The 115,343-nt window shown below is 67.8% G+C and carries 105 protein-coding genes and 5 pseudogenes (2 of these 110 cut by a window edge); 69 read left to right on the plus strand and 41 right to left on the minus strand.

Going from position 1 to position 115,343, the window contains the following annotated elements; all coding sequences use genetic code 11:
- From GAA2_RS03385 to GAA2_RS03415, 7 genes are all read left to right on the plus strand, one after another.
- A protein-coding gene (locus tag GAA2_RS03385) for an acyl-CoA dehydrogenase (protein WP_096273091.1) crosses the window boundary here: on the plus strand, positions 1-1,441 show its 3' portion. Its footprint begins 746 nt before the window's first position; only the last 1,441 of its 2,187 coding nucleotides appear in the window; its start codon lies beyond the left edge, outside the window; it ends in the stop codon at positions 1,439-1,441.
- 119 nt (positions 1,442-1,560) lie between these two features.
- On the plus strand, positions 1,561-2,700 hold the full coding sequence (locus GAA2_RS03390; protein WP_096273093.1) for an acyl-CoA dehydrogenase family protein: 1,140 nt from the start codon (positions 1,561-1,563) through the stop codon (positions 2,698-2,700).
- Positions 2,701-2,702: 2 nt separating this feature from the next.
- Positions 2,703-3,866 (plus strand): acyl-CoA dehydrogenase family protein, encoded by a 1,164-nt coding sequence (locus tag GAA2_RS03395; RefSeq protein ID WP_096273095.1) that lies wholly within the window; start codon positions 2,703-2,705, stop codon positions 3,864-3,866.
- Complete coding sequence (locus tag GAA2_RS03400) at positions 3,863-4,900, plus strand: bifunctional MaoC family dehydratase N-terminal/OB-fold nucleic acid binding domain-containing protein (protein WP_096273097.1); 1,038 nt, start codon at positions 3,863-3,865, stop codon at positions 4,898-4,900. Before GAA2_RS03395 ends, GAA2_RS03400 begins: the two co-directional genes overlap by 4 nt.
- Complete coding sequence (locus GAA2_RS03405; protein WP_096273099.1) at positions 4,897-5,355, plus strand: MaoC family dehydratase; 459 nt, start codon at positions 4,897-4,899, stop codon at positions 5,353-5,355. Before GAA2_RS03400 ends, GAA2_RS03405 begins: the two co-directional genes overlap by 4 nt.
- Positions 5,355-6,527, plus strand: a complete 1,173-nt coding sequence (locus GAA2_RS03410) for a lipid-transfer protein (RefSeq protein ID WP_006435764.1) — start codon at positions 5,355-5,357, stop codon at positions 6,525-6,527. Before GAA2_RS03405 ends, GAA2_RS03410 begins: the two co-directional genes overlap by 1 nt.
- Positions 6,528-6,580: 53 nt before the next feature.
- Positions 6,581-8,212, plus strand: coding sequence for an acyl-CoA synthetase (locus tag GAA2_RS03415; RefSeq protein WP_024500142.1), 1,632 nt, complete (start codon positions 6,581-6,583; stop codon positions 8,210-8,212).
- Between the two features lie 36 nt (positions 8,213-8,248).
- Here GAA2_RS03415 and GAA2_RS03420 read toward each other — a convergent pair whose 3' ends face one another.
- Both GAA2_RS03420 and GAA2_RS03425 read right to left on the minus strand, forming a co-directional pair.
- A complete protein-coding gene (locus tag GAA2_RS03420) occupies positions 8,249-9,514 on the minus strand; it encodes an SLC13 family permease (RefSeq protein WP_024500141.1) in 1,266 nt (421 codons plus the stop codon).
- 18 nt (positions 9,515-9,532) lie between these two features.
- Positions 9,533-11,197: an MFS transporter gene (locus GAA2_RS03425; RefSeq protein ID WP_024500140.1), complete on the minus strand. Its 1,665-nt coding sequence runs from the start codon at positions 11,195-11,197 to the stop codon at positions 9,533-9,535.
- A gap of 192 nt (positions 11,198-11,389) precedes the next feature.
- Between GAA2_RS03425 and GAA2_RS03430 the strand changes: the two genes are divergently transcribed.
- The gene (locus GAA2_RS03430; protein ID WP_006435759.1) at positions 11,390-11,587 is read left to right on the plus strand and encodes a hypothetical protein; all 198 of its coding nucleotides are present in this window, start codon (positions 11,390-11,392) and stop codon (positions 11,585-11,587) included.
- Between the two features lie 25 nt (positions 11,588-11,612).
- On the opposite strand, the gene GAA2_RS03435 is transcribed toward GAA2_RS03430, so the two are convergent.
- From GAA2_RS03435 to GAA2_RS03460, 6 genes are all read right to left on the minus strand, one after another.
- Positions 11,613-12,044, minus strand: a complete 432-nt coding sequence (locus tag GAA2_RS03435) for a DUF6918 family protein (protein ID WP_024500139.1) — start codon at positions 12,042-12,044, stop codon at positions 11,613-11,615.
- A gap of 92 nt (positions 12,045-12,136) precedes the next feature.
- On the minus strand, positions 12,137-12,997 hold the full coding sequence (locus GAA2_RS03440; protein ID WP_024500138.1) for a MaoC/PaaZ C-terminal domain-containing protein: 861 nt from the start codon (positions 12,995-12,997) through the stop codon (positions 12,137-12,139).
- Between the two features lie 3 nt (positions 12,998-13,000).
- Positions 13,001-14,731, minus strand: a complete 1,731-nt coding sequence (kstD, locus tag GAA2_RS03445; RefSeq protein WP_024500137.1) for a 3-oxosteroid 1-dehydrogenase — start codon at positions 14,729-14,731, stop codon at positions 13,001-13,003.
- Between the two features lie 53 nt (positions 14,732-14,784).
- Positions 14,785-15,867, minus strand: a complete 1,083-nt coding sequence (locus GAA2_RS03450; protein WP_191834727.1) for an acyl-CoA dehydrogenase family protein — start codon at positions 15,865-15,867, stop codon at positions 14,785-14,787.
- Positions 15,864-16,991, minus strand: coding sequence for an acyl-CoA dehydrogenase family protein (locus GAA2_RS03455; protein ID WP_159404488.1), 1,128 nt, complete (start codon positions 16,989-16,991; stop codon positions 15,864-15,866). The genes GAA2_RS03450 and GAA2_RS03455 overlap by 4 nt, the downstream gene beginning before the upstream one ends.
- Positions 16,988-17,794, minus strand: coding sequence for an enoyl-CoA hydratase-related protein (locus GAA2_RS03460; protein WP_159404487.1), 807 nt, complete (start codon positions 17,792-17,794; stop codon positions 16,988-16,990). The genes GAA2_RS03455 and GAA2_RS03460 overlap by 4 nt, the downstream gene beginning before the upstream one ends.
- A 124-nt stretch (positions 17,795-17,918) precedes the next feature.
- On the opposite strand from GAA2_RS03460, the gene GAA2_RS03465 reads away from it, so the two are divergent.
- From GAA2_RS03465 to GAA2_RS03490, 6 genes and pseudogenes are all read left to right on the plus strand, one after another.
- Positions 17,919-18,707 (plus strand): 2-keto-4-pentenoate hydratase, encoded by a 789-nt coding sequence (locus GAA2_RS03465; protein ID WP_159404486.1) that lies wholly within the window; start codon positions 17,919-17,921, stop codon positions 18,705-18,707.
- Positions 18,708-18,743: 36 nt separating this feature from the next.
- On the plus strand, positions 18,744-19,649 hold the full coding sequence (locus tag GAA2_RS03470) for an acetaldehyde dehydrogenase (acetylating) (RefSeq protein WP_159404485.1): 906 nt from the start codon (positions 18,744-18,746) through the stop codon (positions 19,647-19,649).
- The gene (dmpG, locus tag GAA2_RS03475) at positions 19,646-20,740 is read left to right on the plus strand and encodes a 4-hydroxy-2-oxovalerate aldolase (RefSeq protein WP_159404484.1); all 1,095 of its coding nucleotides are present in this window, start codon (positions 19,646-19,648) and stop codon (positions 20,738-20,740) included. The genes GAA2_RS03470 and dmpG overlap by 4 nt, the downstream gene beginning before the upstream one ends.
- A complete protein-coding gene (locus GAA2_RS03480) occupies positions 20,727-21,575 on the plus strand; it encodes an SDR family NAD(P)-dependent oxidoreductase (protein ID WP_159404483.1) in 849 nt (282 codons plus the stop codon). Before dmpG ends, GAA2_RS03480 begins: the two co-directional genes overlap by 14 nt.
- A gap of 2 nt (positions 21,576-21,577) precedes the next feature.
- A pseudogene (locus GAA2_RS03485) lies at positions 21,578-22,428 on the plus strand (TIGR03619 family F420-dependent LLM class oxidoreductase).
- Entirely contained in the window at positions 22,425-22,940 is a 516-nt protein-coding gene (locus tag GAA2_RS03490; protein WP_248664691.1) for a nuclear transport factor 2 family protein, read from the plus strand. Before GAA2_RS03485 ends, GAA2_RS03490 begins: the two are co-directional and overlap by 4 nt.
- 4 nt (positions 22,941-22,944) lie before the next feature.
- On the opposite strand, the gene GAA2_RS03495 is transcribed toward GAA2_RS03490, so the two are convergent.
- The gene (locus tag GAA2_RS03495; protein ID WP_159404482.1) at positions 22,945-23,862 is read right to left on the minus strand and encodes a LysR family transcriptional regulator; all 918 of its coding nucleotides are present in this window, start codon (positions 23,860-23,862) and stop codon (positions 22,945-22,947) included.
- Between the two features lie 108 nt (positions 23,863-23,970).
- Here GAA2_RS03495 and GAA2_RS03500 point away from each other — a divergent pair, with 108 nt between their 5' ends.
- A complete protein-coding gene (locus tag GAA2_RS03500) occupies positions 23,971-25,068 on the plus strand; it encodes a TDT family transporter (RefSeq protein WP_159404481.1) in 1,098 nt (365 codons plus the stop codon).
- A gap of 188 nt (positions 25,069-25,256) precedes the next feature.
- Positions 25,257-25,478, plus strand: coding sequence for a hypothetical protein (locus GAA2_RS03505; protein ID WP_159404480.1), 222 nt, complete (start codon positions 25,257-25,259; stop codon positions 25,476-25,478).
- A 45-nt stretch (positions 25,479-25,523) separates the two neighbouring features.
- Here GAA2_RS03505 and GAA2_RS03510 read toward each other — a convergent pair whose 3' ends face one another.
- Positions 25,524-26,318: a VOC family protein gene (locus GAA2_RS03510; protein ID WP_159404479.1), complete on the minus strand. Its 795-nt coding sequence runs from the start codon at positions 26,316-26,318 to the stop codon at positions 25,524-25,526.
- Between the two features lie 391 nt (positions 26,319-26,709).
- On the opposite strand from GAA2_RS03510, the gene GAA2_RS03515 reads away from it, so the two are divergent.
- Positions 26,710-27,276, plus strand: coding sequence for a hypothetical protein (locus tag GAA2_RS03515; protein ID WP_191834728.1), 567 nt, complete (start codon positions 26,710-26,712; stop codon positions 27,274-27,276).
- On the opposite strand, the gene GAA2_RS03520 is transcribed toward GAA2_RS03515, so the two are convergent.
- From GAA2_RS03520 to GAA2_RS03530, 3 genes are all read right to left on the minus strand, one after another.
- A complete protein-coding gene (locus GAA2_RS03520) occupies positions 27,251-27,787 on the minus strand; it encodes a C40 family peptidase (RefSeq protein WP_159404477.1) in 537 nt (178 codons plus the stop codon). The genes GAA2_RS03515 and GAA2_RS03520 overlap by 26 nt on opposite strands.
- Positions 27,788-27,915: 128 nt before the next feature.
- Positions 27,916-28,311 carry a hypothetical protein gene (locus GAA2_RS03525; RefSeq protein ID WP_006435739.1) on the minus strand — a complete coding sequence of 132 codons (396 nt, stop codon included), beginning with the start codon at positions 28,309-28,311 and terminating at the stop codon, positions 27,916-27,918.
- Between the two features lie 2 nt (positions 28,312-28,313).
- Positions 28,314-29,525: a Rieske 2Fe-2S domain-containing protein gene (locus GAA2_RS03530; protein ID WP_159404476.1), complete on the minus strand. Its 1,212-nt coding sequence runs from the start codon at positions 29,523-29,525 to the stop codon at positions 28,314-28,316.
- A 225-nt stretch (positions 29,526-29,750) separates the two neighbouring features.
- On the opposite strand from GAA2_RS03530, the gene hsaA reads away from it, so the two are divergent.
- From hsaA to GAA2_RS03565, 7 genes are all read left to right on the plus strand, one after another.
- Positions 29,751-30,935, plus strand: coding sequence for a 3-hydroxy-9,10-secoandrosta-1,3,5(10)-triene-9,17-dione monooxygenase oxygenase subunit (gene hsaA, locus GAA2_RS03535; protein WP_159404475.1), 1,185 nt, complete (start codon positions 29,751-29,753; stop codon positions 30,933-30,935).
- Positions 30,936-31,022: 87 nt separating this feature from the next.
- Positions 31,023-31,934: an iron-dependent extradiol dioxygenase HsaC gene (hsaC, locus tag GAA2_RS03540; protein WP_006435736.1), complete on the plus strand. Its 912-nt coding sequence runs from the start codon at positions 31,023-31,025 to the stop codon at positions 31,932-31,934.
- A gap of 1 nt (position 31,935) precedes the next feature.
- Complete coding sequence (gene hsaB, locus GAA2_RS03545) at positions 31,936-32,508, plus strand: 3-hydroxy-9,10-secoandrosta-1,3,5(10)-triene-9,17-dione monooxygenase reductase subunit (RefSeq protein WP_159404474.1); 573 nt, start codon at positions 31,936-31,938, stop codon at positions 32,506-32,508.
- Positions 32,505-33,701 carry a hypothetical protein gene (locus GAA2_RS03550; protein WP_159404473.1) on the plus strand — a complete coding sequence of 399 codons (1,197 nt, stop codon included), beginning with the start codon at positions 32,505-32,507 and terminating at the stop codon, positions 33,699-33,701. Before hsaB ends, GAA2_RS03550 begins: the two co-directional genes overlap by 4 nt.
- Positions 33,698-34,489: an SDR family oxidoreductase gene (locus GAA2_RS03555; protein ID WP_159404472.1), complete on the plus strand. Its 792-nt coding sequence runs from the start codon at positions 33,698-33,700 to the stop codon at positions 34,487-34,489. The genes GAA2_RS03550 and GAA2_RS03555 overlap by 4 nt, the downstream gene beginning before the upstream one ends.
- On the plus strand, positions 34,482-35,624 hold the full coding sequence (locus GAA2_RS03560) for a sulfotransferase family protein (protein ID WP_159404471.1): 1,143 nt from the start codon (positions 34,482-34,484) through the stop codon (positions 35,622-35,624). Before GAA2_RS03555 ends, GAA2_RS03560 begins: the two co-directional genes overlap by 8 nt.
- 62 nt (positions 35,625-35,686) lie before the next feature.
- Positions 35,687-36,313, plus strand: coding sequence for a TMEM175 family protein (locus GAA2_RS03565; protein ID WP_159404470.1), 627 nt, complete (start codon positions 35,687-35,689; stop codon positions 36,311-36,313).
- A 6-nt stretch (positions 36,314-36,319) separates the two neighbouring features.
- Here GAA2_RS03565 and GAA2_RS03570 read toward each other — a convergent pair whose 3' ends face one another.
- The 5 genes from GAA2_RS03570 to GAA2_RS03590 form a co-directional block, all read right to left on the minus strand.
- A complete protein-coding gene (locus GAA2_RS03570; protein ID WP_159404469.1) occupies positions 36,320-37,414 on the minus strand; it encodes an acyl-CoA dehydrogenase family protein in 1,095 nt (364 codons plus the stop codon).
- The gene (locus GAA2_RS03575) at positions 37,411-38,379 is read right to left on the minus strand and encodes an acyl-CoA dehydrogenase family protein (RefSeq protein ID WP_024500118.1); all 969 of its coding nucleotides are present in this window, start codon (positions 38,377-38,379) and stop codon (positions 37,411-37,413) included. Before GAA2_RS03575 ends, GAA2_RS03570 begins: the two co-directional genes overlap by 4 nt.
- Positions 38,380-38,385: 6 nt before the next feature.
- A complete protein-coding gene (locus GAA2_RS03580) occupies positions 38,386-39,552 on the minus strand; it encodes an acyl-CoA dehydrogenase family protein (RefSeq protein ID WP_024500117.1) in 1,167 nt (388 codons plus the stop codon).
- A 1-nt stretch (position 39,553) separates the two neighbouring features.
- The gene (locus GAA2_RS03585) at positions 39,554-40,483 is read right to left on the minus strand and encodes an enoyl-CoA hydratase (protein ID WP_024500116.1); all 930 of its coding nucleotides are present in this window, start codon (positions 40,481-40,483) and stop codon (positions 39,554-39,556) included.
- 65 nt (positions 40,484-40,548) lie between these two features.
- On the minus strand, positions 40,549-41,019 hold the full coding sequence (locus GAA2_RS03590) for a hypothetical protein (RefSeq protein WP_024500115.1): 471 nt from the start codon (positions 41,017-41,019) through the stop codon (positions 40,549-40,551).
- Between the two features lie 219 nt (positions 41,020-41,238).
- Here GAA2_RS03590 and GAA2_RS03595 point away from each other — a divergent pair, with 219 nt between their 5' ends.
- Positions 41,239-42,351 carry a Gfo/Idh/MocA family protein gene (locus GAA2_RS03595; RefSeq protein WP_024500114.1) on the plus strand — a complete coding sequence of 371 codons (1,113 nt, stop codon included), beginning with the start codon at positions 41,239-41,241 and terminating at the stop codon, positions 42,349-42,351.
- Positions 42,352-42,542: 191 nt separating this feature from the next.
- Here GAA2_RS03595 and GAA2_RS03600 read toward each other — a convergent pair whose 3' ends face one another.
- Both GAA2_RS03600 and GAA2_RS03605 read right to left on the minus strand, forming a co-directional pair.
- Positions 42,543-43,058: a MarR family winged helix-turn-helix transcriptional regulator gene (locus tag GAA2_RS03600; RefSeq protein ID WP_024500113.1), complete on the minus strand. Its 516-nt coding sequence runs from the start codon at positions 43,056-43,058 to the stop codon at positions 42,543-42,545.
- A gap of 141 nt (positions 43,059-43,199) precedes the next feature.
- On the minus strand, positions 43,200-44,129 hold the full coding sequence (locus GAA2_RS03605; RefSeq protein WP_024500112.1) for an IclR family transcriptional regulator: 930 nt from the start codon (positions 44,127-44,129) through the stop codon (positions 43,200-43,202).
- Positions 44,130-44,210: 81 nt separating this feature from the next.
- On the opposite strand from GAA2_RS03605, the gene cysD reads away from it, so the two are divergent.
- From cysD to GAA2_RS03670, 13 genes are all read left to right on the plus strand, one after another.
- A complete protein-coding gene (gene cysD, locus GAA2_RS03610) occupies positions 44,211-45,125 on the plus strand; it encodes a sulfate adenylyltransferase subunit CysD (RefSeq protein ID WP_085950440.1) in 915 nt (304 codons plus the stop codon).
- Positions 45,125-47,005: an adenylyl-sulfate kinase gene (gene cysC, locus GAA2_RS03615; RefSeq protein WP_006435721.1), complete on the plus strand. Its 1,881-nt coding sequence runs from the start codon at positions 45,125-45,127 to the stop codon at positions 47,003-47,005. Before cysD ends, cysC begins: the two co-directional genes overlap by 1 nt.
- A 91-nt stretch (positions 47,006-47,096) precedes the next feature.
- Positions 47,097-47,876: a 3'(2'),5'-bisphosphate nucleotidase CysQ gene (locus GAA2_RS03620; RefSeq protein WP_006435720.1), complete on the plus strand. Its 780-nt coding sequence runs from the start codon at positions 47,097-47,099 to the stop codon at positions 47,874-47,876.
- Positions 47,877-48,260: 384 nt separating this feature from the next.
- Complete coding sequence (locus GAA2_RS03625; protein WP_191834729.1) at positions 48,261-49,886, plus strand: PEP-utilizing enzyme; 1,626 nt, start codon at positions 48,261-48,263, stop codon at positions 49,884-49,886.
- A 157-nt stretch (positions 49,887-50,043) separates the two neighbouring features.
- Complete coding sequence (locus GAA2_RS03630; RefSeq protein WP_191834730.1) at positions 50,044-51,126, plus strand: MlaD family protein; 1,083 nt, start codon at positions 50,044-50,046, stop codon at positions 51,124-51,126.
- An 8-nt stretch (positions 51,127-51,134) separates the two neighbouring features.
- Positions 51,135-52,118 carry an MlaD family protein gene (locus GAA2_RS03635; protein ID WP_248664692.1) on the plus strand — a complete coding sequence of 328 codons (984 nt, stop codon included), beginning with the start codon at positions 51,135-51,137 and terminating at the stop codon, positions 52,116-52,118.
- Positions 52,118-53,212, plus strand: a complete 1,095-nt coding sequence (locus GAA2_RS03640) for an MlaD family protein (protein ID WP_191834732.1) — start codon at positions 52,118-52,120, stop codon at positions 53,210-53,212. Before GAA2_RS03635 ends, GAA2_RS03640 begins: the two co-directional genes overlap by 1 nt.
- On the plus strand, positions 53,209-54,177 hold the full coding sequence (locus GAA2_RS03645) for an MlaD family protein (RefSeq protein ID WP_191834733.1): 969 nt from the start codon (positions 53,209-53,211) through the stop codon (positions 54,175-54,177). Before GAA2_RS03640 ends, GAA2_RS03645 begins: the two co-directional genes overlap by 4 nt.
- Before the next feature lie 79 nt (positions 54,178-54,256).
- Positions 54,257-55,246: an MlaD family protein gene (locus tag GAA2_RS03650; protein WP_191834734.1), complete on the plus strand. Its 990-nt coding sequence runs from the start codon at positions 54,257-54,259 to the stop codon at positions 55,244-55,246.
- 73 nt (positions 55,247-55,319) lie between these two features.
- The gene (locus GAA2_RS03655) at positions 55,320-56,018 is read left to right on the plus strand and encodes a hypothetical protein (RefSeq protein WP_210738011.1); all 699 of its coding nucleotides are present in this window, start codon (positions 55,320-55,322) and stop codon (positions 56,016-56,018) included.
- Positions 56,019-56,120: 102 nt separating this feature from the next.
- Entirely contained in the window at positions 56,121-56,762 is a 642-nt protein-coding gene (locus GAA2_RS03660) for a TetR/AcrR family transcriptional regulator (protein WP_191834735.1), read from the plus strand.
- Between the two features lie 86 nt (positions 56,763-56,848).
- The gene (locus tag GAA2_RS03665) at positions 56,849-57,370 is read left to right on the plus strand and encodes a hypothetical protein (protein WP_191834736.1); all 522 of its coding nucleotides are present in this window, start codon (positions 56,849-56,851) and stop codon (positions 57,368-57,370) included.
- Positions 57,349-57,762 carry a cytochrome P450 gene (locus GAA2_RS03670; RefSeq protein ID WP_006435710.1) on the plus strand — a complete coding sequence of 138 codons (414 nt, stop codon included), beginning with the start codon at positions 57,349-57,351 and terminating at the stop codon, positions 57,760-57,762. The genes GAA2_RS03665 and GAA2_RS03670 overlap by 22 nt, the downstream gene beginning before the upstream one ends.
- A gap of 45 nt (positions 57,763-57,807) precedes the next feature.
- Here the strand turns inward: GAA2_RS03670 and GAA2_RS03675 are convergent, their stop codons facing one another.
- The 3 genes from GAA2_RS03675 to eccA are packed head-to-tail and all read right to left on the minus strand — an operon-like array spanning position 57,808 to position 60,602.
- Positions 57,808-58,347, minus strand: coding sequence for a hypothetical protein (locus tag GAA2_RS03675; protein WP_191834737.1), 540 nt, complete (start codon positions 58,345-58,347; stop codon positions 57,808-57,810).
- Between the two features lie 14 nt (positions 58,348-58,361).
- A complete protein-coding gene (locus GAA2_RS03680; protein ID WP_006435708.1) occupies positions 58,362-58,769 on the minus strand; it encodes a hypothetical protein in 408 nt (135 codons plus the stop codon).
- A 51-nt stretch (positions 58,770-58,820) separates the two neighbouring features.
- A complete protein-coding gene (eccA, locus tag GAA2_RS03685) occupies positions 58,821-60,602 on the minus strand; it encodes a type VII secretion AAA-ATPase EccA (RefSeq protein ID WP_191834738.1) in 1,782 nt (593 codons plus the stop codon).
- Between the two features lie 210 nt (positions 60,603-60,812).
- Here eccA and purL point away from each other — a divergent pair, with 210 nt between their 5' ends.
- The 3 genes from purL (at position 60,813) to GAA2_RS23050 (ending at position 64,068) form a co-directional block, all read left to right on the plus strand.
- Positions 60,813-63,107, plus strand: coding sequence for a phosphoribosylformylglycinamidine synthase subunit PurL (gene purL, locus GAA2_RS03690; RefSeq protein WP_006435706.1), 2,295 nt, complete (start codon positions 60,813-60,815; stop codon positions 63,105-63,107).
- A gap of 147 nt (positions 63,108-63,254) precedes the next feature.
- Positions 63,255-63,623: a CD225/dispanin family protein gene (locus tag GAA2_RS03695; RefSeq protein ID WP_006435705.1), complete on the plus strand. Its 369-nt coding sequence runs from the start codon at positions 63,255-63,257 to the stop codon at positions 63,621-63,623.
- A gap of 28 nt (positions 63,624-63,651) precedes the next feature.
- Positions 63,652-64,068 carry a DUF2752 domain-containing protein gene (locus GAA2_RS23050; RefSeq protein WP_006435704.1) on the plus strand — a complete coding sequence of 139 codons (417 nt, stop codon included), beginning with the start codon at positions 63,652-63,654 and terminating at the stop codon, positions 64,066-64,068.
- Here the strand turns inward: GAA2_RS23050 and GAA2_RS03705 are convergent.
- On the minus strand, positions 64,057-65,001 hold the full coding sequence (locus GAA2_RS03705) for a glycerophosphodiester phosphodiesterase (protein ID WP_006435703.1): 945 nt from the start codon (positions 64,999-65,001) through the stop codon (positions 64,057-64,059). The two genes, GAA2_RS23050 and GAA2_RS03705, sit on opposite strands and share 12 nt — an antisense overlap.
- A gap of 35 nt (positions 65,002-65,036) precedes the next feature.
- On the opposite strand from GAA2_RS03705, the gene GAA2_RS03710 reads away from it, so the two are divergent.
- Together GAA2_RS03710 and GAA2_RS03715 are read left to right on the plus strand one after the other, a co-directional pair.
- Positions 65,037-65,672 (plus strand): hypothetical protein, encoded by a 636-nt coding sequence (locus GAA2_RS03710; RefSeq protein ID WP_243828679.1) that lies wholly within the window; start codon positions 65,037-65,039, stop codon positions 65,670-65,672.
- Positions 65,673-65,694: 22 nt separating this feature from the next.
- Positions 65,695-66,771 carry a diacylglycerol kinase gene (locus GAA2_RS03715; RefSeq protein WP_096273134.1) on the plus strand — a complete coding sequence of 359 codons (1,077 nt, stop codon included), beginning with the start codon at positions 65,695-65,697 and terminating at the stop codon, positions 66,769-66,771.
- Between the two features lie 9 nt (positions 66,772-66,780).
- Here the strand turns inward: GAA2_RS03715 and GAA2_RS03720 are convergent, their stop codons facing one another.
- Positions 66,781-68,289, minus strand: coding sequence for a hypothetical protein (locus GAA2_RS03720; RefSeq protein WP_006435700.1), 1,509 nt, complete (start codon positions 68,287-68,289; stop codon positions 66,781-66,783).
- A gap of 46 nt (positions 68,290-68,335) precedes the next feature.
- Between GAA2_RS03720 and GAA2_RS03725 the strand changes: the two genes are divergently transcribed.
- From GAA2_RS03725 to purM, 3 genes are all read left to right on the plus strand, one after another.
- On the plus strand, positions 68,336-68,755 hold the full coding sequence (locus GAA2_RS03725) for a sterol carrier family protein (RefSeq protein ID WP_096273136.1): 420 nt from the start codon (positions 68,336-68,338) through the stop codon (positions 68,753-68,755).
- Between the two features lie 161 nt (positions 68,756-68,916).
- Positions 68,917-70,524 (plus strand): amidophosphoribosyltransferase, encoded by a 1,608-nt coding sequence (purF, locus tag GAA2_RS03730; RefSeq protein ID WP_096273138.1) that lies wholly within the window; start codon positions 68,917-68,919, stop codon positions 70,522-70,524.
- An 83-nt stretch (positions 70,525-70,607) separates the two neighbouring features.
- On the plus strand, positions 70,608-71,720 hold the full coding sequence (purM, locus tag GAA2_RS03735; protein WP_040004635.1) for a phosphoribosylformylglycinamidine cyclo-ligase: 1,113 nt from the start codon (positions 70,608-70,610) through the stop codon (positions 71,718-71,720).
- Positions 71,721-72,060: 340 nt separating this feature from the next.
- Here the strand turns inward: purM and GAA2_RS03740 are convergent, their stop codons facing one another.
- The 3 genes from GAA2_RS03740 to GAA2_RS03750 form a co-directional block, all read right to left on the minus strand.
- Positions 72,061-72,237, minus strand: a complete 177-nt coding sequence (locus GAA2_RS03740; protein WP_006435696.1) for a DUF3073 domain-containing protein — start codon at positions 72,235-72,237, stop codon at positions 72,061-72,063.
- Between the two features lie 94 nt (positions 72,238-72,331).
- Positions 72,332-73,006, minus strand: coding sequence for an MOSC domain-containing protein (locus GAA2_RS03745; RefSeq protein WP_096273140.1), 675 nt, complete (start codon positions 73,004-73,006; stop codon positions 72,332-72,334).
- 5 nt (positions 73,007-73,011) lie between these two features.
- Positions 73,012-74,190, minus strand: a complete 1,179-nt coding sequence (locus GAA2_RS03750; protein ID WP_006435694.1) for a YgfZ/GcvT domain-containing protein — start codon at positions 74,188-74,190, stop codon at positions 73,012-73,014.
- A 74-nt stretch (positions 74,191-74,264) separates the two neighbouring features.
- Here GAA2_RS03750 and GAA2_RS03755 point away from each other — a divergent pair, with 74 nt between their 5' ends.
- The 5 genes from GAA2_RS03755 to cydC all read left to right on the plus strand — a co-directional run bounded on the left by GAA2_RS03755 (position 74,265) and on the right by cydC (position 81,449).
- Positions 74,265-75,134 (plus strand): aminodeoxychorismate lyase, encoded by an 870-nt coding sequence (locus GAA2_RS03755; RefSeq protein WP_006435693.1) that lies wholly within the window; start codon positions 74,265-74,267, stop codon positions 75,132-75,134.
- Positions 75,135-75,341: 207 nt separating this feature from the next.
- The gene (locus GAA2_RS03760; protein ID WP_006435692.1) at positions 75,342-76,922 is read left to right on the plus strand and encodes a cytochrome ubiquinol oxidase subunit I; all 1,581 of its coding nucleotides are present in this window, start codon (positions 75,342-75,344) and stop codon (positions 76,920-76,922) included.
- 26 nt (positions 76,923-76,948) lie between these two features.
- Positions 76,949-78,031 carry a cytochrome d ubiquinol oxidase subunit II gene (cydB, locus tag GAA2_RS03765; protein ID WP_006435691.1) on the plus strand — a complete coding sequence of 361 codons (1,083 nt, stop codon included), beginning with the start codon at positions 76,949-76,951 and terminating at the stop codon, positions 78,029-78,031.
- Positions 78,028-79,749: a thiol reductant ABC exporter subunit CydD gene (cydD, locus tag GAA2_RS03770; RefSeq protein WP_096273144.1), complete on the plus strand. Its 1,722-nt coding sequence runs from the start codon at positions 78,028-78,030 to the stop codon at positions 79,747-79,749. Before cydB ends, cydD begins: the two co-directional genes overlap by 4 nt.
- Positions 79,731-81,449, plus strand: a complete 1,719-nt coding sequence (cydC, locus tag GAA2_RS03775) for a thiol reductant ABC exporter subunit CydC (RefSeq protein ID WP_191834739.1) — start codon at positions 79,731-79,733, stop codon at positions 81,447-81,449. Before cydD ends, cydC begins: the two co-directional genes overlap by 19 nt.
- A 6-nt stretch (positions 81,450-81,455) precedes the next feature.
- On the opposite strand, the gene GAA2_RS03780 is transcribed toward cydC, so the two are convergent.
- The 4 genes from GAA2_RS03780 to GAA2_RS03795 form a co-directional block, all read right to left on the minus strand.
- Complete coding sequence (locus GAA2_RS03780; RefSeq protein WP_006435688.1) at positions 81,456-83,060, minus strand: HNH endonuclease signature motif containing protein; 1,605 nt, start codon at positions 83,058-83,060, stop codon at positions 81,456-81,458.
- Between the two features lie 190 nt (positions 83,061-83,250).
- Positions 83,251-84,750: an aldehyde dehydrogenase gene (locus GAA2_RS03785; RefSeq protein ID WP_006435686.1), complete on the minus strand. Its 1,500-nt coding sequence runs from the start codon at positions 84,748-84,750 to the stop codon at positions 83,251-83,253.
- Between the two features lie 131 nt (positions 84,751-84,881).
- Positions 84,882-85,517 (minus strand): LON peptidase substrate-binding domain-containing protein, encoded by a 636-nt coding sequence (locus tag GAA2_RS03790; protein WP_040004634.1) that lies wholly within the window; start codon positions 85,515-85,517, stop codon positions 84,882-84,884.
- Between the two features lie 54 nt (positions 85,518-85,571).
- Positions 85,572-85,880, minus strand: coding sequence for an antibiotic biosynthesis monooxygenase family protein (locus GAA2_RS03795; RefSeq protein ID WP_006435682.1), 309 nt, complete (start codon positions 85,878-85,880; stop codon positions 85,572-85,574).
- An 83-nt stretch (positions 85,881-85,963) separates the two neighbouring features.
- Here GAA2_RS03795 and GAA2_RS03800 point away from each other — a divergent pair, with 83 nt between their 5' ends.
- The gene (locus GAA2_RS03800; protein ID WP_006435681.1) at positions 85,964-86,791 is read left to right on the plus strand and encodes an alpha/beta fold hydrolase; all 828 of its coding nucleotides are present in this window, start codon (positions 85,964-85,966) and stop codon (positions 86,789-86,791) included.
- Positions 86,792-86,852: 61 nt separating this feature from the next.
- On the opposite strand, the gene GAA2_RS03805 is transcribed toward GAA2_RS03800, so the two are convergent.
- Both GAA2_RS03805 and GAA2_RS03810 read right to left on the minus strand, forming a co-directional pair.
- Positions 86,853-87,806, minus strand: coding sequence for a hypothetical protein (locus GAA2_RS03805; protein WP_006435680.1), 954 nt, complete (start codon positions 87,804-87,806; stop codon positions 86,853-86,855).
- Positions 87,807-87,972: 166 nt separating this feature from the next.
- Positions 87,973-88,865, minus strand: a pseudogene (locus GAA2_RS03810) (A/G-specific adenine glycosylase).
- On the opposite strand from GAA2_RS03810, the gene GAA2_RS03815 reads away from it, so the two are divergent.
- The 4 genes and pseudogenes from GAA2_RS03815 to GAA2_RS03830 all read left to right on the plus strand — a co-directional run bounded on the left by GAA2_RS03815 (position 88,864) and on the right by GAA2_RS03830 (position 93,033).
- Positions 88,864-89,514, plus strand: coding sequence for a carbonic anhydrase (locus GAA2_RS03815; RefSeq protein WP_006435678.1), 651 nt, complete (start codon positions 88,864-88,866; stop codon positions 89,512-89,514). The pseudogene GAA2_RS03810 and the gene GAA2_RS03815 overlap by 2 nt on opposite strands.
- 124 nt (positions 89,515-89,638) lie before the next feature.
- On the plus strand, positions 89,639-90,409 hold the full coding sequence (locus tag GAA2_RS03820) for a hypothetical protein (protein WP_006435677.1): 771 nt from the start codon (positions 89,639-89,641) through the stop codon (positions 90,407-90,409).
- 327 nt (positions 90,410-90,736) lie between these two features.
- On the plus strand, positions 90,737-91,975 hold the full coding sequence (locus GAA2_RS03825) for an IS256 family transposase (RefSeq protein ID WP_159405424.1): 1,239 nt from the start codon (positions 90,737-90,739) through the stop codon (positions 91,973-91,975).
- 19 nt (positions 91,976-91,994) lie between these two features.
- Positions 91,995-93,033 (plus strand): annotated as a pseudogene (locus GAA2_RS03830) (IS481 family transposase).
- On the opposite strand, the gene disA reads toward GAA2_RS03830, so the two are convergent.
- Positions 93,030-94,115: a DNA integrity scanning diadenylate cyclase DisA gene (gene disA / locus GAA2_RS03835; RefSeq protein WP_006435676.1), complete on the minus strand. Its 1,086-nt coding sequence runs from the start codon at positions 94,113-94,115 to the stop codon at positions 93,030-93,032. The pseudogene GAA2_RS03830 and the gene disA sit on opposite strands and share 4 nt — an antisense overlap.
- Before the next feature lie 105 nt (positions 94,116-94,220).
- Between disA and GAA2_RS03840 the strand changes: the two genes are divergently transcribed.
- The gene (locus GAA2_RS03840; protein WP_006435675.1) at positions 94,221-94,751 is read left to right on the plus strand and encodes a PaaI family thioesterase; all 531 of its coding nucleotides are present in this window, start codon (positions 94,221-94,223) and stop codon (positions 94,749-94,751) included.
- 7 nt (positions 94,752-94,758) lie between these two features.
- Here the strand turns inward: GAA2_RS03840 and radA are convergent, their stop codons facing one another.
- Together radA and GAA2_RS03850 are read right to left on the minus strand one after the other, a co-directional pair.
- A complete protein-coding gene (gene radA, locus GAA2_RS03845; RefSeq protein ID WP_191834740.1) occupies positions 94,759-96,138 on the minus strand; it encodes a DNA repair protein RadA in 1,380 nt (459 codons plus the stop codon).
- 83 nt (positions 96,139-96,221) lie between these two features.
- Complete coding sequence (locus GAA2_RS03850) at positions 96,222-96,932, minus strand: hypothetical protein (protein ID WP_191834741.1); 711 nt, start codon at positions 96,930-96,932, stop codon at positions 96,222-96,224.
- Between the two features lie 324 nt (positions 96,933-97,256).
- On the opposite strand from GAA2_RS03850, the gene GAA2_RS03855 reads away from it, so the two are divergent.
- The 3 genes from GAA2_RS03855 to ispF are packed head-to-tail and all read left to right on the plus strand — an operon-like array spanning position 97,257 to position 98,953.
- On the plus strand, positions 97,257-97,745 hold the full coding sequence (locus GAA2_RS03855; RefSeq protein ID WP_006435671.1) for a CarD family transcriptional regulator: 489 nt from the start codon (positions 97,257-97,259) through the stop codon (positions 97,743-97,745).
- Positions 97,746-97,775: 30 nt separating this feature from the next.
- Positions 97,776-98,492, plus strand: coding sequence for a 2-C-methyl-D-erythritol 4-phosphate cytidylyltransferase (gene ispD / locus GAA2_RS03860; RefSeq protein WP_006435670.1), 717 nt, complete (start codon positions 97,776-97,778; stop codon positions 98,490-98,492).
- Positions 98,489-98,953: a 2-C-methyl-D-erythritol 2,4-cyclodiphosphate synthase gene (gene ispF, locus GAA2_RS03865; protein WP_006435669.1), complete on the plus strand. Its 465-nt coding sequence runs from the start codon at positions 98,489-98,491 to the stop codon at positions 98,951-98,953. Before ispD ends, ispF begins: the two co-directional genes overlap by 4 nt.
- Before the next feature lie 33 nt (positions 98,954-98,986).
- Here the strand turns inward: ispF and GAA2_RS03870 are convergent, their stop codons facing one another.
- Both GAA2_RS03870 and GAA2_RS03875 read right to left on the minus strand, forming a co-directional pair.
- Positions 98,987-100,222, minus strand: coding sequence for a nucleotide disphospho-sugar-binding domain-containing protein (locus tag GAA2_RS03870; protein WP_191834742.1), 1,236 nt, complete (start codon positions 100,220-100,222; stop codon positions 98,987-98,989).
- Positions 100,219-101,571, minus strand: coding sequence for a hypothetical protein (locus tag GAA2_RS03875; protein ID WP_191834743.1), 1,353 nt, complete (start codon positions 101,569-101,571; stop codon positions 100,219-100,221). The genes GAA2_RS03870 and GAA2_RS03875 overlap by 4 nt, the downstream gene beginning before the upstream one ends.
- A gap of 377 nt (positions 101,572-101,948) precedes the next feature.
- Here GAA2_RS03875 and GAA2_RS03880 point away from each other — a divergent pair, with 377 nt between their 5' ends.
- From GAA2_RS03880 to rlmB, 6 genes are all read left to right on the plus strand, one after another.
- Complete coding sequence (locus GAA2_RS03880) at positions 101,949-102,977, plus strand: alpha/beta hydrolase (RefSeq protein ID WP_040004632.1); 1,029 nt, start codon at positions 101,949-101,951, stop codon at positions 102,975-102,977.
- A 156-nt stretch (positions 102,978-103,133) separates the two neighbouring features.
- Complete coding sequence (locus GAA2_RS03885; protein ID WP_006435665.1) at positions 103,134-104,657, plus strand: condensation domain-containing protein; 1,524 nt, start codon at positions 103,134-103,136, stop codon at positions 104,655-104,657.
- A complete protein-coding gene (locus tag GAA2_RS03890; RefSeq protein ID WP_191834744.1) occupies positions 104,657-106,129 on the plus strand; it encodes a condensation domain-containing protein in 1,473 nt (490 codons plus the stop codon). The genes GAA2_RS03885 and GAA2_RS03890 overlap by 1 nt, the downstream gene beginning before the upstream one ends.
- Positions 106,126-107,457, plus strand: a complete 1,332-nt coding sequence (locus tag GAA2_RS03895) for a condensation protein (protein ID WP_096273156.1) — start codon at positions 106,126-106,128, stop codon at positions 107,455-107,457. The genes GAA2_RS03890 and GAA2_RS03895 overlap by 4 nt, the downstream gene beginning before the upstream one ends.
- Before the next feature lie 82 nt (positions 107,458-107,539).
- On the plus strand, positions 107,540-108,931 hold the full coding sequence (cysS, locus tag GAA2_RS03900; RefSeq protein WP_006435662.1) for a cysteine--tRNA ligase: 1,392 nt from the start codon (positions 107,540-107,542) through the stop codon (positions 108,929-108,931).
- Positions 108,931-109,881 carry a 23S rRNA (guanosine(2251)-2'-O)-methyltransferase RlmB gene (gene rlmB / locus GAA2_RS03905; protein WP_096273158.1) on the plus strand — a complete coding sequence of 317 codons (951 nt, stop codon included), beginning with the start codon at positions 108,931-108,933 and terminating at the stop codon, positions 109,879-109,881. The genes cysS and rlmB overlap by 1 nt, the downstream gene beginning before the upstream one ends.
- A gap of 13 nt (positions 109,882-109,894) precedes the next feature.
- On the opposite strand, the gene GAA2_RS03910 is transcribed toward rlmB, so the two are convergent.
- On the minus strand, positions 109,895-110,689 hold the full coding sequence (locus GAA2_RS03910) for a LamB/YcsF family protein (protein WP_191834745.1): 795 nt from the start codon (positions 110,687-110,689) through the stop codon (positions 109,895-109,897).
- A 64-nt stretch (positions 110,690-110,753) separates the two neighbouring features.
- Here GAA2_RS03910 and GAA2_RS03915 point away from each other — a divergent pair, with 64 nt between their 5' ends.
- Entirely contained in the window at positions 110,754-112,307 is a 1,554-nt protein-coding gene (locus GAA2_RS03915; RefSeq protein WP_024500062.1) for a carboxylesterase/lipase family protein, read from the plus strand.
- A 16-nt stretch (positions 112,308-112,323) separates the two neighbouring features.
- Here the strand turns inward: GAA2_RS03915 and GAA2_RS03920 are convergent.
- A pseudogene (locus tag GAA2_RS03920) lies at positions 112,324-113,128 on the minus strand (alpha/beta fold hydrolase).
- Between the two features lie 211 nt (positions 113,129-113,339).
- On the opposite strand from GAA2_RS03920, the pseudogene GAA2_RS03925 reads away from it, so the two are divergent.
- Positions 113,340-115,289 (plus strand): annotated as a pseudogene (locus GAA2_RS03925) (hypothetical protein).
- Between the two features lie 6 nt (positions 115,290-115,295).
- Positions 115,296-115,343: the 5' portion of a hypothetical protein gene (locus tag GAA2_RS03930; RefSeq protein WP_096273160.1), read on the plus strand. It continues 1,503 nt past the right edge of the window; only the first 48 of its 1,551 coding nucleotides appear in the window; the start codon lies at positions 115,296-115,298; its stop codon lies beyond the right edge, outside the window.

A 115,343-nucleotide genomic window follows, 5' to 3' on the forward strand; every position in this document is an offset into this window, starting at 1 on the left:
ATCGTTCCAGGCGATCAAGCACATCTGTGCCGAGATGCTCTGCCGCAGCGAAGAGGTCACGGCCGTCGCATGGGACGTGGCCGGTGCGGTCGACGAGGTGCTCAACGCCTCCTCCGACGAACTCGCCTCTGCGCGAGAACAACTCGAGATCAGCCGGCTCGCCGCCGACGTCGTGGTGGCCCAGGCGCCGGCTGCCACGGCCAAGGACTGCATCCAGGTGCTCGGCGGGATCGGGTTCACCTTCGAACACGACGCGCATCTCTACCTGCGGTCCGCACTCGCCGCGCAGGCGGCTCTGGACCACGCGCACGATGCCGCCACCGCGCTCGCCGACCGCGGGCTCGCCGGTGCACGCCGGCGCTTCGCCCTCGACCTGTCGCAGGTCGAGGACAAGCGGAACGAGGTCCGCGAGACGGTCGCACGCATCGCGGCGGCCGACGCCGACGACCAGCGGCGCGTCCTCGCCGAGACCGGTTACCTCACCCCGCACTGGCCGGCGCCGTACGGACTCGGTGCCGATGCGGCCCTGCAGTTGCTCATCGACACCGAACTCGACGCGGCCGGCGTCGTCCGGCCCGACCTCGTCATCGGCGCCTGGGCGATTCCGACGATCCTGTCCCACGGCACCGACGCGCAGCGCGAACGCTTCGTCGCCCCGACCCTCGCCGGCGAGATCGTCTGGTGCCAGCTGTTCAGCGAACCGGAGGCCGGTTCCGACCTCGCCGCGCTGCGTACCAAGGCGGAGCGCGTCGACGGCGGCTGGAAGCTGTCCGGTCAGAAGATCTGGACCTCGCAGGCGCACAACGCGCAGTGGGCCATCTGTCTGGCGCGCACCGACGCCGAGGCCCCCAAGAACAAGGGGATCACCTACTTCCTCGTCGACATGTCCTCGCCGGGCATCGACATCCGGCCGCTCCGCGAGCTGACCGGTCGCGCCAACTTCAACGAGGTCTTCCTCGACGACGTCGTCGTGCCCGACGACTGCGTGGTCGGCGAGGTGAACAACGGCTGGCGGTTGGCCCGCACGACCCTCGCGAACGAACGCGTGGCGATGGGCGGGTCCGGGCTCGGCAAGGAGATGGAGTCGCTGCTGCGTCAGGTGCAGGGCATGACGCGCGACCTCTCCGACGCCGAACGGGTGGCACTCGGCAGCCAGTTCGCCGACGCACATGTCGGTCGGGTCCTCGACGCCCGTGCCGCCACCCAGCAGCTCGCCGGACTCGACCCGGGTGCGCTGTCCAGCGTCCGCAAATTGATCGGTGTGCAGCACCGCCAGTCGGTGCCCGATCTCGCCCTGCGGCTCCTCGGCGTGCAGGGCCTGGCGGCCACCGATGCGTCCGACGCGGTGCTGCAGAACCGCTGTCTGTCGATCGCCGGTGGAACGACCCAGATCCTCAAGACCGCGGCGGCGGAACGCATTCTCGGTTTGCCGCGCGGCTGACCGGTCCAGGCTGCGCGAAACCGCAGATAAAGCCGGATCTCTACCCCCGGATGCGCCGACTCTGATACAACTAGAACAAGTTCTAGTTCTGTAGTTCGCGCACGGTGAGGAGACGCAGGGTGGACTTTGCCCTGGACGGCACGGCGATCGCGGTTCGCGACGTCGCGGAGGACGTGTTCGCACGACGACAACCCGACTGGGAGTCGACCTTCGGCAGGCGGGATTCCGGCGAGTCGGGAGCAGGTGAGGCGGGAGCAGGTGATCAGGTCGGCGGCTTCGATGCCGAGACCTGGCAGGCGCTCGTCGACGCCGGGTTGCTCGCGTTGCCGTTACCGGCCGACCACGACGGTGACGAGGTCGACGAGGCGGGACTGCTGCCGCTGTTCCGCCGGATGGGGCGCGCCGCCGCGGTGACCCCGGCGCTCGGCACCCTGACCGCCGCGCTCGTCCTCGCCCGGGCTGCCGGCGACGGTGGGGACGTGTGGTCGCGCTGGGCCGAGTCCCTGACCGCCGGACGCTGGGCTGCCATCGCGATCGGCGAACACGGCGACCCGCTGACACCGACGCCCCAGACGAGCGTCCGGGGCGGGCGACTCAACGGCACCAAGGTCGGGGTCCTGCACGCCGAGGGTGCCTCGGTCCTCCTCGTCACGTCCGACGCCGGCGTCGTGGCCGTGCCCCCGACGGCCGACGGTGTCACTCTCACCCGTACCCCGTCATCTAGCGGGTGGGGCGAGTACACGATCAGCTTCGACGACGTCGCCGTCGACGATGCCGATGTCATCAGTCGTGAGTTGGCGGTCCTGCGCGATCGCTATCGGCTCGCGCTGTGCGCCTACGCCGACGGTCTGGTCGCTGGGGCCACCCGGCTCACCGCCGACCACGTCTCGACGCGCGAACAGTTCGGCAAGCCGATCGCGCTGTTCCAGGCCGTCGGTCAGCAGCTCGCCGACATCTACGTCGTCGGTCGGTCGATGGAGCTGTCGACCACCGCCGCTGCCTGGCGTCTCTCCGAAGGCCTGGACGCCGCAACCGATCTCGGCGTCGCCGCCTACTGGCTCGCCGAGGAGATCCCGCCGACCCTGCGGACGATGACCCATCTGCACGGCGGTATCGGCGTGGACATCACCTATCCGCTGCACCGGTACTTCTCCGTCGCCAAGGACCTCGCCCGCCTGGTGGGTGGGGCCGCGGTGCGGCTCGACGAACTCGCCGACATCACCGAGGGCGCTGCCCCGGCCGACCGAGCACAGGGGTGAGCATGTTCATCGATCTGACGCCCGAGCAGCGCGCGCTGCGCGAGGAACTCCGGGAGTATTTCGCCGACCTGGTGACCCCGGAAGAAGCGAAGGTCATGCTGACCGAGCGGCACGGACCCACATACCGCAAGGTCATCAAGCGGATGGGCGACGACGGCTGGCTCGGTGTGGGTTGGCCGAAGGAGTTCGGCGGCAAGGGCTTCGGGGAGATCGAACAGCAGATCTTCACCAACGAGGCCGTCCGCGCCGACGTCCCGCTGCCGTCGGTCACCCTGCAGACCGTCGGCCCGACCCTGCAGGTCCACGGCACCGAGGAGCAGAAGCGCAAGTTCCTGCCCGCGATCCTGGCCGGCGATGTGCACTTCGCCATCGGCTACACCGAACCCGAGGCAGGCACCGACCTGGCGTCGCTGAGCACCACCGCCGTGCTCGACGGCGACCACTATATGGTCAACGGCCAGAAGATCTTCACCACCGGTGGCCACGACGCCGACTACATCTGGCTGGCCGTGCGCACCGACAAGGACGCGCCCAAGCACAAGGGCATCTCGATCCTCATCGTGGACACCACGGATCCCGGATTCAGCTGGACGCCGATCATCACCGCCGACGGCGCCCACCACGTGAATGCCACGTACTACCAGGACGTGAAGGTCCCGGTGTCGATGCGCGTGGGTGAGGAGGGCGACGGCTGGAAGCTGATCACCACGCAGCTCAACCACGAACGCGTCATGCTCGGACCGGCCGGGCGCATCGACGGCCTGGCGGCTCGACTCCGCGCCTGGACTCAGCGTCCGGGTCCCGACGGCACCGTGATCGCGAAGCATCCCGACGTGCGGCGTGCCCTGGCCACCATCGACGCCTACGGCCGGATCAACGAACTGCTCAACTGGCAGGTCGCCTCCACCGGTGAGGCGATCTCCATGGCCGACGCCGCCGCGACGAAGGTGTTCTCCACCGAACGCATCCAGTCGGTGTGCCGGATGGCCAACGAGATCATCGGCCGCTACGGCGATTTCACCGATCCCGAGACCGCCGCCCTGGTGGACTGGCTCGACGTCCAGCAGAAGCGTCACGTCGTCATCACCTTCGGCGGCGGGGTCAACGAGGTCATGCGCGACATGATCGCCACCGCCGGTCTCGGACTCCCGAGGGCGAAGCGTTGAGCGCCCCCGAGCTGACCGGGGACGAGGCGATCCGCGCTGCGGCGCAGGGGATCATGGACGACGGTGCGAGCGCACCGGTTCGTGGGCGCGACCCGATCAATCAGCCGATGATCAACAATTGGGTCGAGGCGATGGGCGACGAGAACCCCATCTACGTCGACGACGCCGCGGCGCGTGCTGCGGGGCATCCGGGTGTGGTGGCACCGCCGGCCATGGCCCAGGTGTGGACGATGCGCGGACTACACGGGGTCCGCACCGACGACGATCCGCTGGGTCGCGCGACGCAACTCTTCGACGACGCGGGTTTCACCTCGGTCGTCGCGACCAACTGCGACACCGTCTATCACCGCTACACCCGACCGGGTGAGGAGGTGTCACTCTCGGCCGAGCTCGTCGAGGTCGTCGGTCCCAAGAACACCGCACTCGGGGAGGGCTGGTTCTTCACCACCCGCAACGTGTGGTCGGTGCCGGACGACAACGGTGCCGACGAGATCGTCGCGGAGATGCGCTTCCGCATCCTCAAGTTCCGTCCGGCCGCCAAGGCCGCTGCACCCGAGACTGATTCGTCGGCTCCCGATGACCTCGACGCGGCGAAACTCCTCAAGCCGAGCGTCTCGCGCGACACGGCCTTCTTCTGGGAAGGGGTGTCCGCACACGAACTGCGCATCCAGCGCGACGGCGACGGTGCGCTGCGCCATCCGCCGGTCCCGGCCACCTGGAAGCCGCGGGAGGCCGACGGATCGGTGCCCGAGACCGACTACGTCGTCGCGTCGGGAACCGGAACCGTGTACAGCTACGTGGTGCACCGGGCGCCGAAGGTCCCCGGCCGGCAGTTGCCGTTCGTCGTCGCCCTTGTCGAACTCGACGAGGGTGTCCGGATGCTGGGCGAACTGCGCGGCGTCGCACCGGAGGACGTCGCGATCGGAATGCCGGTGCGGGTGACCTTCCTGGACTTCCCCGCGCGAGACGAGGCGGGAACACCGGCATGGACGCTGTATGCCTGGGAACCGGCGAGCGAAGGGGGAGAAGCGTGACCAGTGTTGCCACGTCGACGGTGAGCGTCGGAACGGCCTTGCCGCCGTTGGTCATCGACGCGACCCCGACCTTCGTCGTCGCGTCTGCCATCGCCACCCGCGACTTCCAGGACGTGCACCACGACCGAGACCTGGCGCAGGCCAAGGGCTCCAAGGACATCTTCGTCAACATCCTGACCGACACCGGCCTGGTCGAACGGTTCGTCACCGACTGGGCCGGTCCCACCGCCCGAATCCGTTCGATCGCATTGAAACTGGGTGTGCCGTGGTACGCCTACGATTCGGTCACCTTCACCGGGGAGGTCACCGAGATCGCGGACGACGGCCTGCTGACGGTCGCCGTCACCGGGACCAATTCGCTCGGCAAGCACGTCATCTCGACCGTGACCCTCACCATCGGTGAAGGCTCCTCGACGACGAATCAACACGCGACGACGCAAGGGGAGGGGCACTGATGGGCGGGCTGTCCGGACAGGCGGCGATCGCCGGCATCGGGGCCACCGAGTTCTCCAAGGACTCCGGCCGGAGCGAGCTGCGGCTCGCGGCCGAGGCGGTGTCGGCGGCGATCGCCGACGCGGGTCTCACACCGGCCGACGTCGACGGTCTCGTCACGTTCACCATGGACACCAACAGCGAGATCTCGGTGGCCCGTGCCGTCGGAATCCCGGAGCTGACCTACTTCTCCCGGATCCATTACGGCGGCGGCGCCGCATGCGCGACCGTCCAGCAGGCCGCGATGGCGGTGGCGACCGGAGTCGCCGACGTCGTCGTCGCCTACCGCGCATTCAACGAACGGTCGGGACTGCGGTTCGGACAGGTGAATTCGGCGGTCGCCAACCAGGAGAACTCCTCCGGTACCGAGAACGCCTTCAGCTATCCGCACGGGTTGTCGACGCCGGCGGCATTCGTCGCGATGATCGCCCAGCGATACATGCACGACTACGGCGCCACCAGTGCGGATTTCGGCCGGATCGCCGTCGTCGACCGCAAACACGCCGCGGTCAATCCCGACGCCTTCTTCTACGAGAAGCCGATCACTCTCGAGGATCATCAGAACTCGCGGTACATCGCCGAGCCGTTGCATCTGCTCGACTGCTGTCAGGAGTCCGATGGCGGTGTCGCACTGGTGATCGTGTCGGCCGAGCGTGCCAAGGATCTGCCGAACCGGCCCGCCGTGATCTCCGCGGCGGCGGCCGGCTCCGCGGCGGACCAGTACATCATGACCAGCTACTACCGCGACGAGCTGGCGTCGTTGCCCGAGATGGGACTCGTCGGACGCCAGCTCTGGTCGCAGTCCGGCCTCGGTCCCGAAGACATGGACATGGCCGTCCTCTACGACCACTTCACGCCGTACACGCTGCTCCAGCTCGAAGAGCTGGGCTTCTGCGGACGCGGTGAGGCCAAGGACCTCGTTCGTGAGCCCGGGGCCCTGGAGGTGGGTGGCCGGCTGCCGCTCAACACCCACGGCGGCCAGCTCGGCGAGGCCTACATCCACGGCATGAACGGCATCGCCGAAGCCGTCCGTCAGCTCCGGGGCACCTCGGTCAATCAGGTCGACGGCGCCGAGAAGGTCGTCGTCACCGCTGGAACCGGCGTCCCCACAAGTGGATTGGTGCTGACCGCATGAGCGCCGATCCGAGCACCGAATCACGACTACTTCCGCAACAAGGAGCGCGCACGATGAAGTTCAACCTCGCCGATGTCTTCGAGACGGTCGCTGACTCGGTGCCCGAGCGGATCGCGCTCAGCTACCAGGGTCGCCAGATCAGCTACGCCGAACTCGACCGGCTCTCCAACCAGGTGGCACACCTGTTCGCGGGCGCCGGGATCGGCGCCTTCGACAACGTGGCCCTGTTCCTCAAGAACAGCGTCGAGCACGTCACCAGCCTGCTCGGTCTGCTGAAGGTCCGCGCCGTGCCGGTCAACATCAACTACCGGTACACCAACGCCGAACTCCAGTACATCTTCGACAACTCCGATTCGCGTGCGATCGTCGTCGAACTCCCCGAGCATCAGCGCAGCGTCGCCGCGCTGCTCACCGAGACACCCACTGTCCGAACGGTGTTTGTGATCGGTGACGTTCTCGAAGAACTGACCGCGGCCGCCGCCGACCTGCCCGACGGCCGCACGGTGGAGATCGTGTCCTTCGCCGACGCGGAGTCCAAGCCGGACAACCGGGACTTCGAACCGCGCAACGGCGAAGAGCTGTACCTGCTCTACACCGGTGGCACCACGGGCTACCCGAAGGGCGTCATGTGGCAGCACGACGACTTCTTCCGCAAGCCGCTCTCCGGTGGTAATCCCTACGGTGATCCCCGCAAGGACCTCGAGGAGATCGGCACCGCGGTCAAGGATTTCCCGTCCATCGCCTTCCTGCTGGCGGCACCGCTCATGCACGGTGCGGCGTCGTACTCGCTGTTCACGTTCTTCACCCTCGGCGGTCGCCTGGTCATCCAGCGCGACTTCGACCCGGCGGCCATCGTCACCGAGGTGGAGAAGGAGAAGGTCAACATCGTCCTCATCGTCGGCGACGCCATGGGCATGCCGCTGGTGGAGGAACTGGAGAAGCGCAAGGACGAGGTGGATCTGTCCTCGATGTTCTCCATCACCTCAGGTGGCGCCATCTGGTCGCAGCACGTGCGCGATCGCATGCTCGCCGTGAAGCCGGATCTGGTGCTGCGCGACAACTTCGGTGCGTCGGAGTCGGGCAACGACGGCGAGATCATGATGGACGACAACGGCAACCTGAAGGTGCCGCCGACCGATCGCATGATGGTCGTCGACGAGCGGCTCAACAAGATCGAGCCGGGGTCGGGCGACGTCGGCTACATCGCGCGCATCGGCAATGTGCCCCTCGGCTACTACAAGGACGAGGAGAAGACCGCGAAGACCTTCCCGACACTGCCGGATGGCACCCGGATCTCGATCCTGGGGGACATGGGAACCGTCGAGGCCGACGGCTCGATCGTCTTCCTGGGTCGCGGCTCGCAGTGCATCAACACCGGTGGCGAGAAGGTCTACGCCGAAGAGGTCGAGGCCACGCTGCACGCGCATCCGGCGATCGCCGACGCGCTCGTGGTCCCGGTTCCCGACGAGAAGTACGGCCAGCGGGTCGCCGCGGTGATCGCGCTGGCGGAGGGTGCCGACGAACCGTCGCTCGAGGCGATCCAGGATCACTGCCGCGAAACCCTCGCCCGCTACAAGGTCCCGCGCACCGTGGTCTTCGTCGACGAGGTGAAGCGCACGCCGGCGGGCAAGGCCGACTACCGCTGGGCCAAGGCGGAGGCGGCCAAGGAGAGCACCCCGGTCTGAACCCGCTTCGCTCGCACCTCAGGGAGCGGGAGGGTCTCAGGTGAGCTGCAGGCTCGCCCACAGCGCGAGCACCGCGACGCCCAGCGTCGCGGGGACGGTGATCGCGCCGAGCCGCAGGTACTCGCGTGAGGTCGGGGCGGCGACGTCACGGTGCATGATCTCTCGCCACAGCAGGTTGGCCAGTGATCCGAAGTAGGCCAGGTTCGGTCCGATGTTCACGCCGAGGAGCATCGCCAGGACCAGGCCGGGATCGTGTGCCACCAGCGGGATCAGCAGCAGCGTCGCCGGGAGGTTGTTGACCAGGTTCGCGAGGACAGCGGCGAGTACGGCGACCGCCAGGATGCCGAGCAGCGTCGCCGACGACGGGATGAGTCCGCCGATCCAGTCGCCGAGCGGGCCGTCGCGTACCGGGAGGATGACGACGCCGAGCGTGGCGACGAACCCCAGGAACGGGATGTTCACCGCGGTGATCGTGGTGCGCAGCGTGGCCACCGGGGAGCGGAACAGCGCGGGCAGCGTGAACAACACGGCGCCCACCCCGGCGACCGCGGCGAGCGGCACTCCGAACGGTTCGGCCACGACGAACGCGACGAGCAGCACGGCCAGCCCCATCAGCAGCACCGTCGGGCGCCGGGACTGCGGTGGGGGTTCGCGGCGTGCAGCTTCGGGTGTGGGACTACGCAACTCGCCGGCGAAGTACCACCGGAAGATCAGGTATTCGACGACGATCGCCGCGACCCACGGGGCCAGCATCACCCCGGTGAAACCGAGGAAGCCGAGACCGGTGGCCGAGAACGCCAGCAGGTTCGTCAGGTTGGAGACCGGTAGCAGGGTCGACGCGGTGTTGGCCAGATGAGCGCTGGAGAACGCGATCGGCGTGACCCGCGCACCGATGTGCCTGGCGGTCGCGACGGCGACCGGCGTCAGCAACACGATCGTCGTATCGAGGCTGAGGATGGCCGTGGTCACCGCCGCGGCGACGAAGACGATGCGCAGCAGACGATGTGGTGAGGATCGACTCCAACCGGCGAGCACTGTCCCGACCCAGGTGAAGACGCCTTCTCGGGCACAGACATCCGCGATCACGAGCATCGCGGCGAGGAAACCGATGGTCGGGGCCATGGTGGTGACCTCGGCGGCCGCGGCGCTGAGGTCCGTCAGGCCGAGCAGGATGAGCAGTGCCGCCACCGGTGCGGCCACCACGACCGCCGGGACACGCTGCGCGCCAAGGGTTGCGATGATCACCACCACGAGGGCCGCGATGCCGGTGAGGCAGCCGGCGATGCTGTCCACGGTGAGCACCGGAGACAGGTTACGCGATCAGTCGCGGGCGAACGTGTCGTCGAGATCGGGACCGCGGTCGCCGGTGCGGTCGATGATGACGGGGCCTTCGACGACGCGGCGTGGCGTCAGCCAGAGCAGGATCGCGGAGCTCACGAGCATGATGCCGCCGAGGATCAGCGACGCCTGCTCGAACGGTTCGTCGAAGGCGGCCTGGCTGCCGTCGGCGATCTTCTGGGCGAGTTCCGCCGACTGCGCGGAGAGCTTGTCGACGACGACCGTGGCCTCGGCGAGGGACCGCTCGATGAGCGTGCCCGCCTGCTCGGCCTGCGCGATGGTGGCCTGCCCGCCTGTGGGATCACCCGCGGCAATCTGCTGTTGTCCGGCCGCGGTGAGCTGTTCGCGGGCGAGATCGGCCGTGGGGCCGATCCTCGACTCGTATCCGGCGGCGACCATGGACCCGGCGATCGCGATGCCGATGGCCGCCCCGATCTCGCGTGCGGTGTCGTTGATCGCCGATCCGACGCCCTGATTGTCGAGCGGGGTGTTCGACATGATGGCGGTGGTGGCCGGCGCCGAGGCGAGACCGATCCCGATCGCGATCACCGCCAGGATCGCGGCCAGCGTCCAATAGTCGTCCGCGCGGATCAGACCCAGCGCCACCAGGCCGGCACCCGACAACAGCGCGCCGCCCGCGATCACGAACTTGAGCGAATCCAGACGCACCGCCAGCCAATTCGACAGCAGCGAGAACACGCCGACACCGGCGACGAACGGCATCAGTGCAACCGCGGACTGAAGCGGCGAATAGCCGAACACCAGCTGCAGCAGCTGCAGGACCAGGTAGAACATGCCGAACGAGGCCAGGAACTGCACCGCCACCGACAGCGAACCCGACCCGAATGCACGGTTGCCGAGCAGCCGGACGTCGAAGAGCGGTGAGGCTGAACGCAGTTCGACGACCACGAACAGCGCGGCGAGGAGAATGCCGCCCACCAGGCACGCCAGGACGAGCGGATCGGCCCACCCGCGGTGTGGGGCTTCCAGGAGGCCGAACACGACACCGGCGATCGCGAGGACCGAGCACAGGGTGCCGGGGATGTCGAACCGTCCGGGATCGCTGTCCTTCGACGTCCCGATCGTGAAGCACAGGAGTGCGGCGACGGCCGACGAGGCGGCGAAGGTGATGAAGATCGAATGCCAGTGGAAGAACTCGAGGAGCACTCCGGTCACGAGGAAGCCGGCGATCGCGCCGCCGCCGGCGATGGCCGACCAGATGCTGATCCCGACAGCTCGCTGGCCGTCGGGCATGCCGGACGTGATGAGGGACAACGTCGTCGGCATGATCAGCGCGGCCGCCGCCCCCGCCAGACATCGCGTCACGATCAGCTCTGTCGGCCCGTCGACCCAGATCGCGGCCAGGGATGCCAGGCCGAACAGGATGAGTCCCACGATGAGGACCTCGCGCCGTCCGAACCGGTCACCGATCGCGCCGGCCGGCAACAGCAACGCGGCGAGGGCGAGTGTGTATCCGTCGACGATCCAGGTCATCTCGGCCGAGTCGGCGCCGGTGTCGATGGCGATGTCGGGGAGGGCGGTGTTGAGAGCCGCCATCGCGGCGACCACCATGCTCACCGACAGGCAGGCGACGAGGACGAGCCAGGCGGAGCGTGCGTCCATCCGGATGAAGTTCGGCAATCTCATGTTCCGCCCCCGATTTCAGTGTCTGGCTCGTAGGATTGCACGGTTGCCGATTTCCGTGTTGCGGTTTCGTTATCGCGACACGCGTGGGGTGAACCACCGCAACGTGGGTAACTTGTGACACATTTATCACTGCAGTACCTGAGGCTGTAAAGGTCGATGTTGGCCCCGGACAATCGAAAGTGGTGACAGGTCATGGCCTCACCCCACATCGCGTCGAACTCCGTCGCGTCCGCCGCTGCAGTACCCAGTACCGGCGCGACCCCGATCGCTTCCACGAACACCACCGATGTCTCGCCTGCGCGCCTCCACGTCTGGCGTGTGCTGTCGATGCTGGCGGCGCTCATCGGCGTCATCGTGACGCTCGTCGTCATCGCGTCGTCGGCGGTGTGACCGCCGACGACGCGTGACGGGGTCACTACCCGGCGTGCTTCTCGATGGCAGCGCCTACCCGCGGCAGTGCCGCGACCACATGATTCTTGGCCTTCCCGCGCAGCGAGTTGTAGGCCTTCGCCAGTGCAGGCTTGGCCGAATCGGCCTGGCCGTCGGTGACCGCCAGCAGTGCCTCGGCGGCAGGGTCGCCGTGGGCCGAGAGATGATCGCCGAAGGCGACACCGGCCGGCTTCGTATCCCAGAATGGCGCGAGTGCCGTCAGGAAGTCCTCGGCCAGTTGATCCGTGGCGCTGCGCACCACGCCCGGCTTCACCTTCTGCACCGCCGCGTAGGCGGTCTTCACAGCGGCGCCGCTCAGTCCCGACTGGTCGGCCACCTCGGCATCGATGACACCGACCAGGTCGGTCACCAGTGCGCTGCGGTTGTCGGCAAGTAGGGGCGTCAGCGAATCGCTCATGCGGTCTCCTCGTGGATATGCGACGTGGTACACGCGGACCGACTCCCGGTCCGCGTGTAGAGCGTACTGAAGGCCGGTGACCGCCCGGTGACTCAGTTACGCGCGCACACCACATTGGCGAGGGCCTTCGCGCCCTCCCGTTCGACGACGCTTGCGGTGGCCAGGAGTCGGGCGCCGTCGTCCCAGACCTCGACCTCGAGGGTTTCGCCGGGGAAGACCACGCCGGCGAACGACGCCGAGAACTCCGCGATGGCCGCGACGTCCCCGTCGAGCAGCTCGTCGGCGATGGCCCGCGCGACCGTGCCGTAGGTGCACAGGCCGTGCAGGATCGGGCGCGGAAAACCGGCACGCGAGGCGAACTCGGGGTCGGAATGCAGCGGATTGCGGTCTCCGCACAGGCGATAGATCAGCGCCTGGTTGGGCAGCGTCGGGATGCGCAGGCGGTGGTCGGGTTCGCGGTCGGGGTACTCGACCTTCTCCGACCGGCCGCGCTCACCGCCGAAGCCGCCCTCGCCCTTGGCGAAGATCGACGACCGCGCGGTCCACAGCGTCTGGCCGGCGTCGTCGGTGGTCACGGACTCCTGGACGATGACGGCGGCCGAACCCTTGTCCTGGACCTCGGCGATCCGGGTCCGGGTGGTCGCCTTCCCGGCCGGCGGCAGCGGGCGATGTGCCGTGACCTTCTGGCTCCCGTGGACGACCTTGGCGAGGTCGATGTCGACGCCGGGGAAGGAGACCTTCGGCGGCTCGGTGGTGTGGAAGCCGGCCGCGACGGTCGCGAACGTCGGCAACACCTTGGGTGCCGAATCATGGACGTACGCCAGCGACTTGGTGTCCATCGGGTCGGTCGCGGCGCCCACCGCGAGGTGATAGAGCGCGACATCCGACGCCGACCACTCGAACGAGACCTCGGGCAGCTCCGCCCCGACGGCGACGGCGGGATCGATCGGCATGGTTCAGGCTCCTGTCTGTTGTGCGGGGGCGGCGGCCGCCTTGGCCGCGATGTCACTGGCGGCGAGGTATCCGAAGACGATCGCCGGGCCGATGGTGGCACCGGGACCGGCGTAGGTGTGGCCCATGACGGGTGCGCTCGTGTTGCCGGCGGCGTACAGGCCGTCGATGACCGAACCGTCGGCGCGGAGTGCGCGGCCCGAGGCGTCGGCGTTGATGCCGCCCTTGGTGCCGAGGTCGCCGGGGACCATCTTCACCGCGTAGAACGGGCCCTTGCTGACCTCGCCGAGGCTCGGGTTGGGTTTGTTGGTGATGTCGCCGTAGTAGTGGTCGTAACCGCTTGCGCCACGGCCGAAGTCCTCGTCCACACCGGCGCGGGCGAAACCGTTGAAGCGTTCGGTCGTCTCGACGAGGGACTCGGCGGGGACGCCGATCTTCTCCGCGAGGGACGCGATGCTGTCGGCCTTCACCACGACACCCGACTCGAACCACTTTTTCGGCAGCGGCTGGCGCGCATTGATCCCGGCGAAGAGGTAGCGGTTACGGCAACGCTGATCGAAGATCAGCCACGACGGCACGTTCTCGCCCGGACCCTCGCCGTGACCGAACTCGCCGCCGTACATCCGGTGCACCGCTTCGACATACGGCAGCGACTCGTTCATGTAGCGCTTGCCGCGCGTGTTCACGATGAAGGTGCCGGGCACCGACCGCTCCGACAACGCGAACCACGGGCCGCGGGGCAGCGGGATCGTCGGACCCCACCAGGCGTCGTCCATCAGGGAGACCGCGGCACCGATCTTGAGTCCGGCGTTGATGCCGTCGCCGGTGTTGCTCGGTGCGCCGGTGGTCCATTCGGAGCCGATCGGCTCCCGCTGGTACTTCTTGCGCATCTCCTCGTTGTGCTCGAAGCCGCCGCAGGCGAGGATCACGCCGTGACGTGCGCGGATCTCGAACCGCTTGCCCTCGGATTCGGCGATCACACCGACCACCCGGCCGTCCTCCGTGATGAGGTCCGCGAGGCCGGTGTTCAGGCGCAGCGGGACCCCGGCCTCGCGCACGCCGATGAGGAGTTCGGCGGCCAGCGCCGCACCCATCGCGATGAGCTTCTTGCCGCGGCTGCGCGCCCAGAAGAACCGGCTGCCGACCTTGGCCATGCGCAGCGGCCCACGCCAGTGACGCAGGCCGGTGTTGAGCCAGCGGTAGTCGGACTGCAGAACGACCATGTTCAGCGGCGCCTTGGTGTACTGCGGATGCAGCGTCTTCAGGTCATCGCCGAGCCGGCGCGCGTCGAACGGCCGCGGTTCGATCGACCGGCCGCCGAGACGTCCACCCGGTGCCTCGGGGTAGTAGTCCGAGTAGTTCTTCACCCACTCGAGGTCGAGGGGTGCGTGCTCGAGGAGAAAGTCGAGGGCTTCGGGTCCGCGATCGATGTAGGCGTCGATGCGGTCCGCCGGTGCGTGCTCGCCGATGATCGCGTGCACGTACTCGCGCGCCTTCTCCGGCGTATCGCTGACGCCGTCGCGCCGCAGCACCGAGTTGTTCGGGATCCACACGCCGCCGCCGGACCGCGAGGTCGAACCGCCCCAGTAGGGCGACTTCTCGATCAGGACGGTGTTCAGGCCCTTGCGGGCCGCGGTGATCGCGGCGGCCAGACCTGCACCACCTGCGCCGACGACGACCACGTCGTAGATCTCGGGTTCGGTGCTGGTCTGTTGTGGATCGGTCGAGCCGGCCATGGGGTCCCCTTCGTGCGCGCAGCTGGAACGTGTTCTACCTGAATTAGAACACGTTACAGAAATGGGGCGCCAGGGGTGGGCGGGTGCAGTGTGTGACCGGCGATCACGTCCCACGGATCCGCACCGTCGTCGAGGATCTCGCGCGCGAGGGACTCCGCCCAGTCCTGACCGGTGCCATATCGGTCCGACCAGGTCCACAGTCCGGTGGTGAACCGCCCCAGGCTGTGCTCCGAGGTGAAGCCGATCGCGCCGTGGATCTGGTGTCCGGCGGACGCCACCTCGGTGGCGTACCGCGAGGTCACGACCTTCGCCGCCGCGACGGCAGTGTGGACCCGCGCCGGGTCTCCCGACGTGGACTCCACCGCGGCTCGCGCAGCGGTCTCCATGAGTGTGGTCTGCGCGGCCATCTCGGCCAGCCGCTGCTGGATGGCCTGGAATTTCGCCAGGGGACGCCCGAACTGGGTGCGCTCGGAGGCGTATCGGACCGTGTGCTCGCGGACCGCGCGGGCGGCCGCGGCCAGGGCGACGGTGTAGGCGAGCGCACCGCGCCGGCGCAGGTCCTCGACGCCGACGGGGGAGGGCGCGGAGAACGTCGCCGCGGCATCGCGAAAGACGATGTCGCCGTACGACACTCCCTGGAGGTCGGTTCCGGGTTCGATCTCGACGCCGGCGGCGTCGCGGGCGATGACGGCGACCAGCGGGCCGTCGGGTCCGGCCGCGAGGGCCACGATCACATCGCTGCCGTCGGTAAGTGTCACTCCGGTTGCCTTGCCCGACACCAGGATTCGATCCCCGTCGGCGCGGACGTCGGCGTCGTCGATCACTGCGACCGTCGCCGTCGAGTCGCCGAGTGGATGTCCGACGCCGCCGGCCAGCCACGACGCGAGCAGCGCGTGTTCGAGATAGGGAGTCACCGCCCCGGCTTCGGTGAGGGTCTCCAGGACAGCCAGTGCATCACCGAGCTCACCACCGTGCCCGCCCGCGTCCTCCGGGACGTCGACGCCGGTGAACCCGGCCTCGACGACGGCGGCCCACACGGCCGCGTCGGGTGCGGCGACCGGTGTTTGTGTGTCGGCCGGGATGCGGAGGAGCATCGCGGCGATGGTCGCCTTGAGGTCGTCGGCGAGGTCGGTCACCGAATCCCCAATCCGCGCGCGACGATCCCGCGCAGGATCTCGTTGGTCCCGCCGCGAAGCGTGAACGCCGGTGTGTGCAGAACGGATTGGGCCAGAAGTCGTTCGAGGTGTGTGCCGCCTTCGCGGCGCGGCACGATGCCGGAGGCGTCGCGGATGGCCGTCACCAGATCGCCCTCGAACGTCGAGCCGAGATCCTTGACCATGGCGGCGAGTACATCCGGTTTCCCTCCGTCCGACAGCTCGCGCGCCACCTGCCGCGACATCTGGCGCAATGCCCACGCCTCCGCCGTCAGCCGGCCCAGCGTCACCCGCTGGTTCGGGGTGGCTCCGTGGTCTCGCAGATGATCGCTCCACGCGCGCAGCAGCGGCAGTGTGCTGAGGTAGCGCTCCGGTCCGGATCGCTCGAAGGCCAATTCGCTCATCACCTGCTGCCAGCCGCGTCCGCGACGGCCGAGCAGTGCCGACGAATCCACGACCGCATCGTGGAAGACCACTTCGTTGAAGTGTGCCTGCCCGTCGATGCTCCGGATCGGCCGGACCTCGATGTCCGGATGGGGCAGGTCGACGACGAGCTGCGACAGTCCCTGCTGCCGGTCGTCGGGCGTGCCGTCCGTGCGGGCGAGCAGAACCATCGCGTGGGCCATGTGGGCACCGGTGGTCCACACCTTGGTGCCGCTGATCGTCCACGAATCACCGTTGTCGGTGGCTCGTGTCCGGACGCCGGCGAGGTCGGAACCCGCATCGGGTTCGCTCATGCCGATCGCGAAGTAGACGGTGCCCGCCGAGATCCCCGGGATGTAGCGGCGTCGTTGCTCCTCGGTCCCGTTGGCCAGGATGCCGGGCGCCATCTGCCGGTCGGCGATCCAGTGCGCGGCGACCGGGGCGCCGTGCGCCAGCATCTCCTCGGTGACGACGAACCGCTCGACGGGAGTGCGTCCCCGGCCGCCGTACTCGGTCGGCATCGTCATACCCAACCAGCCGCGTTCGCCGAGCCGGCGGCTGAAGGCGGGGTCGAAACCCGTCATCCAGCTGTCGACGTCGGGAGTGAATGCACCCGAATCGATCTCGGCGCGCAGGAACTCGCGGACCTCGGCGCGCAATGGGGAGAGCTGAGCGTCGGTCACGACCGGCCGGGCCCCCGCGACGACCAGTTCTGGCCTTTGCGCGCCATCGACCACATCTGGGTGCCGCGTTCGATCTCGATCGCCGAATCCCAGGTCACCGCGGGCGGACCCAGCTCCAGTCGCACGCTCGACATGACCTTGCGGGTCAGTTCCGGGTCGCGGGCCGCGGGACCGATGAGGCCGTCCACGATCGCGGGGATCTCCTCGACCGGGGCCGCGGCGTAGGCGAGTCCTCGAGCGACGGCTTCGTGGCCGGTGAGCGCTTGACCGCAGGCTGCGAGCGCGATCGTGTCGGCGCGTCCCACCGCGCGGTTGAGCAAGGTCAGGTGACCGCCGCCGGGATGGATGCCGCGGGCAAGGAATCCGCTGTCCAGAACCGCGTCGGGGGTGGTGACGAGCAGGTCGACCGCCAAGGCCAGGTTGAGGCCCGCACCGACGGCACCTCCCACGACGACCCCAACGGTGGGGACCGGAAGGGAACCGACACGAACGAAGGCGGCGTACACGGCCGACAACTGCTTCACCGACTCCGGCGCCGCCGGATCGGCCGAGGCGCCCGCGAGGATTCGGGTGTCCGCGCCGCTGCAGAAATAGGAACCCGTGGCGTCGACGACCACCGCGCCGATGGTCTCGTCGTCGACCACCCGATCGCAGAACCGCTCGATCGCCGCGGCCATCTCGAGGGTGATCGCATTCTTGCGGCGCGGGTTGTCGAGCGTCAACCGGCCGATGCCGCCGTCGAACGAGGTGAGCACGGCGGCGTCGGCGGTGGGGCTCTCGGGATTCGGGGCGTCGGGACTCATGGGGAGAACGGTAGTCGTCCGCGGGGCGCTCGCGTAGGTGCCACGCGAATTGCGCACGGGACTCCTGCGCGAGTGGAACATGTTCTAAACTAGAACACGTTCACATTGGGAAGGTGAGGGCACAATGGCGGTTGACCAGCAGGTTCGCGAACAGATCGCTGCTGAGCTCTGGGAGTCGGAGGCCTCCGCGACGGCCATCGACCGTCCCACGGACTCCCATCCGGACCTCGACGTGGTCGATGCCTACGAGATCCAGCTGATCAACATCCGCAAGCGTCTCGACGCCGGCGCGAAGGTCGCCGGGCACAAGGTCGGCCTCGCATCAGAGGCGATGCAGAAGATGATGGGCGTCGACGAGCCCGATTACGGCCACCTCCTCGACGAGATGCAGTACTTCGAGGAGACTCCCATCGACGCGAAGAAGCTGTGCTTCCCGCGGGTCGAGGTGGAGGTCGGATTCATCCTGGGCGAGGACCTCCCCGGCGAGGGATGCACCAACGAGGACGTCATCGCCGCGGTCGAGTGGGTGGTGCCCTCGATCGAGCTCATCGACTCCCGGATCAAGGACTGGAAGATCACGCTGTGCGACACCATCGCCGACAACGCCTCGTCGTGCGGCTGGATTCTCGGGCAACAGCGAGTCCCGATCAGCGAGATCGACACCGGGGACATCGATGCGGTCCTGCATCGTAACGGGGAGATCGTGGCGAAGGGCAATTCATCTGCGGTGCTGGGACATCCGCTCAACGCGGTGTCGTGGCTGGCACGCAAGGTCGACAGCTTCGGTGTCCGGCTCCGCAAGGGGGACGTGATCCTGCCCGGCACGGCGACGCGGGCGATCGACATCTCCTCGGGTGATCACTTCGTGGCCGAGTTCGCCGGTCTCGGCTCGGTCACCCTCGACTTCACCTGACATACAACAGACTTCACCAACAAGAGGAGGGTCCACGTGGCGGCGAAACTGACCGCGGCGATCATCGGATCGGGCAACATCGGCACCGATCTGATGTACAAGCTGGAGCGTTCGGAGGTCATCGAACCCCGTTGGATGGTCGGCATCGACCCCGAGTCGGAGGGCATGAAACGTGCCGCCGACCACGGGCTCATCACGATGAGCGGCGGCGCGGACGAACTCCTCGGATCGCAGGACAAGCCCGACCTGATCTTCGAGGCCACGTCGGCGTACGTGCACCGTGAGTACGCACCCAAGTACGAGGCGGCCGGCATCACCGCGGTCGACCTCACCCCGGCGGCCGTCGGGCCGGCCGTGGTCCCGCCGGCAAACCTGCGCGAACACCTCGACGCCCCGAACACCAACATGATCACCTGCGGCGGGCAGGCGACGATCCCGATGGTGCACGCCGTCTCGTCGGTCGTGCCGGTGCCCTATGCGGAGATCGTGGCATCCGTGGCCTCGGTCTCGGCCGGTCCGGGCACGCGCGCCAACATCGACGAGTTCACCGCCACCACGTCGGCCGGTGTCGAGACGATCGGCGGAGCGAAGCGTGGCAAGGCGATCATCATCCTGAACCCGGCCGATCCGCCGATGATCATGCGCGACACCATCTTCTGCGCCATCCCCGAGGATGCCGACACCGATGCGATCGCGGAGTCGATCCACCGTCGGGAGAAGGAGATCCAGGCCTACGTGCCCGGCTATCGCCTGCTGCAGGACCCACAGTTCGACCCGCCGAGCGTCCTGAACGGCGGCTTCGCGCGCGTGTCGATCTTCGTGGAGGTCGAGGGGGCGGGCGACTTCCTGCCGCCCTACGCCGGAAACCTGGACATCATGACCGCCGCCGCGACCAAGGTCGGCGAAGAACTCGCAAAGAAGAAGTTGGGAGTCCCCGCATGAGCACCAACGTGGTCACCACCCCGCGCGACCCGAAGCTGATGGCCAACGCGCGCAAGTACTCCGACACCCTCGACATCCGCATCACGGACTCCTCGCTGCGCGACGGCAGTCATCACAAGCGTCACCAGTTCACCGAGGAGGAGGTGCGCGCGATCGTCGGTGCGCTCGACGAGGCCGGTGTGCCGGTCATCGAGGTGACCCACGGTGACGGACTCGGCGGCTCGTCGTTCAACTACGGGTTCTCCAAGACCCCGGAGCAACAGCTGATCAAGGCGGCCGCGGAGACCGCGAAGCGCGCCAAGATCGCCTTCCTGATGCTGCCCGGCCTGGGCACGAAGGACGACATCCGGGCCGCGCAGGACAACGGCGGCCAGATCTGCCGCATCGCCACCCACTGCACCGAGGCCGACGTCTCCATCCAGCACTTCGGTCTCGCACGCGATCTCGGACTCGAGACCGTCGGCTTCCTGATGATGAGCCACAGCCAGCCGCCGGAGGTCATCGCCAAGCAGGCTCGCATCATGGCCGACGCCGGATGCCAGTGCGTCTACGTCGTGGACTCCGCGGGTGCGCTCGTGCTCGAGGACGTCACCGTGCGGGTGGAGGCACTGGTCGCCGAACTCGGCGACGACGCCCAGGTCGGGTTCCACGGTCACGAGAACCTCGACATCGCGGTCGCCAACTCGGTCAACGCGATTCGTGCCGGCGCCCAGCAGATCGACGGGTCGATCCGACGCTTCGGAGCCGGCGCGGGCAACACGCCCACCGAGGCCTTCGTCGGGGTGTGCGACAAGCTCGGGATCACCACCGGCGTCGACTTCATGAAGATCGCCGACGCCGCGCAGGACGTGGTTCGCCCGGCGATGCCGTCGGAGTGCCTGGTGGACCGCCCGGCGATGATGATGGGATACGCCGGCTGCTACAGCTCGTTCCTCAAGCATGCCGAGGGCCATGCCGAACGCTACGGCGTCTCGGCGGCAGAGATCCTGCTCGAGGCCGGCGCGCGCAAACTCGTCGGCGGCCAGGAGGATCAGCTCATCGACATCGCGCTCGAGCTGAAGAAGAAGCAAGACGCCAATGCCGGTGTCTGAGAACGCCGAAGGTTCCGGCTTCGACCCGAAGCGGTACGGCCCGTGGGCGGTGATCGCCGGCGGATCCGAGGGCGTGGGTGCGTCGTTCGCCCACCAGCTCGCCGACGCCGGGATCAACGTCGTACTGGTCGCGCGCAAGCCCGGACCCCTGGAGGAGACGGCTGAGGAGGTCCGGGCCCGCGGTGTGCAGGCGCTGACCCTGTCGGCCGATCTCACCGATCCGTCGGTCATCGACGAGATCATCTCCGTCACCGACGATCTCGATGTAGGCCTGTTCATCTACAACGCCGGTGCCAACACATATGGCAACGACTTCGTCGAGGGCGATCTCGAGAAGTTCCAGACCGTCATCGATCTCAACATCACCGCCCAGCTGGCGCTCGTGCACCACTTCGGTGCGCGGTTGCGGGCGAGGGGGAGCGGCGGGTTGTTGCTCGTCGGTTCGATGAGCGGCTACCTCGGCGGCAAGCATCTCTCGATCTACGGTGCGGTGAAGGCCTTCGGGCGCGTGTTCGCCGAGTCGCTCTGGCTCGAGCTGCGTGACCACGGCGTCGACGTTCTCGAGCTCGTGCTCGGCGTGACGCGCACGCCGGCCATGGAGCGGGCCGGGATGAATCTCGGTGGGCCGCTGAAGGCGAGCGAGCCCGAGGACGTCGCGCGCGAAGGACTCGAACATCTCGCCGACGGCCCGGTGTGGGTGGCCGGCGGCAACGCGCGTCGAGTGGAGAAGATCAACGGTCCCGACCGGCGCAGCCTGATCCTGGCCCAGCACGAGGCGATGCTGAAACTGTTCCCGCAGAAGGCAGCCGCCTCCGCGGCGCCGACGCGGAGCTGAGAGTGCGCCTCGGCATCACCAGCCCGATCGTCACGCGTCTGCCCGGTGTCGCCGGGGAATGGGAGGCGACGGCGGGGATCGCCGAACTCGCCGAGATCGCTGCCGCCGCGGACGAACTGGGTTCGAGTACCTGAGCTGCAGCGAACACGTGGCCGTGCCCGCCGAGATCGCCGCGCAGCGTGGTGGAACCTACTGGGACCCGTTGTCCACCTTCGGGTTTCTCGCCGGCCGAACCCGGAACATTCGATTCCTCACCCAGGTGCTGGTCCTCGGCTACCATCATCCCCTGGCCATCGCCAAACGGTACGGAACCCTGGACGCCGTCAGTGGTGGCCGCGTCACTCTCGGTGTCGGAGTCGGTTCGCTGCGTGAGGAGTTCGAGCTGCTCGGCGTCGAGTTCGACGGCCGCGGAGATCGCGCCGACGACGCGTTACGCGCTCTCCGGGCGTCGCTGTCGGCATCCGAGCCGGAGTATGAGGGCACCTATTACCGGTTCGGAGGACTGATCGTCGAACCGTGTGCGGTGCAAGAGCGTCTGCCGATCTGGGTGGGCGGGCGAACGCAGCGGTCGCTCCGCCGGGCAATCGATCTGGGCGACGGTTGGGTTCCGTTCGGGCTGAGTCGATCCCGGCTCCGGGAGATGCTCGGATCGGTCGAGGTGCCGGACCGCTTCGAGATCGTTCTCGGTGCCGGGCCGCTCGATCCGGAGGACGCCGACGGCACCGCCGCCGAACTGGAGAAGACCCGCGCGGCCGGGGCGACGATCGTCGGCGTGACGATCCGGGCGTCGTCGGCCGACCACTACGTCAGCCAACTGCGATGTCTCGCTCAGCTGGCCGGACGGGAGGGATGATCACAGTGACGGCCGAACAGCGACTGATGCGGCTCGAGGACACCGTCCGGCTCCTCGCCGACGAACGGGAGATAACGCGACTCGTCACCGCCTATGGGCCACTCGTCGACAGCGGGGACGCCGACGCGGTGGCCGCACTGTGGACACCGGACGGCATCTACGACGTCGACGGCCTCTTCATGCACGGCCGCGACGACATCGTCGCGATGGTCCGTTCCGATGCCCATCAGGGACTCATCGCCCGTGGATGCACGCACCTCCAGGGCGCGGTCCACGTGAACGTCGAAGGCGACGAGGCGATCGCCGCGAGTCACTCACTCCTGGTCATCGCCGGTGACAAGGGTTTTCGCGTCGTCCGCGCGACCGCGCACCACTGGAGGTTCGTGCGCACCGGTGCGTGCTGGAAGGTCGCACGTCGAACGAGTCGTGCTCTCGACGGGACGCCGGACGCGCACCGACTTCTCAACCACGGGGTGCACGGGACCGACGTCGGGGACCGCAACGTGCCCTGAGCGCTCAGGAACGCCCGATGTGTGACAGGAAGTCGCGCGCGGCGCCGGCGGTGGGCTGTGGACCCGACAACCACACCGCGCGCAACGGACGCTCGAGGTGGAGATCGTCGACCGGGATGCGGATCAGCCGGCGGTCGAGGTCGTCGGCGACCGACAGATTGCTGAGGACCGCCGGGCCGGCACCCGCGATGACCGCCGCGCGAACAGATGCTGTCGTCGACAATTCCAGCACCGGTGCGGTGACCTCGCGCGAGGGTCCCAGCGCTCGCGTCAGCGCGCGTTCGAAGAACTCGCGTGTGCCCGAACCCTCTTCGCGCGTCACCAGCGCGGTGTGGGTGAGGTCGGCGGCCACGATGCGACGGCGGACGCGTGTCCACGGATGACCGGGCGGCACGACGACGACCAGCTCGTCACGGGCGATCGTCCGGCTTCTGAGCCCCGGTGCCACGCGGGGTCCTTCGACGAACCCGAGTTCGACCTCGCCGTCGCGCACCAGCGTGCAGACCTGGTCGGAGTTGGCTGCGGTGAACGACACCTTGGGTGCGGGGTCGTGCTGGGCCGCGAACGACACGAGCCATCGCGGAAGGAGATGCTCGGCGACGGTGAGACTCGCGGCCAGCCGCAGCTGATCGCGTCGTTCCAGGCGCAGCGCGGAGAGCCCGGCATCGAATTCGCCTGCCAGTGTGAGCAATCGGTCCGCCCACTCGGCGACGAGCCGCCCGGCCTGAGTCGGTACCGATCCGCGCGGCGTTCGAGTCAGTAGTCCGACGCCGAGCTGGGTCTCCAACGCACGGATGCGTGCCGACACCGCCTGCTGGGTGATACCGAGCTCCGACGCCGCGGCATTGAGGCTGCCGGTGCCGACGACCCTCTGCAGGGTCTCCAGCGATGCGAGGTCGGGCATCCGGGGACTGAGCACCATCGCCCGAGGGTACAACCGTTCGTGGTACCCCGGCTACAAGCCAGGTTTGTACCCTGTCAACGATTCGGGTACTACCGGCCGTCGGGCATCGCCGGGATCGTGGTGGACATGATCACGATGACCGCGTCGGCGACCGGCGCACCCGTCCGGACCACCTGGTTCCCGCCCAACTGGTTCGCGGCCGTGATGGGTACGGGGGTCATCGCGATCGCCGCGCACGGTCTCCCGTGGCAGCCGGCCGGTCTGAGTGCCGTGGCCGTCGGGTTCTGGCTGCTGGCCGGCATCGTCTTCGGAAGCGTGGTCGCGGCCACGATCGGCCACTGGAGAGCCGACCCGGACATCGCTCGCGGCCACCACGAGCACCACATCGTCGCGCATTTCTACGGAGCGGTGCCGATGGCGATCATGACCGTGGGGACCAGCACCCTCGTGGTGGGCGCCGGGATCGTCGGCCGGGACCTCGCCCTCGGCGTCGACGTCGTGTGCTGGATCGTCGGCACGGCCGGCGGCGTGGTCACCGCGCTGGTCATCCCGTATCGCCACCTGATCCTCGGTCGCGCCGGCGTCGACGACGCCTTCGGCGGCTGGTTGATGCCGGTCGTGCCGCCGATGGTGTCGGCGTCGGCCGCGGCGATCCTGTCGGGTCAGCTCGACCCCGGGTGGACGCGGGACCTGGTACTCGGCGTCGGATGCGCGATGTTCGGTCTGGCGGTGCTCGCCGCCACGCCCATCCTGGTCACGCTCCTCCGGCGGTTCCGCACCGGGGACCACGGCGCCGCACACATGGTGCCGACCTGGTGGATCGTGCTGGGCCCGCTCGGGCAGTCGGTCACGGCGGCCTGCCTGCTCGCGCACGCGGCGCAGCACGCAGTGCCCGCACCGGTCGCGGGTGCCATGCACGAGTTCGCGGTCGCTTACGGTCTGGCCGTCTGGGTGGCGGCAACGGCGTGGATCGGTGTCGCCACCCGGATCACCGTCCGCACGGCGCGCGCGGGGATGCCGTTCGCGATGACCTGGTGGTCGTTCACCTTCCCGGTGGGTACCTACGTGACCGGCTCTTCCGCGCTGCTGCTCACCCTGGGCTGGACGGTGTTCGAGATCGCGGCGATCGCCGGGTTCTCGGTGCTGGTGGCCGCCTGGTTCGTCGTCGCCGCCCGGACCGCCCGAGGCGTCGTCTCCGGCGAACTCCTCCGCCTGCCGGCATAGTCCCGCGATCCGGGCGCTGTGTTGCGAGGCGGGTTGACGTTGCGAGGCGGGTTGACGTTGCGAGGCGGGTTGACGTTGCGAGGACGGTTGACGCCTGCCGGGTACGACAGGATCATCGGAGACGCACCACCGGAAGGTCGCGCCCGGACACACCTGTGCCGAGCACCCAGCTACCGGAAGGAGTCCCCATGGCAGCCGTACAACCGTGGACCGAAGGAGAAGCGAACGACGCCGACGTCGTCGAGCAGACGATGCCGGCCGAGCCCGCCGACGAGGAGGCTCCCGCCGACTCCGAGTCCGAGTCCGAAGGGCCGGACATCGCCCTGGAAGCCAACGTCGCGGACGTCGTGGAACAAGCCACCGATGTCGGCCCCGACGACTCCGACGAATACCCGCCGGGCGATCGGTAGAGAACACACGCACAGACGCGCATCACCTCTACCGATCGCGCCGTGTCACATCCCGGCCGGCGGGTGTCCCAAGCAGATCAGCGCGCCCAGTGGGTCCTTGATGGCCGCGAGCGTCCCGTACGGAGTGTCCTCACCGGGCATCAGGATCTCACCGCCGAGGGATTCGACCTGCTTGACCGTCGCCGCCACGTCGTCGACGGTGATGTAGATCTGCCAGAACGACGGCACCTCGTCGGGAAAGAGCGTGGAGGCGTCCATGATCCCCGCGTAGGACTCCTCGCCGTAGAAGATCTGCCCGTAATGGTCGGGGCCCACGGCGTCGGGGTCGCCGCCGGTGCCGACCTCCTCGATCCGCGCCCCGAGCACGGTGCGATAGAAGTCGAGCGACTTGGCGTAATCCTTGGACTGGCACTCGAACCAGTAGGGGGTGCCGTGATCACCGAACTCGGAATATCCCTTGTGCTGCTTCGGTTGCCAGAAGCCGATGACCGCTCCGGCGGAATCGGTCGCCACCATCATCGTGCCCTCCTCGCCGACCGGCATCGGTGGGACCATGATGCTGCCGCCGGCCTGTTCGACGGCGTTCGCGGTGGCGTTCGCGTCCTCGGTGTGCAGGTACACCGACCAGATGTTCGGCGGTCCGGCCTCCTCCATCGCAGGACTCAATCCGGCGACCGGCTTCCCGTTCTTGGTGAAGTTCCGATATCCGCCGAACTCCTCGGTGGGTTCCTCGGTCTCCCACCCGAAGATCTCACCGTAGAACTGTTCGGCCTTCTCGGTGTCGCTGCTCATGAGGTCGAACCAGATCGGCGCCCCGGACGGGGCTGCGTACTCGGCCATGTTCTCGTGTCCCTTCGTTTGTCATGCGGAGTGTTGTTGAACGACTGAGGTGGAGACTCTCAGCGTCGCGCAAACTCATCGCTGCGACAGCGGGTTCGGGCGCTGACGGGAGATCGATACCGGGGCGTGATTTCGACACGGCTCCTCGCTGCGCTCGGTGCCGGCTCAATCAGCGGGGGAACGGCTCGTCGCACCTCCTCGCCTACTCAATCAGCGGGGGTGGCGCTCCTCTGCCGGCCGAGTAGCGCCGACCGAGCGCAGCGAGGACGCCGCGTATCGAGGTCGCTCGGTGCCGGCTCAATCAGCGGGGGTGGCGCTCCTCTGCCGGCCGCGTATCGAGGTCCCTCGCCTACTCGATCGCCGGGTCGGGGGAGATGGCAACCTGGGTGGCATGACGACAGAATCGGGCATCGTCGCCAGACTTCGCGTTCTGGTGTGGCCTGCCGCCCTCGTCGGTGGACTCCTCCTGGTGCTGTTCGCACAGGTGGAGTGGGGAAGCACCGACGAGGGCGTGCAACCGTCCATCACCGGGCTCGGACGGGTGACCGTCCCGGGGGCGAGCGATGAGGACGTGGCCTTCTTCTTCGAGGACGACACCGACCGGCCCGGTCTGAGCGTGGTCGTCCTCGGTGCGGTCGTCGCAGTGGTCGCCGCGTTGGGGTGGTGGCGCGCACGTCTCCGTCCGGCGGCGATCGGTGTGATCGGCCTGGCCTCGGTCATCGCCGCGGCCGTCGGGATCCGGACGTTGGGTGATCCGGCCGCGCACCTGTTCTCCGACCGGGTCACCGAGGCCCTCGACCTCGAACTCCCGACGATGCAGCCCGGTTACGGACTGATCGGCACCGTGGTGGTCGCGGTGCTCTTGTTCGTCGTCGTGGGGTTCGCGGTGGTGACCTCGGTGTGGCCCGGACGGTCGCCTGATGCCGACCGGGTCAGCCGAAACGACGAATCGTCTTGATGGGTCCCATGTCCTTGACCTTGGTGAAGCCGATGGGTTTGCCGGTGGTGTAGGCGTTGAACAGGCGGCCGCCGCCGGCGTAGATGCCGACGTGTCCGGCGTCGCGGCCGAAGATGATGATGTCGCCGGGGGCAAGGGCGTTGAACGGGATCGCGTTGCCGACCCTCGCCTGTTGCTGGCTGGTCCGGGGCAGTTTGACGCCTGCGGTGTAGAACGCCCACTGCACCAGTCCGGAGCAGTCCCAGGAGTGCGGTCCGGTGCCACCCCAGCGGTACGGCTTGCCGATCTGGGTCATCGACGCGGCGAGCGCGGTCAAGCCGGTGGGGGTGGGCACGGGGAGGTAGATCGGCACCGATCCCGTCGAATCGCTGGAGCCGGAACTGGACCCCGCTGCCGCGGCCTTTCCGGCATCAGCGAACGGCGAGCCGGCGAACGGTGCCGCGACAGCCAACGCGGCGGAAAGAGCAACAGCACAGGTGACCCGCGTACAGCGGGTTCGCAAATCGGACATGATGATCAGATTGGCCGACCGGATGCCCGCGTGTCGCCGATAGTTCTCGACGTGTGATGAAGGTGTGACCGTTGTGATGCGTGGGGTCGGTGTTAATCAATGTTCCACACGAGGCTCACAATGGCATGTCACCAATATCCGTCGGGATCGGTCGTAGGCGATTCGGCGGGAATGATTCCCTCTGCGACGCCGTGATCGATACTCGCCGACAATCGGACGCAGGTCGGCATCATCGCACCCGGGAGCAGAGGTCCGTTCCCGTCGTCGCCGCCGGCACGCATCTGTTCGAGGCCGAGGCATCGACTCCGGGCGTCGGCGTTCCACTGCACGCTCGTGTGAAACGAGCTGGTTTTCTTGACCAGCACGCACGCGTGGCAGGCGCGGCATTCGATCTCGCGCATGCCGCCCTGCAGGTAGTGCTCGCGATCGCGCTGTGTTGCCGCATGGACCCGGGCCGCCCGGTCGGGATCGTCGCCGAAATCAGGCGCCTTGGCCCAGTGTGCTCGTGCTGCGGCCCGGGTCATCGTCAGACCTGCGCCTTCTCCGAGGAGTCCGCGGCGCCGTCCGGCGATGTCTCGTTCCCTGCCTTGTCGGACTCGGCCTTCTCGGCTTCCTGACGCCGGAGGTTCTCCTGGATCTCGGCGTTCCAGCTCTCGAGCGCCTTCGAGGTGTCGATCTCGTACTCGAACCGGCCGGTCATCTCATCGGTGATGTCGGCCTTGTCGACGTAGAACTGCTCGTACCAGCGTCGGAGCTGATACACCGGGCCGTCTTCCTCGACGAGGAGCGGGTTGTCGATGCGGGTCTTGTTCTTCCAGATCTCCACATCCTGCAGGAAGCCGACCTCGACGCCGGAGCTGATCTTGGTCGCCATCTTCGTCGCCTGCTCGGCGGTGAGTCCCTCGGGAACCTTCGCCATCACGCCGTACATCAGGACGAAAGAGTTCTCGTCGATCGGATAATGGCAATTCGTCAGAATCGTCTCGACGGCGTAACCGCCGTAGTACTGGACCATCGGGTTCAGCATGTAAGACGGTCCGTAATAGGCGGCGATCGATTCGAGTCGGCTGTCGCCGTAGTTGGTGCCGAGCGTGACATCAGGGCGCCCATGCGAATTCATGTACTGGGCGGCGATCTCGCCCTCGAAGACATTCTTGAAATAGTCCGGCAAAGCGAAATGCACGTAGTAGAAGTGCGCCATGTCGACGACGTTGTCGATGATCTCGCGGCAGTTGGAGCCCTCGATGACGATCCGGTTCCACGTCCAGTCGGTCCACTCCTCGGAGCCGAACTCGGCCAGCTCGGGGATGATGACCTCGTCCGGCGGCGGGTTGCCCTCGGGGTCGTTGTAGACGAAGACCTGACCGTTGCGGACCATCGACGGCCACGACCGGGTCTTGGCCAGCTTGGGGTTGCGCTTGGCATACGGCACGCCGGCGCAGCGGCCGTTACCCTTCCACAGCCAACCGTGGAACGGGCACGCGACGTTGTCGCCGGACAGCTTGCCCTGCGAGAGGTCACCGCCCATGTGACGGCAGAATGCGTCGAGGATGTTCAGCTCGCCCTTGGTGTCGACCCATACGACGAGTTTGGTGCCGAAGACCTGGACGGAGTGGGGTTTGCCGTCGTCGTACTCGCTCTTCAGGCCCAGACAATGCCACCCGCGGGCGAACCGGGTGGGCGGCGCGCCGGTGTCGATCTCCCGGATACCCACCTCGGTGTCGGGTGCAGATGACATATGCCCTCTCCTGTCTGTGACTGGTGTCGCATCGAACCTCTGCTCCCAATACTAGAACACGTTTCAAAAACTTTGGACGGATCGTCCCCCAGATCGGCGATAGGTGCTGCACATGGGCATAAAGTCCCGGTGCTCGACAGAAATGAGAACGTGTTCTAATCTCAAACTCGAAGAGTAAGCGGCCGGTGCGTCCGGCCGAGGGAGAGACAGGTAGGAGCAGGCGAGATGCCAGCACAACGGAGCGAAGCCGCCGAGCAGGTCCTGGAGAAGATCAACGCACTGCTCCCGGAGATCGAACAGCGTGCACAGGCCACCGAGGATCTGCGTCGAATCCCCGACGAGACCGTGTCCAGCCTCGAGACGGCCGGCTTCTTCAGGCTGATGCAGCCCGAGCAGTGGGGTGGATACCAGGTCGATCCGGTGACCTTCTACGAGGCCGTGCGACGCATCGCCTCGGCATGCGGGTCGACGGGTTGGGTGTCGGGCATCATCGGCATCCACAACTGGCACCTGGCGCTCTTCGACCAGCAGGCGCAGGAAGATGTCTGGGGCAAGGACACCAACGTCCGCATCTCGTCGTCGTACGCGCCGATGGGTATGGGTGAGGTCGTCGACGGCGGCTACAAGGTCAACGGGTCGTGGGCCTGGTCGTCGGGCTGCGACACCGCCGACTGGGTGTTCGTCGGCGGTCCGGTCATCAAGAACGGCAAGCCGGTCGACTTCGTCAGCTTCCTGATCCCGCGCGAGGACTACACGATCAAGGACGTGTGGAACGTCGTCGGTCTGCGCGGCACCGGGTCCAACACCATCGAGGTCAAGGACGTCTTCGTGCCCCGCCACCGCATGCTCAGCATGCGCACGATGTCGATGGGGCAGAGCCCGGGCCTCGAGCAGAACACCGCGCCGGTATACAAGATGCCCTGGGGCACAATCCATCCGAGTACCATCGCGACGCCGATCGTCGGTATGGCCTACGGCGCCTACCATGCTCACGTCGAACATCAGGGCAAGCGTGTCCGCGCCGCCTACGCCGGGGAGAAGGCCAAGGACGATCCGTTCGCCAAGGTCCGGATCGCCGAGGCCGCCAGCGACATCGACGCCGCATGGCGACAGCTGTCGGGCAACCTGCAGGCCGAATACGACCTGATCCTCGCCGGTGAGGAGATCCCGATGGAACTGCGTCTGTCGGCCCGTCGCGACCAGGTGCGCGCCACCGGTCGGGCGATCTCCGCCATCGACCGTCTCTTCGAGAACTCGGGCGCCCATGCGCTGGAGAACGGGACCCCGATCCAGCGCTTCTGGCGCGACGCCCACGCCGGCCGCGTGCACGCCGCCAATGACCCGGAACGCGCCTACGTCGCATACGGCAACGGCGAGTTCGGGATTCCCATCGGCGACACGATGGTCTAGGTGACCCTTCGAGACGCTCGCAAGCTCGCTCCTCAGGGAGCGGGAAGCGCTCGCAAGCTCGCTCCTCAGGGAGCAAAAGGAGTGAAGATGAGTGACAGTCCGATCCGTTCATTGGGATACATGAGGATCGAGGCGACCGACGTCGAGGCGTGGCGCACCTATGGTCTCAAGGTCCTCGGCATGATCGAGGGCTCGGGACTCACCGAGGGCGCGCTCTACCTGCGGATGGACGATTTCCCCGCGCGCCTGGTCATCGTGCCCGCCGAACACGACCGCCTGTCCTGTGCAGGTTGGGAGGTCGCGAATGCCGCTGCGCTACAGGAGGTCCGCGACCGACTGGCCGCTGCGCACGTCGTCTTCCGCGAAGGCAAGGACGAGGAGATCGCCGATCGTCGCGTCGCCGAGATGATCGTGTTCGACGATCCCGCCGGCAACACCCTCGAGGTGTTCCACGGGGCCGCGCTCGAGCACCGTCGCATCGTCAGCCCGTACGGCCACCGTTTCGTCACCGAGGAGCAGGGGCTCGGCCACGTCGTCCTCACCTGTGAGGACGACAAGGCGGCTCTCGAGTTCTACCGAGACGTATTGGGATTCAAGCTCCGCGACTCGATGCGCCTGCCCCCGCAGGTCGTCGGACGCGAAGAGGGCGACGAGGTGCCGTGGCTGCGCTTCCTCGGCTGTAACCCGCGTCATCACTCCTTGGCGTTCCTGCCGATCCCCAACAGCACCGGCATCGTCCACCTGATGGTGGAGGTCGAGAACTCCGACGACGTGGGGCTCTGCCTCGACCGCGCATTGCGCAAGAAGGTGCCGATGTCGGCGACGCTCGGCCGGCACGTCAACGACCTGATGCTCTCCTTCTACATGAAGACGCCGGGCGGTTTCGACGTCGAGTTCGGTTGCGAGGGAAGAACGGTCAACGACGACGAGTGGATCGCACGCGAGAGCACCGCGGTCAGTCTCTGGGGGCATGACTTCAGCGTCGGGTTCAAGAACTGACATGGCCCACACGCCATACGGGTCGGCGGAGTTCGACTCCCGGCAGTTCCGTACCGCGATGGGGCAGTTCTGCACCGGTGTCACGGTCATCACGACACTCGACGACGACGGCAAACCGGTCGGGTTCGCCTGCCAGTCCTTCGCTGCGCTGTCCCTCGACCCGCCACTCGTGCTGTTCTGCCCGATGAAGACCTCGCGGAGCTGGAAGGTCATCGAACGAACCGGCAAGTTCTGCGTCAACGTGCTGTCCAACCGGCAGCAGGACGTGAGCGCGGCCTTCGGCGCCCCGGGTGACGACAAGTTCGCCAACATCATCTGGGACCCGTCACCGGCCGGTCTGCCGGTCATCCGGCATGGACTGACCTGGGTCGAGTGCGACGTCGAACGGGTGACCGACGGCGGCGATCACCACATCGTCATCGGCCGTGCGCTCACGCTCGGAGAGGTGTTGCAGGACAAGCCGTTGCTCTTCTACCGGGGCGGCTACCTGTCGACAGAGCATCCGCGGGTGACACCGGCTCAGGCCGAACTCGAGAACTTCCTCACGTGGACGGGCGGAGACACCTGGCTATGAGCTCGCGAGAGATCGCAGTACCGAAGGACATCACGAAACCCCTCACCGATTCGATCGCCGAGGCCGAGAGACTGATCGCCTCCGCGGAGTTCGCGGAGACGGAGCAGGATCTCGCCGAGGGCTACGATTACCTCGCGGGCAGCATCGCCGCGATCATCCAGCTGGTCCGCGGCCGGTCCCTGTCGCATCCGAACTTCGTGACCTCGACCGGACCGTCGACCAAGATGGGCTTGGACAACCCGGACACGCTCTATTACCACGCGGATGTCGAGCCGACCGGAACCTATCTGGTCCGCGGACGTCGGGGTACCACAACCGATCTCAGCTTCCAGGTCCTGCGCGGCGACTACACGCCGTCCGCGGTGCCCGGCGGGGAGGACGCCTTCGACGACCGTCGCCTGACCATCGCCGACGACGGCACGTTCGAGCTGACCTTCGGTCCGGTGATTCCCGACCCGCCCGACAACTATTTCGCCCTCGGTGAGGGGGCGTCGATGCTGGCGGTCCGCGAAGTGTATTCCGACTGGACCGAGCGCAAGGGCTCGATCACGATCGAACGTGTCGACACGGTCGGGACCGCGCCGGAAGAGGCCGATCTCGCCCGCGTCGCACGCCGGTACGCGACCGCGGGAAAGATGCTGACCGCTCGCATCAACACCTGGTTCAATTTTCCCAAGTGGTTCTACCTCGACGAACCGGTCAACACCTTCACGCCGCCCCGCCAGACCCCGGGCGGGTTGAGCACTCAGTTCTCGTCGGTGGGCCACTACCGGTTGGGTCCCGACGAGGCGATGGTGATCTCCATCCCGAAATCCGATGCGCCCTATCAGGGATTCCAGCTCGGCAGTATGTGGTACATCTCGCTCGACTACGTCAACCACCAGACGAGCCTCAATTCCGCACAGGCGCAGGTCGATCCGGACGGCGTGATCCGGATGGTCGTGTCCCACCGCGATCCCGGTGTCGCCAACTGGATCGAGACGACCGGCCGTCAGCAGGGCATCCTCCAGTTCCGCTGGCAGCGCAGCGACTCGCCGATCGGACCGGAGCTCGGACCGAGCGCGACGGTCGTCGGCATCGACGAGGTGGCCGCGCACCTGCCGCACCTCGAACACAACAAGATCGATCAGGCCGGATGGTCCGAGCGGATCGCGGCACGGCAACGCGCATTTGCCGAGAGGATGCTGGGATGAGTGCTGGAGCGGGCCTTCTCGACGGCAAGGTGGTCGTCGTCTCGGGTGTGGGTCCGGGGCTGGGGCGTTCGATCTGTCATCGCGCCGCGGCCGAGGGTGCGCGTGTGGTGCTCGCCGCACGTACCGAATCACGGTTGAAAGAGGTCGCCGCGGAGATCGATGCCGCGGGAGGCACGAGCCTCGTCGTTCCCACCGACATCACCGACGACACCGCCGTCGACAACCTGGTGGCCACCACGCTCGCCGAGTTCGGCCGGGCGGACGTCCTGGTCAACAACGCTTTCGCCCTGCCGTCGATGAAACCGCTGGGCCGCACGGACTTCGACCAGATCACCAACAGCATCGAGGTGACGGTCGTCGGGACGCTGCGGGTGATCAAGTCGTTCACCGATGCGCTCGCCGAGTCGGACGGGTCGATCGTGAACATCAACTCGATGGTCATCCGGCACTCGGAACCGCGGTACGGCAGCTACAAGATCGCCAAGTCGGCCCTGCTCGCCATGTCGCAGACGCTGGCGTCGGAGCTGGGGGAGCGGGGTGTTCGCATCAATTCGGTGGCGCCGGGCTACATCTGGGACGACCAGCTCAAGTGGTACTTCGGCGAGGTTGCCAAGAAGTACGGGATCACCCCCGAGCAGGTCTACGAGCAAACCGCGTCGAAATCCGATCTCAAACGACTGCCCGAGCCGGACGAGATCGCCGATGCCGTTGTGTTTCTCGCCTCGCCGATGGCGCGGGCGATCACCGGGCACACCCTGGACGTGAATTGCGGTGAATACCATGACTAGTGCGCAGCGGACCGACGTCGGGACCATCGAAGACCTGCACGCGTCGGCCACCCGTGCGACCGGTCTCGAGGACTTCGGCGACACCGATTACCTCGAGCCGCTGGGGATCCTGCTCGACTCCTACCGTTCCGAGGCCGGCCTCACCGAGCTGGGCAGCAAGATGTTCCGCTTCTTCCTGAAGGGGGCGCTCGTCGCACGCCTGCTGAGCGAGGCGTCGTGGAAGGCGAACCCGGAACACGCCGACGTCGAGATCACCCGGCCGATCTTCGTGACCGGCCTCCCGCGTACGGGAACGACTGCCCTGCACCGGCTCCTGGCCGCGGACCCGGATCACCAGGGGCTCGAGATGTGGCTCGCGGAGTTCCCGCAGCCGCGGCCTCCCCGCGACACGTGGGCCGACAACCCCGTGTACCAACAGATCCAGGCCGGTTTCGAGCAGCACCACGTCGAGAACCCGGAGTTCATGGGCCTGCACTACATGGACGCGGGCGAGGTCGAGGAATGCTGGCAGCTCTTGCGGCAGAGCGTCACCTCGATCTCCTACGAGTCGCTCGCCCACATCCCGACCTACTCGCGCTGGCTCGCCCAGCAGGACTGGACGCCGGCGTACCTGCGCCATCGCAAGAACCTGCAGCTGATCGGCCTCAACGACCCGGGCAAGCGGTGGGTGCTCAAGAACCCGAGCCACCTGTTCGCGCTCGACGCACTGATGGCCGCCTACCCGGATGCGCTGGTGATCCAGACCCATCGCGCGCCCAGCACCATCATCGCGTCGATGTGCAGTCTCGCCGAGCACGCCACCCCCGGCTGGTCGACGACCTTCATCGGCGACCAGATCGGCCGCGACCAGCTCGAACTGTGGTCACGGGGGCTGCGTGAGTTCTCCCGCGCCCGTGCGAAATACGATCCCGCACAGTTCCTCGACATTGACTTCGCCGACCTCCGCTCGGACCCGATGGGCACCGTCGAACGCGTCTACGCGGCTCTCGACACCCCCATGTCCGACGCGGCCCGCGTCGCGGTGACCGCACTCGACGAGGAGAGCAAAGCCGGGGCCCGGAAACCGCAGCACCGCTACCAGCTCGCCGACTACGGGCTCGACGAGGCGATGGTCGAGGCGGCGTTCGGCGAGTAGCGGACCGTTCCCGCGGGCGAATGCCGCGCGCGGGAGACCGGACCCGATCTACAGTGCAACCCATGGCCGCACCGGAGAGTCGGAAGTCGGAAGAAGGTCTGAGCCGGCTGATCGCGTTCGCGGACGCGGTGGTGGCAATCGCGCTGACGCTGCTGGTGCTCCCGTTGGTCGACATCGCGAATGACCTGCCGGAGGAGACCTCGATCGGCGAGGTGGTGTCGGATCACTCCCTCGAGCTGACGAGCTTCTTCGTCAGCTTCGTGGTCATCTGGATCCTCTGGCGCCAACACCATCAGACGATGGAGTACTTCCGCGCCTACGACCGGGTTCTGGTCAACCTCACCTTCGTCTGGCTGCTCACCATCGTGGTCCTGCCGTTCGCCACGGCGATGGTCGACGACAGCCGGGTGGAGTGGGCGACCGTGCTCTACATCGGCGTACTCGCGATCTCGGTGGCCGCGCTCGTCGGGATCGGGCAGTGGGGGCACCGCCATCGGGATCTGCTCGTCGACGACGAGGCCACCGATCGCTGGACGAGGTCGTCGGGTGGCTGGGGAACCCTGCTGGCGCTCGCGATCGCATTGGCCATCGCGCTCGTGTACCCGAAGAGCGGGAACTGGCCGCTCCTGTTGCTCGTCCTCACCGACCCCATCGAGAGGTTGCTGTCGCGCGTGCGCAACCCCGACTGAGAGCCGTTACCGAAGGCCCGCTGCCGCCTCGGCGACCGCGGTGTGCGGCGCACCCAGCAGTTGTGACGACGCCTGGGCGCGCTTGAAGTACAGCTGGATGTCGTGCTCCCAGGTGATGCCGATGCCGCCGTGCAACTGGATGGCCTCGCCGGCAATACGCCGGTAGGCATCCGAGCAGTACACGTGAGCGGCGAGTGCGAGTTCCGCCGCGTCAGGATCCTCGACGGCGACCGCGGCCACCGCTGCGCGTGAGATGGAGCGTGCGGTCTCGACGAGCACGTACATGTCGGCCATGCGGTGCTTGAGCGCCTGGAACGAGCCGATGGTGCGTCCGAACTGCTTGCGGGACTTGGTGTACTCGACGGTGAGGTCGAGCGCGCGCTGGGCGCCGCCGACCTGCTCGGCCGAGAGCAACGCCCAACCGAGCGTCCGCAGACTGTCGGCCAGGTCCGACGGCGTCGGGATCACGGTGGACGCGACCTCGTCGAACCGCACCGAGGACAACGCGCGCGTCGGATCGAGAAGAGTCAACGGCGACACCGTGACACCGGCGGCATCAGCCGCGACGGAATGGAGGGTGACGTGCTCACCCGGTCCCGACGCCAGCACGAGGAGCGTGTCCGCGGATTCGGCATCGACGACGAAGTGCGCGGTGCCCGACAGCAATCCGGCGTCGGCGTGCACGCCCGGGGTGTTCCATCCGCGTTCACCGGCCCAGCACAACGCGGCCGTCTGCTCACCTGAGGCCAGTGCGGGAAGGAGGTGTGACGCGATGTCGTCGTCCTGCGCCAACAGGATCGCGCCGGTCGCCAGCACCGACGACCCGAAGGCGGGCACCGGACTGAGCGCCGCACCGAGTTCCTCCAGCACGGCGGCCAGTTCGATCCACGACGCCCCGGCACCGCCGGCGTCCTCCGGTATGGGAAGCGCCGCCACACCGATCTCGGTGCACAGCGTCTGCCACAGTCCGGCGTCGATGCGTTCGGCCGAGGCCATCGCGGTCCGGACCGCCCCGGAGTCTCCCCGGCGACGGAGCAGATCACGGACGGCTTCGGCCAGCGCTTCGCGTTCCTCGGCCGAGATCGACAGGGCGGCGGTCACAGTGTCTCCAGGATGCGTCGACGATGGACGGCGGGCGAACCCCAGGCGGACAGGAGTGCTCGCGTCTTGGTGATGTACAGGGAGATGTCGTGTTCGGCGGTGTAACCGATCGCCCCGAGTACCTGAAGGGAGCGCCGGGCCGACAGGTGGGCGGCGTCGGCGGCCGCGACCTTCGCCGCCGACACATCCCGCGACACATTCGTTTCCTCGGGTACCTGACCGTCGATTCCCAGTGCCGCGGCATGGACCAGGGGACGGGCCATCTCGAGGGCGATGGCGACATCGGCCAGGTGGTGCTTCACCGCCTGGAAGGAGCCGATCGGCCGGCCGAACTGCTTGCGGGACTGTGCATACTCGCTCGCGAGGCCGAGCATCGCCTGACCGAGACCGAGGAGTTCGGCCGCGGTGGCCAGTGCCCCCGCGTCGACGGCGTCCGACGGGTCGACCCCCGACGCCAGGGTCTTGTCCGGTGCGACCCGCGACAGCGTGCGGGTGGTGTCCACGGACGGCTCGGTGCTCAGCACGGTGGCCGTCGAGAGGACACCGTCGGAGACGACGTAGACGTCGGCGGACTCGACGTCGGGCGCGAGCGGTTGCAGCGGGGCGATGGCGCAGGTCGCCAGCCGGCCCTCGGCGAGACCGTTGAGCGGTCCGGTCACGTCCGCGTCACGCAGCAGGATCGGGAGGACGGCAACGCTTTCCACGATAGGACCGGGTGCGCAATGGCGTCCGAGCTGCTCCACCGCGACGACCATCTCGACGGCGCCGGCGCTGCTGCCGCCGTGGGCTTCGTCGATGAGCAGGCCGCTGATCCCGGCGTCGGCGAGCTGTGAGTAGACCTTGGTGACCGCCTTGCGGTCACCGGCCGCCCAGGCGCGCGCCGCGGCGGGCATGTCCGCCTTGCCGAGCATGGCGTCGACGGTGGCGGCGAGGTCCGAGTGGATGTCGGAGAGTTGGAAGTCCATGGGGTATCAGCGATCTCCACGAGGAAGGCCGAGGAGTCGCTCGGCGATGACATTGCGTTGGATCTCGTTGGTGCCGGCGTAGATCGGGCCGGACAGGGAGAACAGGTAACCGTCCATCCAGGCGTCGTCGAGTTCGGCGTCCGGTCCCTGCAGGTCGAGGGCGGTCTCGTGGGCGGCGATGTCCCACTGCGACCAGAAGACCTTGTTGATCGAGGACTCCATGCCGAGTTGTCCACCGGCGGACAGGCGGCTGACGGTGTGCCAGGTCGACAGCTCGTAGGCCCGCGCCCCGATCCAGGCGTCGGCGACCCGCGCGTCGGTGTTGGCCGTCGAGGGCACCTCGTCCCGCTTCGACCGCCACAGTTCGACGAGGCGGTCGGTGGTGGCGAGGAAACGACCGGGAGCACGCAACGAGAGTCCGCGTTCGTTGGCCGCGGTGCTCATCGCCACCCGCCAGCCGTTGTTCACCTCGCCGATGACGCCGGACTCGCCTGGGTTCGCCGGGTCGTCGGGCACGAAGACGTTCTCCAGGAACAGTTCTGCGAAACCGGCCTCGCCGTCGAGCTGCGCGATCGGTCGGACCGTGACGCCCTCGGCACGCAGGTCGAACATGAAGTAGGTGAGACCCTTGTGCCGCTGGGCCTCCTTGTCGGTGCGGAACAGGCCGAAGGCGCGGTCGGCGAAACTCGACCGGGAACTCCACGTCTTCTGGCCGTTCAGCAGCCAGCCGCCGTCGGTGCGCACCGCCGTCGACCGGAGCGAAGCGAGGTCGCTGCCCGCCTCCGGTTCGCTCCACGCCTGGCCCCAGATGTCGTCGGCGCGGGCCATGCGCGGCATGATGCGTTCCAGCTGAGCGGGATTCGCGTGTTCGAAGAGCGTCGGGGCGAGGAGGAAGATGCCGTTCTGGCTGACCCGGCCGGGCGCACCCGACCGGTAGTACTCTTCCTCGAAGATCACCCAGTGGAGGAGGGGGGCGTCGCGGCCGCCGAATTCCTCGGGCCAGCTGACGACCGACATGCGGTCGGCTGCCATCGTGCGTTCCCATTCGCGGTGGGCTTCGAACCCCTCCGCGGTGTCCATGGACGGAAGCGGTTCGCGCGGAACGTGTTCGGTCAGCCAGGCGCGGACCTCGGACCGGAACTGCTGGGCCGTGTCGTCGAACAGAAGGTCCATGTCAGCTACCCGATCCCGACGCCGCGTTCGCCGTCGATCCCGCGGCCTTCATCGACTTGGCGTCCATCCCGCCGAGCGAGTCACCGCCCGACGCCTCGGCATTGGCCGAGTGTGCGAAGTGGTGCCAGCCGAAGACCGAGTCCATCGAATTGCGCAGTCCCATCTGGTCCTCGCAGATGTTGACGGCCTTCTTGCTGAGGAACAGGCCCTGCATCGGCATCGCGACGGCCTTCTCGGCGATCTCGTTCACCTTGGCCTCGAGCTGATCCCGCGGCGTCACGTGATTGACCATGCCCCAGTCGGCGGCCTGCGTGGCGGTGAAGCGCTCACCGGTGAAGAGGATCTCCTTCGCGCGGCGGGTGCCGAGAGCGTAGGCGTGAGCGAAGTACTCGACGCCCGGGATACCCATGCGCGCAACCGGATCGGAGAAGAACGCGTCGTCGGAGGCGACGATGAAATCACAGATCCAGGCCAGCATCAGGCCACCTGCTATGCACGCCCCGTGGACCTGGGCGATGAGGGGCTTGGGGATGTCGCGCCAGCGGCGGCACATCCCCATGTACACCTCCATCTCGCGGGCGAGACGCTGATCGGCACCGGTCTTGTCGGTGTGATCCCAGTGGAGCACGGCGGCGTTCTCGTAGTAGGTGTCGAAGTCGCGCTCGGGGGTGCCGATGTCGTGCCCGGCCGAGAAGTGTTTGCCGTTGGCACGCAGGACGATCACCTTCACGGCCGTGTCCTCGACGGCCTTGCGGAAGGCGGCGTCGAGCGAATACGTCATGACCGAGTTCTGTGCGTTGCGGTACTCGGGACGATTCAGGGTCACGTACGCGACGGCACCTTCGGGACCGCCGACCTCATAGGCGACCGGAGTGGTGTCCGGGCCGAGGTCATCGGGTCCGAGTGCGGGCGGGATGGCGGCATCACTCATGTCCACGAGCGTAACCTAGCAAGTGCTTGGTTGGTAGTGGGGGATGCCGCGATGCACCCACGGCGTCAGGGAATGACGATGGTCCCGCTGCAACTGGTCGACGGCACGCTCCACAGTGCGTTGCGGTTCACCGCGCTGAACGTGACGTTGACGCGTCCCTTGCCGATCTGCGACACCGGGATGACGAAGTTGTGGACCCCCTGGTAGGGCGGGCGGACCTGGGTGTTGCTGAGCTTCGTCCCGTGCTTGCCGGCGGACGGGTTGTGCCAGTCCATGCGCAACGACGACTGGTAGCCACCGGGGAAGTAGCTCGGGAAGTCGGCCGCGATGTAGGCGTTCCCGGCGTAGGTGCCGACGATGGCGCGTCGGACCATGAACGGGAGATCGACGATGTTCGGACTGGGTCCGATGCAGGTGGAGACCGGGAACTCGCGGGACGCCGCGGCCTCGCCCGTGCCGGCGAGCCCGAGGCCCGCGGCGGCGGCCAGCGCCAGGGCTGTCGCGGACAACCTGGTGAGCGTCTTCGTCCTTGCCATGTTCGGTCTCCTCGCGTGTCGTCTGCGGCCGGTCGTTCGATCCGGCTCCCGCCGATTGTCGCGAAACGACCGGATTCTCGTTCCGTTCTGCCCGAATCGGAGTCGGTCGATGGGGCGACCTCCGAATGTGGTCGAGTGGGCGACTATCCACACGTAGACTAAGTGCGGCAGTGCGGGACATCCGGAGCGTCAGGCCCCGGAGTGGTGGACGGAGGTCGAGTGGTATCCGATGACAGACCTGTGGGTGCGGCGATAGTCGGCACCGGTTGGGGCCTTCTCACTCACGCGCCGGCGATGCGGGACGTCGGGATCGACGTCCGCTGGCTGGTCGGCCGTGATCGGGAACGTACGGACGAGCGGGCGGCAGCGGCCGGGGTGCACCGCGCCACCGTCGACCTCGACGAAGTGCTCGACGACCCCGCTGTGGACCTGGTCGTGGTGGCAACCCCTCCGGACACTCACGCCCCGCTCGTGGTCCGGGCGGCCGAAGCCGGACGGCACGTGATGTGCGAGAAGCCTTTTGCGCACTCGCTCGACGATGCGAAGCGGATGCGTGACGCCGTGCGTGCGGCCGGGGTGCTCGGCGTGGTCGGCCATGAGTTCCGTTTCCTCGGCGACCGGATCGCGACGCGCGAGGCGGTCGGATCGGGGCTGATCGGTGCACCGAAGCTGTTCACCCACACCCGGTTGAGCAGCACTCTCGCCGGGGTCGGCGCCACCGTCCCGGGGTGGTTCGGTGAGCGGGCCGCGTTCGGTGGTTGGCTCAACGCAGAGGTGCAACACCTCATCGACGAGATCCGCGGGCTGCTCGGGGAGTTGGCCTCTGTGACGGTTCTCGAGCAGCAGGTGACCGAACGGAACTGGGATGTCGGGGACACGTTCGCGGCGCAGTTCGTGACCTGTGCCGGGGCCGTCGGGACAATCCTCAGCTCCGTGGGGACCGCGGGTTCCGGCCTGAGCGTTCAGCGGATCAGCGGAACAAAGGGCTGCGTATGGACCGACCCGGACGGGTCGATCGTCGTCGATGACGGTTCGGGCCGGCGGGTCCTGGCCGCTGCGGCACCCCGCGCCGCTGCGACCACCGATCCCACGATCACCGATCTGGTGTCGACCAACACGCTGTCCCGTGCCCTCTCCGGCGCCTCGGGGATGCTCCGCGAACCGACGCGCGTGATGTACGAGGCTGTGCGGCAGCGGATTCTGTCCGGTGGCGACGACCCTGCCGCGGCCGGGCCGGCGACGTTCGACGACGGGGTCGCCAACACGGCGGTGCACATGGCGATGCTCCGTTCGATGCGCTCCGGTGGGACCGAACGCATCGAGCCGGTCTGATCCTCGACCGGCCGGCACCGCCGGCCGGTCGTCAGGCCGTGAGATGTCCGTTGTACCAGCCGACGAAGTCGGTCGCCGACGATGATCCGGGGAGATCCTTCGGGTGGATGCAATTGACCGGGCACACGCTCACGCACGATGCGTCGTTGCAGCAGGGTCTGGTGATCAGGTGGGGCATCTGAAGGCTCGTTCTAGGCGTCGCCGACGGACTGTCGCATCGCGGTCAGAGCGGCGCGGAGCTGTTCGACGTCTTGATCGGTGCCGCCGTGCATGCCGAACTCGTCGGCGGTGAGAGCGCTGGTGACCGCGCGCGCGGCGTCGCGTCCCTTGTCGGTGATGGTCACGCAGGTGGCGCGGCGGTCGGTCGGGTGGGGGCTCCGCTCCAGCAGGTCCCTGGACTCGAGGCGGTCGGTGGCGAGGGTCGCGGTGGTCGCGTGGACCAGGAGGTTGCGTGCGAGCGCGGAGATCAGGCGGGTGCCGGTCTCGGACAGGAGAAGTGTCATGAGCAGGAGGTAGTCCGTCATGTTGAGGCCATGTGCCTTCAGCTTCACGTCCACCGCATCGGCGACGATCCGTTGGTAACGCAACAGCGACGTCAGGGTCAGGAAACGCCTCTCATCGCCGTCGAGGGCCTGCTGATCCCAGAAATGGGCAGCCCAATCGACCGGGTCGGAGATGACGTCGGGGGTTCTGTCGTCGATCGACATGGAGCCTCCTCGGCGATCGGGGTGACGCGCGGGACCTGCCGTGAGGCAGGAGGAGCGCGGGGATGGACCACGGAACTTCTCTAGTTATAAATAATAGAGACGTAGTGTACATCACGATCGGGCCGAATCGGGTCGTGAGACTCAGTGGAGATGCGCCGAAATCCCACGTGCCGCGTCACGGGTGGCCTCGGCCAGTTCGCGTAGTTCGTCGGCGCGAAGCGCGGTGTTGGGGCAGGTCACGATCGCCGCGGTGACGTGATCGGCGGCGTCGAAGACGGGTGCGCCGACGGTGACCACGGGCACCTCGGCGCCGGCGGCAGCGAACGCGTCCAGTTCGTCGGGGAGATAATCGATGACCGACAGTTCGGTCAGCAGGTCGTCGACCCGGGCCCGCAGGCTGTCGGAGACGGTGTCCAGCGAGCCGAGCGCATCGATGATCGCCCCGTGGTCGGCGGTCATCCGTTCGATCGAGTATCCGCGTTCGGCCACGGCGTCGAGGGCAAGCCGGAGGCGGGTGCGGCTCGACTCGGGCGCGCGCGCGATCCAGGCCGCCTGCGCCTGCGCGGAATCCCAGGCGATGAACTCCCGGCTGATGGGTGGGCGCAGGCGGATGCGGGCGCCGTCGCGCAACCACGGATGCAGTCCGGCGTCGGGCGTGAGATGCGGCGGAAAGGCGTGCGCGGCGAGGGTCACGACGTCGGGTGCGGTGCGGCGCGCGACGAAGCACGGGACATCGAACCGTGCGCACAGCTCCCGCACCGTGAGCGTGGCCCACCGCAAGAGATGGTCGGCGCCGCCCAGGTTGCGGGCGAGCATGGCGAAGGCCGGGCCGATGGCGAAGGTGCCGGCCGCTTGATCCCGGATAAGCCAGCCGTGTTCGACGAGTTCGGAGACGATGGCGTGGGCGGTCGCGCGCGACAATGAGGTGCGGCGCACGATCTCGGCGAGGGTGAGGGCGGGCTGGTTCGCCTCCGCGAGCAGTTCGACGATCGCAACCACGCGTGCGGTCGGTGGCGACCCGGCGCGTGCCGGTTGACGCGCCTCGGAGAAGTCGCCTACCGTCGATGTCACATTATCAACACTTAGTGTCGAATATTCGACATGTCAAGGGGGTTGCGCACTGTGGCGAGCACGACCGACACGCCCGACCGGATGGAACGTCACGGGTACGAGTTGTCCCACCTGGCCGCGTTGGAGGCCGAGGCGGTCCACATCATCCGGGAGGTTGCGGCCACCTTCGAGCGCCCGGCCCTGCTGTTCTCGGGCGGCAAGGACTCGGTGGTGATGTTCCACCTCGCACGCAAGGCGTTCTGGCCGGCGCCGGTCCCGTTCCCGCTCATGCATGTCGACACCGGACACAACTTCGACGAGGTGATCCGGTTCCGTGATCGCGTGGTCGCCGAGACCGGCGTCCGGCTGATCGTCAGCTCCGTGCAGGACGACATCGACGCCGGACGGGTCGTCGAGCAGACCGGGCCGGGCGCGAGCCGGAACCGCCTGCAGACCACGGCGCTGCTGCGCGGGATCACCGAGAACCGCTTCGACGCCGTATTCGGTGGAGCTCGGCGCGACGAGGAGAAGGCTCGCGCGAAGGAACGGGTCTTCAGCTTCCGAGACGAGTTCGGCGCGTGGAACCCGCGCGATCAACGCCCCGAACTCTGGCGTCTGTACAACGGTCGTCATTCGAAAGGCGAACACATCCGGGTGTTCCCGCTGTCGAACTGGACCGAGCTGGACATCTGGCAGTACATCGCCGAAGAGAACATCGATCTGCCGTCGATCTACTACGCCCACCGGCGGGAGGTGATCCCCCGGGACGGCATGCTGCTGGCGAGAACACGCTTCCTGCAAGAACTTCCGGGGGAGGAGGTGCGGACCGAGACCGTGCGGTTCCGCACCGTCGGCGACGCCACCTGCACCGGTTGCGTCCTGTCGACGGCCGACGACGTCGGCAAGGTGATCGAGGAGATCGAGGTGACCCGGCTGACCGAGCGCGGGGCCACGCGCGCCGACGACCGGATCTCCGAGTCGGGCATGGAGGATCGCAAGAAGGAGGGCTACTTCTGATGCACGGGGTCGATGCCGGCAGGGGCGTTCCAGACGTCAGGGGCGCCACCGAGATGTTGCGGCTCGCCACCGCGGGATCGGTCGACGACGGGAAGTCGACGCTGATCGGCCGGCTGCTCTACGACTCGAAGGCGATCTTCACCGATCAGCTCGAATCGATCGAGCGGACCAGTGCGGAACGGGGTGACGAATACGCCGACCTCGCCCTCCTGACCGACGGACTGCGCGCCGAACGGGAACAGGGCATCACGATCGATGTCGCATACCGGTATTTCGCCACGCCCAAGCGGAAATTCATCATCGCCGACACCCCGGGTCACGTTCAGTACACGCGCAACATGGTGACCGGCGCGTCGACGGCCGACCTCGCGCTGATCCTCGTCGATGCGCGTAAGGGAGTGCTGGAACAGACTCGGCGGCATGCGTTTCTCTCCTCGTTGCTCGGGATCCCGCACCTGACGGTCTGCGTCAACAAGATGGACCTCGTGGACTGGTCTCAGGAACGGTTCGACGAGATCTGTGCGGACTTCGCGGATTTCGCGACCAAGCTCAACGTCGTGGACCTCACCTTCATCCCGATGTCGGCGTTGCGCGGCGACAACGTCGTCGAGCAGTCGGCGGCGATGCCGTGGTACGGGGGCAGGCCGCTGCTCGACCATCTCGAACATGTCTACATCGCGTCGGACCGCAATCTCATCGACGCGCGACTGCCGGTGCAGTACGTGATCCGTCCGCAACGCAGCGACGGTGCCGACCATCGTGCCTATGCGGGCACGGTGGCGGGCGGTGTCTTCGCCAAGGGCGACGAGGTCGTGGTCCTGCCGAGCGGTTTCAGCACGACGATCACCGAGATCTGGGGTCCGGGCGGAGCCGCCGTCGACGAGGCGTTCTCGTCGATGGCGGTGTCGGTGGAACTGGCCGACGAGATCGACATCGTGCGTGGCGACATGCTGGCCCGGCCCAACAACCGGCCGTACGTCGGGCGCGAGATCGATGCGATGGTCTGCTGGTTCGACGACGACACCGAGCTCCGCGGACACAGCCGTTATCAGCTCCTGTGTGGAACGCGGCTGACCCGCGCGCAGATCACCGGGCTCAACTACCGGCTGGACGTCAACTCGCTGCATCGCGACGAGGACGCCGAGGTCTTGTCGCTCAACGAGATCGGGCGGGTGACCCTGCACACCCAGGAGCCGGTCATGTTCGACTCCTATCGCCGCAACCGTGACACCGGGAGTTTCATCCTCATCGACGAGGTCACCAACCGAACCGTCGGCGCGGGCATGATCACCGCGCCGGTCAGCCACGACAGCCACGTCGTGTGGCAGTCCGGCAAGGTCGCCCGCGAGCACCGGGCGCATCGCGGTGCCACCATCTGGCTGACCGGGCTGTCGGGGTCGGGGAAGTCGTCCCTCGCCGTCGAACTCGAGCGACGGTTCGTCGCCGAGGGCCGACCCGCCTACCTGATGGACGGGGACAACCTGCGCCACGGACTCAACTCCGATCTGGGTTTCTCCGATGACGACCGGCGCGAGAACATCCGCCGGACGAGTGAGGTGGCGGCCCTGTTCGCCGATTCGGGTGCGGTTGCGATCGTCTCGCTGATCAGTCCCTTCGCCGAGGAACGGCAGCGCGCTCGGGAGATCCACGCACAGCGACGCCTGCCGTTCTACGAGATCTTCGTCGACACCCCGCTCGAGGAATGTGAGCGCCGGGACCCGAAGGGGCTGTACGGCAAGGCCCGTAGGGGCGAGATCAGTCAGTTCACCGGCATCGACTCGCCCTACGAACGGCCGACGCACGCCGAACTCGTCATCACCCCCGAGGACGGCGCGCCTGCCGACGTCGCCGAGATGGTCCTCCGTAACCTGGGACTGTGACGCCCTGGTTCGCCCGCGATGCCGGTGGGTATGTCATGACCGGACACCGGGGCGCCGGTGGACCAGCCCAACCGCCAGAGAGGGACACAGCGTGACCGACGATCGAGCACTCGCAGGCGAACTGGCCACCGCGGCAGGGGAACTCCTGTTGGACATCCGCCGGACCAGTGGGCTGACCGGCAAGGAACTGGGCCGGGCCGGAGATGCACGGTCCAACGAGTTCCTCCTGCGACGCCTCGCGGAGGCCCGGCCGGACGACGCGGTGCTGTCGGAGGAATCGGCCGACGACAAGTCCCGGCTGCACGCCGACCGGGTCTGGATAGTCGATCCGGTCGACGGCACGCGTGAGTACGGGACGTACGAGCCGGGTGCCGGCCGCGCGGACTGGGCCGTGCACGTGGCGTTGTGGTCGGCGACCGGCGGATTGATCGCCGGGGCCGTGGCGCTCCCGGCTCTCGGGGTCACCTACCTCGACGACGAGACCGAGGTCGAACCGACGTCGGGACTGGCGTCGCGACCACGCAGCGACGTGCCCCGCGTCGTGGTGAGCAGTTCACGGCCGCCGGCTTTCGCCGACGAGGTCGCGGCGGCGGTCGCGGGGGAAGTGCTGCCGATGGGATCGGCGGGAGCGAAGGCGATGGCGGTGGTCCGCGGTGAGGCCGACGCCTACGTGCACGCGGGCGGCCAGTACGAGTGGGATTCCGCGGCGCCGGTGGCCGTCGCCCGGGCGAAGGGGCTGTGGTGCGGACGCATCGACGGTTCGGCGCTCGTCTACAACAACGACGACACGTATCTGCCCGACCTGGTGATCTGCCGTCCCGAGTTCACCGAGGCGATCCTCACCGTCACGACCGAGGGGGCCGGCGGCTGATCGCCGGCGCGTACTCGGAAAGTGATCACGAGTTCCCACGGTTCGTGGTGTGATTCGTAGGTGATCCCGGCCGGGGATCGTTACGATCGCGGATTCTGCATCCACATTCGCGGAGGTCGGGACGTGTTCGCACCGGCCTGAGTGATCGGGGACCAGTCGGACGGTGCAGTTATCGCACGTCACGGCCCCAGAAATGCCTAAGGGACAAAATTGCCCCTAAATTCCCGTTTATCTATAGACAAACAGTCTATTGCGAGAGTAAAACTGTTGTGTCAGCGATCACAGTCACCTTCCCGAGGGCGTCACATCTCAGCGAGGGAGCTGCCTTCCCCGGGGGAAGCCGATCACAGGCGTCACACTGTGCGAAGCCGTGAAGGAGCAGTCGTGCCCACACCCACCGATCCCATCAAGGGCTCCTCGGAGCCCGGCCGTTACTGGACGAGTACCAATCCCGGCGAGGCCTGCCCAGAGGTCATGTCACCGATGTGCTGGAGCCTGTGGGGCCCGGCGACCGAGCAGGGGCTGTTGTATCCGATGTACTCGTTCGGAGTGATCCCACGGAGCAAGCTCGTGGTGTCCGACGATCCGAATGAACTGGGCGTCAGCTGCTTCTACGGGCGTCAGGCGTTGAACGTGGACGTCATCAAGAAGACGATGGCGGCGGTGCCGGGACTCAGTGCCGACGACTTCGAGCGAGATCTCATGGGTTCGGTGCGACCCGACGCGCCGAAGTTCTCCGGCAGTCCGGGCCGCGTCCCGGTGATCGCCGCGAAGGCGCCGGTCGCGCTCATGCGGACGCGGAAGCGTCTGGAACGTCTCTACGAGGAGATGTACGCCGACTGGCTGGCGACGGTCGTCGACGGCGAGCCGAGCCAGACCCCGATCGAGCGTCTGGTGCAGACCCGTGCTGACTTCGAACGGGTCTTCAGCGTGCACTGCGTGTGGCGCTTCATCTTCCAGGGAGCCCAGAGTGCGGTGACCGGGGCGGCCGAGAAGCTCGGCGAACCGGGACTCGTCGACCAGTTGCTCTCCGGCGTGGGCGATCTCAACGAAGCCAGGATGGCCGATGACCTGTGGCGGCTCGGGCGCGGCGAGATCGGCGAGGCGGAGTTCTTGTCCTCGTGGGGATACCACGGCCCCAACGAGGGCAATCTGTTCGCCACGGTGTGGCGTGAGGACCCTCGAGCGGTGCGATCACTCGCCGCGTCACTCGCGCAGCGCGCCGAACGGCCGGCCGCGCGAGCGTCGGCCACGCAGCAGGTCGGGTCCGCGGCCGAGGCGCGGCTGCTCGCGGCGACCCCGGCTCTGCAGCGACCCGTCACGCGGTGGCTCGTCCGCAAGATGCGTGACGTCATCCGATCACTGCAGGTCGGAAAGGCCGCCTACCTCATCGCGATCGACCGCGCCCGCGCCGCCGCCCGGACCTTCGGCCGCCAGCAGGTCGACCTCGGCGCGCTCCGGGAGGTCGACGACGTCTTCTTCCTCACGGTCGAGGAATGTGAGGATCTCGCCGCGGGCCGCCTGTCCGACGCCCAGCGGATCGTCGACACCCGTCGAGCCACGCGCGAGGGCTACAAGGCGATGGTCCTTCCGGTCGCGTTCTACGGCATGCCCGAGCCGGAGCGGATCGACGACGACGCCGATGACGTTGGCGCGGTTGAACTCTCGGGTGCTGCCAGTGGCGGTGGGGTCGTCGAGGGCCGCGCTCGGGTCCTGTCGGACCCGTCCGAGGACATCGAGCTCGACGACGGCGACATCCTCGTGTGCCGCTTCACCGATCCGAGCTGGGCGCCACTGATGGCGATGGCCGAGGCCCTGGTCATCGACATCGGGGGATCGGCCAGTCACGGCGCGGTCGTCGCCCGCGAGCTCGGGGTTCCCTACGTGATCGGAACCGAGAGCGGAACCCGGAGAATCGGCGAGGGTGACCGGATCCTGGTCGACGGTGAACGCAATCTGGTCAAGGTCACCGAGCGTGCTCGCGATGGCAAGGCGGTCGCCGCCGGCTGACCGGAGAACCCGCCCCACGCCGGGGCATCACGCCCGTCCGCGAGGCAGACGCACACTCGCCGAAGCCGCTCGTCATACATCCCGATTCTCATCCAGCCGTGCTCGAACAGTCCCAGCGCACGACCAGTTGTCGATGCCCATTCCCGGAAAGGTGACCATGACAGCCACGACCGCCCTGAGGTCGGTTGCGCCGGTGAGCCCGGCGCTGCCGGTCGACTCGCCGACGCACGAGGAGAAGCGCGCCGGACGGCGGCGTCGCGTGCGAAACCCGTTGACGCCCATCGTGAAGTATCTACGGCGCGCACCGCGTGAGAGCCTGGCGACGCTGGGGCGGCCGGTCGAGCAGCCGACGAGGACCTACCGGGCCGAGTTCTCCGACATCTCCGGACTGCGGATCAACGGCGACGTGCGCACCAAGGGGGTGCGGATCGGGAAGATCACCGACACGCGCATCGTCCGCGTCGACGGGCGCAGCGTGGCCGAGGTCGACTTCACCCTCGACGAGTCGTATCGGCTGACGGAGAACTCGCGTCTGACCGTGAAGTACCAGAATCTCACGGGCGCAAGATATGTCGACGTCGCCTTCGGGCCGGCCGGACGGCCGGTGGACACGGTCCCGCTCAGCCACACGACGGGCTCCTTCGACATCACCGAACTGTTCAACGGCCTGCAGCCGGTACTCGCGACGATGCGCACCGACGAGGTCAACGAGTTCACCGACAACGCGTTGGCCATCCTGCAGGGAGACGGCAGCGGACTGGCGCCGATGCTCGACAACGTGGCGAAACTGTCCCGGTTCGCGACGGACCGTGAACGGTTGATCTCCACGCTCACCGCCAACCTGGCCCGGATCGCCGACACCATGGGAGGCCGGACCCCGGAGGTCATGGAGTTCCTTCACTCGGTCAAGATCCCGGTCGCCAAGGGAATGACCGTTCTGGAGGAGTTCTACAAGACGGATCGCTACGGACCCGCCTTCACCGAGCCGATCGACCGGCTGATGGGCAACCTCGGACTGCGGCCCGGGCTCGACGTCGACAAGCTGCTCACCGATGCGTTCAGCTCGATTCCGCAAGCCGCCGAGGCGCTCCGGATGATCCCGGTGGCGGTTGCCGGTCTCCAGGTCCCGGCCGGCATCGATCACTCCGGACGCAGTTGTGCGAACGGGCTCGCGGATCTGCCGTCCGATGTCGAGCTGCTGCTCGACGGAAGCGAGGTCGTCGTATGCGCGGCAGGATGACACCGGCCATGCTGGGACGTTTGACCAAGCGGGTCGGGCGGGAGGTCATGATCGGGGCGGCGCTGCTGGTCGCGGTGATCGTCGTCGCCGCCGTGATCGTCGTCGTCTACGTCAATCCCCCGGGGAAGAAGCAGTTCACCTTCCTCACCGATGACGTGTCGTCGGTGGCGGTCGGGCAGGACGTGCGCGTCGCCGGGCTCAACGTCGGCAAGGTGACCGGCCTCGAACTCGGCGCCAACGAGGTCCGGGTGACCGCCGAGGTGGATGAGGAGATCTTCATCGGGGATCGCTCCCGTGTCGAGGTCCGGATGTTGACACCGGTCGGCGGCTACGCCGCGACGCTCATTCCGCTGGGGGATGTTCCACTGGGGGACAACTGGATTCAGTCCAGTGCGGTCAGCGTTCCCTACAGCATCGGGGACGTGATCCAAGAGGTGCCGACGGTCACCGACAACGTCGACGCCACGGACATCGACGGCAATCTCGGTCAGGTTGCCGATGCCCTGGACGGGCAGTCGCCGTCCTTGCGGGACATGGTCGACGGAATGCGGAGCGTCACCGGTGTCATCGCCCGCCAGCGATCACAGGTCGACGCGATCGCGGCGCTGAGCACCGAGTACCTCGAGGTGTTCGAGGCCAACCGGGCATTCATCTTCGATCTGCTGCGACAGACCGACATCGTGCTCTCGACCTACAACAACACTCACGTGGGGTTCAACGAGGCGTATGCGCGGCTCGGACGGATTCTGATGTCGATCCAACCGCTCGAGGCCTACTACCTGGATCACAGCGATCAGGTCGTCGCGGCGATCAATCAGTTCCGGCAGATCGCCGAGACCGCGCAAAACACGATGGGACCGGGCGTCGACAAGCTGACCGCGCTGCGAGATCAGCTGGCGGGCTGGCTCGGTCCCGAGGGGATCAAGGAACTCAAAGGCGGGACCGTGCTCGCCTCCGATATCTGTATCCCGGTCGCCGGGAGGAAGTGCTGATGATGCGACGTCCGAACCTGGGAATCATCGGGGTCGTGGCAGCTCTCGCGCTGTCCGGCTGTGCCGGCACCGCGCTGGCCGCCGATGAACTCCCGCCCACCACCGGGGAATTCTGCGCCGAGATGCCGGATGTCACCGGTCTGTACGCCGACAATCCGGTCACACAGATGGGATACCGCATCGGCCGGGTCGCCGCGGTGCAGCCACGTGGCGACCGCGTCCTGGTCACCTTCGAGATCGACACGCCCCGTGCGATTCCCGCGGATGTGAAGGCGGTGATCCGGTCCAAGTCGCTGCTGGCCGACCGGAGTCTGGAGCTCGTGGGGAACTATGCCTCGGGTCCTCGGCTCACCGGGGACCGATGCATCGCCCTCACCAACAGTTACACGCCCAAGACGATTTCGGAGATATCCGCTTCCGCAGCGGATTTCGTCGACGACCTGGCCCCCGCAGGTGAGGGCCAGAATGTCCGGGGAGCCGTGACCGGACTCGCCGACGCGCTCCGCGGGGTGGGGCCGCACGCCCGCGACGTCATGACGAATGCGGCGGAGGCGGCGCAGAACCCGGACAAGGTGATCGCCGACATCGGCAGTGTCATCTCCGACATGGCACCGCTGAGCGAGGATGCGCTGAAGAACTGGGGTGCGATCGAGTCCATCCTCACCCAGGCGCCGAACATCCTCGAGGTCGGCACCGAACTCTGGACCGGTGCGACGGAACTGACCAAGGGCGTCGCCTGGACCGTGGCGACCCTGTACGACATCGAGCGGAACTACGGTGGTGACATCTGGCCGGTCGTGCATGGTCCGGTGACCCAGGCGATCTCCCTGGCGGCCGCTCGCGCGCCGGACATCTCGTCGCTGGTCTCGACCATCCCCGCGGTTGCGCAGGCGGTGCGCCAGCAGACACACGGCCAGGGGCGCGGATTCTCGGTCCGCTACACACCGCCCACGGTTCGCGTGTCCGACGTCTCCCCGGAATTGTGCGCTCAGGCGAACAGGCTGCGACCCAACACCTGTAAAAGACGTGGTGCGGTCAGCGAGTTCCGGGGTGACGCATTGTTGGACATGGTCCTGCTGGGGGGTCGGTCATGAGACGGAGTGCATGGTTCCCTCGCCTGGGTCGGCGGACGATCCGCCGGGGCGTGCCGGTGGCGATTCCGGCGACGATCATGACGATCGTGCTCGCGGGGTGCGCGATCGGTCCCGACGACCTGCCGTCGGTACGTCCCGGAACGGGCGACGGCTACGAGGTGTCGGTCCGATTCGCCAGTGTCCTGTCGCTGCCGAACGGTGCCGACGTCGTCGCCGATGGACAGCGTATCGGCGAGGTGACCGGGCCCGAGCTGACCGACGACTACGTGGAGGTCGCGGCGCGAATCCGCAAGGGCACGCGCATTCCTGCTGACACCGATGCCGTCATCCGGCAGAACACCCTTCTCGGTGACACCTACATCGCCTTCGTCCCGCCGGCGGGCGGCGGAGACGACGGTTCGACCGGTGCCCGGGGGTATCTCGAGCCGGGGTCGGTCATCGGCGTGGAACGCACGGTGTCGCCACCCCCGCTCGAGGACACACTGGCGGTACTGGCCAACTTCGTCAACGGCGGAACCATCACCCAGATCCAGGACGCGATGGCGCGTATCAACAACGTGATGCCCAAGCGCCCGGATCTGCGCCGGCTCGCGACGGTCACGTCGGTGGATCTGCGAGACCTGGGACGCAACACCGGTGAAATCGATCGTTTCCTGGCCGGCATGAACGCTTCGGCCGCGGCGATCGGTGAGCGCCATGACGAGCTGACCAAGATCTTCGGCGCCGAGGCGGCGACCTACTGGCGGCGTGATGCCGACAGCTTCCTGGTCCACATCGCCTATCTGCTGCCCTCGATCGGCAGCATCTTCGAGGGCGGGATCTGGCTGGTGCCGATGCTTCTCTCGCGGCCACGTCCGACGGCGTCCGTGGGATCGTGGACGATGGACCGCGATTGGCGATCAAGACCTCGGACTTCCTCCGTAATGTGTTGCTTCCGTTCGCATCCAACCCATCGGTCGATGTGACGTCGGTGACGGCACGAGGTGGCGGTGAACAGCTGATCGGCGATGTGGAGAACCTCTTGCGGATGCTGGGAGCGGTGCGATGAAGAAGTCGATGCTGTCGATTGCCGGGATGCTCGTGATCGGTGTTCTGGCCTTCGTCTACATGGGGACCCTCGGGCTCCCGGTCAGCCGGGAGAGCGACGACCGGAGGGCCACCATGGAGGTCTCGGACGGCAACGGTCTCGTCCCCGGAGCACGAGTGCTGTTGCGCGGCGTCGAGATCGGCACCGTGGCATCGGTCCGTCCGTCTGCGCGTGGCGTCACGATCGGTATGAAATACCGTCCGGAGTATCAGATCCCCACCGAGAGCACGTTCCGGATCGAGACCCTGTCGGCGCTCGGTGAGCCCTACGTGGCGGTCACCCCGGCGGTGGCGCCCGGCCCGTACATCGCCGAGGATGCGGTGATCGGCCGGTCGCAGGTCGATGATCCGTCCACGTTCAAGGATCTGTCCGAGCGTGTCACCCGACTGCTGGAACAGGTCGACCCCAAGAGCGTGGGAAAGATCTTCGAGACCCTCGACGTGGCGTTGCCCGGTCCGTGCACGGATGGCGGGGTGTGCACCGATGACGAACAGTACGTGCTGGGCAGTATCAACCGCGCCGGTGAGCGTCTGGCCTCGACGATCGGTGGTCAGGCCGACAATCTCACCACGCTGCTCAGCGCCCTGCAGCCGCTGCTCATGAGGAGCGGAGAGATCCCGGCCGCGTTCCGCGGGGCTGCCCCGGCCGCCGAGGGGTTCGGCCGGAATCTCGGTGTCCTCCAGGACGCGCTGAAGTTCGCGGTGTTCCGCGGCGGGCCGCTGGCCACCGGAATCGAGGATGGTGCCGGACCGTTCCTGATGGAACTCCAGAAGTTCCTGGACAACACCGCCGCAGATCTCAAGGTGATCGGCGACAACCTCCTGCCGACGGTCAGCGCCGGCGCCGGCGCGTTGCGCACGGTCGACCCGAGCGCGGTGCTCGGCCGTGCGCTGGGCGCGGTCCGGAACGGGTCGCTCCAAGTCGAAGTGGGGGTGCCCGGGTCCTGATACACGACCTGCCGGAAGAACTCGGCAGATGACAGCAGCCAGCCACACGAACGGATGAGAAATGGTGCGGACCATGGAAAACGACCCAGAACGCAGGGACGACACGAAGGGCGAGGACGGCACAGCGAGCACGACGACGTCGGGTATCGCAGTGCTGGAGAAAGGATCGGAACCGGCGACCTCTGCCGGCGGTGCTCGCGGCTCCGGTACGGAAGTGCCGGGCGACGCCGCGGGGGACCGGGCGCGCGGGCATCAGGTGTCCCTGCGGTCGGTGATCGTCGGCGGCGTGATCCTCGCCCTGGTCGCGGCCCTTGCCTTCGTCAGCTGGCAGTTGCACTCGCGCAGTGAGGAATTGGCCGCGACGCAGGCGGCTGCGACGGCGGAATCGCAGGCCGAGAAGGTTGCTCTGGACTATGCGAAGGGTGCCGCCGCGATCGACTTCAAGGACCTGCCGGCCTGGCGATCCCGACTGACCGAGGGGACCTCGGAGGAGATGGCCGCCCGATTGACCCAGGCAGCCACGTCGATGGAGCAGATCGTCACACCGTTGCAGTGGACGTCGACGGCGGAGCCGATAGCCGCGGTCACCACGTCGGTCGACGGCGACGTGTACTCCGTGGACTGTTTCGTCGGCGTCACCACGAAGAACACCCAGGCTCCCGACGGTATCCAGTCGACTGCGACATACAAGCTGCGACTGGACAAGTCGAAGGACTGGAAGATCATCGACATCTCCGGAGTCAATGCCGAACTGCCGACCGGAGGCCGATGAATCGGTGACGGAATGATCTGGGACCGGTGTGATCGGCGTCGATGACAGCGGACGGCGGCGTGGTGCATCATCGGATCCATGAGTAGCCAACGTCGTCAATCCATGAGCCCCACCACTCGGCGACGTTCGTCGGACCTGCAGGCCCTGATCGTGGTCGCGGCCGAGGAGGAGTTCAGTCACCTCGGCTACAAGGGTGCGACGATGGCGGCCATCGCCAGTCGTGCCGGCGTCACCAGGTCGGTCCTCACTCGGCATTTCGCCACCAAGGCCGATCTTTTCGCGGAGGTGATGACCAAGCCGCTGCTGCAGTTCGCCGACAGTTGGACCAGCCGCTGGGCCGATCGTCTAGCCGAGGAACCGCCCGAACTGGAGCTCGTATACGAGTTCATCTCCGACCTGTTCGAGAACAGCCGCAATCACACCGGTGTCCTCCGACTGTTGATGTTCTCCGGCGAACAGCTGGAACCGGAAGTGCGCAAGCAGGTTTGGGAGACGATCGATGAGGGCATGAGCGCGGTGCTGGAGATCGCGGTGCGCACCATCGCCGCGCACGGGTATCCGGCGGAGCATGCCGACATCACGGTGCGAGCGCTCATCAGCATGGTGATGGGCTACGTCAGTATGGACTCCTCGGTACTGGGTTCGATAGACGCTGACGACGAAGTCGTTGTGCGACACATGTCTTCGCTGATCATGCACGGAATCTCGCTCGGCGCGGACGCCGGCCGGGACCCCGCCGAATAAGGTACAAAGTTGTCCCTTGACTGTTGGGGTGATCGTTGCCACACTAGGTGTGTCGTTGAAGCCCAATAGATTTAGGAATCCCCCTCATGGCCAATGTCACATCAGACTGGGATCCGCTGTCCGAGGCGAACCTTGCAGACCCTTTCGCGGTCCAGAAGGAAATGCGCGGCAAGTGCCCGGTTGCCTGGACCGAGCAGTTCGGCGGCGCGTGGGCGGTCTTCAAACACGCCGACATCGAACAGGTTGCCGGCGATCCGGAAACCTTCAGTGCAGCAGAGGTGTTCGTCGTTCCGGACAGGACCGGGGGAGTCTTTCCATGGCTTCCGGTCCAGTCCGATCCGCCCCAGCACGCCGACTACCGTGCCCTGGTCGCTCCCTTCTTCCGGATGGAGAAGACCAAGGCTGAGCCCGGCGGCGACGATCTGATGTCGGCGCTGATGGAGGCCGACATCGACGGACGGCCGCTGACCAATGAGGAGATCTTCAGCACCTTCATACTGCTGATCGTCGGCGGTTCGAGACCACCGCCGACGTCACGAGCGCCACGCTGGCGCATCTGGCCGAGAATCACGAGCTACGAGAGCAGTTGCGCGCCAACCCCAAACTGATCACCAAGGCGGTCGGCGAGTTCGCGCGTGTCTTCGCCCCCACGCAGGCCACCGCGCGTACGGCGACTCGGGACGTGGAGATCGGGGGTCGGACGATCTGCGCCGGCGAGCGCGTACTGCAGATGTGGGCGTCGGGAAGCCGGGACGAGGACGTCTTCGCCGACGCCGATTCCGTCGACATCGATCGGCCGGGCAAGACCCAGCTGACCAGCTTCGGTTCCGGAAATCACCGGTGTCTCGGGGAAGGTCTGGCGCGCATCGAGATACGTGCGATCCTCAGTACCTGGCTGGAGCGCATCGACACCTTCAAGGTCGACGGGACCCCCGAGCGCGGCACCTGGCCCACCCAGGGCTGGCATTCGATGCCGATGAGCTTCACCGCGCGCAGCTGATCCGCGGGTCGGCCGCAGACACCGCTGGTCGGTGCGCCATGAACATCAGTGCGTCAGGAACACCTTCACGACGACGATGGCGGTTGCCAGCACGGTGACCGCGGTTGCCCCGATCAGCGTTGCGCGGTTGGGTCTTTCGTTGTTCAGGCGGTCGATGACGAAGACGGTTCCGCCGATGCGCAGCAGGATCACGATCTCGGCGGCGAGCTGGGCGGTGCGCGGTTCGAGCCAGCCGACCCATGCCGCCGCCAGGATGAGACACGGCACCGACGCCGACGAGAGGATCGGCACCGAATCCCGAAGGTGGTGCAGCACCGTCGTCTTCGTGGGGTGGACGGTGCCGTCGTGGACCCGTCGCGCCACCGCCTCGGCGAAGACATGTGCGATGAAGGTCGACGCGGCTGTGCCGAGCACGATCAGGATGCCGACGAAATCGTCCTTGAGGTGCAGCGGGATCAGCGCCGCCAGGATCAGGATGTTGCCGTAGATGTACGCGCTGATGCGGGGCGCGGCGTGTTCGCGGTCCAGTGGACGGCCGCGGGAGAACAACGGGCCGTGCAGGAGGGACCACGGTCGGACACTCATGGTCAACGAACGTATCAGCGTGTGGGCACGAGCTCACCGACAACATCGGCGACCTTGTCGTCGAGACGGCTGAGGCAGACCGTCGCCGCGACGGTGGCGACCTGATCGGCGTTGGACTTCACCCCGAGTGCCGCCACGGCGGCCGCACGCCCATCGTCTTCGAGTGCCCGGAAGTCGCGGCAGCTCAGGGCCTTGGCGGTGGAACTCTGGACGGCGCTCGACGGTGCTCCCGAGGTGGCCGGTTCTCTTGTGGGCTGCCCCGTGTCTCCGGTGGTCTGCTCGGTGCCGGCGGTCTGTTTCGCGGTGGTCGCGGACGGTGCGGGTTCGGCGTCGTCGGACGAGCATCCGGCCAGCGACAGGGTCAGGGCGAGGGCGCCGGCGAGCAGGCCGGATCGGATCAAGCGGGTGCAGGACATGAGCATGGGGAACCTCTCTGGGGAAAAGAGCGGAAGTGGCCGGACGGGCGAGGGCCGCTAGCGCCTCAAACCCGACAGCACGCCGGAGATGGCGGACCGGATGTCGTCGAGTTCGATACGCATCAGATCGTCTGCGGACAACGAGGCGAGGTCGCCGGCCGTGCTGAGCCGGAACTCGCGCTCCTCCTCGGCGGCCTCGACGATGTTGCGGATGAATCGGCCGTTGCCGGCCAGATCTGTGGCCCGACGCGTGCCGCCATCGTGGTCGCGGACATCGTGGTAGAGCGGCGCGCACGCCTGCTCCAGTTCGGCGACCGCCTCCGGGGTGAGGACCGAATCGCGTTTGCGCGCGATGAACTCGCCGATCTGCGCGAGCTCTCGAGGGGTGTACGAGTCGAATCGGACCCGACGTGCGAAACGCGACGCGAGGCCGTCGTTGGCAGCGAGAAACCGGTCGATCTCCGAGTCGTAGCCCGCGATGATCACGACCAGACGATCCCGGTCGTCCTCCATCCGCGCCAGCAGCGTGTCCACGGCCTCGCGACCGAACGCGTCGCCACCCGACAAACCCTTCTGGATCAGGGTGTACGCCTCGTCGATGAACAGGACGCCGTCCATGGCCGAGTCGATGAGCGCCGACGTCTTGATGGCGGTGGAGCCGAGGTGTTCGCCGACCAGGTCGCGCCGGGTCGCCTCGACCACCTTGTCGGACTTGATGAAGCCGAGCCCGCAGTAGATCTTGGCGACGATCCGGGCGACGGTCGTCTTGCCGGTACCGGGCGGCCCGGTGAAGGCCAGGTGCAGGCTGCGCGCCGAGGTCGAGAGTCCGCGGTCGGCGCGGACCCGGGCGAGGGTGGCCGCCGACTGCAGCTTGGCGACCTGCTGCTTGACCGACTCGAGTCCGATCTGTTGTTCCAGTTCGCGCTGGGCATCGGTCACCAGCTCGTTCTCGACACCGTCGGCTCCAACCGGCGACACCGTGGTCTGATTGCGGTCCGGCACCGAGGCGGGGTCCCAGCGGTCGGTGCGCGCGGCGATCTCCTCGGGCGTCGTGCGGAGGACGCGGATCGTCGGGGACCGCATGGCCTGCGCCGCCGCGGTGTGCGCCGGATTGCGCGCGTAGACCTGCTCGAGCATGGCCTTGGCCTTCTCCTCGTGACCCTGCTCGCGAAGCGCCAGGCCGTAGGCGTACATCGCGCTGACCGAACAGCCCGCGACCGGACCGTCGATGGCGTTCTGCAGGCGACGCATGCCCTCGCCGAGCATCCCCAGGTGCACGCACGCTGATCCGGCCATGAAGTCGGCCACAGACTGCATGACCGTGTCGCCCCACCGGTCCGAGCGGGTGAGGGCGGTCAGCACATCGGGCCATCGTTGTGTTCGGTAGTGGAGGTGAGCGCGGACGAACTCCACGATCGGCAACCGATGGGCGGGCGGGATCTCGTCGAGCGCCTCCTCGGCGCCCGAGTAGTCGGCACCGCGGATCAGACTGGACGCAAATGCGGCAGTGGCGTCGACGGCGGTGATCGCCGGGTAGTCGATGTGCAGTCCGGTGTCCCAGCGACCTGCGATGGTGCCCGGGGGAAGGCCGAGCCGACGCTGTTCGGCGCCGATCGTCGCTCGTGCCCGATACAGTCCCAGCAGGACCTCGTCGCTCCTGTCCCCGCAGGCGAGGCGGCCGATCCAGGCGTCACCGAGCGAGGGATCCCACTCGGTGGCGCGGGTGAACGCCTTGGCGGCCTGTGCGGGGTTGTTGATCGGCTCCTGACCGTCGACGGGGATGTTCAAGGACAGGACGCCCAGCTCGAAGAGTGCCCTCGCCTTGCGGACATCGGCCATCTCGTCCCCCTGTGTCAACGTCGTGCCCGGCGCGTCGCCGGCGTGCCTGCACCCCCGTGCACGTCCCGCGCCCTGCACGGCTCGAGTGAACAGACTATCCCGAGACCGGGCCGGTCCCGGCCACAGATCTCCCAGGGGGAGAGGGCACGCCGAACGCCTGAGGTCCGCCCCGTCGCCTCCGACGGCCCGGGCCCGCCTAGACTTGTCTCCGTGAGTGCCCAGGTGGATACCGTCTCAGCCGCTTCCTCGACCCCGGATCATCCGCAACCGTTCCGCGAACTCGGTCTCAAGGACGACGAGTACGCGCGAATCCGCGAGATCCTGGGCCGTCGGCCCACCGACGCCGAGCTCGCCATGTACTCGGTGATGTGGTCCGAGCACTGCAGCTACAAGTCGTCGAAGGTCCACCTCCGGTACTTCGGCGAGACCACCACCGAGGAGATGCGCGCCAACATGCTCGCCGGTATCGGTGAGAATGCCGGCGTCGTCGACGTGGGCGACGGGTGGGCGGTGACCTTCAAGGTCGAGTCGCACAACCATCCCAGCTATGTGGAGCCCTACCAGGGTGCGGCGACCGGTGTGGGCGGCATCGTCCGCGACATCATGGCGATGGGTGCGCGGCCGATCGCGGTCATGGACCAGCTGCGGTTCGGTCCCGCCGACGCCCCCGACACCCGCCGCGTCGTCGACGGCGTGGTGCGCGGTGTCGGCGGCTACGGCAACTCGCTCGGACTGCCCAACATCGGCGGCGAGACCGTCTTCGACGCCAGCTACGCGGGCAACCCGTTGGTCAACGCCCTGTGCGCGGGCGTGCTGCGAACCGAAGACCTTCACCTGGCGTTCGCATCGGGCACCGGCAACAAGATCATCCTGTTCGGTGCGCGCACCGGACTCGACGGCATCGGCGGCGTGTCCGTGCTCGCGTCGGAGACCTTCGACGATGCCGAGGGTGGCGGTCCGAGCCGTAAGAAGCTGCCGAGCGTTCAGGTGGGCGATCCGTTCACCGAGAAGGTGCTCATCGAGTGCTGCCTCGAGCTCTACCACGCCGGACTCGTGGTGGGCATCCAGGACCTCGGCGGCGCGGGATTGTCCTGCGCCACCAGCGAACTCGCCGCAGCGGGGGACGGCGGCATGCACATCGAGCTGGAGCAGGTGCCGGTGCGTGCCGAGGGCATGACCCCGGCCGAGGTGCTCTCCAGCGAGTCGCAGGAACGCATGTGCGCCGTCGTCGCCCCGGAGAATGTCGACGCCTTCCTCGCCGTGTGCAAGAAGTGGGACGTGCTGGCCACCGTGATCGGTGAGGTCACCGACGGTGACCATCTGGTCATCACCTGGCACGGCGAGACCGTGGTGGACGTGCCGCCGCGCACCGTCGCCCACGAGGGCCCGGTCTACGAGCGCCCGGTGGCACGTCCGGACTGGCAGGACACCGTGATCGCGTCGACCACGGAGCCGCTGCAGCGTCCGGACACGCCGGATCAGCTGCGCGAGACGCTGCTGAAGATGCTCGCCAGCCCGGCGCTGTGCAGCCGCAAGTTCATCACCGACCAGTACGACCGCTATGTCCGCGGCAACACCGTCCTGGCCGAGAACGCCGACTCCGGCATGATCCGCATCGACGAGAAGACCGGACGCGGAATCGCTCTGGCGACCGACGCGTCGGGTCGCTACACCTTCCTCGACCCGTATCGAGGTGCGCAGCTCGCGCTGGCAGAGGCCTACCGCAACGTCGCCGTCTCGGGCGCGACCCCCAAGGCGGTCACCAACTGCCTCAACTTCGGTTCGCCCGAGGACCCGGCGGTGATGTGGCAGTTCCAGCAGGCGGTCCGTGGACTCGCCGACGGCTGCGCACAGCTGGGCATCCCGGTCACCGGCGGCAACGTGAGCTTCTACAACCAGACCGGCGCGACGGCGATCCTCCCGACGCCGGTGATCGGTGTCCTCGGTGTGATCGACGACGTCCATCGCCGCATCCCGGCGGGCTTCGGCACCGAACCGGGGGAGACGCTGATCCTGCTCGGCGAGACGCGCGACGAGTTCGACGGCTCCATCTGGGCGCAGGTCGCCTACGACCACCTCGGTGGTGTGCCCCCGCAGGTCGATCTCGAACGCGAACGGCTGCTGTCGGAGATCCTGACCGCCGCCTCGCGCGACGGACTGATCTCGGCCGCACATGATCTCAGCGAGGGCGGCCTCATCCAGACCGTCGTCGAGGCGGCCCTCGCCGGCGAGACCGGTTGCCGAATCCTGCTGCCCGAGGATGCCGACCCCTTCGTCTGGCTGTTCTCCGAATCCTCCGGACGCGTGCTGGTCGCCGTGCCGCGTACCGAGGAGTCGCGCTTCGCCGCGATGCTCGACGCCCGCGGTATGCCGTGGACGCGCATCGGCGTGGTCGATCAGGGCAGCGACGAGGTCGAGGTCCAGGACTACTTCTCGGTGCCGCTGACCGAGCTGCGCGAGGTGCGCGAGGCGACGTTGCCTCGCCTCTTCGGCGACACCCCGTAGTAGCCCCGATCGTTGTCACACGCAACGTTCTCGCCTGCGGGAACGTTGCGTGTACATCGTTGGAAGCAATCTGATTTCCGGAACCGCCCAACAGGCTGAGGGTCGGTTACGCTCCTGGGGTTCTCAGAGAGAGTCGAAAGGGCGCAGATGAGCTATCCCTATGATCCGAACCAGCCGCCGAACTACGGCCAGGGTGGTTACGGACAGCCGTACGGCGCATACGTGGGTGGCCCGCCGCCCGGACCCGAGCCGGACAACAACCTCGTGTGGGCGATCCTGACCACGGTCCTGTGCTGCCTGCCGTTGGGCATCGTGGCGATCGTCAAGTCCACGTCGGTCAGCAAACTGTGGGCTGCAGGAGATTTCGCAGGTGCCCAGAAAGCCGCCGATGATGCCAAGAAATGGGCGATGTGGGGTGCGATCGCCGGTGTTGTCGGTTCGATCCTGATCGTCGTGGCCTATGTCCTCTTCTTTGTCGTCCTCTTCGGCACAGCAGCGACCACGTCCACGTACTGAGCGGTTCGAAAGGGCAGTTCTCTCACGGGTGTCGGCCCTCTCGAATCATCGGGTCCTCGGTCCGGCGGCAGTTGTCGCCGCGACCGGGATCTGCTGTGGCGCAGTGCTGTTGGGCGACCCCACCACACCTGGCGGGGTACTACCGATGTGTCCGACGAAGCTGGTGTTCAACGTGACCTGCCCGGGTTGCGGCTCGCAGCGTGCGCTCTACTCGCTCCTGCATGGCGACCTGTCCGCGGCCCTGCACTACAACGCGGCCGGGGTGGCCGCGATCGGATTGCTGCTCTTCGCCTTTGGTGCGTATTGTCTGCGGCTCTGGACCGGACGAAGGATTCGCAGCTGGCAGAACATGCGCTATTCCGCCGTCGTCGTGCTCGTCGTGGTGCTCATCTGGTTCGTCGTCCGGAACATTCCGGTGGAACCATTCTGGTCCCTACACGTCTGACCGGCCGGCTGATCCGGTGCGTCGGAACCAGCGGATCAGCCGCGACCCGGTGCCCGCCGGGGTGGCGTCGAGATCGAGTGCGGCGAGCCCCTCCGGGTCGTCGGTGGTGATCTGGTCGACCCGTAGCTCCAAGAGCCGCTTGATCTCCGGGACGGCGCGCGGTCCGATGCGGGTGACGGTGTAGCCGTCGACGAGCCGGTCGTGTCGATGGAATGCGCCGACGAGGTCGTGGCCGCGCCGGTCCGCGGCGAGGATCAGCCGGTTCTCGAGGTAGATCATCTCGGCGTCCGGTGATGCGGACAGGGCGCGCGCGACGAAGCCGTCGAATTCCCCGGACCGGATCGCGGCGTCGGCGGCACCGTGGTGGCAGGGGTCGTAGCCGACGCGGATTCCGGGGGCGACCGACGTCAGGCGGGCCACGGCGGCCGCATCGCCGCACGACAGGATGAAGTGCGACGCCAACGGCTCGACGCTCCGCGCGAAGGTGTCCACCGCCCGTGGATCGAGCGCGGCGTCGTCTTCTTTGAAATCGAGCTGGAGGATCGACGTCGGCGCGATGTCGACCGTCGAGAACAATTCGGTCAGGTCCTCGAGGAGCAGGACCGGCTCCCGGAGCGCCTTTCCCTGGTTGTCGCGCAAGGACAGTCCGCGAAGGTAGGCGGCGGGCAGTGCCGAGATGACCCCGGTGCCGGTGGTGGCGTGGTCGACGACGCGGTCGTGGAGGATCGCGAAGCCCCGGTCGGCGTGGATGACCAGGTCCACCTCGATGCTCGCGCCGTGCCGCATGCCCTCGACGATGCGGGTGGCGGTGAAGGCCGGATCGTCGGCGCGTCGACGCCCGCGGTGCCACTTGAGCATGGTCCGGTGCCCGTCGAAGTCGATGTACAGGGGTGCCGAGGAGGGATCGGGAGCAGGTGTGCTGATCTGGGACATCGTCTTCCGAGCCTAGTCTCGGTAGGGTCTGGCACGTGGCGGCGTTCTCGATGCCCCGGTGGGTCGGTGTTGTGACGGCGGCCGAGTCGACCGGATTCCTCATCCCGGTGGCCGGGTTCGCGATCTCCGGCACCGCCGGGCTCTCGCCCGGATGGGCCTGGTTGCTCATGGTCGCCTGCGGGGCCGGCGAGGGCGCGCTTCTCGGATTCGGTCAGGCGGTCGCCCTTCGCGGTACGTCGTGGCAGGTCCCGCCGGCGCGATGGGTCCCGGCGACCGCGGTCGGCGGGATGCTCGCGTGGTCGTTGGGGATGGCGCCGTCGAGTCTCGTCGATCTGGGAGTGGACATCGACTTCGGGAATCCCCTCACCTGGTTCCTGTTCGGTGCGGGCGCCGCGGTACTGCTGACCAGCATCCCCTCGGCGCAGTACGTCGTCCTGCGGAACCGGCTTCCCGGCGCGTGGAAGTGGATACCGGTGAATGCGGCCGCCTGGACGGTGGGGCTGGTCTTCACCTTCCTGCCCGGCCCGTTCATCGACGAGTCCACCCCCGCCGTGGCGATGGCGGCCGCCTTCGTCCTGGCCGGCGTCTGCATGGCCGCGATCGTCGCGGTGGTCACCGGCCTCTGGTGGCGGTCACGACCCGTTCTCACCGAACGCGCCTTGCGGACTTGAAACGTGTTCTAGTTTGAGGGGCATGGCTCTGCGCGTGGTCGAGTGGTCGACCGGAACCGTCGGAAGACATGCGATCGCCGGGATCGACGCCCATCCCGACCTCGAACTGGTCGGGGTGTGGGTCTCGAATCCGGAGAAGGTCGGAAAGGACGCCGGCGAACTGGCGGACCTCGGACGCGACCTCGGCGTCGCCGCGACCGACGACCGGGACGCGCTGATCGCCCCGAGGCCCGACTGCATCGTGCACACCGCGATGACCGACGACCGCGTGATGGAGTCGATCGAGGACCTGATCTTCTTCGTGGAGAGCGGGATCAACGTGGTGTCGAGCGGCCCGGTGGTGCTGCAGTTCCCACAGGGCATCCTGCCGGACGGGTTGCTGGAGCGGATCGCCGCGGCCGGCGCATCCGGCGGTGCCAGTCTTCACGTCAACGGTATCGATCCCGGTTTCGCCAATGATGTACTGCCGCTGTCGATGACGAGCCTCTCGCAGCGCATCGACGAGGTGCGGTGCCAGGAGATCGCCGACTACTCGACGTACTACCAGCCGGTCGTCATGCGGGACCTCTTCGGATTCGGGAAGCCCATGGACACCACGCCGTTGTTGCTGTCACCCGGAATCCTTTCGATGGGATGGGGCAGTGTGGTGCGGCAGATCGCGGCCGGACTCGACCTCACCCTCGACGAGCCGCTCGTCGAACGGGTCGAGCGGGTCGAGGCGGACCGCGACTACTCGACGGTGTCGGTGGAGATCCCGAAGGGCACGATGGCGGCGTTGCGGTTCGAAGTCGCCGGGCAGGTCAATGGCGTGGATCGTGTTGTGCTGGAGCACTACACGCGCACACACGCGGACCAGTGCCCTGATTGGCCGACCCCGCACGAGGGCGACGGCTGCTACCGGATCGCCATCTCCGGCGAACCGGAGATGACCGTCGAGTTCGGCCATCACGGTGAGAACGGCGACCACAACGTGTCGGGGATGATCGTCACGGCCATGCGGCTGGTGAATTCGGTTGCCGCCGTGGTCGATGCGAAGCCCGGGTTGGTGACCGCCCTCGACCTGCCGCTCATCACCGGACGGGGTCTGGTCGCCGAATAGGTTGCGCTGTCACACTTCCCACGTGTGGACGGGTTCACCCTCGTGCATGTGCGTCACATAGTCGGACAGCATGCCGGTCAGTGCCTCTGCCCGGCTCTCGCCGGCTTTCTCCCGGGCGGCGACGGCCTCGCGCTGCCACACCGATCCGGTCCGGCGGGTGACGCAACGTCCCTCGATCACCGACAGGTACCTCTTGCGCGCCTTGTCGGAGACACCGTAAGCGCGAAGGCCCTTCTCGGCGAGGGTCAGCAGGCGACGGAGCACGAGTTCGTCCGGGCGCACCCAGCCCACATCGGGCCAATAGAGTTGCGCCTCCATGCCGAAACGGGCGCCGGACTGCAGGTTCTCCGCGGCCGCGTTGAACGACATCTGCGACCACAGTGGCCGGTCGGACTCCACGAGCCCGCGCACGACCCCGTAGTAGAAGGCGGCGTTGGCCATCGTGTCGACGACCGTGGGCCCGGCGGGCAGCACCCGGTTCTCGACGCGCAGATGCGCCTGACCCTCGTGGATGTCGTACACCGGCCGGTTCCAGCGGTACACGGTGCCGTTGTGCAGCCGCAGCTCGTCGAGAGTGGGGATGCGACCCGCGTCGAGCTCGGCGAGCGGGTCGACGTCGGTCGACACCGGCAGCAGTGCGGGAAAGTACCGGGTGTTCTCCTCGAAGAGATCGAAGATGGTGTTGATCCAGCGTTCGCCGAACCACACGCGTGGCCGGACCCCCTGGTTCTTCAGCTCCAGCGGCCGGGTGTCGGTGGCCTGTTCGAAGACCGGGATGCGGCTCTCGTGCCACAGTGCGGTCTCGGCAAGGAAAGGGGAGTTGCCGGCCAGCGCAACCTGCACCCCGGCGATCGCCTGGGCGGCGTTCCAGTGTGCGGCGAAATCCTCCGGGGCCACCCGCAGATGCAGCTGCAGTGAGGTGCACGCGGCCTCGGGCAGGATCGAATCGGTGGAGGTGTGCAGACGCTCGGTGTGATGGCCGTCGCCCAGCGGTACGCCGCTGATGTCGATCTCGATGTCCTCGCCGCGCGCGTTGAAGATCTGCTCGTTGAGCAGGTCGTAGCGGGGGTTGGCCGAGATCCAGTGGTGGGCGAAGTGTTCGGACTTCAGGGTCGGGAGCATCCCGATCATGACGAGGTGGTTGTTCGTGCGGGCGGCGCGTTCCTCCGCACGGTTGAGCGACGTCCGCAACGCCTGCTCCAGCGAGATCGTGTCATCGATGGTGAAAGGTCGGGGCGAGACGTTGATCTCGATGTTGAACTGTCCGAGTTCGGTCTGATAGTCGGGGTCGGCGATCGCCTCGAGGACGGTGGCGTTGGCCATGGCCGGACGCATCTGCTCGTCGATGAGATTGAGTTCGACCTCCATACCGAGCAGCGGCTTCGGTGGGCGCCCCTGGTCGGTGAACAACCCGTCGGCCAGCATCCGCGCGATCGCGTCGGTCCCCCGACTGACCTGACGGCGGAACCTCACGCGATCCTCGCCGGTGAACTCCTGTTTGGTCACTTCCGCGCCCATGCGTCACATACTGCCCCAATCCGGGCGTCGTGAACCTTGTTGCAAGATGACTGGCGTGCCCCCGCGTAAGAGATCCGACCCGGCCGAGGTCCGTGCCGCAGTACTCGCGGTGGCGGACTGGCTCGCCGACGAGGCGTCACCCGCACCGCCGCGGCCCGCCCTCGCCGCTGCCGTCCGCCTCACCGCCCGCACGCTCGAACACCTCGCCCCGGGCAACTCGGTCGAGGTCAGGGTCCCGCCGTTCGTGGCGGTGCAGTGCATCGAGGGACCGCGGCACACGAGAGGGACGCCACCCAACGTCGTGGAGACCTCGCCGCGCACCTGGCTGCTGCTGGTGACCGGGCTGCTGACGTACGACGCGGCACTGGCCGCCGGTCGGGTCGACGCCTCGGGACACCGCGCCGAGCTGATAGCCGAGCTGTTGCCCCTGATCCCGCTCGGACCCGGTGGCCGGCGAGAGGATTGATCGGGCGAGTGTGATCGGTCACTCCCGGAGCCCGACGTGGAATTACGCCCCGTCCCACACCGCTGCAAGATTCGCACTGCGAGGCAACCGGCACGTAAACTCCCAGTTGTCTCCCAACCCATTGACGTGTAGTCCGATTCGCAGCCCAGGGGAGCTAGTCGATGACTGATCATCCGATCGCCAACGTGAACCTGCTCGCTCCCACCCCGGCGGGCGGATGCGCTGCGACCGGTGCCTGCGCGCCCGGCCCGGCTCCGTCGGACCAGCCCGAGAACGAGCCACGCGAGGAATGCGGCGTCTTCGGTGTCTGGGCGCCCGGCGAGGATGTCGCCAAACTCACCTACTACGGCCTCTACGCGCTGCAGCATCGCGGACAGGAAGCCGCGGGTATCGCGGTCGGCGACGGCAGCCAGGTCGTCGTCTTCAAAGACCTGGGACTCGTCAGCCAGGTGTTCGACGAACAGACACTCGGTGCGATGAGCGGCCACGTCGCCATCGGGCACTGTCGGTACTCCACCACGGGCTCCACCACCTGGGAGAACTCGCAGCCGATCTTCCGCACCACCGATGCCGGGACCGGCGTCGCGCTGGGGCACAACGGAAACCTCGTCAACACCGCCGACCTGGCCGCCCGCGCCCGGGAGAAGGGCATCAAGAGCTCTGCGGCGACATCGGACTCCGACGTCGTGGGCGCCCTCCTGGCGCACGGTGCCGCCGACAGCTCGATCGAGCAGGCCGCGATGGAACTGCTGCCCACCCTCAAGGGCGCGTTCTGCCTGACCTTCATGGACGAGCACACCCTCTACGCGGCGCGCGACCCGCACGGCGTGCGGCCGCTCTCGCTGGGCCGCCTCGACCGGGGCTGGGTGGTCGCCTCGGAGACCGCCGCCCTCGACATCGTCGGCGCCTCGTTCGTCCGCGACATCGAGCCCGGTGAGCTGCTGGCCATCGACGCCGACGGTGTCCGGACCAAGCGCTTCGCCGAGCCGACACCCCGCGGCTGCGTCTTCGAGTACGTCTACCTGGCCCGCCCGGACTCGAACATCCACGGGCGTTCGGTGCACTCCACCCGCGTGGAGATCGGCCGCCGGCTGGCGAAGGAACATCCCGCCGAGGGCGACCTGGTCATCCCGGTGCCGGAGTCGGGTGTGCCCGCGGCCGTCGGCTTCGCCCAGGGCTCCGGCATCCCCTACGGGCAGGGCCTGATGAAGAACGCCTACGTGGGCCGCACCTTCATCCAGCCGTCGCAGACCATCCGTCAGCTCGGCATCCGCCTCAAGCTCAATCCGCTGCGTGAGGTCATCCGCGGCAAACGCCTCGTCGTCGTCGACGACTCGATCGTGCGCGGCAACACCCAGCGCGCCCTCATCCGGATGCTGCGCGAGGCCGGTGCCGCCGAGGTGCACGTGCGGATCGCCTCCAGCCCGGTGCGCTGGCCGTGCTTCTACGGCATCGACTTCGCCTCTCCGGCCGAACTCATCGCCAACGGCATGGAGTCCGAGGAGGGCATGGTCGAGGGAGTGCGCCAGGCCATCGGCGCCGACTCGCTCGGCTACATCAGCATCGATGAGATGATCGGCGCGACCGAGCAGCCCGCCTCGTCGCTCTGCGCGGCCTGCTTCGACGGCAACTACCCGATCGAACTGCCCGAGGAGACCTCCATGGGCAAGGCGGTCCTCGAGCAGATGCTTGCCTCCGCTGCCCACGACGGGACGGTCGACCCGTTGACCAAGCCCAACGACAACGTCAGCGCAGTGATGCGTCCCTGAATTCGGGGGCCGGGCACTCCGGTACCGTGTGATCGTCGGCGAACACGCCGAGAACGACTTTTGACCAAGGGGTGCTTGCGGAGATGACGGAGCGGGATGCGGCTGCCGACGAGAAGACCGGCGGTACTCCGCAGGCCTCGTACGCGGCGGCCGGAGTCGACATCGACGCCGGTGAGCGGGCTGTTGAGCTCATCACACCGCACGCCAAGCGGGCTTCGCGCCCCGAGGTCCTCGGCGGACTCGGCGGATTCTCCGGCCTGTTCGCGCTGAAGGGCAACTATCACGAACCGGTCCTCGCCGCCGCCAGCGACGGGGTGGGCACCAAACTCGCGGTCGCGCAGGCCATCGACAAGCACGACACCGTCGGACGTGACCTCGTCGCCATGTGCGTCGACGACCTCGTCGTCTGCGGTGCCGAACCGCTGTTCCTCCAGGATTACATCGCCGTGGGCAAGGTCGTCCCGGAGACCGTCGCGGAGATCGTCGCCGGCATCGCCGACGGCTGCGTGGAGGCGGGGTGCGCGCTGCTCGGCGGCGAGACGGCCGAGCATCCCGGGCTCATGCAGGACAACCACTACGACCTCTCGGCCACTGCGGTCGGTGTCGTGGAAGCCGACAAGGTCCTCACGCCGGACAGCGTCCGGGCCGGCGACGTCGTCATCGCCATGGGGTCGTCGGGCCTGCATTCCAACGGATACTCCCTCGCCCGCAAGGTGTTGCTCGAGTGGGGCCACATGGATCTGTTCGGCCACGTCGAGGAATTCGGTCGCTCGCTCGGCGAGGAACTGCTCGAGCCGACCCGGATCTACGCCCGCGACTGCCTGGCGCTGATCGCCGAGGCCGACGTGCGCACCTTCGCGCACATCACCGGCGGCGGACTCGCGGAGAACCTGGCGCGCGTCATCCCTCAGGGCCTCGTGGCCGAGTTGGAGCGCAACACGTGGACCCCCGCCCCGATCTTCGCCCTCATCGCGCAACGCGGACGCGTCGAGCAGCTCGAGATGGAGCGCACCTTCAACATGGGTGTCGGCATGGTCGCGGTCGTCGCCCCGGAGGACACCGACCGCGCACAGGCGGTTCTGACGGCGCGGCACGTCGACAACTGGGTGCTGGGCACGATCAAGCGTTCCAACGAACCCAAGAACACCGAGGCCGGCGCGCGCGTCTCGCTGGTCGGCGAGCACCCGCGCTTCTGAGAGTCGCGGACTCGCAACATCTCTCGCACGACAACGCCAAAGCGGCGGGACCTTCCGGTTCCCGCCGCTTCTGGTTTGTCGTGGGTTCGTCGGCGCGCATCACCCCCACGCCGAGGGCAGCACACAGCAGCGATGCGCATCGTCGGTTGTCACCGCGACGAGCACCGCTGTCTGGCTCCAGAACGACCCCGCACGCACCAGACGGCCGCACTTCACATGCGGCCGTCTGATACGTACGAAATCATCAACCCGCGTTACCGCGGGTCCGCTGAGCGGAGAGGTCGTGCGTGGGGTGGGGTCGGGTGCCGCTGATGAGGACGGCATCCACGAGTGGCGCGCCTCAGGCGCGTCGCCACTCGTCCTCGTCCACCCACTCATCCACCGGATCCGGACGATCTACCGAGCTGGTCTGCCCGGACAGCTCGCGCTGCAGGCTTTCGAGATCGGTGTTCGGAGTGGAGTACTTCAGCTGACGAGCAACCTTCGTCTGCTTTGCCTTTGCCCGGCCGCGGCCCATTCGGGACCCCCTCGCAAAATGACGGGGCGGCCAACGATTTGGCGGCCCCGTTCTCTTGAAGAAATTCTGTCGTGCTGACCAGTCTAGCGCGCCTCTAGGATTTGTGTGCCTCGCCCTGCCTCGCCACGCCGCGGCGTGTGTCCGTCCTGGTCACGACGCGTAGTGCCTCACGTCGCACCTTGGCGGGCAGATCGTCGTGCTCGAGGAGCCCGCGGATCGCCTCGGGATCGCCGTCGGCGAGGAGATGCCGGACACGCACGCCGTGGTCCGGACGGTGGATGACGGTCACGGAATCGCCGGCCGCCACCGTTCCCGGCTGCAGAACCCGCAGGTAGGCGCCGAAATCGGCCTGTTCCATGAACCGCTTTACCCACCTGGGCTCGCCCGCCCAGACCGCGAAGGTGCGGCACGGGACGCGCGGAATGGTGGTCTCGAGGACGAGACCGTCCTCACCCACCTGCCACCGCTCGCCGACGAAGGCGTCGGTGACGATCCCATCGATGCGGAGGTTCTCGCCGAACCAGCCGTAAGCAAGGTCACGTCCGAGTTCGCCGGCCCAGCGTCGTGCGTCGCGTTCGGCGTATGCGTAGACCGCCTGGTCGACGCCACCGTGGTACTTGCGGTTGCGCTGGTGGTCGGCGGCGAGCCCCAACTCGTGCACTTCGGCGCGGCCGGTCAGCGGACGCTTGTCGATGGCGGACGGGCCGATGCCGTCGAGGACGACGTCCTGGCCGGCCGCGCAGACGGCCAGAACGGTACCGGTGCCCACGCGCCTCAGAGGCCGGGGCCGGTGGCGCCGCTGCGCAACCGCTCGACGGCGGCGCGGCCGGCCTGCACGTGTTCGTCCTCTCGGATGGAGTCGGGGTCGATACGCGCACTGACCGGTTCCTCGGCCCCGATCATGAGCTCGGTGTCGGCGCCGACGTTGCGCTTGACGAGCGCGAGCGCGATGGGACCCCACTCGTAATGGTCGATGACGGTGCCCAGACGTCCGACGGTCCGGCCGCCCGCGGTGACCGGGTCGCCGGTCGTCGGGCGCCGATCCGAGCTGCCGTCGAGGTGCAGCAGCACCAGGCGTCGCGGGGACTTGCCGAGATTGTGGACACGGGCGACCGTCTCCTGGCCGCGGTAGCACCCCTTGTCGAGGTGGACGGCGCCCTGTTCGGCCGGGCCGCCGATCCAGTCGACCTCGTGCGGGATCGTCCGTTCGTCGGTGTCGGCGCCGAGGCGGGGGCGACGGGCGGCGACGCGCAGCGCGTCGTATGCCCAGCTGCCGGCCATCCGGGCGCCCGCCTCGGTCAGCGCGTCCCACCAGCGGAGCAGGACGAATTCGGGCACGACGAGGTCGACCACGGGCAGATCGCGGTGCTCGCCGAGCGGCGGCATGCGTCGCCAGAAACCCAGCGGCTCGTCCTCGTGATGCGTCTCGGGCAGGCTGCCCGCCTGGTAGACCTCAGCGTCGGCGTCGATCTCGAGGAGCTCGGCGACCGGGCCGGTCACCGCGCCGGGACCGACGAGGGTGAGGACCTTCATGTCGGTCCGTGTGGCCGGCTCGGCTTTGGCCCAGAACACCATCTTGGTGAGGAAGGTGATCAGCGCCTCGCCCCGTGCGCCCTCGGTGTCGATCCAGGTGACGCCGTCGATGTCGGTCAGGACGAAGTGCTCCTCCACGCGGCCGTTCGCGTCGAGGGAGAGGTTCTCCGCGCTCCGGCGGTCGGGGAGTTTGGCGATGTGCTGGCTCGAGATGGTGTGCAACCAGCTCAGGCGTTCGTCGCCCGGGATCTCGATGACCGAACGGTCGGAGCGGTCGACGATGATCACCCCGGTGGCGGCGGTTCGCTGCTCGCCGAGTGGATCACCGAAGTGCCACGGGGTCTCCGACGAGTGGAACTCGCCGGGGCCGGGGACCGCCCCGCCCTCGGAATGCCTGGTCAGGATGGGTGAACGGCTCACGGGTCGATTCTACGGGTCTGCTGGGCGCCAGGTGTGTGGAGCAGGGTGCGGGCCCTCGTGGGAGCCTCATACCCATGTCGGATTCGATCCTGCTCACTCTCGACGGCACCCAACACGATGCCGAAGCACCTTTTCTCCATGCCGACGACCTCGCCGTGGTCCGCGGCGACGGCGTCTTCGAGACCCTGCTCATCCGCGCCGGCCGGCCGCGTGGTGTCCGCCTGCACCTCGAACGTCTCGCCCGCAGCGCGACGGCGATGGAGCTACCGGCGCCCGATCTCGACCAATGGCGCGGCGCCATCGACAGGGCGGCCGAGCTGTGGAGCGAGGAGCACGGGACGTCGGACGAGGCCCTGGTGCGGCTGGTCTACACCCGCGGGCGTGAACACGGATATGCCCCGACGGCCTATCTGACCGTGGAAGCGGTGCCCGAACGTGTCGCTTCCGCACGGGCCGACGGTGTCTCGGTGATCACCCTCGAGCGTGGCTTCTCCATCGACCTGGCCGCCAAGGCGCCGTGGCAGCTGCTCGGTGCGAAGACCCTGAGCTATGCCACCAACATGGCCGCCCTGCGTCACGCGGCCTCCGAGGGTTACGACGACGTCATCTTCGTCAGCAGCGAGGGAGCGGTTCTCGAGGGCCCGCGGTCGACCGTGGTGGCGGTGTACGGGGACACGCTGGTGACCCCGCCGACGGAGATCGGCATCCTCGCCTCGACGACCGCTCGCGCGGTCTTCGACCTCGCGGACGCGGAGGGCTGGAAGACGAAGATCGAGATCCTGCGCCCGGAGGATCTCGTGGCGGCCGACTCGGTCTGGCTCGTCAGCAGTGTGACCCTCGCGGCCCGGGTCACTCACCTCAACCGGTACGTGATGCCGGTGCCGACCGACGCCGACAGATTCTCCGGTTTGGTGGACCGCGCCATTGCCGTGGAAGACAATTGATCCCGGTCACTCATATCTGATCCCGGGCCCGGGTCACACCGGGTCCCGGGTGAGAGCGAATGCACCAGGAGCGGCGGCACGATGGGACCTTTGGCGCTTGAAAGAGGCCGATGACCAGGCGTAACGTCGCGATCAGTGCCTACTACCGGAAGTAGTAGGAGACTTCGGCACCTGCCGGCTGAGCCGGTGACCTGATTCGAGGCAGATATGGACGCTCTGGACGTCTCCAGATGGCAATTCGGTATCACGACCGTCTACCACTTCATCCTGGTGCCGCTGACCATCGGCCTCGCGCCGATGATCGCGGTGATGCAGACGGTTTGGCATGTGACCGGCAACGAACAGTGGCTTCGCGCGACGAAGTTCTTCGGCAAACTCTTCCTGATCAACTTCGCGTTGGGCGTCGCGACCGGCATCGTGCAGGAGTTCCAGTTCGGCATGAACTGGAGCGAGTACAGCCGATTCGTCGCGGACGTCTTCGGCGCCCCGCTCGCGATGGAGGGGCTCGTCGCGTTCTTCCTCGAGTCCACCTTCATCGGACTCTGGATTTTCGGCTGGGACCGGTTGCCGCGTAGGGTCCACCTGGCGTGCATCTGGCTGGCCTCGGCGGGAGTCATCGCCTCGGCGTACTTCATCATCGCGGCGAACTCGTTCATGCAACACCCGGTGGGCGTCGTGTGGGACGAGACGCGGGACCGGCCGAGGATGAACGACTTCTGGGCGGTGATCACGAACAGCACGACGCTGGCGGCGTTCCCGCACGTGATCGCCGGTGCTTTCCTCACCGCAGGCACCTTCGTCGCCGCCATCGGTTGCTGGTGGATGGCCCGGAACATGTGGCGCGCAAAGAAACTCCGTGAGGCCATCGAGACCGGTGACACCTCGGAGATGCCCAAGACGACCTCGCCGAGTCACATCGACGCCACGCCCGAGGATCTCGAACTCGACGCCCGCCGCTTCTGGCGGCCGGTCACCCGGTTGGCTCTCTGGGTCGTGATGGTCTCCGGCGTCGGTCTGTTCATCACCGGCGACATCCAGTCGCAGATCATGTTCAACCAGCAGCCGATGAAAATGGCTGCGGCGGAATCACTGTGCGAGACCCAGACCGGTGCCGGGTTCTCCGTGCTGGCCATCGGACGACAGAACAACTGCGACAACATCGAACACGTCATCGAGATTCCGAAGATGCTGTCGTTCCTGGCCGATCACAGTTTCGACAGCACCCTGCAGGGCGTCGAGGAGCTGCAACAGCAGTACACCGAGGCGCTCGCAGGACAACCGGGTGTGCCCGCAGGACAGAACTTCGCCCCGAACCTGTTCGTCACCTACTGGAGTTTCCGGGCGATGATCACCTGGGCTCTCGGGTCGGTCGTGGTGGCGCTCGGGGGGCTGTGGCTCACGCGTCGCAAGCGAGTCGTGGAATCCCGCAAGTTCGGCACTCTCGCGCTGTGGATGATCCCGACACCGTTCTTGGCCAACAGTTCCGGCTGGATCTTCACCGAGATGGGACGTCAGCCGTGGGTCGTCGCACCCAACTGGGAGAACGACCTCGACCCGCTGCGGATCAACATGCTCGTCCAGAACGGTGTTTCGAACCACACGTCGGCGACGGTGTGGGTGACGCTGATCGGCTTCACCCTGCTCTACGGCGCGCTGGGTGTCGTGTGGTTCATGCTCCAGCGGCGATACGTCATCGAGGGGCCGGCGACCTACGACTCCAGGCCGCCGGGATATTCCGACCCAGACGCCGACAGCGATGAGCCCAAACAGCTCTCGTTCGCGTACTGACGGCCACGTAACCATAGGAGAGACCAGTGGGACTTCCGGAGTTCTGGTTCCTGATCATCGCGATGCTGTTCGTGGGCTACTTCGTCCTCGAGGGGTTCGACTACGGCGTCGGCATGCTGATGCCCTTCCTGGGCCGCAGCCACACCGGCGGCGATGCACGGGTGGCGCCCGATGAACCGGCCGCCGATCCCGACACCCGTCGGCGGGTGCTGCTCAACACGATCGGCCCCGTCTGGGACGGCAACGAGGTGTGGCTGATCACCGCCGGCGGAGCGTTGTTCGCCGCATTCGGCGGTTGGTACGCCACCATGTTCTCCGCCTTCTATTTCGCGTTGTTCCTGATCCTGATCGGCCTCATCACGCGCGTCTGCGCCATCGAGTGGCGCGGCAAGATCGACAACCCGAGATGGCGGATGTGGTGCGACGTCGGGATCGGACTCGGCTCGTGGATCCCGGCCATCGTGTGGGGCATCGCCTTCGCCAATGTCGTCCGCGGTCTGCCGATCGACGCCGACGCGCAGTACACGGGTGGATTCCTCGATTTGTTCAACCCGTACGCCCTGCTGGGCGGCCTGACCACGCTGCTGGCCTTTCTGACGCACGGCGCCGTCTTCCTGTCGTTGAAGACCGACGGCGCGCTCCGCGAGGATTCGATGCGTTACGCGTCGCGGTTGTCGATCCCGACGCTGGTCGTCGCGGGGGCGTTCCTGCTGTGGACACAGTTCGCCTACGGCAGTGCGTGGACCTGGATTCCGGTGCTGATCGCGGCGGTCGCCGCCCTGGTGATGGTGGGTGCCACGCAGGTGCGCAAGGAGGGCCTGGCGTTTGCCGCCACCTCGATCGCCATCGTGGGCACCGTGGCGGCCCTGTTCGGGTCGCTCTACCCCGAGGTGCTGCCGTCGACGCTCAACCCGGCATATGACCTGACCATCGACAACACGTCCTCGAGTCACTACACCCTCGTCGTCATGACCTGGGCCGCGGCTCTGGTCACACCTGTCGTGATCGCGTACCAGGCCTGGACCTACTGGGTGTTCCGCAAGCGTCTGTCCGTGGAGATCATGCCCAAGCCGTCGGGGTTGCGATCTTTGCGCGCCTTCGGCGAGTGACGCCGCAGGAACCGTCGGCGGACACGCGGCGGCGGGCCCGGCCGCCCGTCGATCCGCGCCTGCTGCGGTACTCGCCGACCACGCAGCGCTACGTCCTGGTCACGGCGGTGTTCGCAATCGCCGAGGTCATCGCGATCATCGTCGCGGCGGCGATGGCGGCCTCGATCCTGTCGGAGCTGATCGTCCTCCCGGATCTGCGGTCGTTCGATGCGCAATGGGCGCATCTGGCGGTCCTGATCGCGGCCATGGCGGCGCGCGCCGGAATGGCCTACGGGCACGACCGGTACGCGCACCGCGCGGCCCAACAGGCGATCGCGGAGCTGCGCGCCGAGGCACTCGACGTGCTCACCGATCCGCGTCGTACCTCGCCGCGCACGCTGCTGACCCTGCGCGAGCAGGCGGCCACCGTGTTGTTGCGGGGACTCGACGCGCTCGGGCCGTACCTCTCCGGCTATCTGCCCGCGCTCGTGACCGCGGTGATCCTCACCCCCACTGTGACCGTGGTGATCGCCTTCGCCGACTGGCCCTCGGCGCTGATCATCCTGATCACCTTGCCACTCATCCCGATCTTCATGATCCTGGTGGGCCTCATGACCAGGGATCGCACCAGCCGCAAGCTGGCGACGATGAGCAGGCTGACGGCGCAGTTGCTCGATCTCATCGCGGGTCTGCCCACGCTGCGGGCGTTGAACCGCGCCGAGGCCCCGACCGCCCAGGTCGCCGAACTCGGCGAGTCGCACCGGCGTTCCACGATGAGCTCGCTACGGGTGGCCTTCCTGTCCGGCGCGGTTCTCGAACTGCTCGCGACGCTGTGCGTGGCCTTGGTCGCGGTGGGCATCGGCCTGCGTCTGGTGTTCGGCGAGATGTCCCTCTACGCAGGTGTTTTCGCACTGATTCTGGCGCCGGAGGCCTATCTTCCACTGCGTCGCGTCGGCGCACAGTTCCACAACTCCACCGACGGTCTGACCGCTGCGGGTCAGGTCTTGGAGCTGATCGACTCGCCCAAGGGGTCCGCGACGATGCCGGTCACCGGTGGCCGGGGCGTCACGGTCGCGGGCGCGCCGATCACGATCCTCGACCTCGGGGTGCACGGTCGCGACGGCTGGGCTCCGGAGTCCCTGCGGGCGACGATCCAGCCCGGCTCGCTCACCCTGTTCACCGGCCCGAACGGGTCGGGCAAATCGACCACGCTGGCCGCGATCATGGGTCTGCTGGCACCGGACGACGGTTCGGTACTCATCGGGTCCATCCCCGTCGATCACGCCGATCCCGAGTCCCTGCACGAACAGATCGCGTGGCTCCCTCAGCAGCCCGTCGTCGTGCCGGGCACGGTCGGCGAGAACGTGGAACTCTTCGGGGTGCTGGACCGCGACGCCGCCGAACGAGCGGCCGTGGCAAGCGGTTTCGACTCCGTGGTGCTCGAACTGCCGAAACGGCTCGACACCCGGCTCGGTGCGGGCGGCGTCGGCCTCTCCGCCGGACAGCGACAGCGTCTCGCCCTCACCCGCGTCCTGGCGTCGCCGGCCCCGCTGCTGCTGCTCGACGAGCCGACCGCCCATCTCGACGAGGACTCCGAACGTGCGGTGCTCACCGCGCTCCGGGAGCGAGCGCGCGCCGGGGACACGGTCGTCGTGGTGGCCCATCGCGGCGTCGCACGTGAGTTCGCCGACCAGGTGGTCGAATTCGACGGAGGTGTGCCATGCGCGACGACCCACTGATCCGGGCGCTGGGATTCCTCGGGCTGCGCCGGGGTGCGGTCACCAAGGCCCTGCTGCTCGGCGTCGGCGGTTCGCTCTCGGCACTCGGTCTCGCGGCCCTGTCGGCGTGGCTGATCACCCGTGCCTGGCAGATGCCGCCGGTGCTGTACCTGTCGGTCGCGATCACCGCCGTTCGCGCACTGGGCATCTCTCGTGGTCTGTTCCGCTACCTCGAACGTCTCGCCACCCACGACCTCGCCCTGCGCGCGATGACGGCCGCCCGCGAACGGGTGTACACCGCCCTCGCGACCGGTTCACCGGCCTACTCGGTCAGGCTCCGGCGCGGAGATCTGTTGACCCGCACCGGCGATGACATCGACGAGATCGGCAATGCCCTCATCCGCGGTCTGATCCCCATCGGTGTGGGCGTGACGACGGCGGTGGCCGCGGTCGTCGTGATGGCGTTGGTGTCGCTGCCCGCCGCGGGGGTGCTCGCGGTCGCTCTCGTCATCAGCGGCGGTGTCGCCCCGTGGCTCGCGGCGCGCGGTGCAGCCTCCGCGCTCCGGGACGGCTCGCGCGCTGCCACGGAGTCGGCGGAGGCCACGACGACGGCGCTGTGGCACGCATCAGAACTCGTCGTCGCGCGTCGTCGCGGTGCGTTGCTCGCCACCGCCGCGGACGCCGACCGTCGGCACCTCGCGGCCACCGACCGCGGTCGACGACTGGAGGCGGCGGCCGCCGCGGCCACCCCGCTCGCAATGGGAGCGTCGTTGGTGGCGGCGTGTGTGATCGCCATCCAGTTGGCCTCGCAGACAACCGGTTCGCTCGCGGACGTGGCCTCCGGGGAGGGGCTCACCCCGATGATCCTCGGCGTCCTGGTCCTCCTGCCGCTGTCGGCCTTCGAGTCGACCGCGCCGCTGACCGAGGCCGGACTCCAGATCGAACGCAGTCGCCAGAGCGCGGCGCGGGTCATGGCGCTCGTCGACGGCGCCCATGCCGATCCGACGGGGTCCGAACCCTCCGGCGCGGACGTGGCGGTACACCGCGGGATGGTCGAGGTATCTGCCGACGGATTGCGATGGGGGCGCGCGCAACGGAACGTTCTCGGACCCGCTGGCGGCCTCGACCTCGATCTGCGACCGGGGTCGCGGCTGGCCGTGGTCGGACCCAGCGGCGTAGGGAAATCCACGTTGCTGCTCACCATCGGGGGCCTGCTCAACCCGGTGGACGGGAACGTCACCTGTGTCGACGTGTCGAGCCGTTCGCCGGTCGGGCTTCGTTCGGCCGGTTGCTATTTCGCGGAGGAGGCGCACATCTTCTCGACGTCGGTCCGCGAGAACCTGCGGGTTGCGCGGGGTGACGCCACCGACGAAGAGATTCTCGACGCGTTGACGACGGTCGGCCTCGACGGTTGGGTCGCGCGGCTTCCGGACGGTCTGGACACCACACTGTCCGGCGGGGCGGAAGCTGTCAGCGGCGGCGAGCGCCGGCGCCTGCTGTTGGCTCGCGCGCTGCTCCACCCGGCTCCGATGGTCCTGCTCGACGAACCGACCGAACACCTCTCGGCCGACGACGCCACCGGCTTGCTCCGCCGGCTCCTCGGTGTCGAAGACGATCTCTTCGGTCCCGATCGCATCGTGGTGGTCGTGACGCACCAGCTTCCGGCGGATGTCGGTGGAGCGCAGGTGGTGGAGTTGGCTCCGGCGGTCTCCACGCGCTGACCGAAGTCAGAACGGTGGCGGGTCTGCCTGGTCGGTGAGGCGTTGTTTCTTGTTGCGGGCGCGTTCGGCCCGCCGGCGTGCGTGTTTCCGCGCGAGCCGGTTGTCGGTGGAGGGGGCGTCGTCCCCGGTGATGACTCGGGGTGTGGGTGGTGCCTGGGGTGGTTGTTCGTAGCGGATGCGTCGCAGGTTGGGGAAGAGGTCTTCGAGGGTTTCGGCGTCACCGAGGATGGTGAAGCCTTCGGGGGTGCGGTATTCGGTGACCAGGTGGCCGTCGTCGTCGCGGTACTGGGCATCGATCCAGTCGCCGAAGGTTTTGTGCAGGTGCCCGAACCGGCATTTGGCGTTGAGGTTCTCACTCGACGTCGCACCACCCTGGGTGGGGTTGGTGCGGTCGTACTCGGTGACGTGGTCGAGGTCGCTGTCGAAGGCTGAACACGCGCAGCCGGGTTCGGTGCAGTAGCCGTCACGGACTCGCACGAAGTCGGCGCAGGCGGTGGTGGGTCGGTACGGATCGGCGGATTGCGCACCGGGGTAGACGATCACGGCATCGGTCGACGGAGCACTGCTCGGGTTTGGTTCGACGGGAGTGTCTGACGCGTTTGTCGTGGGTCGTTCTGCGGCAACACCTATGGGTGGGGTACGGACTGGGGTGATGGGTTTGATGGTGGCGTCGGGCCGGTTGGCGAGGTCGCGAATGTGTTCGTCGGAGATGACGCCGTGGCCGTTGACCCAGGCGATACCGGGGGCACCGTCGAGGGTGGCGGGGTCGGTGACGGCGTGGATGACGATCTCGGTGCTCACCGAGCGGACAACCTCGGCCGGGTCGGGGATGTCGGCGTCGCAGTCCTCCCGCTGGCACTGACACTCGAAGACGGTGCCGGTCAACAGTGCGAACATGGCATCAGAGTTCCGTTGGTTCCGGGTGCGACCATCCTGGGCGCAGACGGTGTCGGCCAACGCTTTCACTGCTTTCTCGGCGATGCGCACGTTTTCGGCGGCCATGACGCCGGTGATCTCGCCGGTGCCGTCGGCGAAGTTCTCCGTCCACATGCCGCGTTTGTCCAAGGCTTCGCGGCGACGTTCCCGCACCGCGTCGGGGTCGTGACGGAAGACCAGGCGATCGACCATGTCGCGCAGTCGCACCGTGGTCCACGCGCCCTTGCGGCTGCGCAGGATGTGTTCGATCTCGGTGTCGAGGTCGGCGATGGTGTCGTCGTCGGTGATGAGGTCGGTGCGGGAGACGACGGTCTGGATCAACTGGCGTGAGAGGATGCCGTCGCGCAGGGTGGTTAGTACTTTGGGTAGCCGGTCGCGCAGCGCGAGTGCTTCGCCGACCCACTGATCGGCCTGGTAGCGGGTGATGGCGTCTTCGCGGCACACTCGGGTGACCATCTCGGTGTAGCGGTCGATGAAGAACCCGCCGCGGCTGTTGAGGACGAGTTGGTCGTAGACGGTGGCGATCGACTGGTAGCGACACCAGGCCAGGAAGGCTTCGCCGTGGCGGATCGACCGCATCCGTTCCATATGGGTTGCGGTGTCGGACGATTCGGGATGGGCAGGATCGACCCCGGCGAGAAACTCGGCCGGTAGATCGGTCCACTTGTCTGACACGCTGCCCCCACAACGTCTACAGCCCAACCTGGATGGTCGAATCTGTCACCAACCAAGGTAGAACACCCCACCGACAAGAACAGATCTCCATCCACAGGTGCGGTGACAGAGGCTGTGCAGCCCCGGGCACAACGGAATCGGGGCCGGACGCATGGCGTCCGGCCCCGGATCTCCTGTGAGAGGGGAGGGTCTAGCTGCTCGCGACCTCGTAACCCATCGGCAGCATCGTCGACTTGTGCTCGAGGAAGGACTCCAAGCCCTCGCGGCCGTTCTCGCGGCCGATGCCGGAGTTCTTGTAACCACCGAACGGTGACTCGGGATCGATTGCGTACCAATTGATCCCGAAGGTTCCCGTCCGGATCTTGGTGGAGATCTCGATACCGCGCTCGACGTCGTCGGTCCACACCGTGCCGGCGAGTCCGTAGCTGGAGTCGTTGGCGATGGCGATGGCCTCGTCGACGTCGTCGTAGGCGATCACCGACAGGACGGGACCGAAGATCTCTTCCTGGGCGATGGCCATGTCGTTGGTGACACCCGTGAAGATCGTCGGGGTGAGGAAGTATCCCGAGTCGAGTCCGGCGGGACGTTCACTCTCGAGAGCCGGTGTCGCACCGGCCTTCTTGCCGAGTTCGATGTACTCCTCGACCTTCTGGCGCTGCTTCTCGGTGATCAGCGGGCCGAGCTGGGCCTCCGGGTCGGAGGGCAGGCCGACCTTCATGGCCTTCGCCGCATCGACCATCGCCGCCACGATCTCGTCCTGGCGGCTGCGCGGCACCAGGATTCGGGTCTGCGCCACACAGGCCTGGCCGGTGTTGAACAGGCCGAGGAAGGTGAGCATGAAGGCGTTCGCGGCGATGTCGACGTCGTCGAGCACGATGGCCGCGGACTTGCCGCCCAGCTCCAGCGAGCAGCGCTTCAGGGTCTCGGCGCACGCGGCGCCGATGGCCTTGCCCGCGGCGGTCGACCCGGTGAAGGTGATCTTGTCGACGTCGGGATGTGCGACGAGTGCCTGGCCGGTCTCGGTGCCGCCGGTGACGACCGAGATGGCGTCGGCGGGCACGCCGGCCTCGATGAAGAGCTGGGCCACGTAGTTACCGGTGAGCGGCGTCTCCGGGGCGGGCTTGAGTACCACCGAACAGCCGGCGGCGAGCGCCGCGCCCATCTTGTTGCAGGTGATGAACAGCGGGACGTTCCAGGCGCAGATCGCGCCGACGACGCCCACCGGCTCGCGGGTGATGCGTGTGGTGCCGAACAGGCCGGTCCGATATTCCTCCCACTGGTAGTCGCGGGCGGCGTTGGCATATGCGCGCAGGACGCCGGTGCCGGGCAGCTGCTGCAGGGTGCTGATGGCGCTGGGCGGCGCACCCATCTCGGCGGACACCAGGGCGGTGATCTCGTCCCCACGCTCGTCGATGAGGTCGGCGACCTTGGCGATGATGTCGGCGCGCTGTGCCGGGGGCGTTGAACTCCAGACGCCGGAGTCGAAGGCCGCGCGGGCCGCCCGTACGGCGGCGTCGACGTCGGTCGCGTCGGCGTTCGGCACCGATCCGACACGTTCGCCGGTGGCGGGGGAGAAGACCTCGAGGGTCTCGCTGGAATGCGGGTCGACCCATCGGCCGCCGATGAGCAACTGGGGCTGATCCCCGCCGCCGGTGGGTGGTGCGGTGTGGGACTCCACGGTCTCGGTCATTACGCGTGTGCTCCTCAGGAGGACGGGGCCTTGCCGGTCAGCAGCGGATTCAGGCCGCGCGGGCAAGTGTGAACTACGGCACACGCAATACTAGAACACGTTCTAACTTTGGCGCCAGGGGCGTCGCGGAATCAGCCCCGTCCGAACGCGGCGCGGGCCTCGAGGCCCTCCATGACGTCGTCGAGGACGTCCAGCTGTCCGGACGGATCGACGGCCTCGAGGAGTCGTTGCTGATCGTGCGGTTCGATCTGGAGCCGGTTGGCCCAGCGGTACACGGGTGAGAGGTCGGCCGTGAGCGGATCGGCGTCGATGATGTCGAGTGCGGCGAAGATCGTGTCGACGTCCTTGCCCGCGGCCTCGAAGGTCTGGCGCATGACCGCGCGGAGGCGCTGGTCGATCGAATGCAGGCGTTCGAGATCGGCGTCGGTGGGGGAGGGCTCGGGTAGCACCTCGACACGTGCCAGCGGATAAGGATCGTCGGGCAGCCATTCGACGACCCGGAAACGATGGGTGCCGCTGCCGGACAGCAGGGCCCGGCCGTCCGGGTGCCGTTCGGTGACGTCGGCGCGCGCCATCGTGCCGACCCCGCGACGCACCTCGCCGCCGCCGACCTCGGAGCCGCGGGCGATCAACACGACGCCGAAACGTACGGTCGATCGCCCGTCGGACTCCTCGATGTGGTCGGTCAGCATCTGCCGGTAGCGCGGCTCGAAGACTCGCAGCGGCAGCTCGCCGCCCGGCAGCAATGCGGTGCCGAGCGGAAAGATCGGCGAGACGAATCGCTCGCCGGCCGGAATGGACGGGCTCAGAGGGCCACTCCGTCAGGCCTTGGGGCGCGCGTCGAGGACGACCTCGAACTCGAGCAGGTCGGCACCCGAGGCGACGGGCTTGGCCCGCTCGCCGGCATGCGCCTCACGGGCCGGGCCGGATGCCCACGCCTGGAAATCCTCCTCGGACTCCCACTGCGTCACCACGAAGTAGCGGTCGTCACCCTTGACCGGACGGAGCAGCTGGAACCCGAGGAAGCCCTTGGACCCGTCGACGGAATGGGCGCGGTTGGCGAACCGCTTCTCCAGCTCGGGCCCGGCGCCGTCGGGAACGGTGATTGCATTGATCTTCACAACAGACATGCGTCCACCATAGGCGTTGTGGTTGCGGCCGTGACGGTGTTGCCCGGCTCCGAGGGGTGGTTCGGGCGGCTACAGTTTCGGCCATGCTCGACATCCAGGCGATCGGCGAGATCGGGCTCCGCGACCACGGCGGGCCGAGGGTCGCGGAGGACGCACGCGGTTCGCTCGACGTCGATACGCCGACGCGGCCGATCGTGCTGTTGCACGGGCTGATGGGGCGGGGTCGCACGTGGCGGAGGCAGGTGCCGTGGTTGCGTCGTTACGGCCGGGTGTTCACCTACGACGCCGCCTTCCACACCGGGGCCGACGTCGAAGAGCCTGGCAGCGCAACAGAACTCGCGACCGAACGGTTCGTAGCCGACCTCGCCGAGATCCTCACCTGGATCGACCGCGGGCCGGCGGTCCTCATCGGGCACTCGATGGGGGCGCTCCACGCCTGGTGCGCGGCGTCCGAGTACCCGGAGCTCGTCACGGCGCTCGTGGTCGAGGACATGGCCCCCGACTTCCGTGGCCGGACCACCACCAACTGGACGCCGTGGTTCGAGTCGTGGCCCGAGCGTTTCGATTCCGTCGACGAGGCGGTCGCGATGTTCGGCCCGGTTGCCGGCCGGTACTTCTACGAGGCCTTCGACGACGGCCGGCTGCACGGCCGGATCCCGTTGTGGCGCGCGATCGCCGACGAGTGGGGGGTCCGCGACTTCTGGTCGCAGTGGCAGGCGGTCGCGGTGCCGTCGCTGGTCATCGAAGCCGAGTACACGGTGACACCGCCCGGCCAGATGCGTCGCATGTGCGAGGTCAACGAGCACGCGCAGTATCTGCGCGTCGACGGTGCCGGACACCTCGTCCACGACGATGCGCCGCACGTGTATCGCGGTGCGGTGGAGGCGTTTCTGTCGGGGCTCGACACCTGACCCGCCATATGGGTCGGGGCGCACACGATGGCTCGTGCGCGCCCCGAGAGGTGGATGAGGATCAGGCGGGATCGGCGGGTGCAATCGGTGCGCCGTTGAGTCGACGCCAGCAGTGCACCAGGAACAGCTGGGCGACCGGGGCGGCGACGATCAGTCCGACGTAGCAGACGAGTACGCCGACGAGGTTGATGGCGTAGGTGACGAGCAACGTGATGATCGAGTCGCCGACCTTCGACTTGGTCAGCTCGAACGACGTCTTCATCGCGTTGATGGGCGAGAGGCTCTTGTCGATGGTCGCGACCACCGAGAACATCAGGAAGAACATCGCGATGATGCCGGGGATGATGCACAGTGCGTAGCCGATCGCGGTGATGATGCCGACCAGGATCGCGGTGCCGACGACCGGCCCGAATCGGATCGGGGTCAGGAACGACTTCGCGGTCACCGGTTCGCCGTTGGCAACGCGCACCGCGCCCGAGATGATGCTCGCCTGGATGTAGAGGAGGCCCACGATGAACACGGCGTACACGAGCGCGAGCAGGACCGAACCACCGAAGCCCAGCGACGTTTCCTCGTAGTAGAAACCGTTGCCGTAGTCGACCCTCTCGGTGGTGCCGAAGAGTGCCACCGCCGAGAATCCCACCGCGATGAGTGCAGCACCGAGCAAGAACACCGCGAGACCAGGCAGGATCATCGCGCCCACGTTGTTCTTGAACTTGTTGAAGGCCCAGGAGAACGCCTCGCCCACATCGACCTTGGTGCCGGGGACGCCCGGACCACCGGGGTAGGCGCCCATTTCCCCGTACTGCGGTACGCCCGGGGGCGGCGGGGGCGGTGCCTGGCCGTACTGCGGCTGGCCGTACTCGGGCTGCTGGCCGTACTGAGGCGGTTGCTGCCCGTACCCGGGCTGCTGCCCGTACTGGGGCGGGGGCGGGGGCTGCTGACCGTACTGCGGAGGCTGGCCCGGCTGGTTCGGGTCCGACGGCGGGACAGGAGGATACGGCGGCTGACTCATGGATCGGGACATTAGCAACGATTCGGGTGTAGCGGGAGACTATGCCCGAACGATCAAATGACTGGTCATCGATGTTGGCACGAATTATGGGCGCTCGTGGGCGAGCTGTCTTCTCGGCGTCGCCCGGTGTTTCCCGACCTGCGGTGACGCCGGTGGTCGGGCGGACTCAGCACTCGCCCGCCAGACAGTAACGGCCGTCGGCGGTGATCTCGACGAGACCGTCGAGAGGAGGGAGTCGAGGGCGCGGTCGCGCTGTGCGGTGTCGCTCGTCCACACCACGTCGAGCTTCGCCCGCTCCACCGCACCGGTGGTGCCGCGCAGTACATCCAGCAGCAGGCCACGGACCTGACGGTCGGTGCCGGCGAACTTCTGGGTCTTCCGCGGTGGGCCGGTGTGAGCGGGCCGGCCGAGTCGGACCCAGGTGCAGTCGACCAGAGGACAGTTGTCGCACTTGGGGTTCCGGGCCGTGCACACCAGCGCGCCGAGTTCCATGAGTGCCGCCGAGAACCGCGGTGCGCTGGCTGCGTAGCCGGTGGCGGCGGAGCGGGGGAGGAGCACCTCGGCGTCGTCGAGGTCGCGGCGCGACGGGTTGCCCGGCTGCTCGCGACCGTGCACCGCCCGCGCGATCACCCGGCGGACGTTGGTGTCGACGACGGGAACGGCCTGACCGTAGGCGAAGCAGGCGACCGCCCGTGCGGTGTAGTCACCGATTCCGGGGAGGGTCAGCATCGTCTCGACGTCCTCGGGCACCCGGTCGTCGTGATCGCTCGCGAGGACCTTCGAGCACTCGTGGAGGCGTAGCGCGCGTCGGGGATAGCCGAGTTTGCCCCAGGCACGGAGAACCTCGCCGGCGGATTCGGCGGCCATCGCCGACGGCACCGGCCATCGCTCGACCCAGGCCCGCCACGGCTCCAGGACGCGGGACACCGGGGTCTGCTGGAGCATGATCTCGCTGACGAGGATCTGCCACCCGGTACAGGCCGGATCCCGCCACGGCAGGTCGCGCTCGTGGGTATCGAACCAACCGATCAATCGCTCGGGTGGCACACTATTGAGCATGATCGGAAAGACACCACGTGAGGCCTGGCGCATTCTGCGCGATGGAAACGACCGTTTTGTGGCCGGAGAATCTCAACATCCGAGCCAGGGTATCGAGGATCGAACACGTCTCGCCGACGGGCAGTACCCGCACGTGGTGCTGTTCGGCTGCGCGGACTCCCGCCTGGCCGCCGAGATCATCTTCGACCAGGGACTCGGCGACATGTTCGTGGTCCGCACCGCCGGTCACGTCATCGACTCGGCGGTGATGGGCTCGCTCGAGTACGCCGTCGAGATTCTCGACGTCCCGCTGATCGTCCTCCTCGGCCACGACAGCTGTGGCGCGGTGAAGGCGACCCTCGACGCCCTCGACGACCTCCAGATCCCCGGCGGCTACATCCGCGACGTCGTCGAACGCGTCACGCCGAGCATTCTGGCCGGACGCAGTGAGGGCCTGACCCGGGTCGACGAGTTCGAGGCCCGTCACGTCGTCGAGACCGGACGCCTGCTCATGCAGCGCAGCCGGATCATCGCCGACCGCATCAGCACCGGCAACCTGGCGATCGTCGGCTTGACGTACAAGCTGAGCGAGGGCCGGGTGAGCCTCCAGGGCGTCTTCGGCGACATCGGCGAGCATCCCCGGGCCGAAGCGGTGCCCGAGAGCGCCTGACCCTCCGAGCGGCCCCGAGCCTGAAGGCGAACTCTAGACTTTGCCTGTTCGGGGCCGCTTTTCGGCCGCGACACGCCGCACGTGATCAACCGGAAGTCAAGACCCGGCCGTTAGCGTTGTGGGCGTGATCGAACCCCAGGGCCCGCTGCCACCCGAGATCTACTGGCGACGACGCGTTGTCGCCGGGGGTGGTGCGCTGGTCATCGTGGGGCTGGTCGTCGCCCTCATCGTGTGGATGACCTCCGGTGGAGACGCTCCGCAGAACACTGCGGCCACCTCGTCCGCGTCGAGCAGTGCGGCTCCGTCCTCGGAGTCGGCACCGCCGTCGTCCGAACCGCCCGCCGCCGGCGACGCCGGTGCCGGTGGTGCTCCGGGCGGCAATGCTCCCGCGGGTGGAGGAGCGCCGGGCGGTGCGCCCGCATCGGCGTCCTCACCTCCGGAATCGGCGAGTCCGGCCGGCGCACCGGGAGGTCCCGCGGGCCCCAACCTCTGTCCGGATCAGGCGATCTCGGTGGTCCTCTACACCGACAAGCCGACATACACGATCGGTCAGCAACCGGTCTTCACGATCGTCACCACCAATGCCGGGCTGTCCGAATGCACCCGCGACGTGGGCAAGTCGGTCCAGAACGTCATCGTCCGGACTCTCGACGGATCGCGCACCCTGTGGTCGGCGCGGGACTGTTCACCGCTGGACACGGTGAACAACGTGGTTCTCAAGCCCGCACAGCAGGTCAAGGACACCATCACCTGGTCGGGTACCACCAGTAGCCCCGGCTGTGAGCGCCCGCGGACTCAGGTGCCCGCCGGTTCGTACTCGGCCATCGGCAAGATCGGGGAGCGCGAGTCGTTCCCGATCACCTTCAACGTGGTCGCCCCGGCGCAAGAGCCCTGATCGTTTCGTTCTCGTCGGGCCGCTAGTTTTACTGACCCGGGACGTTAGGTACGGGGTTCGGCGAGTCGGCGTGACATAGGGAAGACCTCCGAGTGAGGTGTGGAGCTGTCTAAGAACCGCTCCTCAACCCGGAGGTCTTCATGTCTCACCGTAATTCACCGTTGTCCCCGACTGGCCGGCTGCGTGGGTGAGTCCCCTGGTGTGGTGGGGTTTCGGGGCTGGGGTGAGGCCGTCACGTTGCGTGTCGGTGCCCCTGTTGAGGCGGGCCATCGCGTAGTGGTCAGTGAGTTACCTACCCAGTGACTCAACAGAAGGACACACGACGCGATGACCCACGATCATTCTGCCTTGCTCGCCCAGCTCGATGCACTTACGGCCGCTGATTCCGGCGCGGTGTTCGCCGAGTTGATCCGAGCGGGCCTACAAGCCCTGATCGAGGCCGAGGCCAGCGAGAAAATCGGTGCCGGCCGCTATGAGCGTTCCGCGGAACGCTCGACTCACCGTAACGGCCACCGCACCAAGACCGTGTCAACGACCTCGGGTGATGTCGAGGTCAAGATCCCCAAGCTACGATCCGGGTCGTTCTTCCCGAGCCTGCTCGAACGACGCAGACGCATCGACAAAGCACTGCACGCAGTGGTGATGGAGGCCTACGTCCACGGCGTGTCCACGCGCTCGGTCGATGACCTCGTCAACGCCCTCGGCGTGTCCTCGGGCATCTCCAAGTCCGAAGTCTCCCGCATCTGCGCCGGCCTCGACCAGGAAGTGGCCGCGTTCCGCGAGCGCTCGCTGACCCACACCGAGTTCCCGTACGTGTTCGCCGATGCCACTTTCTGCAAGGTTCGCGTCGGTGCCCACGTGGTGTCGCAAGCGTTGGTCGTGGCGACGGGAGTGTCGATCGACGGCACCCGTGAAGTGTTGGGTACCGCAGTCGGCGACTCGGAGTCCTTCGAGTTCTGGCGTGAATTCCTCGCCTCCCTCAAAGCGCGGGGTCTGTCTGGGGTGCATCTGGTCATCTCCGATGCCCACGCCGGATTGAAAGCCGCTGTGGCCCAACAGTTCACCGGCTCATCGTGGCAGCGATGCCGGGTTCACTTCATGCGGAACCTGCACGGTGCGGTGTCAGCAAAACAGGCACCCGTGGTGACCGCGGCGGTCAAGACCATCTTCGCTCACACCGAGCCCGCCGAGGTCGCCGCGCAGTGGGACCAGGTCGCCGACACCCTGGAATCGTCGTTCCCGAAGGTGGCGGCGATGATGGCCGATGCCAAACCCGACGTGCTCGCGTTCACCGCGTTCCCACACGCGCACTGGCAGAAGATCTGGTCCAACAATCCCATCGAACGGCTCAACAAGGAGATCAAACGCCGTGCCGATGTCGTCGAGATCTTCCCCAACCCCGCCGCGTTCCTGCGGTTGGCGACCGCGGTCGTGATCGAGGCCCACGACGAGTGGCAAGTCACCCGCCGCTACCTCTCCGACATCAGCATGGCCGAACTTCGCAAAGTCATCGCCGCCAAACATCAAGCCACCGAAACAGTCGACGAAACACGCCAAATCGCCTAACATTCACCACGACTCGTTGATCACAACGCGTGGCTCACGCCGGTCCGAAGTCCACCACCCCAAGGGGCGCTATCGGCTGCGTCTGGCTCGGTGTGTTGTCGAGGATGGGTGGCCGCTGCGGCGTGCCGCGGACCGTTTCAATGTCTCGGTGACCACGCGCCGAACGGTGGGCCGACCGCTACCGCGACCACGGGCCCGCAGGGATGGTTGACCGCTCAAGCCGGCCCCGCTCATGCCCGCATCGCACCACCCGTCGCCGGGAACGCCGGGTGGTGGGGTTACGCGTGTCGCGCCGTTGGAGACCAGCTCGGATCGCGTTCCACCTGGGGTTGAACGTGTCCACAATCCACCGCATCCTCACCCGGTACCAGTGTGTGCGGTTGTCGTGGACCGACCCGGCCACCGGAGCACCGGTGCGTGCACGACGACGTGAGGTTCGCCGGTATGAACGCGAAGCTGCCGGGGACTTGATCCACGTCGACATCAAGAAGCTGGGCAGGATCCCCGACGGTGGCGGGCACCGCGTGCACGGCCGCACCCGAGGCGGCCGCAATTCCAGTGCCCATCGCGATCCGTCCCGGCCCCGCACCGTGCATGGCCGCCCCAACCTGGGATACGCCTACCTGCACCACGCCGTCGACGATCACTCCCGATACGCCTATTCGGAGATCCTCGCTGATGAGAAGAAGGAAACCGCGACCGCGTTCATGACGCGTGCCGTGGCCCACTTTGCCTCGATCGGCGTCACGACCACACGGGTGATGACCGACAACGGGTCCTGTTACCGGTCCAGAATGTTCCGGAAACGATTGGCCGACAACGGGATCAAACACAAATGGACACGACCGTACCGGCCGCAAACCAACGGCAAGGTGGAACGATTCAACCGCACACTGCAAGAGGAATGGGCCTACGCCCGCCCCTACAACAGCGAGACCGAACGCGTGGCCGCCTTCGACGAGTTCCTGCGCATCTACAATCCCGAACGCAGCCACACCGCACTCAGAGGCGACTCACCCGCCGACCGCGTACCCAACCTGGCGGGTCAGTACAGCTAGTCGTAGCGCTCGATGCTCGTCTCCGCGAGGCGGGACAGTCCCTCGCGGATGTGCCTCGCCCAGATGCTCCCGATGCCCTCGACGGCCTGCAGGTCGGCCGACGTGCTGGCAAGCAGCGCCTGCAGGGTGCCGAAGCTGCGAACGAGCCGGTCCACGTGCGCGAACTGCAACCGTGAGATGCGGGCGAGCAGCCGGTAGCCGCGCGGACTCATGGCGTTGTCCTGGGCCTCGATGGTCGTCGGGTAGCCGAAGGCGCCGGCGAGCTGGGTGAGGTCGAGCAGATCGGCGTCGCTGAGTCCCTCGATGACCTCGAGGGCTTGGCGTACATCCTCGGCGGTGGCCGGTTCGGGGCTGGCGAAGTAGTCGCGGACGAGGAGTTCGCGCATCGTGTCGTTGTCGCTGATGAGCTCCTCGAGCTGCAGGCTCACCTGCCGGCCGTTGGTGCCGAGTTCGAGGACGTACTCTTCGATCTCCACCGACACGCGCCGCACCATCTCCATGCGCTGTGCGGTCGACATGGCGTCGCGCAGCAGCACGTAGTCCTCGATCTCGGCTCGCGACAGCGCGGCGATGACCTCGTCGAGGCGTGCCTTGTACCGCTCCAGGGTCGCCAGGGCGACGTTCGCGCGCGAGAGGATGGGGTCGGGGCTCTCCACGACGCGGCGGGCGCCGTCGACGTAGACGCTGACGATCGACATCGAGGCACTGACCGAGATCACCGGATGGCCGGTCTGGATCGCGGTGCGTTCGGCGTTGCGGTGCCGGGTACCCGACTCCTCGGTGGGGATCGACGGATCCGGCACGAGCTGGACGTTGGCGCGCACGATGCGCTTGCCGTCGGTCGACAGCACCACCGCCCCGTCCATCTTCGCCAGTTCGCGCAGCCGCGTCGGGGCGAATTCGACGTCGAGGTGGAAGCCGCCGTCGCAGATCTTCTCCACGTCTGAGTCGTGCCCGAGCACGATCAGGGCGCCGGTGCCGCCACGCAGGATCCGTTCCAGGCCGTCGCGCAGCGGGGTGCCCGGCGCGACGCGCGCCAGGGTCTCGCGCGTGAGCTCGGACTTCACCGCATCGGTCAGCACTGTTTCCCCTTCGGCAGCCGAGTCTCCCCGGGACGGGCGACTCGCGTCTGCGCGGGTCGTCGACGGTGACTAGGGTACCGGGATGTGAAGAGCAGCAGTTTTGTGGTGCCCGACGAGCTCGACGTGCTCGAGCGTCATCCGAAGACGGCCAAGCCCGGTGAGGTCATGCGACCACACAACCTGATGTGCTTCGGCTGCGGCGCGGAATCCCCGCACGGTCTGCACCTCGAGATGTACGCCGGCGAGGGCTTCACCGTGGAGGCGAAGATGCCTGTCGAGCAGTGGATGGAGGGTGGGCCGGGCGTGATCCACGGCGGCATCCTCTCCAGTGCGCTGGACGACGTCATGGGTATGACGCCGCGACTCCTCGGCCCGCCCGGGGTGACCGTCCACCTCCAGGTTGATTTCTTGCAGCCGATCCCGGTGGGCAAGACGCTTCATATCCGCGCGGAGATCCTGGGCCGGCAGCGGCGCAAGATCTACACCGAAGGTGTTGCGCACCTGGGTGATCCGGGGCGGCCGGTGGCGCGCGCGAACGGTGTGTTCGTGACCGTCGACGTCCGGGAGCACTTCGCCGAGCACGTCGAGAACAGTGCGAAGGCGGCGGAGTATCTGGGCGGCAAACCGCAGCTCTGACGAGGGGTCAGAACGGCGCGTCCACCGGGTCGGAGTCGCGCAGGTGAACGGCGTCGCCGAGGTTGGCGACCCGGAGGATGCGAATGCCCTTCGGGAGTTCCTCGTCGGTGGCCGCGGGGATGATCGCCTCCCGGAAACCGAGTCGCTTGGCCTCCGCCAGGCGGCGAGCGACCGCGGAGACCCGACGGATCTCGCCGCCGAGACCGACCTCCCCGATGACGACGGTCGACTGGGGGACCGGTCGCTGGGTCAGGGTCGAATAGACCGAGAGCGCGATCGCGAGATCGGCGGCGGGTTCGGTCACACGCATGCCGCCGACCGTCGAGAGGTAGACCTCGGACTTCGCCAGTTCCTTGCGGCCGGCGCGTGCCTGGAGGACGGCGAGGACCATCGCCACCCGGTTGAAGTCCAGACCTGACACCGCCCGACGGGGGTTGGACATCTCGGTGCCGTTGGCGAGTGCCTGGACCTCGCCGACAAGCGCGCGTTTGCCGTCCATCGTCACCATGGTGACGCTGCCGCTCACATCCGAATCCCGTTGGTGCAGAAAGATTCCCGACGGATCGGGAACCTGGTGGATGCCGTCGTCGCGCTGTTCGAAGCAGCCGACCTCGTCGGCGGCGCCGAAGCGGTTCTTCACGCCCCGGACCATGCGCAGCGTCGAGTGCTTGTCGCCCTCGAAGGCGAGTACGACATCGACGAGGTGCTCGAGTGAGCGGGGACCGGCGACCGCGCCCTCCTTGGTCACGTGGCCCACCAGGATCACCGCGATGCCCCGGTTCTTCGCCAGCGAGACCAGCGCGGTGGTGACGGCACGGATCTGCGTGACGCCACCGGTGACGCCGTCGGCGCCGGAGGCCACGACGGTCTGGACCGAGTCGATGATCATCAGCGTCGGCCGCACGGTGTCGGCGTGGCCGAGGATGGTCGCGAGATCGGTCTCGGCGGCGAGGTAGACGTTGGGGTGCACCGCGCCGGTGCGCTCGGCCCGCATCCGGACCTGTCCGGCCGACTCCTCGCCGGTGATGTACAGCGCGACGCGATCCTTGGCGGCCCAGTGTTTGACGGCTTCGAGCAGCAGCGTCGACTTGCCCACACCGGGTTCTCCGGCGAGCAGGATGACCGACCCCGGGACGACGCCGCGCCCGAGGACGCGGTCGAGCTCACCGATACCGGTCGGCACCGCCGCCGACGACTCTGCGTCGACCTCGGTGATGCGCAGAGCCGGGCTCGACGGTGCCACCGCGGCGGTCGTCCGCGAGGACGTGGGCACGGCGGCGACCTCGTCGATCGATCCCCACTCGCCGCATTCGGGGCAGCGTCCGACCCATTTGGCGACCTGGTGACCGCAACCGGCGCAGCGATACGAGGATTTGGGTTTTGCCACCCGGTCAGCCTAGGCGGGCGCACCGACAAAACAGACGAGGCCCGGCGGATGCCAGGCCTCGTCGTGTGTGTTCCGGGGAGGGGTCAGTGCCCGCCGCCCTCTTCGTTTCCGGTCTCCGGAGCGCCGCCTTCGCCCTCGCCGCCTTCGCCCTCGCCGTGGCCCTGGTTGTAGAACGTCGGCTCCGCGTTGCGGGCGACGTCCTGGCGCTCGAGCTTCGCGCCGGCATCGACCGGGGTCTGCACGGTGGTCTCACCGGCGGGGACCCACGAGCCGTTGCTCTCGCGCTTCTCGAAGACGAACGTCAGTTCGGTGGTCAGTCCGCTGGCGACGGTGTCACCGGCGTTGGTCAGCTCGGCGGTGATCTTCTTCTCGCCGTCACGCGTGGCGCCGACGGGTGTGCCGCCGCGCAGGGCCTGGCCCGGCGGGATGACGCGATCGGCGGAGTCGCTGCCCTCGACGAACTCGATCGACCCCTTCTCGGGCTTGATCTCCTTCAGGCGGTAGTAGACCGTCGGGTCGGAGTTCGCGACGACGAACGCGATCTCGAAGGGCCCGCCGTTGCCGAAGACGGTCGGTGCGTCCTTCTCCGGGTAGACGATCTGCACGTCCCGCAGCTGCAGCGAGTCGATGTTGACGTTCGCGCCGTTGACGGCGGGCAGCTGGTTGGCGGTCTGCGAGATCTGTCCCGCACCGCAACCGGTGGTGCCCAGGGCAACGGCGATGCCGATCGTGGCTACTGCGGTGGCCAGACGAGATGGCCGAACCGCCGACCGCCGTGCGGATAGTGGAAGCACTGACACCCGATCCTCCCAGGTCAAACGAAGTCGAATTGCAGCGCGCGAAACCCTGCACTACGCAGCGTAGTGGGGGCCGTGCGGAAAAGTCCGCCCGGGTGCCCGATTCGTGTCCGCACGGGCGTGTCCACCGGGTCGGCGAAGGGGTCCGGACGGCTGCCCCGGGCCAGGTGTTGCGTGATGCCCAACACGCTGCTACGGCACCCCTTGCCACCTCGCAAGAGGCGGCACTGAAACCGGTTCACCGCGTTGACCTGCACCGTTGGGTGGGGCCCCCGGAACGCCCCGTGCTAGACTGGGTTCACTCGAAAGGGGCAAGGAACATTGAATTTCAAAGTTGGCGACACCGTCGTTTACCCCCATCACGGTGCTGCTCGGGTCGAAGACATCGTTACCCGGACCATCAAGGGTGAGCAGATCGAATACCTTGTTCTCAAGGTTGCCGACGGTGACATGACCGTTCAGATTCCCTCGACGAAGCTGGAATACGTGGGCGTCCGCGACGTGGTCGGGCAGGAGGGTCTCGACCAGGTCTTCCAGGTGCTGCGGGCCCCGCACACCGAAGAGCCGACCAACTGGGCACGGCGCTTCAAGGCGAACCAGGAGAAGCTCATCTCGGGCGACATCATCAAGGTCGCCGAGATCGTGCGCGACCTGTGGCGTCGTGAGCAGGACCGCGGACTGTCGGCCGGTGAGAAGCGGATGCTGACCCGTGCCCGTCGGGTCCTCGTGGACGAACTGTCGCTCGCGCAGAACACCGATGACGAGAAGGCGACCAGCATTCTGGACGAGGTCCTCGCTGCCGCCTCCTGACGTCGGGTCGTGCCTGGCTCAGGAACCCAATTGACCACCACGCCGGGTGATTCCGGCGCAAGAGTCTGCGTCATCATCCCGGCTGCCGGGTCGGGAACCCGACTCGGCGAGCCGGTTCCCAAGGCTTTCGTCGACCTGTGCGGCGTCACGATCATCGAGCGTTGCGTCGACAACATCCCCGACTCGCTCGGGGCGTCGATCGTCGTCGTGGTACCGGCCGACCTCGTGGAGCGTGCTCGAGAGCTGCTCCCCGGGGTCGTCGTCGTGTCGGGTGGCGCCCACCGGTCCGACTCGGTGCGCGCGGGTATCGCCGCGGCGGACGCTGCGCAGATACTCCTCGTCCATGACGCGGCGCGGCCGCTCACACCCGCTCATGTCTTCACGAGCGTCGTGCAAGCCGTGGCCGCCGGTCACCCAGCCGTGGTGCCCGGGTTGCCCGTCGTCGACACCCTCAAGCAGGTCGCGCCGGACGCGAACGGCCTCGAACTCGTGACCCGGACCGTCGACCGCGAGGAACTCCGCGCCGTGCAGACCCCGCAGGGTTTCACCCGCGAGGCGTTGCTGCGGGCACACGCCGACGACTCCGGTCTCGCGACCGACGACGCCGGCCTCGCCGAACGCTGCGGAATCCCCGTTCACGTCGTCCCGGGAGACCCTCTCGCCATGAAGATCACCACACCGTGGGACCTCCGTATCGTCCGGAGCGTCGTCGGCGAACCTGCATCCGGCCCCGAGGCCCGACGATGAGGGTCGGGATCGGTACCGACGCGCATCGGGTCGACTCCTCGGCCGAATGCTGGATGGTCGGCCTGCGCTTTCCCGACGAGCCCGGTTGTGAGGGCCATTCCGACGGCGACGTCGGCGCTCACGCACTGTGTGACGCGGTGCTCTCGGCCGCCGGACTCGGCGACGTCGGCTCGGTGTTCGGCACCGGACGGCCCGAATGGGAGGGCGTCTCGGGAGTCGCGATGCTCACCCATGTGGCCGAGCTGATCGCCGCCGAAGGGTTTCGCGTCGTGAACGCCGCCGTCCAGGTGATCGGCAACCGTCCCAAGATCGGTCCGCGTCGTGCGGAGGCGCAGGAAGTGCTGTCGGCGGCCGTCGGCGGACCCGTGTCCGTGTCGGCGACGACCACCGATGGTCTCGGCATGACCGGTCGGGGCGAGGGGATCGCCGCGGTCGCCACCGCGCTTCTCGACGACGTCTAGTTCGGTTCGTCGACCGCAGCGCGGGGAGTTGGCTCAGCGTGACGCCGCGTCCAGCAAGATCTCGCAGGCACGGTCGACGGCATCGGCCGGCGGCGTGAGTTCTCGGCCGAGACGCGCGGCCGCGGCGGCCACCGCCGGATCGGTGAGCAGGTCGAGGTCGGACGGACCGAAACGTGCCAGCTTGTTTCCGGAGCCGGCGCCTGCCCGCCGAAGGGCTGCCGCCCACATCGGCTGATCCGCACTGAGCCAGGCGATCACCGACGGGATACCCGCCCGGGTCGCCGCCGCAGTGGTGCCGGCGCCCCCGTGGTGCACCGCGCCGCGACACCGGGGCAACAGGGCCTCGTGGTCGACCGGTTGGTCGAGGTGTAGAAGCCGCTCACGTCGGGGGAGTTCGTGATCGGTGTGCCCGATGACCCGCAGCCCGCGATCGAGGAGAGTGGTGACGATTCCTCCGATCTGTTCGGCGGTGATCTTCATGCTGCCGAAGCCGACGTAGACGGGTTCCTCGCCGGCGGTCGCCCACTCGACCGCATGTGAGGTGGCGTCGTCGCCGTTCAGGAGTGCGGCACGAGTGTCCTTGTCCGGCAACAGGAATCCGACGAGCGGACGTTGCGGCCCCCAGTCGCTCTCCAGTCCGGGGAAGAGGGCGGCATCGTAGGCCTGGACCTCCGGTCTGCCCTGACGCCGAAGTCGGCTTCCCAGTGGGCCTTTCGCCGGCGGGAGGTCGAGTTCGCTTCGCAGTCGGCGATCCGCCGAGCGCGTGGTCATCCAGTACGTCTGGTCGGCCAGCCACCACAACGCCCGGGAGACCGGGCGCGGGTTGCTTCGGTATCCGACGTCCACTCCCGCATTGGGCCGCAAGGGGCAGTAGTGCAACGGCGCGAACGGGATCCCGCGGCTCTCGGCGATCGCATCGGCGCGGTCCTGTGCCAGCGGTCCGGTCACGAGAATGTCCGAGACATCCGCGAGTTCACTCATCACCTGCTCCGAGGTGGCGCGACCGTGGTCGGCGACCTCGCGTAGGGCCGCGAGTCGCACCTTCGGGTTCTTCGACTTCAGTCGCTGCTTGACCAGCGGACTGGCCAACAACTCGCCCGTCGAGGGCGCGAGCACCCGGGTGTCCAGGCCGGTGGCGGCCGTCAGCTCGACCAGATCCTCGGGGACCGCGAACCGGACCTCGTGCCTGCGCCGGGCGAGTTCGGCGCCGACGGCCACCGCCGGCTGGATGTCGCCGCGGCTGCCGTGAACAGTGAACGAAACCCTCATGCGCCCCAACCGGTTCCGTGCAGTCCCCAGGCTGCGAGCTCGTCGGTCAGCAGACCGCGCATCGCTGAGGCGTCGGGGATGCGCACCGGGTCGAGCGAGCTGACACTCAACATCACGTGGTCGCCGTTGATCCCGAGCCATCCGCTGATACCGCCCTTGCGGTCGCGCAGTTGGGTCACGTCCTCGGTCACGGTGACGGCCCGGATCGCCATCGTGGCGCGGGTGCCGGTGCCGAGCGTGACGAACTCGTCGGGCATCGGACCGAGGTTCGACGCCAGACACAGCGGGGTAGAGGCGTTGGCCGCGAGGCGTCGGGCGATGGAGTCGTTCACTGCCTGCAGGATGACCGCGCTGTTGGCCACCGCGCTGGACTTCTCCGCCAGACGGCCGTAGGCCTCTTTGCAGGCGACGCGGACATCGGTCAAGTCCTCGTACCGGCCGGGCGCAACCTCGACGAAAGCCGTCGCACCCGAGGTCGCGTTGGCGCGTCGGTCGCCATCCGTACGGGTGGAGACCGGCAGCGACACCGGAACCACGTCGCCGTCGGAAACCCGGCCGCAGCGTTTCAGGATGCCGACCATCAATGCTGCGAACAGACTGTTGTCCGTGCCACCGCGCGACGTCGCCGCTGCCGCGTAGTCGGCGTGCGGGATGAGCACGGTCGCGTTCGGCGTGGCTTCGGCCCCGGTCAGGTCGGTGTCGGGGGCGGGGTTGTCTGTCACCCGGGCGGGTGACTCCGGTGATCCCCCCCGGCTCTCGCGCCACACGCGGTAGGCGGTCGTGCCCGCGGTGCGGAGCAGGTCCACTGCGTCGAACACGTCGTCGGCGATCCCGGGCGTGGTTCCGGGGAGATAGGGGGTGACGTTGACCGCCTCGACGATCGCGGAGGTACCCGCACCGCCGTCGGCGATGACGTGAGCGATCGTCAGCGATACCACGACCGAGGCATCGTCGACGGTACGGGCGACGGACAGCCGCCAGGCGGGACCGTTCACGATGTCGAGCGGGTCGAGAGCCCGGGCGCGACCCCACGCCTCTTCTCCGCCGGCCGGCAGGGGCTCGGTGTCGATGGCGAAGTCGCCTGCGTCGTGCGTGTAGCGCCAGTAGGCCCGTCCCGGCCCGCGGTGACTCCCGACCAGCCGGCCGAGACGTCCACGACGCAGTCGCTCGGCCACCGACGCGATGGCGTCGACGTCGATCGTGCCGGGGAACCGCCAGAGCGTCTGCGTGACGACGGGAAGATCGAGCACGACGTCCATCTTCACGAAGAGGTCGTCGTCGGGTGTGAGCCGATCCACAGGGACGTCCCGGCTGACCCGGGTGGACCGGCCGAAGGGTGCGAGTTTCATGTCTGCAGCTGCCGTTCGTGCATGCAAAAAGTCGGTGATCGATGTAGACGATGGTCCAGAAATCACGGTCATCGGTCCCGGCGGCTGCGGTGCGGCGCACGGCCGTACAGGCCGACAGGACACCGCAACCCTACCCGAGGCCCTCGGGTTCTCCGGGTCCACGGCGGCTCGGTGTCGAATCACCCCGAGCGGGCGATACGTCCCTGATTTTCGCTGATCGCCCGGGAGTTTTTTCGTTTGTCCAACTATCAATTCGCCGCGAAGCAGGTTACTGTCGTCATCACTGTGAGGTGCGCCTAACTTCGGTGGCCTTCAGCATCTTGTTGCCATCGGGTCATTCCATTGATCCTTTCGCAGAATCCGGAGGACGCGACGACATGACGGGTGCCGCCCGCCGTACATCAGATCGCCGCGTGGCATCGCAGACCACCGCTCTCATCGCCATACTGGCGGCTGCGCTGACGGCCTTTGCCGGTCTGGCGCAGGCGGGCGGGGCGAATGCGGCGCCGACTCGTTCGACCATCGAGCGCGTCGTGGCGGAAGGCCCGCACTCCCACGGTGTGTACGTCTACTCCGCAGCCATGCAGAAGACCGTCAAGGTGCAGGTCGTGACACCTGAGGCATCGGCTGGGCCCCGCCCGTCGCTGTACCTGCTGGGTGGTCTGGGTGAGGAGAACCCGGAGAAGAGCATCTGGACTCTGAAGACCGACGTCGCGGGCTTCTACGCCGACAAGAACGTCAACGTCGTCATGCCCATCGCGGGCAACGGCAGTCTCTACACCGACTGGCAGCGCGACGATCCTGTGCTCGGTCGCTACAAATGGGAGACATTTCTCACGCGCGAGTTGCCCCCGCTGATCGACGAACGCTTCGACGGCAACGGTGCACGTGGTCTCGCCGGACTGTCCATGGGGGCCGGCGCCGCGCTGGTCCTCGCCGTCCGGAACCCCGGTTTCTACGACACGGTCGCCGCCTACAGCGGGTGCTTCACGACCACCGGACCTGCTGGTCAGGCATACCCGCGAGGCATCGTGACCGCCTTCGGTGGCAACCCCGACAACATGTGGGGGCCGCCGTCCGACCCCGCCTGGGCCGCGCACGACGTTCTCTTGCGGGCCGCCGGTCTGAGAGGCACCGAGGTCTACGTCTCCACCGGGACCGGACGGCCTGGCAAGTACGACGCTCCCGGTTATCCTGGCAACGACGATCCGACCGATCGTCAGGTCGTGGGTGGTGCGATCGAGCTCGGCGCGCTGTGGTGTACGCAGCAGCTGCAGGCCCGACTCGGACAGTTGAAGATTCCCGCCACCATCCGATATGTCGATCCCGGCACGCACTCGTGGCCGTACTGGGTGGACCAGCAGCGCCAGTCCTGGCCCACGATTGCCCGCGGATTGGGTTTGTGACCGTGCGCGGATCGTTTACGGACGGATGAGGAGGTGGGTCTCCGACGGCTGTCGCCGGCGGAACTGACCGGTACTCGATGCGCCGGGGCGGCTTCAGGGGAGGAGCCGAGCTGGACCATCAGGGGTCCAGAACGTGTGACAACACGAGAGGTTGTGATGGAATACACCGAACTGACTGACTACTCGATGCCCGGCGGAACCGTCACCGCCTGGGAGCCCGCGGTTGACGCGTCCGAGTGGCAGAGCGATTCGCGACAACTGTCGTACATGCACCTCGAGCACGCCCGACGGGCGGTTCGTGAGGGCTCCGACTGGTACAGCCAGTGGATCGGGACCGCTTTCCGGATTCAGCGTCCGCTCGATCGTGATGCGTTCTCGCGCACGCTCGTTGCGTGGTACCGCAGGCATGAGGCGTTCCGGACCTCGGTGCGCGTCCACGACGCCGGGCACCCGCAGGGCGACCTGACCCGCATCACCGTCGCCGCCGACACGATCGCGGTGCGTGAGCGGGCCTTCGGGTCCGATCTGGAACCCGCCGAGGTCTCCGAACTCGTCACCGAGTACTTCAACACCACCGTCACCCCGCTGACGTGGCCGCACTGCCTTGCGGTGACGGTCGAGACGCCCGGCGACGACGAGGGTTTCCTCGTCGTGTTCGCCGCCGATCACACGGTGATGGACGCCTACACCCAGGTGTTCGCGATCCGCGAACTGACCGCGCTGTACCTCGCCGAGGTCACCGGCGAGCCGCACGGACTCGCGGCGTTCGGCAGCTACCTGGACTTCAGTGACGCGGAGCGTCGTCTCGGTGAGCAGATCGACGCCAACAACGCCGCGGTGAGCCAGTGGCGCACCTTCTTCGACGACACCACCACCGCCGTACAGCCGGAGTCGATCCCGCGGTTCCCGCAGTTCGACGTCCCCGCCGATGCACCGCGCACCATCGCGGCTCAGCGGACCCCGGAGGAGGGCTTCCAGGCCACCCTGTCGCACTGGCTGCTCGACGCCGCCGACACCAAGCGGTTCGACGCGATCTGCAAGGCGGCCGGGTCGTCGATGACCGCCGGCATCTACACCGCGCTGTCGATGACGTCGGCGGCCCTGACCGGTTCCGCGGATCTCCGTTTCATCAGTCCGATCCACACCCGCAACGCGATCGAGTGGGGCGAGGCGGTGGGCTGGTTCGTCGGGATCATCCCGGTGGCCGTCCGCCCGGGCCGGCCGCTGAAGTTCACCGACGCGCTGACCGCCGTCGCGGCCACCGCGGCCCAGTACAAGGATGTGGGCGCTGCCCCGTTCGCGCCGGTCGCCGAGCTGATCGGTGGGGACGTGACACCTCCGGGATTCGTGGTGTCCCACATCGACCTTCGACACGCGGAGGGCTCGACCGAGTGGGAGCCGCGTGCGGCACGGGTGCTGCGCAGCGCGACCCGCGACGCCGACGAGGTCTACTTCTGGATCAACCGCATCCCCACCGGCGTCAACGTGTCCGCCCGTTTCCCGGCCGCGAACGCACCTGCTGTCGAGGTCTTCCTGTCCACGTTCCATGCGACGCTGAAGGATATAGTCGCCGAGGGCGATTGCGAGTATTCCTACCGTGCGGGTGCGGTGGACGGACCCACCGGTATCGACCGCGCGGTCCTGTCCGCCGGAAGCCCGACAGGGGTCCTCGGCAGCTGATGTCGGGAACGCTGCAGTCACGCGACATCCCTCCCCGGTTCAGCGATTCCGGGTCGCTGGTCGCTCGGCTCCGCCCACACCTGACCGGTGGGCGGGCCGTCGAGTGGGAGCTGCGCGATCCGGACCGTGTTGCGAAAGCAGCGCAACGCTGGGGCGACGGGGTGTCGTTCCTGCAATCCGACCATCTGGCGACGATGGCGGCCAAACGCCGGGAGGGCGAGGCGCACCACGGATTCATCGTGGCCGCAACACGATTCGATACTCCCTTGGTGCCCGATGCCATGTCGGCCGCGCTGACCGACTTCGTTCGGCGCCATGAGGAGTTGCGCGCGCACTATCGCTCGGGTCCGGCAGGGCACGAGCGATGGGTGTCGCCACCGGACGAGGTCGAGATCGTCACCGCGGACCGTGAATCCGTCCACGTGCACGACGCCGAACTCGGTGACTGGGTGGGCGGCCGGGCCGCCGAGACCGCTTGGTCCGATCTGGTTCCGGGTTCGTGGTGGGGCGCGACCTGCGACGACGACGGGTTCACGTTCTTCGCCTCGACGGATCATGTCCGGGGCGACGGATATTCGTTGGTCCTCGCGATGTTCGAGATCGTCGAGCTGTACCGGGGCCACTGTGCCGGCGAGCCCGCGGAGCTGGCGGCGGCCGGCTCCTTCGGGGACGCGATACTGGCGGAACGCCGGATCGCGGCGTCACTCGACCCCGCCGACGATCGTGTCGCGGTCTGGCGGGACGCACTGGTGCACAACGACGGTCGTACGCCGAGCTGTCCGCTCGACCTCGGGCTGACCGACGGGCTGCCGAAGCCGTCGGTCACGGCCCAGACAGTGCTGCTCGACGCCGAGACCCTCGCCCGCTGCGATGCCCGGATCGCCGCGACCGACGGCAGCTTCTCCGGGCTCATCTACGCGGCGCTCGCGGAGTGGCACCGCCGAATGACCGGTCGTGACCGGTTCTTCGTGTCGACCGTGCTGGCCACCCGTGCGCCGGAGCACTTCTGGACGCAGGGCTGGCTGTGCAACTTCGCGCCGATCGCCGTCGAGGTACCGAACATCGGAGACGTCGATTTCGACGACCTGGTGCGCGCGGCCGCCCAGAGCGTTCGACTCGCCCGCGGCGCGGCCGAGATCCCCGCGCACGCGGTGCTCGCGCAACTCGCCGGAGAGGGCGTCTTCCGCGGACTCGACGGAAGTCCGTACATGGTGTCCTACACCGACCTCCGCCGCCTGCCGATCGGTGACGACCCGGTTCTGAACGGGACACAGCTGTTGACCGGACTCGGTCCCACGCGCAACGCCAACCTCTGGTTCACGCGGACGGCGACGGGACTCGACGTGGTGTCGCAGATCCCCGACAACGACGTGGCGCGAACGTCGATCCTCGAGCAGTTCGCGACCCTGCGCGAAATCCTGGCCGGGTACGCGGATGCGGCCGGGTACGCGACGGAATCGGTTGTGCGATGAAGCTCTCGAGTTCCGAATCGTGGGCGGTCGAGCCGGGAGAACTGGTGTGCTGGCGTGCCGTACCGGGCGGGGCGGCCGCTCGGTCGAGCGTACCGGTGTCGGAGAACGAGCGATTCCACCTCGCGTCGATCGCCGCGGGGCAGCCGGGCTGGATGGCGCTCACCCTGGATTTCCCGGAACAAATCGATCTCGACCAGATCTGCGAGGCCGTCGGGACGATGATCGCCCGCCACGACGCGCTCCGCAGTCACTACGTGCAGACCGGTGACGTCGTCACCCGCCTGTTGCATCCGGGCGTCGACGTCAAAGAAGAGTTCCGGCAGGCGGACGACGGGCTCTCGGCATCGGCATTCGCCTCGCGACTGGCCGGGTACATCGGCGCGACCTGCAATCCCTTCGAACCGATGCCGCACTTCCTCGCGGCGGTGACCCGCCCCGGCGGCACGACGCTGGTGTGCGCCTTCGACCACTGCTACGTCGACGCGCGATCACTGGCCGTCGTGTCGACCGAGATCTGCGAGCTGCTCGCCGGTCGCGCGCCGGCACCGGCGGAGTCCGGCCTCGACGCACTCCGGATCGTCGCGGAAGCCGAGGCATCGGTGACCGCCGACGATCCCCGCCTGAGCGGCTGGGAGCAGTTCCTCGCCGCGACCGGTTGGACGGTTCCCGAATTCCCGCTCGACCTCGGGGTCGCCGCCGGGGAGAGCCTCCCCGTCCACACGATGGTCCGGACGCTGATGTCCGGCGACGACGCCGCGACGTTCAGCTCGACGGTCCACCGGCGCGGGGCCCGTACCTATCCGGCCGTGCTCACCTGTGCCGGCATGGCCATCAACGCCGCCGGCGGACCCGATGAGGTGGCCACCGTGGTGCCCACCGGGGCCGGGGCGGGGCCGGGCTGCGTGAGTTGGTCGGTGGGCAACGCGCCGATGCTGATCAGCGCGACCGGCGACCTGTACGCGGCCATGTACCGGAACACGCGACGCCTCGCGGCGGCGCTCCCGCTGGCGGAGATCGGACTGACGCCGGTATACGCGGCCTTCGGCGATCGCCTGCGCCCCGGCCGAAGTGACGTCTTCATGATGTCCTACGTCGACTACACGCGGCTGCCCATGCCGCGTGGCGACGTCGTCGTCCGGCAGATATCGAGTCAGAAGCCGACCGACACCGCCCAGTGGTGGTTCTGGCGTGACCGCGACGGCATCCACGTCCGGGTGCGGTACCCGCACACCGACCGGGCCGTGGCGGTCCTCACCGACACACTCGACACGATGCAAGCGCTGGTCGGCACCGTCCTCGAGCCGGTTCTCGCCGCCGACGCGGGCTGATGGCATTCCGGCTGCGGAACGGGTCTGGTCCGGCCACTCGGGCGGTCGGTGGCCCGTCCGTGGTCCGGTAGGATGGCCGGTCGTGACCCTGCGCCTTTATGACACCAGCTCCCGAGAGGTGCGCGACTTCGTGCCGCTGCGCCCAGGCCAGGCATCGGTGTACCTGTGCGGCGCGACGGTGCAGGGTGTTCCCCATATCGGCCACGTCCGCAGCGGTATCGCCTTCGACATCCTGCGCCGCTGGTTGAGCCACCAGGGCCTCGACGTGCTGTTCGTCCGCAACGTCACCGACATCGACGACAAGATCCTCCGCAAGGCCGCCGACGCGGGCCGTCCCTGGTGGGAGTGGGCCGCCACGCACGAGCGCGCCTTCGACGACGCCTACCGCGCGCTCGGCGTCCTGCCGCCGTCGGCAGAACCGCGGGCGACCGGGTTCGTGACCCAGATGGTCGAGTACATGCAGCGCCTGATCGAGCGTGGCCACGCCTACGTCGCCGACGGCAACGTCTACTTCGACGTCCGAAGCCTCCCCGACTACGGTGCACTGTCCGGGCACAAGCTCGACGACGTGCACCAGGGCGAGAGCGCGGGCACCGGCAAGCGCGATCACCGCGACTTCACGCTGTGGAAGGCGGCCAAGCCCGATGAGCCGTCGTGGCCGACCCCCTGGGGTCCCGGACGCCCCGGCTGGCATCTGGAGTGCTCGGCGATGGCCACCAGCCTGCTGGGGGCAGAGTTCGACATCCACTGCGGCGGAATGGATCTGGTGTTCCCGCACCACGAGAACGAGATCGCCCAGGCGCACGGCGCCGGAGACCCGTTCGCGCGGTACTGGCTGCACAACGGCTGGGTCACCATGGGTGGCGAGAAGATGAGCAAGTCGCTGGGCAACGTGGTGTCGATCCCCGCGATGCTGCAGCGCGTCCGTGCCGTCGAACTGCGGTACTACCTCGGCAGTGCGCACTACCGGTCGATGCTGGAGTACTCGCCGGGTGCGCTCACCGAGGCGGCCGCCGGTTACCGGCGGGTGGAGTCCTTCGTCGAACGTGTCGCCGCCCGCGTGGGCGATGTGGCCGTCGGCGACATCGACCCCGATTTCGGTGACGCGCTCGACGACGATCTCGGCGTCCCGGCGGCTCTCGCGGTCGTGCACAACGTCGTCCGTCAGGGCAACACCGCACTCGAATCGGGTGACGGGGCGGCCGCGCTGGCCGCCGCATCGTCGGTGCGGGGCATGATGGGGATCCTCGGCGTCGACCCGCTCGACGATCAGTGGGCCGGTGCGGCCGACGACTCGGCCGCCACCTCTGCACTGGACGTGCTGGTGCGCGCCGAACTGCAACGGCGCGCCGACGCGCGTTCCGCCAAGGACTGGGCGACCGCGGATGCGGTCCGGGATCGTCTGGCCGAGGCCGGCATCGAGGTGACCGACACCCCTGATGGTGCACAGTGGGCATTGAAGGGTGAGGCGTGATGGCAGGAAATTCCAAGCGTAAGGGTGCGATCCGCAAGTCGGGCACCAAGAAGGGGCAGGTCGTCGGGTCCGGCGGCCAGCGGCGACGCGGTCTCGAGGCCCGGGGCGCCACCCCGAAGGCGGTCGACCGCCCGTACCACCCCGCTCACAAGCGGGCGAAGGCCGCGGCGAAGTCGGGCACCGGCCGGGGCGGCGTGCGCGGGAAGGACGAGGGTCCCGAGTACGTGCTCGGCCGCAACCCCGTCGTCGAGTGCCTGCGTGCGGGCGTGCCCGCGACGGCGCTCTACATCGCCACCAACTCCGAACCAGACGAGCGTGTCGCCGAGGCGGTCAAGATCGCCGGCGATCAGGCGATCTCCATCCTCGAGGTCGGCAAGCCGGAGCTGGACCGGTTGTCCACCAACGGAATGCATCAGGGCATCGCCCTGCAGGTGCCGGAGTACGAGTACACCCATCCGGACGATCTGATGGCCGACGCCAAGGCCAGCGGCACCCCGCCGCTGCTGTTGGCGCTCGACAACATCACCGACCCGCGCAACCTGGGTGCGGTGATCCGCTCGGTGGCCGCCTTCGGCGGGCACGGCGTGGTGATCCCGGCGCGACGCAGCGCGAGCGTGACCGCGGTGGCCTGGCGGACCAGCGCCGGTGCCGCCGCACGACTCCCGGTCGCGCGTGCCACCAACCTCACCCGGACGCTCAAGGACTGGGCCGACTCCGGGGCCCAGCTCGTGGGTCTGGACGCCGGCGGCGACGTGACCCTCGACGACTACGACGGCACCGGTCCGACGGTGATCGTCGTGGGATCGGAGGGCAAGGGCCTGTCGCGCCTCGTGCGCGAGAGCTGCGACTCGATCCTGTCGATCCCCATGGCCGGGGAGGTCGAGAGCCTCAACGCGTCGGTCGCGGCGGGCGTCGTGCTCGCCGAATTCGCACGCCAGCGCCGGCGGTAGTCCGCGCGCCGGTTCACGACCGGGTGAGACCGATCTCGACACCGGCCTGCGCGAGTGCTTCGCGAACCGCACGGGCGTGGCCGACCGCGCCCTGGGTGTCGCCGTGCAGACAGATCGAATCGGCGTCGACCGCGACCACCGTGCCGTCGATCGCCGTCAGGCGTCCGGTGGTGGTCATCTCGACGACCTGCCGTGCGATCTCCGCGCTGTCGGAGAGGACGGCCCCACGCTCGGTGCGCGGAACGAGTGTCCCCGTGGGGGTGTAGGCGCGGTCGGCGAAGGCCTCGGTGATGACCCGCAGCCCGGCGCGTTCGGCACGGGCCAGAATCTCCGAGTTCGGTAGCCCCATCATCGCCAGACCCGGGTTCACGTCGCGCACCGCAGCGACCACCGCGTCGGCCTGTTGCTCGTGGTGGACGACCGTGTTGTACAGCGCGCCATGGGGTTTCACGTAGGTCACCGACCCGCCGACGGATCGGGCGAGGGCGTCGAGCGCGCCGATCTGATAGACGAGATCGGCGATCAGGTCCGGCGTCGACATCTCCATGAACCGGCGGCCGAAGCCGGCGCGGTCGGGATAGGAGACCTGCGCGCCGATGCGGACACCGGCGGCCACGGCCGCCCGGCACGTCGCCAGCAGGTCTGCGGGAGTTCCCGCGTGGAAACCGCACGCGATGTTGGCGCTGGTCACGATGGTCAGCATCGTCTCGTCGTCGCCGACTCCCTCGCCGAGGTCGGCGTTGAGATCGATGCGAGCGCGTGCCGGTTCGACGGTGGCCTTGTCGGAGCGGGCCTTGTCGGCGGTCATGGGCCACATTCTAGATCTGCGCCGGTTGAGCAGACGTAACAGGCGATTCGTCTACGGTGGGGGTATGGCACTGCTCGACACCAAGGTCACCACGGTCAACGGCGTCGTCGGTGGCGCACGGGGAAGGCGGCTGCGCCGCGGCACGATCAGCTGGCGAGGCATTCCGTTCGCCGCGCCCCCGGTGGCCCACCGCCGGTTTTGCGCACCCGAACCGGCCCACGACTGGCCCGGCGTGCGTGACTGCACCAAACTCGCCAAGGCCGCCATCCAGGAGAAGCGGTTCACCGCCGTCGCGCCGGGGAAGTTCGCGCCGATGGCCGAGGACTGCCTCACGCTCAACGTCTTCTCACCCGACGTCGCGTCGTCGAGGCCGCGGCCGGTGATGGTCTTCATCCACGGCGGCGCCTTCATCCTCGGCACCGCCGCGACCCCGCTCTACGACGGCGCCTTCCTGGCCCGTGCCCAGGACGTCGTCGTCGTGACGATCCAATACCGTTTCGGTCCCTTCGGTTTCCTCGATCTCTCGCAGTTCGCCACTGACGACCGGCCGTTCGACACCAACGCGGGTCTGCGCGACCAGATCGCCGCGCTGCGATGGGTGCAGGACAACATCGCCGCGTTCGGCGGTGACCCCGACAACGTGACCGTCTTCGGCGAGAGCGCCGGTGGGTCGTCGGTGCTCGCCCTGCTGTCCGCTCCGGAGGCCACCGGCCTGTTCCATCACGCCATCGCGCAGAGTCCCGCCCCGGAACTCGTGGTCGAGCAGGACGCCGCGACCGTCTACGCCGACGAGTTCGTCCGGATCCTCCGCGATCCGCAACGTCGGAACACCTCGATGGAGCGGACCGAGGACCCCCTCGACCCGGCCGAGGCGCAACGCCTTCTCACCACCCCCAATCCCGCATTGCTGCTCGAAGCGGGCAATCGTCTCATGCGGTTCGCGACCAAGTCCTCGGGCGGGTCCATCCCGTTCGCGCCCGTCGTCGACGGTGATCTGCTGCCGCGCTCGCCGCTCGCTGCGGCCGCCGACGGCCTGACGCTGCCGGTGCCGCTGGTGATCGGCAGCAACAAGGACGAGGGGAGACTCTTCGCGAAACTCTGGAACGTCCTGCCCGATTCCGAACGCATGCTGATGCGGGTGGAGGACGAGGAGGTCCGCCGCGAGATCGCCGCCCACTACTCCAACGGCGACCGCGATCGGATCCGCCTGGCCGGTGACTCGATCTTCTGGGCGCCGATGAGTGCCTTCGCCGACGGGCACAGCAAGGTCGCGCCGACCTACGTGTACCGCTATGACTATCGGACCAAGGTCCTGGACGCGACGGGCTTCGGCGCGACCCACGCGACGGAACTGTTCACCGTGTTCGGTGCCTACCGCGCGCCGATGGGCGCGGGACTCGCGATCGCGGACTGGCCGGGCACGCGTCGTGTCACCGACAGCGTGCAGGGCCGCTGGGCTGCTTTCGCCCGCACCGGCGACCCCGGTCTCGGCTGGCCGGCCTACACGACCGCCGAGCGGAAGGTCCTGGTCATCAACGACCCGGACCGCGTCGTCACCGATCCCGACACCCTGCGGCGCCAGGCCTGGAACCGGGTGCACGCACCATCGCAGGCCTGACCGCCGACGCGACCGGTCACTCCGTTAGCCACTCGGTGGGCGGATCGGCCGCGAGGAACGACAGCACCAGTGGGTTGAACGTTTCGGGTGCCTCCACCGGGAGGATGTGGGTCCCCGGCAGCACCGCGAGCCGAGCGTGCGGCAGCGTTCGGACGATCTCCAGCGCGTGCTCCATGCGTACCAGCCCACGATCGGCGACCACCAGCAGCACCGATGCCGGTACGTCGGCGAAATCGGCCACCGCATAGTCGGGTTCGGAGGCGAGCATCCGGATCGTCTTGTCGTAGACGACGGTGAAGTGCTCGGGACCATCGGGGGATATCTCGTCGTGGTGGGTACGCAGGTACTCGACAGTCACCGGATTGCGGTCCATCACCAGTTGGACGAATCGGTCGATCCGGCGACCACCGGGATTGAGGTAACCGCCGACGGCCACCACGCGGTTCACCAGATCGGGACGGTCCCGCGCGATGACGAGTGCGACGGCCGCACTGTCGCCCCAGCCGACGAGATTCGCCGGACGTCCGACGACCGTTTCGAGATAGGCGATCGGTGCGTGCGGCGATGGACGCACAGGTGAAATCGCTGTCGGTGTCGGGACTGTGCCCGTGACCGGGCCGTTCGGGCATGAACAGCAACAGCCCGGCATCGAGGAAATCGGGGACCTGCGCGCCCCAGGACGCCGCCGAGGCGAAGATGCCGTGCAGGAGCACGGTTGGGGCGCCCTGAGGGTTGCCTTCGATGAAGTGCCACAGCGTCGTCCCGGCGACATCCACATACACGCCGCCGTCGATCTCGTCGCCGACGTGAACTGGGCGCATGCTGGTCCTCGGGTCGGGTGTTCTCGGGTGTTCTCGGGTGCTCTGAGGCCATCGTCGCAGACATCGGTGCGGCCCCGTGGAACGTTCGCGACTCGCAACGACATCGGTGCTCAGATCGGGCGAAAAGGTATCGAAACGGACTCCCTGCGTTAGCTTCTGTACTCAGGGGTGGTGTGATGTGAGTGGTTGGGGTCACGTGAGGAGAAGCGAGTTGCACGTGTCCTGCGTAAGTCGCTGGAAACATGCGGTGGGCGTCGGGTTGGCGGGCCTGCTGATCGCGGGTAGCGCCTCGGTGGGGGTCCTCTCTGCGCCACCCGCGGCCGCCGCGTCCGGTGACCCGCCACCGCCGTTGAGTCTTCGATATCTCGGCTCGTCGTCGACGATCGCTTTTCCAGGACAACAGGGAGAGGTCAGCCTCTCGCTCGCCGTGCCGCCGAACCTCACCCCCACCGAGATCCGCGGGACCGCCCAGTTCCCGTCGTTCGTCACCTGTGGGAATGTCGATGTGCTGCAAGGTGATCGACTCATCTCGCGGACGCCGATCGACCCGGCGGTGAATTCGCCGATCGCCCTGCCCCTTCGAGGCGTGCGCCTCGACCGGAATTCCGCCGACATCGTCCTGCGCACCTACCTGCGCACGGCCGGTTCCTGTGACTTCGACGCCGACAACCGATTCCGGATCGTCAACGCGGTCGTGGCCTACGGCGGACGCGAGGCGACACCGGCGAGAGTCGCCGGATTCCTGCCCCCGATCCTGCGCGCCCTGACCATCTACGTCCCCGAGGATGTGAAACCCGCGGAAGGTGCCGCGGCCGTGCAACTCGCGACCGCGGTGGTCGCGAACTACGGTTCGGCGGCCGTCGACATCCGGACCGCGTCGCTGCCCCGGAACGAGACCAGGCCGGCCGCTGCCGTCGGCCCGCTCGAACGGCAGGTCGTCATCAGTACCGATGCGCCGGCCGGCCGGCCTGAGCCTCGGACCGGGAGCAGGATGGCCGGTGTTGCGAATCGGCGGCAACCCCGAGGAGCTGGCGACGCAGGTGCAGTTCCTCACCTCGGAGCTGTCGAGCATCGCGATCAGTTCGGCCGCCGTGGCCGGAGCACCGTTTGCCGCACCGCAACTCGCGCCGGCGGTCAACACACTGGCCGACCTGGGTGTCAGCGATCAACTGGTCACCGCCGCCGCGGGATGGCCGTCGATCTCCTTCGGGATCGACCAGCGAGACTGGGACGACCTTCCGAGGACGTCCGAGTCCAGTTGTCGGGCACCTACACCCCGCTCGGCGGTCAGATCGCGGTGACCGTCGGGCCGCGGGTGATCGCCTCCGTGCCGGCGGACCCGTCCGGCAGGTACAACACGTGGGTCGACATCCCGCCGGATCTCCTGGCGCGGTTCACCGAGGTCACGGTGACCTACAACCATCCCGACGTCGGCGAAGGATGCGGCACCGGGACACGGACTTCCCTCAGCCTCGCCTCGACCGGTGAGGTCCGATCCGAGAGCGCCGACCCGCCGCGGCCGTCCGGCTTCGCCTCCCTCCCGCAGGCACTCATGCCCCGTACAGCGCTGGCCTGGACCGACGGCGGCGTCGACGACGTCCGCCGCGCGGTGGTGCTGATGACCGGACTGCAACGGCTGTCGGCGGTCCGACTCGGCATCGACGTCATGCCGGTCGCCGACGCCATGTCCTCGAACGGTCCGATAGTGATCGTCGCCGCCGACGGGCAGGGGGTACCCGAGTTGCCGCTGCCCGTCGAGGCGACCGGGGGCACGCTCTCGGTACTGGGGGCCGACGGCGAACGCTCGAACGTCGTCCTCAACCCGGCCGTACGTTTCGGCTCGCTGCAGGTCGCGCGGCAGGACGGACGGTCGGTCCTGCTGGCGACGTCCACCGGGACCGCGGCCGACCTCGATGCCCTACTGACCTGGCTGGACGCCGACCCCGACCGGTGGCCGTCACTCGCGGGCGATGCCGTCCTGCAGGTGGCCGGTCAGCAGCCGGTCGTCGTGGTCGCCGACCAGGTGGCACCGGATCGATCCGAGTCGTCGACCGGGACCTCGTGGGTCACCGTCGCGGTCGCCGCGGTGGGCGTCGTGGTGGCGACGGCACTGGCGACTTTCCTGCTGCGGCGCCGGCGGCGGACCTCCTCCGGGGGCTGAGCGCGCATGGCCCTGACCGCCTCACAGGTCGTCGCCATGGCGACACTCTCCCGT

It is taken from the genome of Gordonia ajococcus, assembly GCF_012974285.1.
Lineage (GTDB): Bacteria > Actinomycetota > Actinomycetes > Mycobacteriales > Mycobacteriaceae > Gordonia > Gordonia amicalis.

Coding starts and splice junctions, on each gene's coding strand:
- GAA2_RS03490 (WP_248664691.1), top strand. CDS start 22,425: ATGATCACAGTGACGGCCGAACAGCGACTGATGCGGCTCGAGGACACC.
- GAA2_RS03495 (WP_159404482.1), bottom strand. CDS start 23,862: ATGGTGCTCAGTCCCCGGATGCCCGACCTCGCATCGCTGGAGACCCTG.
- GAA2_RS03565 (WP_159404470.1), top strand. CDS start 35,687: ATGGCCGCACCGGAGAGTCGGAAGTCGGAAGAAGGTCTGAGCCGGCTG.
- hsaC (WP_006435736.1), top strand. CDS start 31,023: ATGAGTGACAGTCCGATCCGTTCATTGGGATACATGAGGATCGAGGCG.
- ispF (WP_006435669.1), top strand. CDS start 98,489: ATGAGGGTCGGGATCGGTACCGACGCGCATCGGGTCGACTCCTCGGCC.
- GAA2_RS03560 (WP_159404471.1), top strand. CDS start 34,482: ATGACTAGTGCGCAGCGGACCGACGTCGGGACCATCGAAGACCTGCAC.
- GAA2_RS03410 (WP_006435764.1), top strand. CDS start 5,355: ATGGGCGGGCTGTCCGGACAGGCGGCGATCGCCGGCATCGGGGCCACC.
- GAA2_RS03910 (WP_191834745.1), bottom strand. CDS start 110,689: ATGACCGCCGACAAGGCCCGCTCCGACAAGGCCACCGTCGAACCGGCA.
- GAA2_RS03440 (WP_024500138.1), bottom strand. CDS start 12,997: ATGCCGATCGATCCCGCCGTCGCCGTCGGGGCGGAGCTGCCCGAGGTC.
- GAA2_RS03640 (WP_191834732.1), top strand. CDS start 52,118: ATGATGCGACGTCCGAACCTGGGAATCATCGGGGTCGTGGCAGCTCTC.
- purM (WP_040004635.1), top strand. CDS start 70,608: ATGACGGAGCGGGATGCGGCTGCCGACGAGAAGACCGGCGGTACTCCG.
- GAA2_RS03880 (WP_040004632.1), top strand. CDS start 101,949: ATGACGGGTGCCGCCCGCCGTACATCAGATCGCCGCGTGGCATCGCAG.
- GAA2_RS03870 (WP_191834742.1), bottom strand. CDS start 100,222: ATGAGGGTTTCGTTCACTGTTCACGGCAGCCGCGGCGACATCCAGCCG.
- GAA2_RS03395 (WP_096273095.1), top strand. CDS start 2,703: ATGTTCATCGATCTGACGCCCGAGCAGCGCGCGCTGCGCGAGGAACTC.
- GAA2_RS03890 (WP_191834744.1), top strand. CDS start 104,657: ATGTCGGGAACGCTGCAGTCACGCGACATCCCTCCCCGGTTCAGCGAT.
- GAA2_RS03460 (WP_159404487.1), bottom strand. CDS start 17,794: ATGAGTCCCGACGCCCCGAATCCCGAGAGCCCCACCGCCGACGCCGCC.
- GAA2_RS03795 (WP_006435682.1), bottom strand. CDS start 85,880: ATGTCTGTTGTGAAGATCAATGCAATCACCGTTCCCGACGGCGCCGGG.
- GAA2_RS03715 (WP_096273134.1), top strand. CDS start 65,695: ATGGCTCTGCGCGTGGTCGAGTGGTCGACCGGAACCGTCGGAAGACAT.
- GAA2_RS03525 (WP_006435739.1), bottom strand. CDS start 28,311: ATGACCCGGGCCGCAGCACGAGCACACTGGGCCAAGGCGCCTGATTTC.
- dmpG (WP_159404484.1), top strand. CDS start 19,646: ATGAGCACCAACGTGGTCACCACCCCGCGCGACCCGAAGCTGATGGCC.
- GAA2_RS03415 (WP_024500142.1), top strand. CDS start 6,581: ATGAAGTTCAACCTCGCCGATGTCTTCGAGACGGTCGCTGACTCGGTG.
- hsaA (WP_159404475.1), top strand. CDS start 29,751: ATGCCAGCACAACGGAGCGAAGCCGCCGAGCAGGTCCTGGAGAAGATC.
- GAA2_RS03705 (WP_006435703.1), bottom strand. CDS start 65,001: ATGTCCCAGATCAGCACACCTGCTCCCGATCCCTCCTCGGCACCCCTG.
- GAA2_RS03720 (WP_006435700.1), bottom strand. CDS start 68,289: ATGGGCGCGGAAGTGACCAAACAGGAGTTCACCGGCGAGGATCGCGTG.
- GAA2_RS03675 (WP_191834737.1), bottom strand. CDS start 58,347: ATGAGTGTCCGACCGTGGTCCCTCCTGCACGGCCCGTTGTTCTCCCGC.
- GAA2_RS03875 (WP_191834743.1), bottom strand. CDS start 101,571: ATGAAACTCGCACCCTTCGGCCGGTCCACCCGGGTCAGCCGGGACGTC.
- GAA2_RS03805 (WP_006435680.1), bottom strand. CDS start 87,806: ATGAGTCAGCCGCCGTATCCTCCTGTCCCGCCGTCGGACCCGAACCAG.
- kstD (WP_024500137.1), bottom strand. CDS start 14,731: ATGGCCGGCTCGACCGATCCACAACAGACCAGCACCGAACCCGAGATC.
- GAA2_RS03665 (WP_191834736.1), top strand. CDS start 56,849: ATGGCCAATGTCACATCAGACTGGGATCCGCTGTCCGAGGCGAACCTT.
- eccA (WP_191834738.1), bottom strand. CDS start 60,602: ATGGCCGATGTCCGCAAGGCGAGGGCACTCTTCGAGCTGGGCGTCCTG.
- GAA2_RS03580 (WP_024500117.1), bottom strand. CDS start 39,552: ATGGACCTTCTGTTCGACGACACGGCCCAGCAGTTCCGGTCCGAGGTC.
- GAA2_RS03510 (WP_159404479.1), bottom strand. CDS start 26,318: ATGGCCGAGTACGCAGCCCCGTCCGGGGCGCCGATCTGGTTCGACCTC.
- GAA2_RS03800 (WP_006435681.1), top strand. CDS start 85,964: ATGCTCGACATCCAGGCGATCGGCGAGATCGGGCTCCGCGACCACGGC.
- GAA2_RS03480 (WP_159404483.1), top strand. CDS start 20,727: ATGCCGGTGTCTGAGAACGCCGAAGGTTCCGGCTTCGACCCGAAGCGG.
- GAA2_RS03825 (WP_159405424.1), top strand. CDS start 90,737: ATGACCCACGATCATTCTGCCTTGCTCGCCCAGCTCGATGCACTTACG.
- GAA2_RS03530 (WP_159404476.1), bottom strand. CDS start 29,525: ATGTCATCTGCACCCGACACCGAGGTGGGTATCCGGGAGATCGACACC.
- GAA2_RS03500 (WP_159404481.1), top strand. CDS start 23,971: ATGATCACGATGACCGCGTCGGCGACCGGCGCACCCGTCCGGACCACC.
- GAA2_RS03575 (WP_024500118.1), bottom strand. CDS start 38,379: ATGGACTTCCAACTCTCCGACATCCACTCGGACCTCGCCGCCACCGTC.
- GAA2_RS03635 (WP_248664692.1), top strand. CDS start 51,135: ATGCTGGGACGTTTGACCAAGCGGGTCGGGCGGGAGGTCATGATCGGG.
- GAA2_RS03425 (WP_024500140.1), bottom strand. CDS start 11,197: ATGAGATTGCCGAACTTCATCCGGATGGACGCACGCTCCGCCTGGCTC.
- GAA2_RS03760 (WP_006435692.1), top strand. CDS start 75,342: ATGGACGCTCTGGACGTCTCCAGATGGCAATTCGGTATCACGACCGTC.
- GAA2_RS03435 (WP_024500139.1), bottom strand. CDS start 12,044: ATGAGCGATTCGCTGACGCCCCTACTTGCCGACAACCGCAGCGCACTG.
- GAA2_RS03680 (WP_006435708.1), bottom strand. CDS start 58,769: ATGCTCATGTCCTGCACCCGCTTGATCCGATCCGGCCTGCTCGCCGGC.
- GAA2_RS03885 (WP_006435665.1), top strand. CDS start 103,134: ATGGAATACACCGAACTGACTGACTACTCGATGCCCGGCGGAACCGTC.
- purF (WP_096273138.1), top strand. CDS start 68,917: ATGACTGATCATCCGATCGCCAACGTGAACCTGCTCGCTCCCACCCCG.
- GAA2_RS03655 (WP_210738011.1), top strand. CDS start 55,320: ATGGAAAACGACCCAGAACGCAGGGACGACACGAAGGGCGAGGACGGC.
- GAA2_RS03695 (WP_006435705.1), top strand. CDS start 63,255: ATGAGCTATCCCTATGATCCGAACCAGCCGCCGAACTACGGCCAGGGT.
- rlmB (WP_096273158.1), top strand. CDS start 108,931: ATGGCAGGAAATTCCAAGCGTAAGGGTGCGATCCGCAAGTCGGGCACC.
- cysD (WP_085950440.1), top strand. CDS start 44,211: ATGGAACGTCACGGGTACGAGTTGTCCCACCTGGCCGCGTTGGAGGCC.
- GAA2_RS03465 (WP_159404486.1), top strand. CDS start 17,919: ATGGCGGTTGACCAGCAGGTTCGCGAACAGATCGCTGCTGAGCTCTGG.
- GAA2_RS03755 (WP_006435693.1), top strand. CDS start 74,265: ATGTCGGATTCGATCCTGCTCACTCTCGACGGCACCCAACACGATGCC.
- GAA2_RS03520 (WP_159404477.1), bottom strand. CDS start 27,787: ATGTCCGATTTGCGAACCCGCTGTACGCGGGTCACCTGTGCTGTTGCT.
- GAA2_RS03630 (WP_191834730.1), top strand. CDS start 50,044: ATGACAGCCACGACCGCCCTGAGGTCGGTTGCGCCGGTGAGCCCGGCG.
- GAA2_RS03650 (WP_191834734.1), top strand. CDS start 54,257: ATGAAGAAGTCGATGCTGTCGATTGCCGGGATGCTCGTGATCGGTGTT.
- GAA2_RS03430 (WP_006435759.1), top strand. CDS start 11,390: ATGGCCTCACCCCACATCGCGTCGAACTCCGTCGCGTCCGCCGCTGCA.
- GAA2_RS03515 (WP_191834728.1), top strand. CDS start 26,710: ATGACGACAGAATCGGGCATCGTCGCCAGACTTCGCGTTCTGGTGTGG.
- hsaB (WP_159404474.1), top strand. CDS start 31,936: ATGGCCCACACGCCATACGGGTCGGCGGAGTTCGACTCCCGGCAGTTC.
- cydC (WP_191834739.1), top strand. CDS start 79,731: ATGCGCGACGACCCACTGATCCGGGCGCTGGGATTCCTCGGGCTGCGC.
- GAA2_RS03785 (WP_006435686.1), bottom strand. CDS start 84,750: ATGACCGAGACCGTGGAGTCCCACACCGCACCACCCACCGGCGGCGGG.
- GAA2_RS03915 (WP_024500062.1), top strand. CDS start 110,754: ATGGCACTGCTCGACACCAAGGTCACCACGGTCAACGGCGTCGTCGGT.
- GAA2_RS03740 (WP_006435696.1), bottom strand. CDS start 72,237: ATGGGCCGCGGCCGGGCAAAGGCAAAGCAGACGAAGGTTGCTCGTCAG.
- GAA2_RS03725 (WP_096273136.1), top strand. CDS start 68,336: ATGACTGGCGTGCCCCCGCGTAAGAGATCCGACCCGGCCGAGGTCCGT.
- GAA2_RS03555 (WP_159404472.1), top strand. CDS start 33,698: ATGAGTGCTGGAGCGGGCCTTCTCGACGGCAAGGTGGTCGTCGTCTCG.
- cysC (WP_006435721.1), top strand. CDS start 45,125: ATGCACGGGGTCGATGCCGGCAGGGGCGTTCCAGACGTCAGGGGCGCC.
- GAA2_RS03815 (WP_006435678.1), top strand. CDS start 88,864: ATGATCGGAAAGACACCACGTGAGGCCTGGCGCATTCTGCGCGATGGA.
- GAA2_RS03645 (WP_191834733.1), top strand. CDS start 53,209: ATGAGACGGAGTGCATGGTTCCCTCGCCTGGGTCGGCGGACGATCCGC.
- GAA2_RS03590 (WP_024500115.1), bottom strand. CDS start 41,019: ATGGCAAGGACGAAGACGCTCACCAGGTTGTCCGCGACAGCCCTGGCG.
- GAA2_RS03550 (WP_159404473.1), top strand. CDS start 32,505: ATGAGCTCGCGAGAGATCGCAGTACCGAAGGACATCACGAAACCCCTC.
- GAA2_RS03505 (WP_159404480.1), top strand. CDS start 25,257: ATGGCAGCCGTACAACCGTGGACCGAAGGAGAAGCGAACGACGCCGAC.
- GAA2_RS03660 (WP_191834735.1), top strand. CDS start 56,121: ATGAGCCCCACCACTCGGCGACGTTCGTCGGACCTGCAGGCCCTGATC.
- GAA2_RS03895 (WP_096273156.1), top strand. CDS start 106,126: ATGAAGCTCTCGAGTTCCGAATCGTGGGCGGTCGAGCCGGGAGAACTG.
- GAA2_RS03585 (WP_024500116.1), bottom strand. CDS start 40,483: ATGAGTGATGCCGCCATCCCGCCCGCACTCGGACCCGATGACCTCGGC.
- GAA2_RS03600 (WP_024500113.1), bottom strand. CDS start 43,058: ATGTCGATCGACGACAGAACCCCCGACGTCATCTCCGACCCGGTCGAT.